The sequence below is a fragment of the Curvibacter sp. GW821-FHT09D12 genome (assembly GCF_059416245.1).
In genome coordinates this window covers 281,766-394,265 of the sequence record NZ_JBWKOU010000004.1, presented here as the reverse complement: position 1 = coordinate 394,265, position 112,500 = coordinate 281,766, and the positions used below count along the sequence as shown (strand labels likewise).

At 64.4% G+C, this 112,500-nt stretch carries 104 protein-coding genes, 1 tRNA gene and 1 pseudogene (1 of these 106 cut by a window edge); 41 read left to right on the top strand and 65 right to left on the bottom strand.

What is annotated here, in order from left to right:
• The 3 genes in view from AC07PT_RS08990 to AC07PT_RS08980 are tightly spaced (at most 17 nt apart) and all read left to right on the top strand, a layout consistent with a single transcriptional unit that may run on beyond the window.
• Positions 1-659, top strand: partial view of a methyl-accepting chemotaxis protein gene (locus AC07PT_RS08990; protein WP_494656480.1) — the 3' portion only. 91 nt of this gene lie to the left of the window's left edge; 659 of the gene's 750 nt are visible here — the last part of the coding sequence; its start codon lies off the left edge, out of view; its stop codon occupies positions 657-659.
• Positions 656-1,213, top strand: a complete 558-nt coding sequence (locus AC07PT_RS08985; protein WP_494656479.1) for a hypothetical protein — start codon at positions 656-658, stop codon at positions 1,211-1,213. Before AC07PT_RS08990 ends, AC07PT_RS08985 begins: the two co-directional genes overlap by 4 nt.
• Before the next feature lie 17 nt (positions 1,214-1,230).
• Positions 1,231-1,596, top strand: a complete 366-nt coding sequence (locus AC07PT_RS08980) for a response regulator (protein WP_494656478.1) — start codon at positions 1,231-1,233, stop codon at positions 1,594-1,596.
• Positions 1,597-1,625: 29 nt separating this feature from the next.
• Here the strand turns inward: AC07PT_RS08980 and murB are convergent, their stop codons facing one another.
• Positions 1,626-2,699: a UDP-N-acetylmuramate dehydrogenase gene (gene murB, locus AC07PT_RS08975; RefSeq protein WP_494656477.1), complete on the bottom strand. Its 1,074-nt coding sequence runs from the start codon at positions 2,697-2,699 to the stop codon at positions 1,626-1,628.
• Positions 2,700-2,736: 37 nt separating this feature from the next.
• On the opposite strand from murB, the gene AC07PT_RS08970 reads away from it, so the two are divergent.
• From AC07PT_RS08970 to AC07PT_RS08960, 3 genes are read left to right on the top strand one after another with little or no spacing between them, the layout of a single operon-like run.
• Positions 2,737-3,222, top strand: a complete 486-nt coding sequence (locus AC07PT_RS08970; protein WP_019577630.1) for a YajQ family cyclic di-GMP-binding protein — start codon at positions 2,737-2,739, stop codon at positions 3,220-3,222.
• A gap of 25 nt (positions 3,223-3,247) precedes the next feature.
• Positions 3,248-3,922, top strand: a complete 675-nt coding sequence (locus AC07PT_RS08965; RefSeq protein WP_494656476.1) for a retropepsin-like aspartic protease family protein — start codon at positions 3,248-3,250, stop codon at positions 3,920-3,922.
• Positions 3,919-4,911: an HD-GYP domain-containing protein gene (locus AC07PT_RS08960; protein ID WP_492346972.1), complete on the top strand. Its 993-nt coding sequence runs from the start codon at positions 3,919-3,921 to the stop codon at positions 4,909-4,911. The genes AC07PT_RS08965 and AC07PT_RS08960 overlap by 4 nt, the downstream gene beginning before the upstream one ends.
• Before the next feature lie 41 nt (positions 4,912-4,952).
• On the opposite strand, the gene plsY is transcribed toward AC07PT_RS08960, so the two are convergent.
• From plsY to AC07PT_RS08945, 3 genes are all read right to left on the bottom strand, one after another.
• Positions 4,953-5,585 carry a glycerol-3-phosphate 1-O-acyltransferase PlsY gene (plsY, locus tag AC07PT_RS08955; RefSeq protein WP_492346971.1) on the bottom strand — a complete coding sequence of 211 codons (633 nt, stop codon included), beginning with the start codon at positions 5,583-5,585 and terminating at the stop codon, positions 4,953-4,955.
• A gap of 74 nt (positions 5,586-5,659) precedes the next feature.
• Positions 5,660-6,151: a Cys-tRNA(Pro) deacylase gene (gene ybaK / locus AC07PT_RS08950; RefSeq protein WP_019577626.1), complete on the bottom strand. Its 492-nt coding sequence runs from the start codon at positions 6,149-6,151 to the stop codon at positions 5,660-5,662.
• Positions 6,152-6,197: 46 nt separating this feature from the next.
• A complete protein-coding gene (locus AC07PT_RS08945) occupies positions 6,198-7,148 on the bottom strand; it encodes a LysR family transcriptional regulator (protein ID WP_494656475.1) in 951 nt (316 codons plus the stop codon).
• A gap of 180 nt (positions 7,149-7,328) precedes the next feature.
• Here AC07PT_RS08945 and AC07PT_RS08940 point away from each other — a divergent pair, with 180 nt between their 5' ends.
• The 3 genes from AC07PT_RS08940 (at position 7,329) to AC07PT_RS08930 (ending at position 10,695) form a co-directional block, all read left to right on the top strand.
• Positions 7,329-8,309, top strand: coding sequence for a Bug family tripartite tricarboxylate transporter substrate binding protein (locus AC07PT_RS08940; RefSeq protein WP_494656474.1), 981 nt, complete (start codon positions 7,329-7,331; stop codon positions 8,307-8,309).
• 180 nt (positions 8,310-8,489) lie between these two features.
• Positions 8,490-9,200 carry a DUF6198 family protein gene (locus AC07PT_RS08935; protein WP_492346968.1) on the top strand — a complete coding sequence of 237 codons (711 nt, stop codon included), beginning with the start codon at positions 8,490-8,492 and terminating at the stop codon, positions 9,198-9,200.
• Between the two features lie 64 nt (positions 9,201-9,264).
• A complete protein-coding gene (locus AC07PT_RS08930) occupies positions 9,265-10,695 on the top strand; it encodes a M20 family metallopeptidase (protein WP_494656473.1) in 1,431 nt (476 codons plus the stop codon).
• 19 nt (positions 10,696-10,714) lie between these two features.
• On the opposite strand, the gene AC07PT_RS08925 is transcribed toward AC07PT_RS08930, so the two are convergent.
• Entirely contained in the window at positions 10,715-11,776 is a 1,062-nt protein-coding gene (locus AC07PT_RS08925; protein WP_494656472.1) for an aldo/keto reductase, read from the bottom strand.
• A gap of 198 nt (positions 11,777-11,974) precedes the next feature.
• Between AC07PT_RS08925 and AC07PT_RS08920 the strand changes: the two genes are divergently transcribed.
• From AC07PT_RS08920 to AC07PT_RS08890, 7 genes are all read left to right on the top strand, one after another.
• Positions 11,975-12,889 carry an alpha/beta fold hydrolase gene (locus AC07PT_RS08920; protein ID WP_494656471.1) on the top strand — a complete coding sequence of 305 codons (915 nt, stop codon included), beginning with the start codon at positions 11,975-11,977 and terminating at the stop codon, positions 12,887-12,889.
• Positions 12,890-13,012: 123 nt separating this feature from the next.
• Positions 13,013-14,557, top strand: coding sequence for a methyl-accepting chemotaxis protein (locus AC07PT_RS08915; RefSeq protein WP_492346964.1), 1,545 nt, complete (start codon positions 13,013-13,015; stop codon positions 14,555-14,557).
• 181 nt (positions 14,558-14,738) lie between these two features.
• A complete protein-coding gene (locus AC07PT_RS08910; protein ID WP_494656470.1) occupies positions 14,739-16,400 on the top strand; it encodes an L-lactate permease in 1,662 nt (553 codons plus the stop codon).
• A 189-nt stretch (positions 16,401-16,589) separates the two neighbouring features.
• Positions 16,590-17,694 (top strand): peptide chain release factor 2 gene (prfB, locus tag AC07PT_RS08905; protein ID WP_492346962.1). Its coding sequence is split into 2 segments (ribosomal slippage): positions 16,590-16,670 and positions 16,672-17,694, totalling 1,104 coding nucleotides; the frame shifts between segments, so codons are not numbered across the junction.
• A 47-nt stretch (positions 17,695-17,741) separates the two neighbouring features.
• Positions 17,742-20,429 carry an aminopeptidase N gene (gene pepN, locus AC07PT_RS08900; RefSeq protein ID WP_494656526.1) on the top strand — a complete coding sequence of 896 codons (2,688 nt, stop codon included), beginning with the start codon at positions 17,742-17,744 and terminating at the stop codon, positions 20,427-20,429.
• Between the two features lie 14 nt (positions 20,430-20,443).
• A complete protein-coding gene (locus tag AC07PT_RS08895; protein WP_492346961.1) occupies positions 20,444-21,451 on the top strand; it encodes a class 1 fructose-bisphosphatase in 1,008 nt (335 codons plus the stop codon).
• Between the two features lie 12 nt (positions 21,452-21,463).
• Positions 21,464-21,539, top strand: a tRNA-Thr gene (locus AC07PT_RS08890).
• 282 nt (positions 21,540-21,821) lie between these two features.
• Here the strand turns inward: AC07PT_RS08890 and AC07PT_RS08885 are convergent.
• The 5 genes from AC07PT_RS08885 to AC07PT_RS08865 all read right to left on the bottom strand — a co-directional run bounded on the left by AC07PT_RS08885 (position 21,822) and on the right by AC07PT_RS08865 (position 25,694).
• Positions 21,822-22,319, bottom strand: a complete 498-nt coding sequence (locus AC07PT_RS08885; protein WP_494656469.1) for a hypothetical protein — start codon at positions 22,317-22,319, stop codon at positions 21,822-21,824.
• Between the two features lie 418 nt (positions 22,320-22,737).
• Positions 22,738-23,703, bottom strand: coding sequence for an SDH family Clp fold serine proteinase (locus AC07PT_RS08880; protein ID WP_494656468.1), 966 nt, complete (start codon positions 23,701-23,703; stop codon positions 22,738-22,740).
• A gap of 324 nt (positions 23,704-24,027) precedes the next feature.
• Positions 24,028-24,882, bottom strand: coding sequence for a M23 family metallopeptidase (locus AC07PT_RS08875; protein WP_494656467.1), 855 nt, complete (start codon positions 24,880-24,882; stop codon positions 24,028-24,030).
• A gap of 47 nt (positions 24,883-24,929) precedes the next feature.
• The gene (locus AC07PT_RS08870) at positions 24,930-25,076 is read right to left on the bottom strand and encodes a hypothetical protein (protein WP_494656466.1); all 147 of its coding nucleotides are present in this window, start codon (positions 25,074-25,076) and stop codon (positions 24,930-24,932) included.
• A 462-nt stretch (positions 25,077-25,538) separates the two neighbouring features.
• Positions 25,539-25,694 carry a hypothetical protein gene (locus AC07PT_RS08865; protein ID WP_494656465.1) on the bottom strand — a complete coding sequence of 52 codons (156 nt, stop codon included), beginning with the start codon at positions 25,692-25,694 and terminating at the stop codon, positions 25,539-25,541.
• 440 nt (positions 25,695-26,134) lie between these two features.
• On the opposite strand from AC07PT_RS08865, the gene AC07PT_RS08860 reads away from it, so the two are divergent.
• The 3 genes from AC07PT_RS08860 to AC07PT_RS08850 all read left to right on the top strand — a co-directional run bounded on the left by AC07PT_RS08860 (position 26,135) and on the right by AC07PT_RS08850 (position 27,820).
• Positions 26,135-26,371, top strand: a complete 237-nt coding sequence (locus AC07PT_RS08860; RefSeq protein WP_494656464.1) for a hypothetical protein — start codon at positions 26,135-26,137, stop codon at positions 26,369-26,371.
• Positions 26,372-26,379: 8 nt separating this feature from the next.
• Complete coding sequence (locus tag AC07PT_RS08855) at positions 26,380-27,447, top strand: tyrosine-type recombinase/integrase (RefSeq protein ID WP_494656463.1); 1,068 nt, start codon at positions 26,380-26,382, stop codon at positions 27,445-27,447.
• A gap of 127 nt (positions 27,448-27,574) precedes the next feature.
• A complete protein-coding gene (locus AC07PT_RS08850) occupies positions 27,575-27,820 on the top strand; it encodes a hypothetical protein (RefSeq protein ID WP_494656462.1) in 246 nt (81 codons plus the stop codon).
• A gap of 665 nt (positions 27,821-28,485) precedes the next feature.
• Here the strand turns inward: AC07PT_RS08850 and AC07PT_RS08845 are convergent.
• Entirely contained in the window at positions 28,486-29,220 is a 735-nt protein-coding gene (locus AC07PT_RS08845) for an XRE family transcriptional regulator (protein WP_494656461.1), read from the bottom strand.
• A 134-nt stretch (positions 29,221-29,354) separates the two neighbouring features.
• On the opposite strand from AC07PT_RS08845, the gene AC07PT_RS08840 reads away from it, so the two are divergent.
• Entirely contained in the window at positions 29,355-29,807 is a 453-nt protein-coding gene (locus AC07PT_RS08840; protein WP_494656460.1) for a hypothetical protein, read from the top strand.
• 316 nt (positions 29,808-30,123) lie between these two features.
• On the opposite strand, the gene AC07PT_RS08835 is transcribed toward AC07PT_RS08840, so the two are convergent.
• From AC07PT_RS08835 to AC07PT_RS08820, 4 genes are all read right to left on the bottom strand, one after another.
• Positions 30,124-30,519, bottom strand: coding sequence for a hypothetical protein (locus tag AC07PT_RS08835; RefSeq protein WP_494656459.1), 396 nt, complete (start codon positions 30,517-30,519; stop codon positions 30,124-30,126).
• A 72-nt stretch (positions 30,520-30,591) separates the two neighbouring features.
• Positions 30,592-30,840 carry a hypothetical protein gene (locus AC07PT_RS08830; RefSeq protein WP_494656458.1) on the bottom strand — a complete coding sequence of 83 codons (249 nt, stop codon included), beginning with the start codon at positions 30,838-30,840 and terminating at the stop codon, positions 30,592-30,594.
• A 2-nt stretch (positions 30,841-30,842) separates the two neighbouring features.
• Positions 30,843-31,097, bottom strand: coding sequence for a hypothetical protein (locus tag AC07PT_RS08825; protein WP_494656457.1), 255 nt, complete (start codon positions 31,095-31,097; stop codon positions 30,843-30,845).
• 3 nt (positions 31,098-31,100) lie between these two features.
• Positions 31,101-31,385 carry a hypothetical protein gene (locus tag AC07PT_RS08820; RefSeq protein ID WP_494656456.1) on the bottom strand — a complete coding sequence of 95 codons (285 nt, stop codon included), beginning with the start codon at positions 31,383-31,385 and terminating at the stop codon, positions 31,101-31,103.
• Positions 31,386-31,650: 265 nt separating this feature from the next.
• On the opposite strand from AC07PT_RS08820, the gene AC07PT_RS08815 reads away from it, so the two are divergent.
• Entirely contained in the window at positions 31,651-32,430 is a 780-nt protein-coding gene (locus AC07PT_RS08815; RefSeq protein ID WP_494656455.1) for a hypothetical protein, read from the top strand.
• 494 nt (positions 32,431-32,924) lie between these two features.
• On the opposite strand, the gene AC07PT_RS08810 is transcribed toward AC07PT_RS08815, so the two are convergent.
• From AC07PT_RS08810 to AC07PT_RS08765, 10 genes are all read right to left on the bottom strand, one after another.
• Positions 32,925-33,482 (bottom strand): terminase small subunit, encoded by a 558-nt coding sequence (locus tag AC07PT_RS08810; protein ID WP_494656454.1) that lies wholly within the window; start codon positions 33,480-33,482, stop codon positions 32,925-32,927.
• A 15-nt stretch (positions 33,483-33,497) separates the two neighbouring features.
• Positions 33,498-38,252 (bottom strand): LPD38 domain-containing protein, encoded by a 4,755-nt coding sequence (locus AC07PT_RS08805; RefSeq protein WP_494656453.1) that lies wholly within the window; start codon positions 38,250-38,252, stop codon positions 33,498-33,500.
• Between the two features lie 2 nt (positions 38,253-38,254).
• Positions 38,255-39,610, bottom strand: a complete 1,356-nt coding sequence (locus tag AC07PT_RS08800) for a hypothetical protein (protein ID WP_494656452.1) — start codon at positions 39,608-39,610, stop codon at positions 38,255-38,257.
• Positions 39,610-40,011, bottom strand: coding sequence for a tail fiber domain-containing protein (locus AC07PT_RS08795; RefSeq protein ID WP_494656451.1), 402 nt, complete (start codon positions 40,009-40,011; stop codon positions 39,610-39,612). Before AC07PT_RS08795 ends, AC07PT_RS08800 begins: the two co-directional genes overlap by 1 nt.
• Positions 40,012-40,061: 50 nt before the next feature.
• On the bottom strand, positions 40,062-40,262 hold the full coding sequence (locus AC07PT_RS08790) for a hypothetical protein (protein ID WP_494656450.1): 201 nt from the start codon (positions 40,260-40,262) through the stop codon (positions 40,062-40,064).
• A 337-nt stretch (positions 40,263-40,599) separates the two neighbouring features.
• Positions 40,600-41,382, bottom strand: a complete 783-nt coding sequence (locus AC07PT_RS08785) for a hypothetical protein (protein ID WP_494656449.1) — start codon at positions 41,380-41,382, stop codon at positions 40,600-40,602.
• A 92-nt stretch (positions 41,383-41,474) separates the two neighbouring features.
• Entirely contained in the window at positions 41,475-41,801 is a 327-nt protein-coding gene (locus AC07PT_RS08780; protein ID WP_494656525.1) for a HigA family addiction module antitoxin, read from the bottom strand.
• Between the two features lie 16 nt (positions 41,802-41,817).
• Complete coding sequence (locus tag AC07PT_RS08775; protein ID WP_494656448.1) at positions 41,818-42,132, bottom strand: addiction module antidote protein; 315 nt, start codon at positions 42,130-42,132, stop codon at positions 41,818-41,820.
• Entirely contained in the window at positions 42,129-42,452 is a 324-nt protein-coding gene (locus AC07PT_RS08770) for a type II toxin-antitoxin system RelE/ParE family toxin (RefSeq protein WP_494656447.1), read from the bottom strand. Before AC07PT_RS08770 ends, AC07PT_RS08775 begins: the two co-directional genes overlap by 4 nt.
• 22 nt (positions 42,453-42,474) lie before the next feature.
• Positions 42,475-43,794, bottom strand: a complete 1,320-nt coding sequence (locus tag AC07PT_RS08765) for a tyrosine-type recombinase/integrase (RefSeq protein WP_494656446.1) — start codon at positions 43,792-43,794, stop codon at positions 42,475-42,477.
• 423 nt (positions 43,795-44,217) lie between these two features.
• Here AC07PT_RS08765 and AC07PT_RS08760 point away from each other — a divergent pair, with 423 nt between their 5' ends.
• On the top strand, positions 44,218-44,418 hold the full coding sequence (locus AC07PT_RS08760; protein ID WP_494656444.1) for a hypothetical protein: 201 nt from the start codon (positions 44,218-44,220) through the stop codon (positions 44,416-44,418).
• A 174-nt stretch (positions 44,419-44,592) separates the two neighbouring features.
• Positions 44,593-45,015, top strand: a complete 423-nt coding sequence (locus tag AC07PT_RS08755; RefSeq protein ID WP_494656443.1) for a hypothetical protein — start codon at positions 44,593-44,595, stop codon at positions 45,013-45,015.
• Between the two features lie 90 nt (positions 45,016-45,105).
• Here the strand turns inward: AC07PT_RS08755 and AC07PT_RS08750 are convergent, their stop codons facing one another.
• The 4 genes from AC07PT_RS08750 to AC07PT_RS08735 form a co-directional block, all read right to left on the bottom strand.
• Positions 45,106-45,540 carry a hypothetical protein gene (locus tag AC07PT_RS08750; RefSeq protein ID WP_494656442.1) on the bottom strand — a complete coding sequence of 145 codons (435 nt, stop codon included), beginning with the start codon at positions 45,538-45,540 and terminating at the stop codon, positions 45,106-45,108.
• A 313-nt stretch (positions 45,541-45,853) separates the two neighbouring features.
• Positions 45,854-46,354 carry a hypothetical protein gene (locus AC07PT_RS08745; protein ID WP_494656441.1) on the bottom strand — a complete coding sequence of 167 codons (501 nt, stop codon included), beginning with the start codon at positions 46,352-46,354 and terminating at the stop codon, positions 45,854-45,856.
• 86 nt (positions 46,355-46,440) lie between these two features.
• Complete coding sequence (locus tag AC07PT_RS08740; RefSeq protein ID WP_494656440.1) at positions 46,441-46,635, bottom strand: hypothetical protein; 195 nt, start codon at positions 46,633-46,635, stop codon at positions 46,441-46,443.
• Positions 46,636-46,638: 3 nt separating this feature from the next.
• Complete coding sequence (locus AC07PT_RS08735; protein WP_494656439.1) at positions 46,639-46,836, bottom strand: hypothetical protein; 198 nt, start codon at positions 46,834-46,836, stop codon at positions 46,639-46,641.
• A 361-nt stretch (positions 46,837-47,197) separates the two neighbouring features.
• Between AC07PT_RS08735 and AC07PT_RS08730 the strand changes: the two genes are divergently transcribed.
• Positions 47,198-47,470, top strand: a complete 273-nt coding sequence (locus AC07PT_RS08730; RefSeq protein ID WP_494656438.1) for a helix-turn-helix domain-containing protein — start codon at positions 47,198-47,200, stop codon at positions 47,468-47,470.
• A 7-nt stretch (positions 47,471-47,477) separates the two neighbouring features.
• On the opposite strand, the gene AC07PT_RS08725 is transcribed toward AC07PT_RS08730, so the two are convergent.
• The 6 genes from AC07PT_RS08725 to AC07PT_RS08700 form a co-directional block, all read right to left on the bottom strand.
• The gene (locus AC07PT_RS08725) at positions 47,478-49,547 is read right to left on the bottom strand and encodes an LPD38 domain-containing protein (RefSeq protein ID WP_494656437.1); all 2,070 of its coding nucleotides are present in this window, start codon (positions 49,545-49,547) and stop codon (positions 47,478-47,480) included.
• A 454-nt stretch (positions 49,548-50,001) separates the two neighbouring features.
• Positions 50,002-52,536: a bifunctional DNA primase/polymerase gene (locus AC07PT_RS08720; RefSeq protein WP_494656436.1), complete on the bottom strand. Its 2,535-nt coding sequence runs from the start codon at positions 52,534-52,536 to the stop codon at positions 50,002-50,004.
• A gap of 8 nt (positions 52,537-52,544) precedes the next feature.
• Positions 52,545-52,976 (bottom strand): helix-turn-helix transcriptional regulator, encoded by a 432-nt coding sequence (locus AC07PT_RS08715; RefSeq protein ID WP_494656435.1) that lies wholly within the window; start codon positions 52,974-52,976, stop codon positions 52,545-52,547.
• A gap of 63 nt (positions 52,977-53,039) precedes the next feature.
• Positions 53,040-53,258, bottom strand: coding sequence for a helix-turn-helix domain-containing protein (locus AC07PT_RS08710; RefSeq protein ID WP_494656434.1), 219 nt, complete (start codon positions 53,256-53,258; stop codon positions 53,040-53,042).
• Between the two features lie 99 nt (positions 53,259-53,357).
• Positions 53,358-53,711 carry a hypothetical protein gene (locus tag AC07PT_RS08705; protein ID WP_494656433.1) on the bottom strand — a complete coding sequence of 118 codons (354 nt, stop codon included), beginning with the start codon at positions 53,709-53,711 and terminating at the stop codon, positions 53,358-53,360.
• An 8-nt stretch (positions 53,712-53,719) separates the two neighbouring features.
• On the bottom strand, positions 53,720-54,943 hold the full coding sequence (locus AC07PT_RS08700; protein WP_494656432.1) for a tyrosine-type recombinase/integrase: 1,224 nt from the start codon (positions 54,941-54,943) through the stop codon (positions 53,720-53,722).
• Positions 54,944-55,245: 302 nt separating this feature from the next.
• Here AC07PT_RS08700 and AC07PT_RS08695 point away from each other — a divergent pair, with 302 nt between their 5' ends.
• A complete protein-coding gene (locus AC07PT_RS08695; RefSeq protein ID WP_494656431.1) occupies positions 55,246-55,485 on the top strand; it encodes a hypothetical protein in 240 nt (79 codons plus the stop codon).
• 381 nt (positions 55,486-55,866) lie between these two features.
• On the opposite strand, the gene AC07PT_RS08690 is transcribed toward AC07PT_RS08695, so the two are convergent.
• From AC07PT_RS08690 to AC07PT_RS08675, 4 genes and pseudogenes are all read right to left on the bottom strand, one after another.
• Positions 55,867-56,922 (bottom strand): hypothetical protein, encoded by a 1,056-nt coding sequence (locus tag AC07PT_RS08690; RefSeq protein ID WP_494656430.1) that lies wholly within the window; start codon positions 56,920-56,922, stop codon positions 55,867-55,869.
• Positions 56,919-59,234, bottom strand: coding sequence for a sulfotransferase (locus AC07PT_RS08685; protein ID WP_494656429.1), 2,316 nt, complete (start codon positions 59,232-59,234; stop codon positions 56,919-56,921). Before AC07PT_RS08685 ends, AC07PT_RS08690 begins: the two co-directional genes overlap by 4 nt.
• A 516-nt stretch (positions 59,235-59,750) precedes the next feature.
• A pseudogene (locus AC07PT_RS08680) lies at positions 59,751-60,892 on the bottom strand (IS3 family transposase).
• A gap of 223 nt (positions 60,893-61,115) precedes the next feature.
• Positions 61,116-61,313, bottom strand: a complete 198-nt coding sequence (locus tag AC07PT_RS08675; protein WP_051443262.1) for a hypothetical protein — start codon at positions 61,311-61,313, stop codon at positions 61,116-61,118.
• Positions 61,314-61,931: 618 nt separating this feature from the next.
• Here AC07PT_RS08675 and AC07PT_RS08670 point away from each other — a divergent pair.
• Positions 61,932-62,177 carry a hypothetical protein gene (locus tag AC07PT_RS08670; protein ID WP_492346941.1) on the top strand — a complete coding sequence of 82 codons (246 nt, stop codon included), beginning with the start codon at positions 61,932-61,934 and terminating at the stop codon, positions 62,175-62,177.
• 16 nt (positions 62,178-62,193) lie between these two features.
• Here AC07PT_RS08670 and AC07PT_RS08665 read toward each other — a convergent pair whose 3' ends face one another.
• On the bottom strand, positions 62,194-62,421 hold the full coding sequence (locus AC07PT_RS08665; protein ID WP_494656428.1) for an ATP-binding protein: 228 nt from the start codon (positions 62,419-62,421) through the stop codon (positions 62,194-62,196).
• Positions 62,422-62,526: 105 nt separating this feature from the next.
• Here AC07PT_RS08665 and AC07PT_RS08660 point away from each other — a divergent pair, with 105 nt between their 5' ends.
• Together AC07PT_RS08660 and AC07PT_RS08655 are read left to right on the top strand one after the other, a co-directional pair.
• Positions 62,527-63,174 (top strand): LysE family translocator, encoded by a 648-nt coding sequence (locus AC07PT_RS08660; protein ID WP_494656427.1) that lies wholly within the window; start codon positions 62,527-62,529, stop codon positions 63,172-63,174.
• 180 nt (positions 63,175-63,354) lie between these two features.
• A complete protein-coding gene (locus tag AC07PT_RS08655) occupies positions 63,355-63,918 on the top strand; it encodes a sugar transferase (RefSeq protein ID WP_494656426.1) in 564 nt (187 codons plus the stop codon).
• A 28-nt stretch (positions 63,919-63,946) separates the two neighbouring features.
• Here AC07PT_RS08655 and AC07PT_RS08650 read toward each other — a convergent pair whose 3' ends face one another.
• Positions 63,947-64,105 carry a hypothetical protein gene (locus tag AC07PT_RS08650; RefSeq protein WP_492346938.1) on the bottom strand — a complete coding sequence of 53 codons (159 nt, stop codon included), beginning with the start codon at positions 64,103-64,105 and terminating at the stop codon, positions 63,947-63,949.
• Positions 64,102-65,160: a selenide, water dikinase SelD gene (gene selD, locus AC07PT_RS08645; protein WP_492346937.1), complete on the bottom strand. Its 1,059-nt coding sequence runs from the start codon at positions 65,158-65,160 to the stop codon at positions 64,102-64,104. Before selD ends, AC07PT_RS08650 begins: the two co-directional genes overlap by 4 nt.
• 36 nt (positions 65,161-65,196) lie before the next feature.
• On the opposite strand from selD, the gene mnmH reads away from it, so the two are divergent.
• From mnmH to AC07PT_RS08630, 3 genes are all read left to right on the top strand, one after another.
• Positions 65,197-66,291: a tRNA 2-selenouridine(34) synthase MnmH gene (gene mnmH, locus AC07PT_RS08640; protein ID WP_494656425.1), complete on the top strand. Its 1,095-nt coding sequence runs from the start codon at positions 65,197-65,199 to the stop codon at positions 66,289-66,291.
• An 84-nt stretch (positions 66,292-66,375) separates the two neighbouring features.
• Positions 66,376-67,899 (top strand): GGDEF domain-containing protein, encoded by a 1,524-nt coding sequence (locus AC07PT_RS08635; RefSeq protein ID WP_494656424.1) that lies wholly within the window; start codon positions 66,376-66,378, stop codon positions 67,897-67,899.
• Positions 67,889-69,514 carry an alkaline phosphatase D family protein gene (locus AC07PT_RS08630; RefSeq protein ID WP_494656524.1) on the top strand — a complete coding sequence of 542 codons (1,626 nt, stop codon included), beginning with the start codon at positions 67,889-67,891 and terminating at the stop codon, positions 69,512-69,514. The genes AC07PT_RS08635 and AC07PT_RS08630 overlap by 11 nt, the downstream gene beginning before the upstream one ends.
• Before the next feature lie 8 nt (positions 69,515-69,522).
• Here the strand turns inward: AC07PT_RS08630 and AC07PT_RS08625 are convergent, their stop codons facing one another.
• The 3 genes from AC07PT_RS08625 to AC07PT_RS08615 all read right to left on the bottom strand — a co-directional run bounded on the left by AC07PT_RS08625 (position 69,523) and on the right by AC07PT_RS08615 (position 74,090).
• Entirely contained in the window at positions 69,523-71,181 is a 1,659-nt protein-coding gene (locus AC07PT_RS08625) for an acyl-CoA synthetase (RefSeq protein WP_494656423.1), read from the bottom strand.
• A 102-nt stretch (positions 71,182-71,283) separates the two neighbouring features.
• The gene (locus tag AC07PT_RS08620; RefSeq protein WP_492346933.1) at positions 71,284-72,996 is read right to left on the bottom strand and encodes a diguanylate cyclase domain-containing protein; all 1,713 of its coding nucleotides are present in this window, start codon (positions 72,994-72,996) and stop codon (positions 71,284-71,286) included.
• On the bottom strand, positions 72,993-74,090 hold the full coding sequence (locus AC07PT_RS08615; RefSeq protein ID WP_492346932.1) for an ABC transporter substrate-binding protein: 1,098 nt from the start codon (positions 74,088-74,090) through the stop codon (positions 72,993-72,995). Before AC07PT_RS08615 ends, AC07PT_RS08620 begins: the two co-directional genes overlap by 4 nt.
• A 57-nt stretch (positions 74,091-74,147) precedes the next feature.
• Here AC07PT_RS08615 and dnaG point away from each other — a divergent pair, with 57 nt between their 5' ends.
• The 3 genes from dnaG (at position 74,148) to AC07PT_RS08600 (ending at position 81,109) form a co-directional block, all read left to right on the top strand.
• Positions 74,148-76,151: a DNA primase gene (gene dnaG / locus AC07PT_RS08610; RefSeq protein ID WP_492346931.1), complete on the top strand. Its 2,004-nt coding sequence runs from the start codon at positions 74,148-74,150 to the stop codon at positions 76,149-76,151.
• A gap of 342 nt (positions 76,152-76,493) precedes the next feature.
• Positions 76,494-78,851: an RNA polymerase sigma factor RpoD gene (gene rpoD, locus AC07PT_RS08605; RefSeq protein WP_492346930.1), complete on the top strand. Its 2,358-nt coding sequence runs from the start codon at positions 76,494-76,496 to the stop codon at positions 78,849-78,851.
• 242 nt (positions 78,852-79,093) lie between these two features.
• The gene (locus AC07PT_RS08600) at positions 79,094-81,109 is read left to right on the top strand and encodes a choice-of-anchor A family protein (protein WP_494656422.1); all 2,016 of its coding nucleotides are present in this window, start codon (positions 79,094-79,096) and stop codon (positions 81,107-81,109) included.
• On the opposite strand, the gene AC07PT_RS08595 is transcribed toward AC07PT_RS08600, so the two are convergent.
• From AC07PT_RS08595 to imuA, 3 genes are read right to left on the bottom strand one after another with little or no spacing between them, the layout of a single operon-like run.
• A complete protein-coding gene (locus AC07PT_RS08595; protein ID WP_494656421.1) occupies positions 81,048-84,215 on the bottom strand; it encodes an error-prone DNA polymerase in 3,168 nt (1,055 codons plus the stop codon). The two genes, AC07PT_RS08600 and AC07PT_RS08595, sit on opposite strands and share 62 nt — an antisense overlap.
• A complete protein-coding gene (locus AC07PT_RS08590) occupies positions 84,212-85,510 on the bottom strand; it encodes a Y-family DNA polymerase (RefSeq protein ID WP_494656420.1) in 1,299 nt (432 codons plus the stop codon). The genes AC07PT_RS08595 and AC07PT_RS08590 overlap by 4 nt, the downstream gene beginning before the upstream one ends.
• Positions 85,491-86,273 carry a translesion DNA synthesis-associated protein ImuA gene (gene imuA, locus AC07PT_RS08585; protein WP_494656419.1) on the bottom strand — a complete coding sequence of 261 codons (783 nt, stop codon included), beginning with the start codon at positions 86,271-86,273 and terminating at the stop codon, positions 85,491-85,493. The genes AC07PT_RS08590 and imuA overlap by 20 nt, the downstream gene beginning before the upstream one ends.
• A 222-nt stretch (positions 86,274-86,495) precedes the next feature.
• Between imuA and AC07PT_RS08580 the strand changes: the two genes are divergently transcribed.
• The 3 genes from AC07PT_RS08580 (at position 86,496) to AC07PT_RS08570 (ending at position 92,423) form a co-directional block, all read left to right on the top strand.
• Positions 86,496-88,979, top strand: a complete 2,484-nt coding sequence (locus tag AC07PT_RS08580; RefSeq protein WP_494656418.1) for a beta strand repeat-containing protein — start codon at positions 86,496-86,498, stop codon at positions 88,977-88,979.
• Positions 88,976-89,659 (top strand): NUDIX domain-containing protein, encoded by a 684-nt coding sequence (locus AC07PT_RS08575; protein WP_492346925.1) that lies wholly within the window; start codon positions 88,976-88,978, stop codon positions 89,657-89,659. The genes AC07PT_RS08580 and AC07PT_RS08575 overlap by 4 nt, the downstream gene beginning before the upstream one ends.
• Positions 89,660-89,786: 127 nt before the next feature.
• Entirely contained in the window at positions 89,787-92,423 is a 2,637-nt protein-coding gene (locus tag AC07PT_RS08570) for a bifunctional diguanylate cyclase/phosphodiesterase (protein WP_494656417.1), read from the top strand.
• A gap of 42 nt (positions 92,424-92,465) precedes the next feature.
• On the opposite strand, the gene AC07PT_RS08565 is transcribed toward AC07PT_RS08570, so the two are convergent.
• From AC07PT_RS08565 to AC07PT_RS08550, 4 genes are all read right to left on the bottom strand, one after another.
• Complete coding sequence (locus AC07PT_RS08565; RefSeq protein ID WP_494656416.1) at positions 92,466-93,440, bottom strand: Bug family tripartite tricarboxylate transporter substrate binding protein; 975 nt, start codon at positions 93,438-93,440, stop codon at positions 92,466-92,468.
• Between the two features lie 142 nt (positions 93,441-93,582).
• Complete coding sequence (locus AC07PT_RS08560; protein WP_492346922.1) at positions 93,583-93,840, bottom strand: DUF2783 domain-containing protein; 258 nt, start codon at positions 93,838-93,840, stop codon at positions 93,583-93,585.
• Positions 93,841-93,858: 18 nt separating this feature from the next.
• Positions 93,859-95,517, bottom strand: coding sequence for an FAD-dependent oxidoreductase (locus tag AC07PT_RS08555; protein ID WP_494656415.1), 1,659 nt, complete (start codon positions 95,515-95,517; stop codon positions 93,859-93,861).
• A 42-nt stretch (positions 95,518-95,559) separates the two neighbouring features.
• Positions 95,560-96,516: an MBL fold metallo-hydrolase gene (locus AC07PT_RS08550; RefSeq protein WP_494656414.1), complete on the bottom strand. Its 957-nt coding sequence runs from the start codon at positions 96,514-96,516 to the stop codon at positions 95,560-95,562.
• A gap of 158 nt (positions 96,517-96,674) precedes the next feature.
• On the opposite strand from AC07PT_RS08550, the gene AC07PT_RS08545 reads away from it, so the two are divergent.
• Positions 96,675-97,475, top strand: a complete 801-nt coding sequence (locus AC07PT_RS08545) for an IclR family transcriptional regulator (RefSeq protein WP_494656413.1) — start codon at positions 96,675-96,677, stop codon at positions 97,473-97,475.
• A 9-nt stretch (positions 97,476-97,484) separates the two neighbouring features.
• Here the strand turns inward: AC07PT_RS08545 and AC07PT_RS08540 are convergent, their stop codons facing one another.
• From AC07PT_RS08540 to aptA, 4 genes are all read right to left on the bottom strand, one after another.
• Positions 97,485-98,975, bottom strand: a complete 1,491-nt coding sequence (locus AC07PT_RS08540) for an amidase (protein WP_494656412.1) — start codon at positions 98,973-98,975, stop codon at positions 97,485-97,487.
• Positions 98,976-99,018: 43 nt separating this feature from the next.
• Positions 99,019-99,396, bottom strand: a complete 378-nt coding sequence (locus AC07PT_RS08535) for a helix-turn-helix domain-containing protein (protein ID WP_492346917.1) — start codon at positions 99,394-99,396, stop codon at positions 99,019-99,021.
• 2 nt (positions 99,397-99,398) lie between these two features.
• Positions 99,399-99,716: a type II toxin-antitoxin system HigB family toxin gene (locus tag AC07PT_RS08530; protein WP_492346916.1), complete on the bottom strand. Its 318-nt coding sequence runs from the start codon at positions 99,714-99,716 to the stop codon at positions 99,399-99,401.
• A gap of 214 nt (positions 99,717-99,930) precedes the next feature.
• On the bottom strand, positions 99,931-101,304 hold the full coding sequence (aptA, locus tag AC07PT_RS08525) for an omega-aminotransferase AptA (protein ID WP_494656411.1): 1,374 nt from the start codon (positions 101,302-101,304) through the stop codon (positions 99,931-99,933).
• A 111-nt stretch (positions 101,305-101,415) separates the two neighbouring features.
• Here aptA and AC07PT_RS08520 point away from each other — a divergent pair, with 111 nt between their 5' ends.
• Positions 101,416-102,405, top strand: a complete 990-nt coding sequence (locus AC07PT_RS08520; protein ID WP_494656410.1) for a LysR family transcriptional regulator — start codon at positions 101,416-101,418, stop codon at positions 102,403-102,405.
• A 30-nt stretch (positions 102,406-102,435) separates the two neighbouring features.
• Here the strand turns inward: AC07PT_RS08520 and AC07PT_RS08515 are convergent, their stop codons facing one another.
• Positions 102,436-102,762 (bottom strand): type II toxin-antitoxin system RelE/ParE family toxin, encoded by a 327-nt coding sequence (locus AC07PT_RS08515; RefSeq protein ID WP_494656409.1) that lies wholly within the window; start codon positions 102,760-102,762, stop codon positions 102,436-102,438.
• On the bottom strand, positions 102,759-103,025 hold the full coding sequence (locus AC07PT_RS08510; protein ID WP_494656408.1) for a type II toxin-antitoxin system Phd/YefM family antitoxin: 267 nt from the start codon (positions 103,023-103,025) through the stop codon (positions 102,759-102,761). The genes AC07PT_RS08515 and AC07PT_RS08510 overlap by 4 nt, the downstream gene beginning before the upstream one ends.
• A 367-nt stretch (positions 103,026-103,392) precedes the next feature.
• Here AC07PT_RS08510 and AC07PT_RS08505 point away from each other — a divergent pair, with 367 nt between their 5' ends.
• Positions 103,393-104,391 carry a Bug family tripartite tricarboxylate transporter substrate binding protein gene (locus AC07PT_RS08505; protein ID WP_492346911.1) on the top strand — a complete coding sequence of 333 codons (999 nt, stop codon included), beginning with the start codon at positions 103,393-103,395 and terminating at the stop codon, positions 104,389-104,391.
• A 24-nt stretch (positions 104,392-104,415) separates the two neighbouring features.
• Here the strand turns inward: AC07PT_RS08505 and AC07PT_RS08500 are convergent, their stop codons facing one another.
• The 6 genes from AC07PT_RS08500 to AC07PT_RS08475 all read right to left on the bottom strand — a co-directional run bounded on the left by AC07PT_RS08500 (position 104,416) and on the right by AC07PT_RS08475 (position 110,168).
• Positions 104,416-105,417, bottom strand: a complete 1,002-nt coding sequence (locus AC07PT_RS08500) for a TRAP transporter substrate-binding protein (protein WP_492346910.1) — start codon at positions 105,415-105,417, stop codon at positions 104,416-104,418.
• A 109-nt stretch (positions 105,418-105,526) separates the two neighbouring features.
• Positions 105,527-106,234 (bottom strand): ABC transporter ATP-binding protein, encoded by a 708-nt coding sequence (locus AC07PT_RS08495; RefSeq protein ID WP_492346909.1) that lies wholly within the window; start codon positions 106,232-106,234, stop codon positions 105,527-105,529.
• Positions 106,227-107,030, bottom strand: a complete 804-nt coding sequence (locus AC07PT_RS08490; RefSeq protein ID WP_494656407.1) for an ABC transporter ATP-binding protein — start codon at positions 107,028-107,030, stop codon at positions 106,227-106,229. Before AC07PT_RS08490 ends, AC07PT_RS08495 begins: the two co-directional genes overlap by 8 nt.
• Complete coding sequence (locus tag AC07PT_RS08485) at positions 107,027-107,998, bottom strand: branched-chain amino acid ABC transporter permease (protein WP_494656406.1); 972 nt, start codon at positions 107,996-107,998, stop codon at positions 107,027-107,029. The genes AC07PT_RS08490 and AC07PT_RS08485 overlap by 4 nt, the downstream gene beginning before the upstream one ends.
• 26 nt (positions 107,999-108,024) lie before the next feature.
• Positions 108,025-108,897, bottom strand: a complete 873-nt coding sequence (locus AC07PT_RS08480) for a branched-chain amino acid ABC transporter permease (protein WP_492346906.1) — start codon at positions 108,895-108,897, stop codon at positions 108,025-108,027.
• Positions 108,898-108,983: 86 nt separating this feature from the next.
• The gene (locus AC07PT_RS08475; protein ID WP_492346905.1) at positions 108,984-110,168 is read right to left on the bottom strand and encodes an ABC transporter substrate-binding protein; all 1,185 of its coding nucleotides are present in this window, start codon (positions 110,166-110,168) and stop codon (positions 108,984-108,986) included.
• Positions 110,169-110,434: 266 nt separating this feature from the next.
• Here AC07PT_RS08475 and AC07PT_RS08470 point away from each other — a divergent pair, with 266 nt between their 5' ends.
• Positions 110,435-111,442: a glucokinase gene (locus AC07PT_RS08470; RefSeq protein ID WP_494656405.1), complete on the top strand. Its 1,008-nt coding sequence runs from the start codon at positions 110,435-110,437 to the stop codon at positions 111,440-111,442.
• 21 nt (positions 111,443-111,463) lie between these two features.
• Here AC07PT_RS08470 and AC07PT_RS08465 read toward each other — a convergent pair whose 3' ends face one another.
• Complete coding sequence (locus tag AC07PT_RS08465) at positions 111,464-112,456, bottom strand: carbohydrate kinase family protein (RefSeq protein ID WP_492346903.1); 993 nt, start codon at positions 112,454-112,456, stop codon at positions 111,464-111,466.
• Between the last annotated feature and the right edge of the window lie 44 nt (positions 112,457-112,500).

Below are 112,500 nucleotides of genomic sequence, written 5' to 3'. Positions count from 1 at the left end.
TGCAGACCATGGTCCCCCGACAACGGCTGGACGACAACGATCAACTTGCCCAGGCCAGGATCGACGAACTGCAAGACCAGATCCATGCCCTGGAACAACGCCTGCACGAAGCCCAAAGGCAGTGGGACACCCGCCAGCAAACCCTGATCGGCGAGCAGCAACTCCGACTGACCCACAGCCTGGCCCAAGCCAGCCAGACCCAGAACCAGATTGCCAGCCAGTGCAACACGCTGGACCGCTCCATCACCGAGCTGCGCAACGTGGGCAAAACCTACGAACGCTGGCACGCCAGCATGGACTTCCTGCTCGGCCACAACCGGGCCATGCACAACAAGAACGACGAATTCGCCTCCATCGTGCGCCAGTTGGTGATCGTGGCGCTCAACGCCTCGATCGAAGCAGCGCGCGCCGGCACCATGGGGCGCGGCTTTGCGGTCGTGGCCGACGAGATGCGCTCACTGTCGGTGCGCGCCGAAAAGCTGGCCCAGGACTTCCGCAGCAGCCTGTACGAGAACGACTTGATCACCACCACCACCTTCCAGGACATGCAGGCCGGCGGCAAGATGATCGTGGGCGCCGTCACCGGGCTGGAGTTGCAGAACCGCAAGATCCTGGGCCTGGTCGACGGGCTGCAAAGTGCGCAGGAGCCTTGCGCATGATCAGCCAACGTGCCAAAGCAGGCTTCGATCGCATGGTCATGCAGGGCATGAGGGCCTCATTGGTCAAGCCGGGGGACGTGGTCACCGATTTGTCGGCCGTCCCGGCCTGGCGCCAGCCCCCGGCCAGTCACGCCGTGGTGCTGAGCGTGGCCTCGCTGCTGTTTCGCATGCTCGTCGTGGTCTATTTCAGCGACACCCCGGCCCTGCGTCGCCATTTCGCCGGCCTGAGCCGCCAAAACGCAGAAGACCTGTCCCACCAGGCCTTTCTGGATGCCGTCTGCGAGGCCGGCAACCTGTGCTGCGGCAGCGTCAACCGCGACCTGGGTGGCCTGTACGCCTGGGTGGGCATGTCCACCCCCCACATCGTCGAAAGCCACTGCACCCGCCACCTTGGCATCCTCAAGGCGGGGCATCTGCAGCACTTTCAACTGCTGCTCGATGGTGAACCACCGCTTTACCTGACCTTGTGTGTGAGCGAGTCCGAAGACCTCGACTTCGACTTCCAACTCCCCGCCCCGGCCGACCAGGGCGTGGGCGAACTTGAACTGTTTTGATTGAACCAGGAGCCCCCATGGCACAAATCCTCGTGGTCGATGATTCGAGCACTGTCCGCAACGAAGTCGGCGACTTCCTCAAATCGAATGGCCTGGGCGTGTCCCTGGCCGTCGACGGCCGAGACGGCCTGAGCAAGCTCCAGGCCGATCCAGCCCTCAAACTGGTGATCTGCGACGTCAACATGCCCAACATGGACGGCCTGACCATGGCCGAAAAAGTGCGCAGCGAGCTGAAGAATAGCAACGTCAACATCATCATGCTGACCACCGAAAACTCACCCGCCATGAAAGAGCGCGGCAAAGCCGCCGGCATCAAGGGCTGGATCGTCAAGCCCTTCAACGGCCCGGCCGTGATCGCCTCGCTCAAGAAGATGGTGGCCTGAACCGGCCCCACCGGCCCGGGCCCCGGGGTTCAGATCACCACGGGCTCGGGCTCCAGCCGGATGCCGAAGCGTTCATAGACACTGGTCTGGATGGCGCGTGCCAGCGTCATCACCTCGCCGCCGGTCACGCTGTCGGCACCTTGGCCACGGTTCACCAGCACCAGGGCCTGCTTGTCATAAACCCCCGCCTTGCCCACCGACTTGCCCTTCCAACCGCAGGCGTCGATCAGCCAGCCCGCCGCCAGCTTGATGCTGCCATCGGCCATGGGGTAATGCACGATGCGGGGCTCGCGGGCAATGATGTCGGCACATTGTTCGGGGGTGACCGAGGGGTTCTTGAAAAAGCTGCCGGCATTGCCCACCTCAGCCGGGTCGGGCAATTTGCTGCGGCGGATGTCGCACACCCAGTCGAAGATCTGCCGCGCCTCGGGCTGTTCAATGCCGGCCTGGACTCGGCGTCGCTCCAGATCCAGATAGCCCAGCTCGGGTTTCCAGGGCTTGGGCAGGCGCAGGCGCACCCGGGTGATCACGGCCCGGCCGGCCAGGCCCAGCCCCAGGGGCAGCGAGGCATCCTGCGGCGACGTGGGCGCCCGGTGCTTGAACACCGAATCGCGGTAGCCGAAGGCGCATTGGGCAGCATCGAGGCTGAAGGTCTGCCCGGTCAGCAGATCAAACGCATCGAGTGATTCAAAGCGGTCCTGCAATTCAACGCCATAGGCGCCGATGTTCTGCACCGGCGAGGCGCCCACGGTGCCCGGGATCAGGGCCATGTTCTCCAGGCCGGGCAGGTTCTGGTCCAGGGTCCAGGCCACGGTGTCATGCCAGGCCTCGCCAGCGCCCGCCTCGACGATCCAGGCGCGGGGCGTTTCGTCCAGCACGCGCAGGCCCTTGATCTCCATCTTCAGCACCACATCGCGCACATCGCCCGTGAGCACGATGTTGCTGCCCCCACCCAGCACCCATTTGGGGGCTGGGCCCAGTTCGGGGTCGGCCATCAGCTCCGCCAGATCCGCCGGGGCGCGCACGCGCACCAGGGTCTGGGCACGGGCCACGATCCCGAAGGTGTTGTAAGGCTGGAGCGGGACATTTTTCTCGACTAACATCGGCGATATTGTCTCATTTGCCCTGGTTCATCCCGTCATGCCCTCATTCGATACCGTCTGCGAAGCCAATCTGGTGGAAGTCAAAAATGCCGTTGAAAACGCGGCCAAGGAAATCAGCACCCGCTTCGATTTCAAGGGCACCTCCGCCGCCATCGAACTCAAGGACAAGGAAATCACCCTGTTCGGCGACGCCGAGTTCCAGCTCGACCAGGTCGAAGACATCCTGCGCAACAAGCTGACCAAGCGCAATGTGGACGTGCGCTTCCTCGACAAGGGCGCGGTCCAGAAGATCGGCGGCGACAAGGTCAAGCAGGTGGTCAAAGTGCGCAATGGCATCGAATCCGAGGCTGCCAAGAAGATCCAGAAGCTGATCAAGGACAGCAAGCTCAAGGTTCAGGCCGCCATCCAGGGCGATGCCGTGCGTGTCACCGGCGCCAAGCGCGACGACCTGCAGACCGCCATGGCCCTGATCCGCAAAGACATCACCGACATCCCGGTCGACTTCAACAACTTCCGCGACTGATCCTCTGCGCATGCCCCACCGGTTCATGCCGCCCCCCTCACTGAGGCCCCGACTTGTCGGCCTGGCCCTGGCGGGGCTGGCTTTGGGCCTGTGCCTGCCGGCGACAGGCCAGGTGGTCCTGTCCGGCATCCTCGGTGGAAAAGCTTTGTTGCTGGTGGGGGCCTCCGCCCCCAAGGCCGTGGCCCTGGGCGAGACCTTTCAGGGCGTGCGGCTGGTGTCCCTTGACAAGGACAGCGCCGTACTGGAGCAGGACGGCCAGCGCTTCACCCTGCGACTGGGCGAGTCGCCGGTGCAGCTCAAGCCCGGCAGCGCGGCGGCGCGCCCGGCCAATGGCAAGCAAATCACCCTGACCTCGGACAGTGCCGGACATTTCAAAAGCCAAGGCGCCATCAACGGCCAGATCATGCAGTTCGTGATCGACACAGGGGCCACGGTGGTGTCCATCGGCCGCGCGGACGCCGAACGCATGGGACTGGCCTTTCTCGGTGGACAGCCAGTACAGATGCAGACGGCCAACGGCACGGCGCAGGGTTGGCGCATCCAGCTTCAAAGCGTGCGCGTCGGCGATGTTGAAGTATCTGATGTGGAGGCGGTTGTCACCCCCATGGCCATGCCGGTGGTACTGCTGGGCAACAGCTTCCTGAATCGGTTCCAAATGCACCGGGTCAGTGACCAGATGGTGCTGGAAAAGCGGCTGTGAGCGGCGACACCCTGCCCATGCACTTGGCCCAGGAGGGTCCGAGCGAAAGCTATGAGGACCTGCTGAGCCAATGGAGCGACCTGGAATCCGGGCTGGGCATGCTGCTGGCCGTGCCCGACAACGTTGAAGGCTTTCATCAAAAACTTCGACAGCACGACCGCTGGATGCAGGAACTGCTCGAGCAGGATGCCGACACCGCGCTATACCTGCTGTTCCAGATGGCGGGCACCTCGATCGCAGGCTACAGCACCACCCACTCCCTGGTGTGCGCGGCGCTTTGCCACATCATCGCCCTCGAGTTGCAACTGCCCGCCGGGCAACGCGACAGTCTGGTGGCCGCCGCCTTGACGATGAACATCTCGATGACGGCGCTGCAGGACGAACTGGCCGAACAGACCACGCGCCCCTCGGTCGAGCAGCAGACCAACATCGACGCCCACTCGGTCAAAAGCTGCATGCTGCTGGCCCGCGTGGGCATCAAGGATGAACTCTGGCTGGCCATCGTGGCCTCGCACCACGAGAACCTGCCCATGACGCTGCCCGGCAGCGCGCCCGACCCGATGCTGCGCCTGACCCACATCCTGCAGGTGACCGACCGCTATGCGGCCATGATCAGCCCGCGGCGCTCGCGTCCGGGTCGCAGCGTGACCGACTCGCTGCGCGCGGTCATCAGTGCCAGTCAGGGGCGCCATGACGACGTGGCCCAGGCCTTGGTACGGCATGTGGGCCTGTGCCCGCCAGGCACCTACGTGAGGCTCGACAACCAGGACCTGGCCGTGGTGCTGAGGCGCACCGCGCAACTCAACCAACCCCTGGTAGCCAGCCTGATCGACCCGCGGGGCGAGCCCTACCCGCACCCTCGTCTGCGCAACATTGCCCTGGGCGAGCAACGCATCCAGGCCGCCGTGCCCTCCGATGCCGTCAAACTCATGATCAACCACGCGGTCATGATCTCGGTGGCCCGCTCGCAACAGCCACGCAGCTACTGACAGGCTGCGGCTGACGGGTTCCAGGCACCAGGCCCTGGGCCTCAGGATTTCTTCTTCTGCCCCAGACGTGACTCAGTGCCTGCCAGCAGGCGCTGGATGTTCTCGCGATGCCGATACACCAGGAAAGCGGCCATGGCCACCAGGGCCAGCAACTCGGGCGTCTCGGCATACCAGGCCGTGCCACTGGCCAGCACATAGACCAGCGGAGCCGCCACGGCCGCCGTCAGTGACGACAGTGACGAATAGCGGAACAGCACCGCCATCAGCAACCAGATCGCCCCGGCCGCCAGGCCCAGCACGGCATCAACGCCGAACAACACCCCGAGCGCCGTGGCCACGCCCTTGCCCCCCTGAAAGCGGAAGAACACCGGGTACAGATGGCCCAGAAAGGCCGCCAGCCCCACCAACGCGACCGTCCCGTCGTCCAGGCCCCAGCGGGGGCCGTACCAGCGCACCAACACCACGGGCAGCCAGCCCTTCAAGGCATCCAGCAACAGGGTGACGATGGCTGCAGCCTTGCTGCCCGAACGCAGCACATTGGTGGCGCCGGGGTTCTTGCTGCCGTAGGTGCGCGGGTCATTCAGGCCCATCACGTGGCTCACGATGACGGCAAACGACAGCGAGCCGAGCAGGTAGGCCAACAGCGTGGCCGCCAGTGTGTAAAGAATCTCCAACTTGTTCTACCTCTGTGCTATCTGCAAAAAGCCCTGAGCCGGCCGCAGATGCGCCCGGTTCAGGTCCAAGACGCTCATTCTGCCAGCGCGCACTGCACCGGCCGGGCACCCAGTTGAGCCACGCACACCTGAGGGTCGATGCCGACCAGAAACCCGCGGCGCCCGCCGTTGATGCAGATGCGGGGCAAGCCCAGGATGGTTTCCTCAATGTAGACCGGCATTTGCTTGCGCGTTCCGAAGGGCGAGGTACCCCCGACCAGGTAGCCGCTGTGCCGGTTGGCCACCTCGGGTGCGCAGGGCTCCACCGACTTGGCCCCGATCTGGCGCGCCAGGTTTTTGGTCGACACCTTGCGGTTGCCATGCATCAGCACCACCAGGGGCTTGGCATCCTGGTCTTGCATGATCAAGGTCTTGACCACGGTGTAGGGGTCCTGCCCCAGCACCTCGGCGCTGTGCAGGGCGCCGCCGTGCTCCAGGTACTCGTAAGGGTGTTCGGTGTAGGCCACCCGGTGGGCCTTGAGCCACTGGGTGGCGGGTGTTTCGGAGACGTGTTCTTTCTTGGCCATGGACAGTCCCGGGCCCATCGGCCCGGCAAACAACAGGGTTGAGATGTTACGCCTTGGCCACCGGCGCGCGGCGCGGTGCCCTGGCGCGCACCTTGCGCTTGCCGAACTGCCCCACTCCGGCCACCAGCAGGTCAGCCAGGGCCTGCACCGGGGGCAGCAAAGGCCGCCCGCTTTGTGCCAGCAGGCACAGCCGCCGTTGCTGCAGGCCGGGCTCGGCAAATGGCACGGCCTTGAGCTGACCTTGCTCCACCGCGTGCGACACCGTCAGGTAGCCCGCGGGCAACACATCCAGCTCACCCATCATCGACATCAGGGCGGGCGAGAAGTTGCTCACCAAGGCCGGTGCATATTGCAGCCCCTGCAGGGCGCAGCCCTGGTCGAACAAGCGACGGCTGGTGGTGCCCGGTTCACCCAGCAGCAGCGGGTAACGCACCGCTTCGGCCAGCCGCACACGGGGTTTGGCCGCCAACGGATGAGCGGGGCGCATCACGGCCAGCACCGGGGCCAGCACGGTGTGCAGCACCTCCACCTCCTTCTCGGGACTGAGGCTGTACTTGAGCCCCAGGTCCACCTCGCCCTGGCGCAGCAACTGATTGACCTGATCAGGAGCCACCACCTGCAACGTCAGCTGGGCCCCTGGGTGGGCCTGTCGAAACGACTGCAATGCGCCGGCCACGAAGCCCGCGGCGAAACCTTCGGTACAAGCCAGGCGCACCCGCACCCGACCGGCCAAGCCGCCCAACTGCTCCAGCACGAACTGGCCTTCTTCGGTGGCCGACGACAGATGGGCCAACAGGCGTTCCCCAGCGGGGGTGGGCGTCATGCCCCGGTGAGCGCGCTCGAACAAGGCCAGGCCCAACGCGTCTTCCAGCAGGCTGACCTGGCGGCTGACCGCTGAAGCCGCGACATGGAGCTGGCGCGCGGCCTCGCTCACGCTGCGGGTGCGGGCGACCACCGCAAAGTAGCGCAAGGGCAGGCTGAACAAGGGCAGTTTCACGGCAGGTCCTTTGGCATTCAACGTTCTGATCAAAGCAACGTTGCTTTGTGAATTCTCTAATGAGAGCAAGCATGTTTCATGCCCTGACAAACCCTCACTCGGCTTCTAATGGAGCCCAGCAAGTCTTCATCCCCCCTCTGTTGAGCGCCGCAGCCTCTGCCGCGGCAAAAAAGGAATGCCATGCAACGCCGCTGTGCCCTTTCCCTTCTGGCCCTGGCCGGATGCGCCAGTCTGAGCCAGACCGCCCTGGCCACCGCCGAGCCCTGGCCCAACCGGTCGGTGCGCATCGTGGTGCCTTTTCCACCCGGTGGCGGCACCGACATCGTGGGTCGGGCCCTCGGGCAAGCCCTGTCACCGCGCCTGGGTCAGGCAGTGGTGATTGACAACAAGCCCGGGGCCTCGACCCTGATCGGCACCGAAGCCGTGACCCGATCCGCCCCCGACGGCTACACCTTGCTGGTGTCAGGCTCGACCACCTATTCGGTGAACCCGGCCCTGAAGCCCCGGCTGAACTACGACCCCTTCAAAGACCTGAGTGCCGTGGCCGTGCTGGCCCGGGCCCCGCTGGTGGTGGTGGTGCCCGCCCAGTCACCCTTCAAGACCTTGCCGGAGCTGCTGAATGCTGCTCGGCGTCAACCCGGCTCGGTGCGTTACGCCACCTATGGCAGTGCCACCGCGCCCCACCTGGCTGGCCTGCTGCTGGGCTTGAGTGCAGGCGTCACGCTGCAAGACATCCCCTACAAGGGCAGCGCCCAGGTCAGCTCAGCCCTGATGTCGGGCGAGGTCGAGGCGACCTTTGACACCGTGGCCAGTGCCGGCCCCCTGATCAAGGCGGGCAAACTGCGTGCGCTGGCCACCCCCAGCCGCGTCCGGGTGAGCTCGCTGCCCCAGGTGCCCACGCTGACCGAGCTGGGCCTGCCCGACGCCAGCTTCGAGGGCTGGTACGCCATGGCCGCGCCGGCCGGCACCCCCGCCCCCGTGCTGGAACGCCTGGGCCGTGAACTGCGTGCAGTGATGGCCCTGCCCGAAGTGCAAAAGCAGTTTCGCGCCCAGGCCCTGGAGCCGGTGTACCAGGACCCGGCCACCATGACCCGGCTGATGGAGCAAGAGATCACCCAGTTCCGCGCCGCTGCAGCACGCGCCCACCTGACACTGGAGTGATGCCGGGCATGCACACCCCTCTGGCAGCGGTGCGGCCCGACAGGTCGAACCCTGCATTTCCGACAAAGTCTGATCCGGATCACGCCTTCGGGCACCGCCCTGTGGTCTGCTACCCGGCTTTCCACGGCCTGGCCTCGCTCTTGCTGCAGGCCGTGCACGACTTTTCGGACAATCCTCGCCATGAACACACCAGAACCTGCCCAGACAGTGGCGCCGATCGCCGCGCCAATGCCACAACCGGGAGCCCCCGAATCTCCCCCAGCCGCAGCGCCCGCGCCGAGTTCACCCGTCAGCGGTGTGGCCCCCCACAGCCTCACGGAAGACGCCTTCGCGCTGTTCTCAGCCACCCTGCTGATCGCCCTGGGCGTGGCCATCTATGGGCACGACCACCTGCTCACCGGGGGCATGGCCGGGCTGGCTTTCATCGTGCATTACGCCAGTGGCATCAGCTTCGGCAAGGTGTTCTTCGTGCTGAACCTGCCCTTTTACGTGCTGGCCTGGCGCCGCATGGAGCGCGCCTTTGTGCTCAAGACGATCGTGGCGGTGGCCCTGCTGTCGCTGCTGGCCGAATGGACCCCGCACTGGATCAGCTTTGCGCAGCTCGACCCGGTCTATGCCAGCGTGCTCGGCGGCGTGCTGCTGGGCGTCGGCTTCTTGATGCTGTTCCGCCACCGCGCCAGCCTGGGCGGGGTCGGCATCCTGGCATTCTACCTGCAGGAAAGCCGGGGCTGGAAGGCCGGCCATATCCAGATGGCCATCGACTGCGCCATCCTGCTGCTGGCCCTGTGGACGGCACCGCTGCCCAACGTGGCCCTGTCAGTGGCCGGCGCCGTGGTGCTGAACCTGATCCTCACCATGAACCACCGCAAGGACCGCTACATCGGCTCCTGACCCTCCCCACCCTCGTGTTCGCCGGGGTGTCGGGGCGGCCCACCCACCTCACCGAAAGCCCGACATGACCCGAGACCAATTGATTCAGCAAGCCCGCCACGAACTCGACAGCGGCGCCCTGGCCGCCACCCTGGCGCGCCGGGTCGCCTGGCGCACCGAAAGCGATCTGGGGGCCGATGCCACCGAGGCCTCGCGGGCTGCCCTGCTCGGCTACCTGAGCGACGAGATGAGCCCCGTGCTGCAGGCGATGGGGTTCGAAGTGCAGATCCTGCCCAACCCGGTACCCGGTGCGGGCCCCTTCCTGCTGGCCCGCCGCATCGAAGACCCGGCTGCCCCCACCGTGCTCACCTATGGCCATGGCGATGTGGTCAACGGCCAGAAGCCGCAATGGCGCGACGGCCTGGACCCCTGGCAGTTGAGTGTCGAAGGAGACCGCTGGTATGGCCGCGGCACCGCCGACAACAAAGGCCAGCACAGCATCAACCTCAGCGCCCTCGCCCACACCCTGCAGGCCCGCCAGCAGCGCCTGGGCTACAACCTGACCGTGCTGCTGGAGATGGGCGAGGAAGCCGGCTCCCCCGGCCTGGCCGAGTTCTGCCAACAACACCGTGAGGCCCTGCGCGCCGACCTGTTCCTGGCCAGCGACGGCCCGCGCGTGCATGCCGAGCGCCCCACCTTGTTCCTGGGTTCGCGGGGCGCCATCAATTTCTCACTGCAGGTGCAGCCGCGGCCCCGGGCCTACCACTCAGGCAACTGGGGCGGGGTGTTGAGCAACCCGGGCACCCGCGTGAGCCACGCGGTGGCCAGTCTGATCGGGCCACAAGGCGAAATGCGCGTGGCCGCCCTCCGTCCACCAGCCCCACCTGAACGCCTGCGCCAGGCCCTGCTCGACCTGCCGGTGGGCGGTGGCACCGATGACCCCGAACTCAGCCCTGGCTGGGGTGAGCCGGGCCTGACGCCGGCCGAGCGCCTGGTCGGCTGGAACACGCTGGAGGTGCTGGGCCTGGGCGCCGGCTCGGCCGTGCGGCCGATCAATGCCATCCCGGCCTCGGCCGTGGCGCACTGCCAGCTGCGCTTTGTCGTAGGCACCGACTGGCAAAACGCCGAGCAGCACCTGCGTGAGCACCTGGATGCGCACGGCTTCACCGACGTGCGGCTGGACATGGGCATGCGCTGTGCCGCCACCCGCCTCGCCCTGGACAACCCCTGGATCGACTGGGCCCTGGCTTCGATGCAGGCCAGCACGGGCAAGCCAGCCAGCCTGCTGCCCAACCTGGCCGGCTCCTTGCCCAACGACATCTTCTCGGACGGTCTGGGCTTGCCCACCTTGTGGGTGCCGCATTCCTACCCGGCCTGCGCACAGCACGCCCCGAACGAGCATCTGCTGGGCTCGGTGGCACGCGAGGGCCTGGCCCTGATGGCCGGCTTGTTCTGGGACCTGGGCGAACCTGGTGCGCCTTGGCGGACCGGGGCGCTGACCTCGGCAGCCGCCTGAGCCTTGCCCGCCGGGCTGATCAGATGGCGGGGTCGCGCTGCTCCCAGCGGATGGCATCGATCGCTGCCAACAGCTCGGGCGACAGCGTGGTGCCCCAGGCCGCCAGGTCTTCATCGAGCTGGGCAACCGAGGTCACACCGATGATGGTGCTGGCCACCTGCCACTTGGTGTAGCAGAACGCCAGGGCCAACTGGGTGGGCGTGAGGCCGTGCTCGCGCGCCAGCGCGTTGTAGCGTCGGGCGGCCTCCAACGCCTCGGGGCGGCCCCAGCGCTGCTTGCGCACCGACTCATAACGGGCGATGCGCCCATCCTTCGGGGCCTCAGGACCTTCGATACCACTGGCGTCGTATTTGCCGGTGAGCAGCCCGAAGCCCAGCGGCGAATAGGCCAGCAGCGACACATTCAGGCGCTGGCAGCTTTCGTCCAGGGCGTTCTCGTAGCTGCGGTTGATCAGGCAGTACGGGTTCTGCACGGTGGCCACGCGGGGCAGACCATGCTGTTCGGCCAGGCGCACAAATTCGTGCACGCCATAAGGGGTCTCGTTGGACAGGCCAACATAACGCACCTTGCCAGCCTTCACCAGGCGACCCAGGGCCTCAAGCTGTTCATGGATCGAGGTGACCGAGCGCTCCTTGCTGGGGTCGTAATACATCGCACCGAAGGCGGGCACATGACGCTCGGGCCAGTGGATCTGGTAGAGGTCGATCACCTCGGTCTGCAGTCGGCGCAGGCTCGCGTCGCACGAAGCCGCGATGTCAGCTGCTGTCATGCCCGCGCCCTCTCGGATCCAGGGCATGCCGCGCGAAGGGCCTGCCACCTTGGTGGCCAGCACCACCTGCTGGCGAGCACCGGGGTTCTTGGCGAACCAGTGGCCGATGATGGTTTCAGTGGCGCCGCAGGTCTCGGCACGGGCGGGCACCGCATACATCTCTGCGGTGTCCAGAAAATTGACGCCTGCCGCCAATGAGCGGTCCAGGATGGCATGAGAGGTGGCCTCGTCGACCTGCTCGCCAAAGGTCATGGTGCCCAGGCAGATGGGCGTGACGTGCAGATCGCTTTGTCCAAGCTGGACTTTGTTCATGAAAACTCCGATGGGTCTGTCTGATGAAAATCTGGGCCGCTGAGGGCGCATGCCATGGGCCCACCCAAAGAACGGCAGCCCTGGCGAACAACGGCGGCAAAGAGTGTACGGGCGGGCAGAATTTTCTGCTGGCCCGTGCCACGACCTTGTCCTGGAGTTGACTGACGCCCGTTTGGCGCGTTCCGTATGATCCGCGCGATGTACCAGCCCAAACGACTCTCCCGCAGCGAATTCGTGCCCATCCGGGGCCTTCAATACCATGTGCGCGTCTGGGGCGAGCCGCAGGCCGGCCAGACCCCTCTGGTGATGGTGCACGGCTGGATGGATGTGGCGGCCTCCTACCAGTTCGTGATCGACGCCCTGCCCACCGACCGGTATGTGATCGCACCCGACTGGCGCGGCTTTGGCCTGACCACCGGGGCGGTCTGCGACCACTACAGTTTTCCCGATTACCTGGGCGACCTCGACTTTCTGCTTGACCGCTACACCGGCACACAGGCCGTCGACCTGGTGGGCCACAGCATGGGCGGCAACGTGGCCATGATGTACGCAGGCGCGCGTCCGGAGCGCATCCGCCGCCTGGTCAACCTGGAGGGCTTCGGCATGCCCGCCACCCGCCCGGCTCAGGCACCTGGGCGCTATGCCCGCTGGATGGACGAACTCAAGAAAGTTCACTCGGGGGCCATGGCCCTGAAGGGTTACGACGGCCTGGACGGCGTCGCGCAGCGCCTGATGAAGACCAACCCCCGCCTGGGCCCCGACAAGGCCCAGTGGCTGGCCCAGCACTGGGCCCACGAAGTGACTGGCGCCGACGGACAGCCGCAGTGGCAGATCCTGGGTGAAGCGGCCCACAAAGTCACCAGCGCGCAGCTGTACCGGGTCGATGAAGCCCTGGAGCTTTACGCGCGCATCAGTGCCCCGCTGCTGGCGGTTGAAGCCTCTGACGACAGCCTGGGTCAATGGTGGAAAGGCCAGTACACCCTGGATGAATACCACCAGCGCCTGCAACGGGTACCCGACTGCCGCGTGGCCCGCATCGAAGACGCGGGGCACATGCTGCACCACGACCAACCCGAAGCCCTGGCAGCACTGGTGGCGGGTTTTCTGGGATGAATCATCACAGATCGCACCATTTCTCATTAATTTCTGCACAATGAAGCTCGCTGGCGCGGGCATTTGAGACAGCGTGGGATGGTGGCAAGTCGGCTCTCGCCAGAGCTTGAGGAGAACCGCACCATGCGCCTGAGCATCAAACTGCCACTGGCCTTTGCCAGTGCCCTGGCCGCCCTGCTGGCAGCCGCCCTGTTCGGACTGGTTCAGCTGAACCAGTCCATCGGCGTGTACCGGGAGGTGGTGCAAAGAGACCACGACAACGCCATTGGTGCGGTCCAGCTCCTCAGTGAGTTCAAGGTTCAGATCCAGGAATGGAAGAACGTGCTGCTGCGAGGCCAGGACCCCGCACAACGCGAACGCTATTGGGGGGCCTTCCAGAAGCAGGAAGCCCTGGTTCAGCAAAGCGCACGCGCACTGGCCGCCCAGGTCGACCAAGCTGACGCACGCGCCCTGCTGGAGCAGTTCAGCCAGACCCACCAGAACATGGGGCAGGCCTATCGCCAAGGGCTGCAGGCATTTGAGCAGGCCCAGTTCAACCCCGCTGCCGGCGACAAGGCGGTCACAGGCATCGACCGGGAACCGGCCCGCCTGCTGGACCAGGCCACCGCCCTGATCAGGCGCGCCAGCGAAGCATCCGGCGAGGCCGCGGCCAGCCACGCCCGGGCCAGCACCTGGATCAGCCTGTCGGTGATGGGGCTGGTGTGCCTGCTCAGCGCGGTGGGTGCGCTGTGGTTCAGCCGCTCGGTCACACGCCCGCTGGGCCATGCCGTGAAAGTCACCCGCGCCGTGGCCGATGGCGACCTGAGCCTTGCGCTGAGGGCCACAGGCCGGGATGAGGTGGCAGAACTGCTGCAGGCCATGTCCGACATGCAGGCGCGCCTGTCCCAGGTGGTCAGCACCGTGCGCTCAGGGGCCGAGGGGGTGGCCCATGCCAGCGCCGAGATCGCGGCCGGCAACAACGACCTCAGCCTGCGCACCGAGCAGCAGGCCTCAGCACTGGAGCAGACATCGGCCTCGATGGAGGAAATGGCCGCCACGGTGGAGCACAACGCAGACAACGCACTGCGCGCCGATGCTGTGGCACACCAGGCCTCCAATACGGCGCAGCGGGCTGGCGGGGCCGTGCAGTCGGTGGTGAACTCGGTCCTTCAGATGCAGCAAAGCGCCCACCGGATTGCCGACATCACCGGGGTCATCGATGGCATTGCCTTTCAGACCAACATCCTGGCGCTCAATGCCGCCGTCGAGGCTGCTCGGGCTGGGGAACAGGGCCGTGGGTTTGCTGTGGTGGCGGGTGAGGTGCGGGTGCTGGCCCAACGCAGCGCAGCGGCAGCCCGCGAGATCAAGCAACTCATCCAGACCAGCCATGAACAAGTGGAGCAAGGCGCCCAGGTGGCCGGACTGGCCGGCTCGACCATGACCGAGGTGGTCAGCGCGATCGCCGACGTGACCCGGCTGGTGGCCCAGATCAGTGCCGCCAGCAAAGAACAAAGCCTGGGTGTGGCCCAGATCGGCCAGGCCGTGCAGCAACTGGACCAGACCACGCAACAGAACGCAGCCCTGGTCGAACAAGGGGCCGCGGCCGCCCAGAGCCTGCAGCAGCAAGCCACAGCCCTGGTCGGTTCGGTGGCCTTCTTCAAGACCCACCCCCAGGTAATCACCGGTTGACAAAATCACGTCAAATTTCTTTATTTCCAGCAAAAACCACCCGAAAAGGCCTTAAAAAATTTTTGCAACATTCGGTTGAAATTTTTTCATCAGATCTGAGACCTTGTGACAGCTTCTCGACAGCCACAAATCGGTTGACCTCGATAAAGTTGCGCCGCCCCATCAACAACAGGAGACAAAAATGGTTTGGCAACAGGTTTACAACCCGACAGGCAACATGGTCCTGTCCACCTTGCTGGCCGCCGTGCCGGTCGTGGTGATGTTGGTCGGTCTCGGCTTTCTGCACCTGAAAGCCCACATCGCAGCCGGCCTGGGCCTGCTCAGCGCCTTGGCAATCGCGGTGTTCGCCTTCGGCATGCCGGCCGAGATGGCTGGCAAAGCGGCCTTTCTGGGCGGGCTGACCGGCTTGCTGCCGATTGGCTGGATCGTGCTGAACATCATCTTCCTGCATCAGTTGACCGAACAAAACGGCAGCTTCAAGGTGCTGCAGGATTCGATTGCCGGCATCACCGAAGACCGACGCCTGCAACTGCTGCTGATCGCCTTTGCCTTCGGGGCCTTCTTTGAAGGTGCGGCCGGCTTCGGCACCCCGGTGGCCGTGACCGCGGCCATCCTGATCGGCCTGGGCTTCTCGCCGCTGGCAGCCTCGGGCCTGAGCCTGATCGCCAACACCGCCCCGGTGGCCTACGGCGCCCTGGGCACCCCGGTGATCACCTTGGCCAAGGTGCACGACTACGATCTGGCCGCCGTGTCGGCCATGATCGGCCGCCAGTTGCCCTTCTTCTCGCTGCTGGTGCCGTTCTGGCTGATCTGGGCCTTTGCCGGCTGGAAAGGCATGAAGCAGATCTGGCCCGCCCTGCTGGTGACCGGCCTGAGCTTCGCCATCCCGCAGTTCCTGGTGTCGAACTACATGGGCCCCGAACTGGTCGACGTGATTGCGGCCATCTGCTCGATGGCCGCCCTGGTCACCTTCCTGAAGTTCTGGAAGCCGGCCCAGATCTGGACCTCGGTCTCGCTCAAGGGTCATGAGACCACCGGTGGCCAGGCCCAGAAGCCCGTGGCACCGATCAAGCACCCCACCTCGGCCGTGGTCAAGGCCTGGACACCCTGGGTCATCCTGACCGCCTTTGTGTTCGCCTGGGGCCTGCCGGTGACCAAGACCCATCTGAACGGTCTCTTCTCACCCAAGTTCGCCATTGACGGCCTGCACAAGCTGATCGAGAAAATGCCCCCCGTGGTGCCCAAGCCCACGGCCGAAAGCGCCGAGTACGTGTTCAACCTGCTCTCGGCCACCGGCAGCGGCATTCTGCTGTCGGCCCTGATCGGCGGCCTGGTGATGGGCTATGGCCTGCCCGCGCTGGTGAAGTCCTATGGCAAAACCATCTGGCTGGTGCGTTACTCCTTGCTGACCATCGTGCTGATGCTGGCCCTGGGCACGCTCACCCGCTACTCGGGCGTGGACACCACCCTGGGTCTGGCCTTTGCCGCCACCGGCGTGTTCTACCCCTTCTTCGGCACCCTGATGGGCTGGCTGGGCGTGGCCCTGACCGGCTCCGACACCGCGGCCAACGTGCTGTTCGGCGGCATGCAGAAGGTGGCTGCCGACCAGTTGGGCCTGTCGCCCAACCTGATGGGTGCGGCCAACAGCTCGGGCGGCGTGATGGGCAAGATGATCGACGCCCAGTCGATCGTCGTGGCCTCGACGGCCACCCGCTGGTTCGACCACGAAGGCGACATCCTGCGCTACGTGTTCTTCCACTCGGTGGCCCTGGCCTGCCTGGTGGGCCTGTTCGTGACGCTGCAAGCCTATGTGCCGCCCTTCACCCTCATGGTGATCCACTGAGCTGCGGGGCGCCGGCCCCTGCCTCTGCCTGCCTCCAGGACCGCTTCGGCGGTCCTTTTTTATTTGGGCCGGAAACCGCCCCGCCAGGAGTCCTGTCACGACCCGTGAGAAAATGCAGGGTTTGCATGCCCAGCCATTGGCGCCCGGCGCCCCCTCGGCATGCCCCCGAACACTCACAGGATAAAAATCATGGAAGCAGAACGCGTCAACCTCATCGGCACCACCCTGGCAGACCTGAGCCAGCGCACCGAAGAGTTACGGAGGTATCTTTGACTACCCTGCCAAAGCTGAACGCCTGCGCACGGTAACCGCCTCGCTGGAAGACCCCAACGTCTGGAACGACCCCAAGAAGGCCCAGGAACTGGGCAAAGAGAAAAAGGCCCTGGACGACGTCGTCCTGGTGCTGGACCGCCTGAGCAGCGAACTGGCCGACAACACCGAGCTCTACGACATGAGCAAGGAAGAAGGCGATGAGGCCGGCCTGGAGACCATCGAGGCCGAGTGCGCCCAACTGACCCAGAGCATCGAGCAGCTCGAGTTCCGCCGCATGTTCAATCAGCCGGCCGACCCCAGCCCCTGCTTCCTCGACCTGCAGGCCGGTGCCGGCGGTACCGAAGCCTGCGACTGGGCCAGCATGCTGCTGCGCCAGTACCTGAAGTACGCTGAGCGCAAGGGCTTCAAGGCCACCGTCGAAGACGAAACCCCGGGCGACGTGGCCGGCATCAAGAGCGCCACCATCAAGATCGAGGGCGAATATGCCTTTGGCCTGCTGCGCACCGAAACCGGTGTGCACCGACTGGTGCGCAAGAGCCCGTTCGACTCGTCGGGCGGCCGCCACACCAGCTTTGCCAGCGTCTTTGTGTACCCCGAAATCGATGACTCGATCGAGATCGACATCAATCCGGCCGATGTGCGCACCGACACCTTCCGCGCCAGCGGCGCAGGCGGTCAGCACATCAACAAGACCGATTCGGCCGTGCGCCTGACCCACATCCCCACCGGCATCGTGGTGCAGTGCCAAGACGGCCGCAGCCAGCACAGCAACCGTGACGTGGCCTGGAAGCGCCTGCGCTCGCGCCTGTATGACCACGAGATGCGCAAGCGCCAGGAAGAACAACAAAAGCTCGAAGACAGCAAGACCGATGTGGGCTGGGGCCACCAGATCCGCTCGTATGTGCTGGACCAGAGCCGCATCAAGGACCTGCGCACCAACGTCGAAATCTCCAACACCCAGAAGGTGCTGGACGGCGATCTGGATGCCTTCATCGAAGCCTCGCTCAAGCAAGGCGTCTGACCCCACCAGCCCCAGCCGGCACCCCGGCCCACAGGAAGAAACACATGATGCGAGAAGGACAAGCCACGGCCATCCACCGTGCAGACTACACCGCTCCCGCGTACTGGATCGACACCGTTGAACTGACGTTCGACCTCGATCCGGCCAAGACCCGCGTGCTCAACAAGATGCGCCTGCGCCGCAACGCCGAGGTGGCCAACCAGGCCCTGCGCCTGGACGGCGAAGAGCTGAACCTGGCACGCGTGCTGGTCAACGGCCAAGGCACCTCGTTCAAGATGGACGGCAACCAGTTGGTGCTGGAAAACCTGCCCGAAGGCCCGGACGCCTTCGATCTGGAGATCTTCACCACCTGCAACCCGGCCAAGAACACCAAGCTGATGGGCCTGTACGTCAGCAACGACTCGTTCTTCACCCAATGCGAGGCCGAAGGCTTCCGTCGCATCACCTACTTCCTGGACCGTCCCGACGTGATGGCCAGCTACACCGTGACCCTGCGCGCCGACAAGGCCAAGTACCCGGTACTGCTGTCCAACGGCAACCTGGTCGAGCAGGGCGAACTGGAGGAAGGCCGCCACTTTGCCAAGTGGGTTGACCCACACAAAAAACCCTGTTACCTGTTCGCCCTGGTGGCAGGCAAGCTCGTGGCACGTGAACAGCGCATCCGCTCGCGTGCCGGCCATGACCACCTGCTGCAGGTGTTCGTGCGCCCTGGCGACCTCGACAAGACCGAGCACGCCATGAACTCGCTGATGGCCAGCGTGGCCTGGGACGAGGCCCGCTTCGGCCTGCCGCTCGACCTGGAACGCTTCATGATCGTCGCCACCAGCGACTTCAACATGGGCGCCATGGAGAACAAGGGCCTGAACATCTTCAACACCAAGTACGTGCTGGCCAACCAGGCCACCGCCACCGATGCCGACTTCAGCAACATCGAAAGCGTGGTCGGGCACGAGTACTTCCACAATTGGACCGGCAACCGCGTCACCTGCCAGGACTGGTTCCAACTCAGCCTCAAAGAAGGCCTGACCGTCTTCCGCGACCAGGAGTTCAGCCAGGATCTGGCAGGCAGCCCCTCGGCCCGTGCGGTCAAACGCATCGAAGACGTGCGCGTGCTGCGCACCGCACAGTTCCCCGAAGACGCTGGCCCCATGGCCCACCCGGTGCGCCCCGACAGCTACATCGAGATCAACAACTTCTACACCGTCACCATCTACGAAAAAGGTGCCGAGGTGGTCCGCATGATGCAGACGCTGGTGGGCCGCGAAGGCTTTGCCAAGGGCATGAAGCTGTACTTCGAACGCCATGACGGCCAGGCTGTCACCTGCGACGCCTTTGCCCAGGCGATCGCTGATGCCAACCCCGGCTCGGAACTGGCCCAGCGCCTGCCCCAGTTCAAGCACTGGTACAGCCAGGCCGGCACCCCCCGTGTGCAGGCCCTGGGCCGCTACGACGCGGAAGCCCGCACTTACACGCTCACGTTGAGCCAGCAATGCCCACCGACCCCGGGCCAGGCCCTCAAGGAACCCTTTGTGATTCCGCTGAACCTGGGACTGCTCGACACCCTGGGCCGTGAGATGCCTCTGCAGCTGGCCCACTGGCCGCAGGCCGAAACCGGCACCCGCACCTTTGTGTTGAGCCAGCCCAGCGAGACACTGACCTTCGTCAACGTCGACAGCGCCCCCGTGCCCTCACTGCTGCGTGACTTCTCGGCCCCGGTGGTGCTTGACTATGCCTACAGCGACGACGAACTGCTGACCCTGCTGGCCCATGACAGCGATGCCTTCAACCGCTGGGAAGCCGGTCAACGCCTGGCGCTGGCCCGCGCCATCAAGGCCATCACCGCCGAGCAAGCCCCTGGCGCCGAAGTGCTGGACGAGGCCTACCTGCGCGCCATGCGCCAGGTGCTGGCCGACCCCCACCTCGATGCCGCCTTCAAGGAACTGGTGCTGACGCTGCCGTCCGAGACCTACCTGGCCGAACAGCTGGACGTGGTCGACCCACAACGCATCCATGCCGTGCGCGAGGCCATGCGCGAGCAACTGGCACGCGCCCTGCAGGCCGACTGGCAGCAGGCCTGGGAGGCCAACCGCGACACCGGCGGCTACCGCCCCGACCCCGAATCGTCGGGCAAGCGGGCCCTGGCCGGCTTGGCGCTGACCATGCTGTGCCTGGCGGCGCGCCACAGCGGCGACACCGTCTGGCCCGGCAAGGCGCTGCAGCGCTTCAAGGACGCGGGCAACATGACCGACCGCTTCAACGCCCTGAGCGCCCTCGTGATCAGCGGCCACGAACTGGCAGCCCCCGCCCTGGCGCGCTTTCATGCCCTGTTCAAGAACGAGGCCCTGGTCATCGACAAATGGTTCTCGCTGCAGGCCGGTGCGCCCGATCGCAACGGCAACGTGCTGGGCGCCGTGCGACAACTGATGAGTCACCCCGACTTCAACCTGCGCAACCCCAACCGGGCCCGCAGCGTGATCTTCAGCTATTGCAGCGCCAACCCGGGCGCCTTCCACCGCAGCGATGCGGCAGGCTATGTGTTCTGGGCCGATCGCGTGATCGAACTGGACGCCATCAACCCGCAAGTGGCTGCCCGCCTGGCCCGCGCCCTGGATCGCTGGAAGAAGCTGGCCGAACCCTACCGCAGCGCCGCCCGCGAAGCCATTGCCCGCGTGGCCGCCAAGGCCGAACTCAGCAACGACGTGCGCGAGGTTGTCACCCGCGCACTCGCCGATTAAGGAGAGAAATCAACATGGCATCCAGAATCAGCCTGACCCGCTTCCTCGTCGAGCAGCAACGCGTCGACGGTCACATCCCATCGCAACTGCGCCTGCTTCTCGAAGTGGTGGCCCGCGCCTGCAAGAGCATCAGCCAGGCCGTCAACAAAGGCGCCCTCGGCGGTGTGCTCGGTAGCGCCGAAAGTGAAAACGTTCAGGGCGAGGTGCAGAAAAAGCTTGACATCATCGCCAACGAAGTCCTGATCGAAGCCAACGAATGGGGCGGCCACTTGGCAGCCATGGCCTCCGAAGAGATGGACAGCATCTACCTGGTGCCAAACCGTTACCCGCAGGGCGAATACCTGTTGTTGTTCGATCCGCTCGACGGCTCGAGCAACATCGACGTCAACGTGAGCATCGGCACCATCTTCAGCGTGCTGAAGAAGCCTGAAGGCTCGCCTGGCGTGACCGAACAGGACTTCCTGCAGGCCGGCGCCCAACAGGTCGCGGCCGGCTATTGCGTCTATGGCCCCCAGACCACCCTGGTGCTGACCGTGGGTGACGGCGTGAGCATGTTCACCCTGGACCGCGAACAAGGCTCGTTCGTGCTGACCCAGGAAAACGTGCGCATTCCCGCCGACACCAAGGAATTCGCGATCAACATGAGCAACATGCGCCACTGGGACGAGCCCGTGAAGCGCTACATCGACGAATGTCTGCAAGGCCAGGAAGGCCCGCGCGGCAAAGACTTCAACATGCGCTGGATCGCCAGCATGGTGGCCGATGTGCACCGCATCCTGACCCGCGGCGGCGTCTTCATGTACCCCTGGGACAAGCGCGAACCCAACAAGCCCGGCAAACTGCGCCTGATGTACGAAGCCAACCCCATGAGCTGGCTGGTCGAACAAGCCGGCGGCGCTGCCACCAACGGCCGTCAACGCATCCTCGACATCCAGCCCAGCCAGTTGCATGAACGCGTGAGCGTGGTCCTCGGCTCAAAAAATGAGGTCGACCGCATCACCAGCTACCATACCCCGCTATAATGGCGGGCTAACGCCGGTGTAGCTCAGTCGGTAGAGCAGCTCATTCGTAATGAGAAGGTCGGGTGTTCGATTCATCTCTCCGGCACCAAGTCTGACAAGGAAACCCCGCTATCGAAAAGGTAGCGGGGTTTTTCTTTTCCTGGATCATGTAAGGGCGGATGTAAGACGATTTCTGAAGTCCATTCGCTCCACCTCGCTCACGTAGGTCATCTCATGGACCAACTTTCCCAACTCGGCATCGAACTGCCCAGCATGGCCTACATCATCGGCGCCGTGCTGTTCGGCCTGGTGGGCAGGGTGGCCTGGCGTCATGTCCAGCGCACCAAAAGCAAACCCGCCGTAGCGGGTTGTGCAAGGGGCAGTCAAAAATCTACTCATCACCGGATGGCGCGGGCTTGGGAATGTCCTTCTTCAAGAATCCCATCACTGCATACCCAATGATTGCAACCAGCGTTCCGCCAGAGAACCAAGGTAACTGCATGTACGCAAAAAATGCCGAAAGCGCCATGCCGAAAAAGATAACGGCAAGTGCCATCCAGTCTCTGCGACGGTTGTCGATACCTTGCAACTCCAAGGCACGCGCTTGTACTTCTATCATTCCTCGCTGCTGGTCTGCCAAAGCATCCCTGAGCTTGCGCTCTGAGTCGGAATTTTTCTCGAAGACAGCAAGCACCCGCTCAGGCGCATCTGGCACCAACTCCTTGTACTTCCGGAGCACCTCTGGATCGAAGATCGTCGTGACCTGCTGGTGAACGATTTGCTGCAGTTGCTGGAACTGCGGGGCGGCGGCCCCCGGGATAGCTTGGCTGATGGGGCTGAGCCGCTGCTCAGCTGGCGGCTTTGGCTGATTGGGCTTGCTTTTTGCCATTTGCAGTGACTGTCACGTAGGCCGAGTGAAACTGGCGGGATGTTGCAGACATTGCAGCGTCAGTGACGCCTTGGCTCATGGCCATTTGCAAGACGCTCGTGTCCAACGCAGGAATCTGATAAACAGTCCTGCGATGCGCAAGGAAGCGCGGCATAGCGACAAAGATCCTGCTCATAACGTCATCGGAGGTTTGAACCACACTGCGTGGGCCATGGAGGTGAATTTAGCACATGGTGTTAACACCCGCCAGAAAAGGTGTAACGCTTGGCACTTGGCCGGATCAACCCTTGCGGGCTTGCTCAGGGAGGAAAAGCAAGGCCAGCAGATGGGCGGGGGAGGATGAAAAAACGCCCCGTGGTGGACTTCGCAGGGTAGTCGCTGCCCGAATTAGACGACTTCTTGAAAAAAAGCTTTCAAATCAAGCATCCGGTTGCTGAGGGGGGCTGTCCTCCCCTGCGGGTTCGTCGGGCTGCCCAACTGCGCCGGCCTCATTCGCTTGGTTATCTCCGCCGACCGCAGGCTCGCCTGCCGGAGCGACTGCTGGACCAGCATCGGGGTTTGGTGTGTGTTCATCTTCATTGACATCCCCTTTCAATTCGAAACCTACTGTGAACACTTCAATCTTCGGTACACGGGCGTTAATGTTCTCTTCAGTTGCGGCTCGAACAGCTTCGCTGAAGTCTCTCAAGAATCCGGTCGGCTTCACGACCCTGAAGAACAATGTCTTGGCCTCTTTTCGGTCAATCACGAAACCGTGAGACGGGTAGCCGTTCACCAGTTTTTGAAGCCCGTCAGGCCGCAAATTTTTACTCTTCTCTGCCAGCCTAGTTCCGTACTCAAACGCCACTTCTGTGGCTCGCTGCATCTCAGCCAGTCTGACCGGGTCAATTTGGGCCGTAATAGGCTCAAAAAGCCCAGTAGTGAGTCTAGATGAGATGTCTGACGCCACCTTAGTGGAAAGCCCCATGTCCTGCGTCAGCCCCACCAGATAAGTCTGAAACGCTGAGAGCGTCTGGTTCTGCAGATAGTTCACTGCCTGGATGATGTCAAGCCCAGAATTTCTGCCAACGACCTCGTCGTTCTTCTTTACCTGGATATCTAACGGCCCCAACTCACTCATGTCATCGAGGTACAACGTCTCCGCCCCCAAAGCAATTAGTGTGCCTGCACTTTTGCAATACCTCGGCACGAGGACGTCAAAACCTTCGTACACATGCTGCAACGCTCTGGCGATCCGGAACCCTGCATGGGGGTCGCCCCCTGGCGTTGCGAGCACTAATAGTGCTCGCTCTGACCTCTGTTTTATCTGTGCAATTTTTGTGCAGGCAAGCTCGTAGCCGGGGACACTCACGCTCCCGGAATAAATCAGCACATCTGTCGGCAAAGTTATCTCCCTGTGTACTTCAGTAGGACTCCGTCAGTCCGATAAATGATCGATGCTGACCTAAGATTTTTTTTTAGCATAACCCGGATTTTTGAATTTGTATCCGTATGTACAAGCAAGCTTGAGCTGAAATCCGCACAGACTTTGAAGGTTTCAAGACAAACCTGACCCACTGCAATTGAGGGCCAGGCGGCCCCGATCTATACAGTCGAACGTCTGATAGTGCAGAGTCCCAGAGAGGTCCGCGCAGTGCCTGAGATAGACCTCGCGGATGTGGGGCGGCCACGCGCCGATCGAATCCAGCGCATCGTCCTTGGCGTGGCTCTATCTCCAGAGCTCGAGCCCAGCCCTTGGCGCAATCACGCCAGGCGCCCCCGAACGCTTGAAGACGAACGGCACCGAAACGGCCTCAAAGTGGTCTCCAATGGCCCTGGTGACCTGCACAGCGAAATGCAGGTGTGGTGCTGTTGAATACCCGGTGTTGCCAGAAAGCCCGAGCATTTGACCTTCAACGACCCTGGCCCCAGGTCGAACCAGCACGCCGTTTTGCTTCAAATGCCAGTACAAGGCCTGGGTGCCATCGTCGTGCAGCAGTCGGACATAGTTGGCCTCGCCTGCATACGTTGGCTCCATGCCGCCTTTATCACTGCCCAGTCGGGTGTCGATGACGGTGCCGGCCCGGGCGGCCAGGACGGGCGTGCCGATGGGGACGGGAATGTCCACGGCGTACCTTGAGAAGCCGTTTTCGTGACTGGTGAGCGGGGCACCCGGCCCCTGGCTGATGCGTGTGCTCTGTACCGGGTCAACAGGTATTCGGTAGGGCCATTCCCCGGTGGGCTGGGCTTTGAAGTCACCGACGAGATGGTGATAGATGTACCGAAAGCCCCAAGGCGCTTGAGACCTGGCCGCGGCCAGCGTGGTGATGACCTCCGTTGATCGCGGGGGAATGACGGTCGCCATGGGCAGAGGCCGAGACGCCGTGACGTTGCTGCTTTCAGTGAGCCGCACCATGATCGAGACTGGTGCATACCCTTCGTTCTGAGCAACTAGGCGCTTCCCGTCAACGACGTCGACCTCTCGCACGAAGAACGGGTAAGGGATGTCTGCACGGGCCGCCTGCGAGCAGCCCAGACAGATCAAGACCGCCAGCGCAGTCAGTGCCGAACGTGCGGGCGACACCTGCCGTTGCGGCCATGGTCGAACTCCAGCGAAGCACGCCACCACACTCACCCTCGCAGAACGTCGCTCGGCGCCTGGTTGATCGTGGTCTCCGGCTCATCTGCCGCCGGCTCTGTGCTTGCCAGGCCATGCAGTTCGTAGCCGATCCACAGGAGGGCCAGCACCTGGGCAATTCGAATCACACGGTCAATCAATGGAGTCTCCGGTTGGGTTTGGCGTGGGATCTGGGTGCAGATCCTGTGCCCCAATTGTCCACGGTGAGCTGACCGCAGTCCTGCGGACTCTCGGCCATCAAGCGCAGCAGCCCGGGGACCGACAGGGGCATGGCAGGCGGTGCCGCCCTCGGAAACGAGGCGGCCCACCGGACGGTCTGCAGCGGCTGGAAGTTTGCCAAATTGCTCGACTTGCAACATTTCGCAAGCTCTCGGGCTGGCCAACGTCCAGCGCCCGTTGTCATGGCAGGCCGCAGCGCTCACGGCGCCGGCCGGGCTGGCCAAGGGCACCGCGCCGTAATGCGCCTCGAACAGGCGCTGCCTAGCCTGCCCCTCCAGCACCTCAGCACCCCGCAGCCGGGCCGCGCGCGGCGAGTGGCGTCGGGGAACCTGCGTGGGTAAACTGGCCAGACAAGACCAGAAAACAAGGGAGTGGTCATGGCCTCATGCGCCTACTGCAACACGACGATCCTCTTTGGCGGGAAAAGGCAAGATGGCATGCGTTTTTGCAATGCCAAATGTGCAGAGGGGGGCAGGCTTTTGAGCATTGGCCGCCAATTGCCTGCAGACGATGTCCTTCGCTTTGTGCGGCAAGTTCATCAGGGCAACTGTCCTCGGTGCCAGGGTGAGGGGCCTGTGGACGTCTACAGGTCATACCGGGTCTGGTCCGCGCTCTTTCTGACATCATGGTCGAGCCGTCCAGCTGTGTGCTGCAGGTCGTGTGGCACCAAGAAGACTATTTTGGACACCCTGTATTCCACTGCATTGGGGTGGTGGGGCGTTCCATGGGGCGTGGTGATGACGCCAGTCCAGATCGTTCGGAACATCAAAGCACTGATCCAGCGTCCAAGCCCGATGGGGCCTACCGCCGAACTTGAGCGCATGGTCCGCTTGCACATGGCCTCGTCGATCGCCAAGGCCCACAAAAATTCGAACTAGGACTGCAACGTCCGAGGCCCTCGATGCTGCATCGACCCTTTTGACCGTTCGTGCCGGTTGCCAATGGTGTGATCGGTTCCCTCACGCAAACCCCGAATCAGATGCCCACCCCCCACCTGACTGACGCAGAGATCGACGACATCTGCGCCGGCCTCAAGCAGAACGCTGCCAAGATTCGATTCCTGCAAGGCCTGGGCCTGCAGGTGGACAGAAAGCCCAACGGCCGCCCCCTGGTGGCCCGCGGCGAATGGGACCGCTGCTTTAACCCCACTCCGTCGCCAGCTGTAGCCGCCCCCGTCCGCGCCAATGGGCCGCGCTGGAAGAACATCCCCACCTGAAAGCGCTCATGGGACGAAATCGAGAACTACCCAGCGGCACGGGGCTTCTGCCCCGGATGGAGGCGCGCCCCTGGTCCAACGGCAAGACCATCACCTACCGCTACCACCCGGTGGGCAAGAAGCCCATCAACCTGGGCACCGACAAGATTGAGGCCATTCGCAAGGTGAAGATCCTCAACGCCGAGGGCGAATTCACCGCGCACGCCAAAGGCACCCTTCTGTGGGTCTGGGAGCGCTTCAAGGAATCCACCAGGTGGAAGAAGCTGGCAGAGGGCACCCAGGGCGACTACGAACTGGCCTGGAAGCAGATCAACGTGCGCCTGGGGGAAATGCACATCTCTACCATCACCCCCGTTGATGTGGCCATGTACGTCCACCAGGAGCGCGCTGGCTCGCCCCGGCGGGCCGACATCGAGAAATCGCTGCTGTCGCGCCTTTTCGGACACGGCATTAAGCTGGGGGTGTGCACCACCAACTCGACGATCGGTGTGGAGCCACATGGCAGCGAGGCCCGAACGCATGCGGTACCGCCCCAGGTGCTGGCCAGGTTCCTCAATTGGATCAACCAGCAGACCCCACAGCGGCGAATCATCGGCATGGCGGCCGAGTACGCGAGCTTGGCAGGCAGCCGCAAGGTGGAGTTCCTGGAATTGGCCTGGTCGCAGATCGATGAGGACGAGGGTGTGTTGCGCACCAGGCGAGCGAAGCAGCGTGGCGCCAAACGCGGCGAGGTCATTGAGGCCCTCGAGATATCACCTGCTTTGCGGAACTTGATCGACCGTCTGAAGGCCTTGAGAACTGAGCGCGGCCTGGACTGCCACTACGTGTTCCCCAACAGAGACAACAACGCGTACACCGACCGGAGCTTCAAGACATTGTGGCAACGCTGCATTGCCCAAGCGCTGGAAGACAAGGTGATCTCAGAAAAGGACCGCTTCACCTTCCACGATCTGCGCGCCTACTACGTCACTGCCCACAAACAGCGCCTGGGCGTCCTACCAGACCTGCACACCAACCCTGATGTGACTGCCCGCGTGTACGACCGAAGCAAGGAAGTCCGGCGCAGCTCCCTCTGAAAGGGGGGGGGCAACATGGGGTTTTCTTGGGGTTCTGCAGCACCCCAGGCGCCCGGGACAACCCTTGTTTGCACCGCCTAAATGGCGAGGCATCATGTGTACCAAAAGGTTACAAAGGGGAGAAACAATGAAAAGCGCACTGATCGTGATCGCGGCAGCTCTGGGCATATGCAGCAGCACAGCCGTCCTGGCCAAGGGCAACAGTCACAGCCACAGCAGCGGTGGCAGCCACTCCGTGAGCGGGCACGTCACCAAAAACGGCACCTACGTGGCGCCGCACCACGCCACCAACCCCAACAGCACGAAGTCGGACAACTGGTCCCAGAAGGGCAACGTGAACCCCTACACGGGCAAGGAAGGGACCAAGCAATGAAGCGCAGGCAACTTGGTGGGGGCCTTCTGGCCGTTCTGCTTGCCGCCATGGCAGCTCAGGCCCAGGCCCGTGGCGGCCGCCGGGGTTGCGGCTCTCGTGGAGGGCCGGGGTATCGCAAAGCGAATGGGAAGTGCGCCAGTCACAAGGACTGAGGCTTCCACCGCCGGCCTGGTGCTCATGGCCATCAAGCTGGCCCCACGCTTGGGAAAGCGGTACATCCAGTACGTCTGGCCGTTCTGCGGGTGGACGTAGGGGGTCTCATTTCCAGAAATGACACCCCTTTCGACCAGCGACCTGATGGTGGTCATGGTGGGCGCTGACTGCCGACGAAATTCGCCGGCGCAAATCTGCTCTGGCCACAGGCACCACCTCAAACCGCTGATCGTCGGCTCACTTTTGAGCCGACGTTGGCAAACACCTCGAAGCTGAGGTGGTCGGAGGTCTCCTCAATTTTGAGGACACCCCATGAGAACTATCGTCACCTCGAAAGTGAGGCCACGATGGGGCCGGCTCACTTTTGAGCCGGCTGGGGGTTGGTCCAGATTTGGGCACACCCCGTGGGAGTGGCCGGCCGGCCGAAAACTCAGCCGGTTGGGTGTGCTCAGTTTTGAGCAGGCCCCTATTCGAGGAGTCGCCCCACAGCGAGCGCACCAGGGTGTCCAGCATTACAGGCCGCCTTCTCCCGCGACATGCACCACGCGCCCGATGATGTGCACGTGCTCGAGCTGGCCCGGCATCAGGTCGATGGGGGCGAAGTCTGGGTTGTCGCTCTTGATGCGCAGGCCGCCGCCGGGCAGTCGATACAGACGCTTCACGCGCGCGCCGCCGTCGTACCAGAGGCCGAACACCTTGCCATCAACGATCTCTTTCTGGGAGGTGTCCACCACCAGGGCGTCGCCATCCTGGATGCGGCTTTCCATGCTGGGCCCGTCCGCAGTCATGCATGCCAGGTGCACGGGCTTGAGGCCCTTCTTGCGGATCCAGTCAGCGCGGAAGGCCTGGGGCTGTTTCTCGTCCATAACGATCTCGACACCCTCATGGCCATTGCCGGCCGAAAGCTCGACGCCCAGGCGCCGGATCAGGGCGAACTCGCCTTCAGGCAGATCGTCCTCATGCTCCCACGTCAGGATGGGGCGCATTTCCGCCTGTGCCTGGTCGGCACCGCTGAACAAAACGGACGTGTCGGTGCCCAATGCCTTTGCCAGCTTGCACAGGATGTCAGTTTTCGGATTTACCGCGCTGCGCATGATGCGGCTGATCGTGGTCTGGCCGACACCAGAGGCTGACGCCAAGGCCGCCTGCGTGTTGAGAATGGGGTGTTCTGCCATCAGACGTGTGAGCGCCTGGCCAATTGCCTTGTCGGGGTCAGTCTTCGATCTGGTCATCATCGAATACTGCACGAAACCCCTATGCATATGAGGCTGCTTGTCTAGCCTTTAATGGCTCTACATGAGCAAGTGGAAATCCCCAAAATGCCCCGGCTCCAGGTGGTTCTATCTCGTGGGGCCCCAACATCCCGCGCCATGACCACTTCATGGCAAAAGTGCCTAAAGTGCTCGGCGAAGCAGCTCCTGAATTTTTAGGAACTGCTCCTTACACCAATGGCACAGGTGCCCAGGTCTCTCGCCAGATCTACAACTTCCCCAAGCGCGAAGCCTGTCTGATGGCCAAGAAGCAGCGCCGGCTAACCTGCGAACGGCACCGTACCAAAAAAAGGGGATCGGTGGCAGGCCACTCGGGTTCTTTCCGAAATCGGAAAAAAGATTCCCGCTTGACGCTGCCGGTCTTGGGCTCCAATTGCCCAACAACCAACTGCCCCAGACGGGAACGAACAGATTCTATGTCCGGGCGCACAATCCGTCCTTGGTCACGCGTGACATGCCGCACCAAAAGCGCCAATGAAAAACAACCGCCCACCGGCGATGCCCCCGCCGCAAGCCGGCCCAGCACCTGCACCGGCCTGGGCTCCAAGACAGTTGACGACTGAAGAGATCGCGGCGCTTCGCCAGGACATGCGAGAGAAGGCCGAGTACCTGAGGAAAGCCTACCCTGGGCTGCGGATTCGGGGAGAACAGGAAGATGCATCTCAGCATGGCGACGGCACCACCGCCACGGGCCGAGCCTGGCCCCGGGGCTCGTTCGTGTGCGAATCCTGCAGGGGTGCACGCACATGCAGAACTCTTGCATGCAGCAGATGGTTATCTAGATGGTGTCCGGGAGACGGACAAGGCGATGCAAAAAAAGGGCCTGCATAGGTCCGGGAGACGGACAAGCAGGATCGTTGTCTTGTCCGGGAGACGGACCTATGCGAGGGCAATCTTGTCCGTCTCGCGGACAAAGGGTGTCAATTTTTCAGGGGGACTGATGCGCTGATACGCCCCACGTTCGAACAGCTCGATCGCGCCGACGTCAAAACCAGGATGCCTGTCGAGCGCGCGCCAGGTGATGGCGTACCAGCTCGCTTTGTTCGGACGTTGGCCCTTCACGGTCTCGAAGAGAAAGCCCGCCTCCTGCAGTTCGACCTTCGCCCGGTGGATGACATCAGCCGATCGCCACCCCCTGGCCGCGAGGTGCGGACGTGAAAGCAGCAGCCGGCCGTTGTTGTCCCGCACCAGTTGCCGGGCGAACTCCAGCAGCAAAGCTTTCGCAGGATGGCTCAGCGCAACGTAGGCTGCGCAATCGAGCACCGACCAGGGCAAGGCCACAAATCCGCCAGGATCGCGTCCTACGTCGATTCGGCGCCCGCCCTTGTTTCGTCCGTTGGCCACCGCTCAGGTGCCGTACCCGAGTTTCTGATTCAGCGCCGCGGACTGGGCGCCTGGGTCACTCAGCGCGGACGTCATGACGCCCGTCAGCTCCTTGAGGCGGGTGCCGATCCCCAAGATCAAGAACTCGAGGTTCTCCGGGTCGCCGGCCGAGCGCGCAGCAATGAGGGCGTTCACCATGGCTTCCATCTGGAAGTTGGCATTGAGGGCGACGGTCACGCGGTCGCTGCAGGGGGTCCAGGTCTTGGTGCTCATGATCAGGCCTCCTGCTGGGCTTCTTGCTTGCGCTGGGTGATGTGGCGAGCCTGGTGGTTCCAGAGCTCAGGCCGGATGTTGCTGACGAATCGCCGGATGATTTCCCGCCCGACACGTTCTGCAAAGTCGCAGGCCTCGGCATCGCCGAAGGGAGCCGGGTTGGCCTGGGCAATGTGCCAAAGCTGGGCCAGGTACTGCTCGTCCCAGTGCTCCAGGTCGCTGCTGTCGATCTCGAAGCGGATGATGGTCTTCGCCATGGCTCAGGCCCTCCCGCTGTCGTTGGCTGCATGGCCTGGGTGCACGGCCCGCAGTTGGTTGATGGCGGCCAGCGCCTGCACCGCCTTGCGGCCAGCCCCGGGCACGTTGCTCTCCGCCTGGTTCAGGTAGTACAGCGCCATGCGCAGCGAATTGACGGCGCGGGCGTGGGTCTGGATGGGATCGAAGGTCTCCGCAATGTTGCGGACACTGGTGGGGGTTGCGGTGCCCAGGTTTGGGCGAGAAATCGGCGCAGCGCAGCGGCTGGCCTCGGTGGATACCGTGGTCATGGGTCAAGCTCCTGATCGAGACTGAATCCCACCAGCCTTGTTCTTACGCAAGACGGGTGGACGGGATGTTAAGAACACGCGATCAGGCGTGCGGCCACCCTTACGGGGAGGCCCATCCCGTCCGAAACCACGCGACGAGGCCTTTCGGGGCCCATCGACGAAATATAGGGGCGTGACAAAGGCTCCTATCGGGGAGCCTGCACCGCTGATCGAAAGGTGTTCTTAAGCACCGCCCCTGTTACTGCAAGGGCGTTGTGAATGTAGCATGAATTTCCCTCCGGTGCTTGCGCCAAATTCCATTCGTCGCGACGGTGCGAATGAAAACCACAGTTATCCACAGGCGTTTCATTCGTTCTTTTCAACATTTTTTCAAAACCCGCTCGCCCTAGCCAAATTCGGCTACACTTGGCGAATGAACTACCTCTACAGCCCAAAATCAGGTCGCCACAGCGCGGTCATTGTGGCCGTACGTGAGCGCTACCAAAAGGTCCACCAGAGCATTCCAGACCTCACTGCAGAAGTTGAACGGGCGCGAAAAGCGGTTGAAGAGGCCCGACTCCGTTTGAACGAGGCAAAGGATGAGCTTGCCGAGTTGGGTGACTATTTGGAACGCCACTTGGAGGCAAAAGAGCTTGAGCTTGATTCAGCCCAATCTTCAGGGGCAAAGCGAATGGCCGCTTTTGATATTGAGGCACGTGTGGAGTTGCTTCTCAGCCAAACCTCACCGCTAAAGACCAGCGAAATTTGGTCATTGTTGTCGGAGCAGGGTGTTGAACTCTCGGCCGCGAACCCAGTGCAGCGTATCTCTCAGATCTTGTCCGAGAGTAAGCGCTTTCAAAATGATCGTGCGCGCGGATGGAGCTTGGTTGAAAACACGAAGGAGGAGGCAAGTCGCCCTGAGGTTCGCTTGTCGTATGGAATAGAGACGGCGGCAAGTCAAGTCATACTGCCACCCTTGCCACAAATTGATGTAAGCCAGCGGGTTGCATCATCAATCGACGCGATAGAGCATCTGCCGATCCCTCCAGCAAAGGACTCTAAATGAAATTAGTTTGCGCGCCCGGTTGATTCGAGCCACCCGACCGGGCCGGATAAGAAGAGGCCCCTGAAGTGCACGTCTGGCAGGATGAAACACAACAGGGGCCGTGGTGGCCAAATGGCGCTTTGGAAGGCTGGACCTAGACCGTCCAGGCCTTCTTCGACAAGGCGGTGAGAGCATAGCCTTCCACCACCCAGGTCAAATTCCTTGTTCAGGAGCCCTGGATTCTAGACCCTCTAGGAGACTTGGGCAAATTGTGCTCTCGCAACCACTTTGCATAAGAGGTAGCGAATGGCAACATACCGCACCCCTGGCAAGGATGTGCACGTCTGCGCATACGTTCGTCGCCGGTTCAACCGAATCGAACACGTTTGCTCACACTGGCGTTCACACCCCGGCCAACTGAGCCTCTTCTGAGGATCCGAAGGGCGGCCCGTGAAAGCGGGTCGCCCTTTCGTCTTATGGAGATCAGTTGAGGGTGAATCGTGTGAATTCAATCCCTAACCGTCGGCACTGTCATTCACCTCAGGCCAAGGCCGCACGGCCCCTACGACGTTCCCCGAGAGACTGCGCAACAACTCCACCAGCGGGTCGGCCTTCTGCCGGTTGTCCTTCTCGTACAGCCCCAGGTACTTGGCCAGCTTCTCCAGCGCGCCCAGCTTGTCGTGGAACTTGTATTCGATGCGCCCGTACTCATCGATCTTGAAGCTCTGCACCGCGGCGGCCGTCTCCTGATCCAGCTCGGACGGAATGAGGATCTTGCCGCTGGCATCCATCACTCGGCGGATGTCCGAGAAGGCCACGCGCCGCAGCTCCACCAGCGCCTGGGCCTGATCAATCACCGCTGCCTCGGCGGCTTCGGCACGCAACTCGGCAATGCGCGCCTTCACCTCGGGCATCTGCATCAGCTCATGCGCCGACTTGCTGATGGTGCTGGGCAGGGTGTCCGGGGCCACATCGTAGGCCCGGCGGTAGGCCTCTCGGGAATTGCCTGTGGCGAGGTACTCGATGCAAAAGCGTTCTTGCTTTTGGGTCAGGGTCAGGTCTTGATCAGTCATGGTGTTCACCGCTTGTCATGGTTGCGGGGCTGCGGCCTTGGCCGTGGCCTTGATGGAGGCCTCGGTCTCTTTCACAGCCGTCTTGAGCAGCTGATTGCGCTCCTCCGTGAGCTTGTCCAACTTGGCGCGCTTCTCTTCAGGCGTGTCTGCTGAGCGCCTTATGGCGCGCATCTCCTGGTTGATGCTGGCCAGGGACTTGGAAGCCACCTCCAGGGGGCGATATTCACCGGCCATGGGAGCCTTTTCCTTGTCGTCGGCGATCTCCGAGCGCCCGATCTTGTCGAGCTCGCGCAAGGTGCCGCGCAGGCGGGAGGCTTCGCCCAGCATGTCGTAGAACTGGGTTTCGTACTTCGTGTGCTGGGCCGGCTCCTGGGCATAGAAGCGGCGCACCACCGGCAGCTGATCCGTGCGCATTGCCGGGGTCTTGTCGTCGAAGAATGCCTTGTCAGACAGGGCCAGGCCATACATAGCGAAGGTGTTGAAGTAGCCGCGCAGCAGCGCCTCGGTGCGCACTGGGTTGATCTGCAGGGCCTCGGGCAGATCCCGGGTCGCCATGCCGGCGGCCTTCAGCGTCTCGCTGGTGGTGGGCTTGGCCCGCAAGAAGGGCTGCATGTCTTCCATGCCGGGTGTCTCGATCGGTGCCTTGGTGAAGCCGGTCCGGTTGGTCGCCTGCTCGTACAGGGGGGCCAGCAGCTGCGGCATGAAGTTCAGATTGAAGGTCGCCCCCAGGATGCGCGCGAAGTCGCCCCCCAGGCCGTGGGCGTCGTCGTCGACCAGCTTCTCCACGGATCGCTCCGCCACCGATGCCAGGGCCCCGACTTCCCAGATCTTGGGGTACCGGAAATGTTGGTCGCCGACGAAGAAATGCCAGTGGCTGTCTCGGTCCCAATCGGGCAGGTCCTGATACCGCGGGTCGCTACGGTTGTACAGGTACAGCGCCGCGCTCATCAGGGCCAGCATGCCGGCCTTCGTGGCGATCGCGCCCCGGTTCGGGTCATGGGCAACACCGCGGAAAAGGCGATCCATGGAGACTACGGCCGGCCGCAAGAACATCACCGTGTCGTACAGGAAGCCCAGGGGCTTGCTGTCCCCTCGCATGGCGAAGTCGGTCGAGATCTCGCGCGCCAGGTAGGCCGCATGGCGAGGGTTCACACCGCCGTCCACGGCCCGCTTGTACTCGCCCAGGCGGGTGCTGGACTCAAAGGCGTCGCCCAGGGTTTCGATGAAGCCCAGCAGCTTCTCAGGCGTGTTGAGGACGGTCTTGTAGCTGATGCCCTGGCTCTGGTAGAAGCGCGAGAGCTTGGCCCGGAACTTGGCCTCATCGAGGAAGATGCTGGACAGGCCGCCACCATTGGCCACGAACTCGCGATAAATCGGGTCGTTGGTCACGCGCAGGCGCATGCCGTTCAGGCTGTCGATGATGGGGCGGAAGCCGGCCCTGCTCATCACGCTGCCCATGATCGTGTCGCGGGCGATGTTGGCCACCATGAAATCTGGGGTCATCGTGATCGTGGCCTGACCCACCCGCTTGGGCAGGCCCAGCCATTTCGTGATCCAGGGCGGCGGCTCGCGGTCGATGGCCTGCAGGGCGCGCAGCAGGATGGGGTCGCCCACCTCGTGCCACACCGGCTTGCCGTCCTTCAGCACCGCGACCACGTTGCCCCCGCCGGGCGGCATGTTGTGCTGCATAAGCTCCAGCATGCCGGGCGAGTCCTCGAACATCTTCTGCAGGTGCTCGCGGGCCCGGGCTGCAGCCGGCGTGGCGGTCGCCCCCTTTTCCAGGCCCACCGACTTCAGCAGGGCGTCGATGACGGCCGTCTTGTCTACCTTCATTGGGCGTGAGCCGGCCTCGATCTTGGCCATGAACTTGCCGCCCTCGGCCTGGGCCGCCAGGTCGGCGATTTTCTGGCGTGCCTCGTTCTTGACAGCCTTGTCGATCAGCATGGCGGCGTTGGCCGTCATGTTGCCCAGGATGTCCCGAATGTTCTCGGTGCCACCGGTGAGCGCCTTGATGCCGCTCCAGTCCCCTGGCTTGCCCCGGAAGCCGTCGGCCTGGGCCACACGGTGGAAGGGCAGGTACTGGGTGCGCTGCCACAGGGCCCGGGCGGCCGGGTTGATGATGCCCTGCTGCTCGGCAAAGTCGAGGATGCCGCTGTTCCAGGCCTGGTACTCGCTGAAGGCCTTTTCGAACTCGGGTGTGCGCAGCCTGAGCATGGCGTCGATCTCGCCGGGCGTGAAAAGGTGTTCCCGACCCTGGGCCGCCAGCTCCCGCGACGAGCGCCCGACGAAGTACAGCAGGGCATTGTCGAGGTCGCCGGCCACGGGGCGCAAGATCTCTTCAAGGCCTTTGCCCTTCCAGGTGAATGACCCATCCGCCTTCTTGACAGGCGCACCGTAGCGAATGGCGCCATCCGCGATGCTCTGGGCGGCCCGGGACAGGCGGGCCGATTCGTAGGCCCCGTTGGGTGCGATCTTGCCGCCGTTCAACTCGCGCTCCATGCGGTACACACCGTGCAGGTCGTCCACAGTGGCCTGGCGGAAGGCATCCCAACGGCCATCCAGGGCCCCGCTCAGTGGCCGGTGGTCGCCGATCTTGGAGCGCGCCCGATCAAGCGCATCCTGGGCGAACCAGTCCACCATACCGGCCTGGGCTTTCTTGATGGCCTTGCCGTATTCGTGGCGCCCCAGGAAGTCCTCGAACCACTGATAGAACGTCGGGGCCCGCATCTTCGCCACCTCGGGCTGGGTCATGTAGTGCCGGACGAACTCCGCAAAGCCCTCGTAGATCTTCTTGCTGTCATAGGACAAGCCGCGCAGCTCCTCCCGGTGCAACTGCCAGTTCTTGCCCTCGATCCAGGTCTTGCGGATCTCGGGGGTCCGGTGGTCGATCAGGTGGGCGATTTCGTGGGCCGTGGACTCGAGGTCAGCGTGGCGCTTGACGCGAACCTCTCCTGTCGCCGGCCGGAAGAAGCCCATCACACCCTTGCCCTTCACGCGCCCTTCGTAGACCCCCGTATCCAGCGCTTTGAGGAAGGGCACCAGGATGTCTTCGCGGCGAATCGGTGCGGGGCGAGACCCGCCGCTGATTTCAGCGCCCGGGGGATGGCTGGGGGCCGGGCCAGCACGATCGTCGATGAAGCCGACGTAGTTGGCACCAGGTGCAAAGGCATTGGCCTGCCCATCGCCCGGCAAGGTGCTGTCTGCAGCTGGTGGCCGGCGCCGGCTGGCAGCCTCCACCTGGCTGAAGGCGACATCGTTGCCCAGGTGCAGGTCTGTCAGCGCCGCTCCGGCAGGCCCATAGCCTTGATTGCCGAGGCGATTGCTTGCCGCATTCGGGGGTTCGACTCCAGCCGTCGCACCAGTAACCGGGTCTTCTCCAGCGTAGCGCCGCTGGGTGTCAGGGGCATGGTCAGCGGGGCTGTGACGCGGGGTCTCGGCATGGTTGGGGCCTTTCTCTGTCGAAAGTTGATTGATGAGGTCCTGCGGCAGTCGGCCGCCCTCGGCCAGGTGCTGCACGATGGCCAGGGTTTCCGGGTGCAGGCTCTGCACGTCGACGCCAGCCTGGGCCAGGCCTTCGCCCAGATCTGCGCCGGCTTGCTTCAGGCCCGCCAGCTCGCCGGCGGCGCCGGCCATGTCGGGCGCCAGGATCGCGGCCTGCTGGTGGGGTTGATCGGCGCGCAGGCGCACGAGAACCGGCTTTTTGATGGTGGCCACCTGCTCAGGGCTCAGGCCGAACTCGCTGGCGTTGTCAGCCAGCCAGGTGCGGTAGTTCTCCGCCTTCTGGCCGTTGGCCTGGTAAACGCGCTTCAGGGCGACCGCGCGGGCGTTGCCTGCCTCCACGACGCCATCGGAGCCCACCACCGGCGCGCCGCTGGCGTCGTCGGCGGCCTGGCCGAGTCGCTGGGGATCGAAGTCCTGCACGATGGCCCGCACGCGATCAGCAGCATCAACCCGCTCCCAATCCGGCCGGCCCAGTTCTGCTGGGTAGTCAGGGGTCGGCTTCAGCAATGCATCATGCGAGGCGCGCAGCTGGTCTGCATCGACCACAGCAAAACGTGCGTTGGCCACCGGTGCGGGCTCTACGTTGGCCACTTGACGGGCCGGGGCGGTATCGCTGGCGGCTTCTGCCAATGGGGTGAATTCGTATTTCGCTGCGGGCGATGTTGCGCTGCTGGGGGCGCTATCAGGAACATCACGGGCAGCTGATGGGTCTGCGCCAGGCGCGCTCCCAGATCTGCCTATGGCGCGCCTGCCGGCCCGCAGAGCGGGATCGATCGCCATCGGCAGGGCGTTGATCGCCGTGTCGGCTGCCGTGGCCAGCACCGGGCTGCCTGTGGCGTCCAGCACCTTGCCACCCACGTATTGACCGCCCTCGGCCAGCTTTTCGAAAGGGTAGGCCACGACCTCGGCAGCTGCCTTGCCCATCTCGCCGCGCGGCTGGTAGGTCAGGGCATCGCCCACCTGGTGCACGACGTCGGCGCCCGTCTTGTCGGTCAAACCCACCACCCTGCCGGCTTCGGTGGCCAGGCCGGCCAGCCCGGCAGCGGGCAGCGCGACAACCTGGCTGGCCAGGTTCAAGCCAGCTTCGCCGAGGGCAGTCAGTGGGTTGTTGAGCGCGATGGTTTTGAGCACGCTGGGCTTGGAGTCCTCGATCGGGGTAAACGCCCAGCTGCCACCATCGTGGCTGCCATTGGCCTGGGGTGCCTTTGAATCAGATGCCAGTGGCTGGAACTCCCAGCGTTGGCCGGGTTGAAAGCGCATCTCGGGCATGTTCACTCCTTTGGCCCAAAGCGACCGACGACCTTGCCAGTGCCATCCAAGACCTCAAAGCCGGTACCTTGAGCCTTGCCCAATCGATACCCCTTCGCCTTGAGTGCTGGGTCAGCATCGAAAAGCGCCTGAGCCTGTTGCTGCCCGCTGGTCTGCGATGGCGCCTCCGCGCGTGGCGCCGGCGCGTTGAACGCGTCGTCTTCCCCCACCTTGCGGCGGCGGGCCAGGGCCGCGGCGCGAGCCAGACCTGGGTCGTAGTCGGGGTTCTCTCGGCCGGTGTTCGTGGCCTTGGACGTCCGACGGCGAATCTCAGCAGGGTTGAGTCCTTCAATCTGCTGGCGGGCCGCGTCGATCTCGGCGTTGCTGCGCTCCTGCGCAAGCGTGAGGGGACGCGGCAGGCTGATACGCGCTGCGGAATTGGCCACACGCTCACCACTGAGGCTTTCAAGCGCGCGGTGATGGCGCTCAGTCTCAGACTGCTGACGCTCGTGCACAGCCATCTCCCGGCCTTTGAATTTGGCGTCTTCCTCCCGCTTGTTGAGGTCACGCAACCATTCGAGCTTGGTCCGTGGATCCAACTGGCTCGAGTCGTACAGCAGCCGTTGCACGCCAGCGGGGCTGTTTTCGTAGGTCAGGCCCATGTCGCTTTCTTCGCCGTCCTTGGTCGACATGAACTTGACCGTCTTGCCGTCAGGGGACACCACCGGCCGCACAGTCGCACCGGCAAGCCCACCGGCACCGGTCTCGGAGAGCATTCGTGCCGCACCTTGCCAAGGGCCAAGCCGCTGAAAGTTCTCCAGCATCGAGCGATTGAACTTGTCGTCAGCCTCTTGCTGTTCAGTCCGCTGGATCTGCATGGCGCCGAGCTTCACCTGCTGATTCGCCCGCTCGAAGGCCGCACCACGCTCAGGATTGATGCCGCGCAGCACGGCACCGATGCGGGTGTTTGCCGCCTCGGGGGTGTTGAACTTCTGGGCGGCCCCTGCCGCCTCGGCTTCAGACCCAAAGGTCTGACCACCAGCAGCCCAGCGGGTGGGGGTGACTGTGGTTTGGATGCCCATGCGGGCAGCTTGGCGCGCATCACTGCCGGCGGCGCTGGCGTCGTCGTACTGAACAGGCTGATCCTGGCCGAACTGCACCTGGGGTGCCGCACCGGTCACGGCCGTGGGCGCAGCAGCTGCGGAGATCTGTGCGCGCTCTGCATCCTGCCTGTCGGCGTCGGCCTTGTCGCGCGCCGCGCGATCGAGCACGATCTGATCCATCTTGTCCTGGCGCTCGCGGTTTGCCTTTTTTTCCTCTTGGTTCATGTAGCCGGTACCAAAGCCAGCGATGAAAGAAACGAGTGAGTTGTTGGCCATCAGATACCTTTCGTGCCGCGGCGTACGACGATGCTGCTTACCTTCTTGTCCAGGGCCTTGATGGCCGCCATGGCAATACCGTTCATCGAGATCAGATCGATGGCCTTGCCGCCCGGGGCCACCTGGTCGCCCACCTCGGCCTGGACATCCTGGGCCATGGGCCCCACGTGTTCGCCGGCATCGCCCTCGCCTGGCTTGTAGGACCACTTGGAGATCGGGATCTTGCGGATGGCCTGCAGGGCCTGGTTGCCATCCACAGGTTTGATGTCTTCCTTGGCGTTCTCGTCGCTTTTGGCGTAGCGAAGCTTGAACGTAGCAGGCTTCCACACCAGGCGGCCTTCTCGATCGGCCTCGCACCACAGAGCCACGTAGAGGATTCGAGCCAGTGGGGAGAGGCTCACGATGTCCTCGGAAGAGAAGAACTCCGGTTTGATGGTTCTGATCCGGGCCATCACTGGCCCCCGATCGGGCCCAGGCCACGCAGTGTGTGGCGGGCGGCCACCTCGGCGAACATCTTGATTTGCGCCTCACAGGCGGCCGGGCGGTCGCCCTGCAGCATGGCGAGCTCGATCTCGATGCCCGCCACCTGGGCCAGCAGCTCGTGCCGGCGATCGCGCAAGGCCAGCAGTTTGGTTTGGTCGGGGGTGCTCATGCCACCCCCACGAGTTCCTTGATCTCGGCGGTTGGCCAGGCCAGCCGGCCGTGCACACGAATAGGCCGGACGGGACCGTTTTCCAAGCACGCCCAACCACGCAGGGTTTGAGGGCGCCGGTTCAAGTAGTAGGCGGCCTGCGAGGTAGTGAGCGCAGGTGTCGTGACCTGCTCCAACGTGGGAAAGATGGTGTTTGGTTTCATCGGCCTGCATCTCAGAGTGTTGAGGTGCAGCGATGTTTTTTCAGCAGGCCAATTCTCCCTAGCTTGCCGGCCTTGTCGTGGCCGTATCAGAGCTATCGAGGCCCTATCGAGGCCTAAACAGAACTACGTGATGCCTACCGATTCGCAGTCATCCGACTAATTGCACTGCTGATGCTCCGGATGCTTGCGTGTTCCGTGTTGCCATTGCTATCGTAGTAATCGATCCCGTCAGGCAAGACCTTCGCTATTTCTGGGGGCGTCTGAGCTAGCCATGCATCAATCACATCCCTCGCCTTTGGCAGTGATGTGCCCAGACGATGCGCATCGGAAAGCAATTGATACAAAGGTCTGGTGTACCCGTGGTAGCGCTGGGGCTTGTGGATCGACCAAGCAGGTTGATGACATGACTGCAAAGGCTCTTGAGGTCTCACGGCCTCCCCGACATTGGTCGACTCCTCCAACGCGGAAAGATATCGGCCGAACCACTCCACCGCCAGTGATTCGAACTCCGGAGGAATCATCGGGTCGAAGTCTAGGGCGCACTCAGGTTCTGCCTGCTCGCCAGCATCGTTCCATCCGAACTCAGCAAGGTAACAACGGGCCAGATCGTCGCGCCATACAAATGCCCCGGCCGGAAGTGCAACGATCGACTCTTGGCGCCATTGTTGACGCTCGAGATTCTGATCCTCAAGATCTTCAATCTTGCAGACGACAGAATTTTCCCAAAACGCCTCTGCAATTTCCCGCGGCCCCCCTGACTCAAGCCGGTAGGCAACTAGGTCGGCGAAATTTTCAAACCCCTCATTCCGAGCCAGTGCACGGGCCACCTCATCGGGACTCATGGTCCAATGACTCAAGAACGGAATGGCCCGCACAGGGACCGCCTCACGGCCGGCGATCATCAAAGTCAATTTCATGGCACCCCCTCGGTGCGCCCCAAAGAAGCAGCCCCAGCAGGCGGGTAGGGTTCTCCGCTTTTCGGTTCGCGGGCCTAGCTGGGGCAAACCAATCAGACGTGTGCAGCCTCAGGCGCGGCCGGCGCTGGTTGAACGTGCAGCGGCGCCTTCTTGAACCGCTGCGCCACCTGCCAAACGTCATAAGCGCTCTGCTCGGCCAACCACACCCTCGCATCGCCACCACGCTCAACACCCAGCCAAGCCTGAAGGCGCAGCGCCATTTCCGGTGAGATGGCGGCACGGCCATTCAGCACACGGGACAAGGCCACGCGCGACACATCCAACTGCTGGGCGGCCTCGGTGACGCTGAGACCCAGGGCGGGCAAAACGTCATCGCGCAGGGTCAGACCTGGGTGTGGGGGGTTGAACATGTGGGCCATGGGCACTGCGAGTCCATCAAGCATGGGCGACTTCTGAACCAACTGGCGCCACGCTCAGGCGCAGGCCCACTGCGTGGAGCACCTTGCTCACGGTCTCGATGGTTGGGTTCCCGTTTTCACTCAGCGCCTTGAACAAGGTCTTGTCGCCCAGATCGGCACGACGGGCCACCTCGGCCATGCCGTGGGCCTTGGCAACCTGCCGAAGCGCCAGCAGCAGCGCACCAGGCGCGTCATCTTCCATGACGGCCTCAATGTAGGCGGCAGCCTCTGCCGGGTCCTTCAGGGCCTCAAGCAGTGAAGCCTCGTAGCTTTTGTCGCGCGGTGCGTTCATGGCTTTCCCCTTTGTTTCCAGTCGTCCAAATACCCAATGGCCTGGCTGATTGCACGCTCCTGGTCGCTCTTGTCACTGCCACAAAGCAGCAGCACGAGCACGGGGCCCTGCCGACTCAGATAGACCCGGTATCCAGGCCCATGATCAATGCGCAGTTCTTGAACGCCGTCCCGAAGTGGTTTGCAATCGCCGAAATTCCCCGCCTCTACCCGGGCCACCCTGGCACGGATCTTGGCCCTGGCCAGCCGGTCAGGGAGAGCAGCCAGCCAATACTCAAACGGTGCGTGCCCCTGACCATCCGTGTAGATTCGAATTTCCATGATGGTATCTTAAAGAATACTTTCAAGCCACAGCCTGCAATTTCCCTGGCTGCAAGGTGGCATCGAACTGAACCCCGGCGAGTTCCAGAATGTGCGCCTCTATGCGCTCCGCAAAGGGTCGCAGGTCGTCAATCGGCAGGATGGCATAACCGTCCGCGGTGCCAGATGGCCGGTGCCCCTGGATCTGATCGACGGCACCATGCGGCACCACGCTACGGCCGCGCTGCTTGTACGCCCGGCGCAAGCCGTGGAAGGTCAAGTGTTCGATGCCCACGCTCCGCAACACCCGCTCATGGCTGGAGCGCACATCCACAATGCGGCCCGTCTTGCCGGTACTCGCAAACACGAAGTCATTGGCGCGGGGCAGAGTCGCCAGCAGCTGCGCCAGGTAGGGGGTGAGTGGAATGGTGCGGGTAGTGCCCACCTTGTCGGCCAGGGTCAACTTGCGCCATTGAAAGTCCACGTTCGCCCAGGTGAGGGCTGCCAGTTCTTCCCGACGAGCCCCTGTCAGCAGCAATGCCTGCAGGTACAGGCCAGCGGTGCGGTTCGGCAGTTGCGAAGCCTCTGCCCACCATCCACGCATCTGCGCCGACTCCAGCACATCGGTGCGGCGGGTGTTGGTGGGCAGATCCTCAAGGATGGCAGCCGCCCGGCCGGCGTCGCGATCAGTGAGGCTTCGATATTCAGGCCGGCCTGAGCACCAGCGCAGGAAGCCCCGGAACATCATCAAGGCCCTGGTGGCCTGATGCCGGCCCGCTTTGGCTTCCTGATCAAACCAGACCTTCAGCACGTCCTCGTCAATCGAGGCCAGCGGCAGCGCCATCAGAGGAAACAGCGGCCCAGGCCGGGTAACGCCCTGCCCTCGCTTCTTGGGCTCACCACCTGGGGAGGCCATGGCCACAAGGTCGGCGCGGTATCGGGGCTTCCAGGCTTCACGGCGCTTCGGGCGCCCCTGTTCAAGGTAGATCGGCCAAACATCCCCGACCGCAATGGCGGCAACCCTTTCCGCCTCGATCTGGGCGGCATGCTCGGCTGCCTGCTCGGCCTCCCTCGCCAGGGCTTCCCGCTTCGGCGCACGCGGATCTCGGCCCTCATCGATCATCCGCTGATACTCCCGGGCTTTGGCCTGGGCCAGACTGATGGACCATGCATCGGTGCCACCAATGGTCACGCGCACCGACTTGCCGTTGAACTCACCTTGAAAGACGTAGGCAGGCTTGCCGGCTGGTGTGACACGGAGCCCAAGGCCTGGAGAACTGGCATCCCACATGAACGCCTGCGCTTTGCCTTCGGGGCACTTGAACCCAGCAATACGAGCTGCAGTGAAAGGGACCTTGGCCACGATGCTCCTTGATGCCTTACATCAACAGGATGTAAGGGCGGATGTAAGACGGAATTCCAAAAAGAACCGAACAAGCATCAACACCAAAGAAGCCAATATCCGATGTAATGTGTTGATTTATATTGATTCTACCAACACCGATCAACACCACCAAACACCATCATCCAATCATTCGTAATGAGAAGGTCGGGTGTTCGATTCATCTCTCCGGCACCATCAAAAAGTCTTTGTAATTCAACGAGTTACAAAGCAGCAAGGAACCCAGCCTCGTGCTGGGTTTTTTGTTTCGGCTAGCACTGGGCTAGCAGTTTTCGTTAAACAGCGTTAAGGCGCAGCTCCAAAAAGCCAGTTGCTGGACCCCCAACCTGGCAAGGAACCCCCCCCACGGACCAACTCTCCCAACTCGGCATCGAACTGCCCAGCGTGGCCTACATCATCGGCGCCGTGCTGTTCGGTTTGGTGGGCATGGTGGCCTGGCGGCACGGCCGGCGAACCACCCGGCCCGCTGTGACATGGACCGGCCTGGGCCTGATGCTCTACCCCTATGCGGTCACAGAAACGTGGATGCTCTGGGCGGTGGGGGTGGCCTTGTGTGTCTGGCTGTACCTGAAGTGGGGCGAGTGAGACCGGGCGACCCCTTGCGGGATTGCTCAAGGAGGTGAAGCAAGGTCAGCCGATGGGCCGGCGTTGCGATGGCAGGCCCTGGGCCTGCGGACACCACCCAGAGCCTGAGGCAGATCCCCCCAGCGCCATCCACCTTTGCCCATAATGCCGACATCAACAACAGGGAGGAACGCCATGAAAAAGGCTTTGGCATGTCTGCTGTCGGCCGTCGTGCTGGCAGGGTGCGCAATCACGAATGAAACATCGGTTGTCGTTGGCCAGGTGCGGCCAGCCACCACACCAGAGCAGGTGAAGCTCTACACCAAACCCCCGGCCAAGTATGAGGATGTCGCCTTGGTCTCTGCCGATGCGGCGCACGACTTCATGTCCAAGCAGGAACTGATGAACATCTCGATCGCCAAGCTCAAGGCGGAAGCTGCGAGGGTGGGCGCCAATGGGATCTTGCTGGACAACGTGGGCGATCTTGCCTTGGGGGCGGCCGGGCTTGCCGTCGCCCAGCCATTGGGGCGCAAGGGCGCTGCCATGGCCTGGGGGAGTTCGACCAACAGAACCGGTAAGCAAGCCAGCGGCATGGCCATCTACGTGACTGAGGAGTGAGCCAGGTAGGCCGCTCCGCCCTGGGGGCGACCACCAGCGGCCGCCCCCGGCTAGATCGCCAAGGGAGTGAATCCTGCACTTGGCCGATCATCACCTGCAGTTGGTTTGGATCACCCCGCCCAAATTCTGCGACGTGCAATTGACCGGAGCCGTGGGCTGGGCTGGCTGCAGCATCTGCAAGGCACGATCGGTCTCAGCCTGGGCATTGCGCCGGCGCTCCTCCGCCAGGCGCTGGGCGGCAATGTTCTGCTGTGCGTCCTGTCGCTGAGCCACCTCAGCTGCGGCCCGGGCCTCCTGACTCAACCGGGTCCGCTCGGCAATGAACTGCCCGTAATTGAAGTCGCCCCCATAGAGCTTGGCGATGGCGAGCAGCAGGCCGGCGTTCGCGTTCGCCACCGCGTTTTGTGCCCACTGGGGGGCCGCGGCCATGAACTTCTCGCCCGACTGCGCGCAGAGCTGCCGGGCAAACCCCCATTGGCGCAAGGCCTCCTTTTCTTCCGCTGTCGGTAGGTCCTTGCTGGCCATCATCTCGATCGTGGCCTTGTCGCTGCGCGAGAGGGATCCAAGGCGCGGAAGAAGAGGGGCAAACCTGGGGTTCGTGTCAAAGGTGGCGTAACAGGCCAGTGATGGGTTGACTGCTCGAGGCTGAGCCTGCGGCGGTGTGTTCTGCATGGTCTGGCAACCGGTGAGGGCCAGCAATGCCACAAGTGTCCAATTTTTCATATTCCTCCCTGCCTTCGCGGCATACTGATTTTTGGATTTATCCCGCTATGGTAGCCGGTCAAAACAAAAAACCCAGCATGTAGCTGGGTTCAACACTGCCGCCGCGATGGTGCTTTTAGCCACCGCTCGGAAGGTATACCTGATCGAGCCAATGAATACCAAACTTGGCCAAGTTCAGATCACCAAGCAATACCTCCAGATCGCCTGTCACGTTGTACCTGGCGAGATCGCGCAAGCGCAGAAACTGGCTCTCTCGGACATGAATCAGAATGTGATCTTCAGTTTCCCAAGCAACAAACGAACGCTCTGAACCCCGTCTGAAAATTGGCTGGAATGTGAAGCCATTGATATGCGGAACCTTGAACACGGTGGGCGATGCGCCACGAAGCTGACGCATCAGTGCAAGTTTCTCATTGGCATCAAGGGGGGCCTTCAAGATCCGATACAAGGCAACACCACAAAAGAGGCCGGCCTCTACGAGGGTGAACCCGCCAGGTCGCCAATTCTGCTGCAAGACAGTTGGTAATGCATCCACTGGGCTGCCAAATAGCAAAGAAGGAAACAGGCGCTGCCGTGGATCCTGGTAGTAAGGGATGGGTGGGGTTTCTGATTTCATGCCTGCGATTCTCAGCAGGCCGATTCAATTCGATCACAAAAAAGCCCGGGAGAACCCGGGCTCGACGGTGCGTGCAATGCCTGGCGTTACTCCGGGATCGCATCCCTGGCTGAAGCCACCGCGCCGCCCAAAAGCCCGAGCACCAGCGTCAGACCTGTCGCAGCTTCCTCACACAGCGCCTGGGTAGCCAGGTGGTCGGCGGATACCTCCAGCAACGCCAGCACCGCTTCGACGTTGTTCAGCGTGTCGGCCGAGGACGAGCCAATCAGAGTATTTGCCATGGTTCATGCCCTCCCTTGAGTCGTGTGCAGCAGATTCAAGGCAGCCAGCGCCTGACTTGCCTTGCGGCTAGCACCGCTCAAATCGGTAGCGGGTTGGCGGAGGTAGTGCAGAGCCAGTGCCAGGCTGTTGACTGCCCTGGCATGGATCTGGATCGGATCGGGCGCGCTGGGCGTTGAGTGGGTGACGATTACTGTGGTCATGGGTTCAGCTCCTGATTGAGTTGGAAACCCACCCTCTGAACTTTCGACGGACAAGGGGTGGGGATTGGGATGTTCGAAACATGGAAATCAGCCCATGCCGCCCGCCTTCCGGCAAAGCGCATCCCAACCCCCGAAAACTGGTGATGGTAACTCCATTGACGCCGGAGTGAGGCGCTGATTTATGGTGTTTCGAGCACCGAAGAGAATATTAAATCAAAAACAAGATATTTTAGCGAAAAACGATTCAAATCGAGAATTAATCAATATCCACGTGAATACTGAGCATTACTCAATGAGAAATCGAGATTTTCTCAATATTGGATTTTGATAATATATGGAGCAAATAAATGGAGTGCAAAACATGAAGCCCGAAGGATCGACAGTGAGCGTGCCCGAAGCGGCTGAGCTACTTTGCATTCATCCGAACTCCGTTTGTCGGCTGATTACCGCCGGTACGCTGCCCGCGGCGAAGATCGGGCGTGCCTACGTGATGCTGTATCGGGATGTGATGGCATTCGCAATCCAGCAGATCGAACACCAGACCCGCCAGCGCATGCATGGAATGCCGACTGGCCAGGACTTGCCAGCCCCACCGCCCCGGCGCAAGCGGCGCAAAGGCCGGCCGGGGTGGTGACGGCCTGTCAGTGGGCTGGAGTTGCCGCCTTGGCCTGTGCTGCCTTGGAATCCCGCACGGCGGCCTTGAGCAGGGTGTTTCTGGCCGCCATCAAGGCATCCAGCTTTTCCCGCTTCTGATCTGCGTTCAGCTTGCCGTCCCGGCGAACATCGCGCATCTCGGCGTTGATGCCCCTGAGGTTCTCGCTGGCCCGGGTCAGCGGTGAAAACTCGGTAGCCAGGGGCTCCCTTTCCTTCTCGTCGGCCAGGTCCTGGTGCCCCATTTTGTCCAGGCCACGCATCGTGCCGCGCAGTCGTTTGGCCTCACCCAGCATGTCGTAGAACTCGGTCTCGTACCGGGTGGTCTTGGCCGGCTCCTGAGCAACGAAGCGGCGCAACACCGGCATTTGATCCGCGCGCATGGCCGGCTTGTCGGCCCCGGGCATGGCCTCATCGGCCAGCATCAGCCCGTACACCGCCCAGGTGTTGAGGTAGCCCCGCAGCAGGGCCTCTGTCCGCACTGGGTTGACCTGCAGAGCCTCGGGCAGGTTGCGAGTGGCCATGCCCGCCGCCTTGAGCGCTTCGCTGGTGCTGGGCTTGGCACGCATGAAAGGCTGCTCGTTCTCCATGCCTGGCGTCTCGATGGGGGCGCCCGTGAAGCTGTTCTTGTTGGCGTACTGCTCGACCACCGGGGCGATGATCTGGGGCATCAGGTTCAGGCTGAACGTCTGCCCAATGACCCGTACCAGGTCTTTGCCGAAGCCGAGCGGGTCGCCGGTCAGGGTCTTCTCCACGGCCCGCTCTGCCACCGAAGCCATGGCGCCGATCTCCCAGGTCTTGGGGAACCGAAAATGCTGGTCACCGACGAAGAAATGCCAATGGCTGTCACGGTCCCAGTCGGGCAGATCCTGGTACCGGGGATCGGAGCGGTTGAGCAGGTAGAGGCCCATCGAAAACAGCGCCATGACCCCCGCCTTTGCAGCGATCCCGGCCCGGTTAGGGTCATGAGCCAGCCCACGGTAGAGTCGATCCATGGAGAGCATGGCGGGCTTGAGGAACATCACCGTGTCGTAGAGGAAGTTGAGCGCCTGGCTGTCGCCCCGCATGGCAAAGTCGGTCGACACCTCGCGCGCCAGGTAGGCGGCATGCCGGGGGTTCTGCCCGGCCTCAATAGCCCGGCGGTATTCGCCCAGCCTGGTGCTGGTCTCGAAGGCATCGGCGATGTTCTCGACCATCCCCAGCAGCTTCTCGGGTGCGTCCAACACGGTCAGGTAATCGATGCCCTGGCTCCGGTAGAACTTCTCCAAGCTGGTGCGCAACTTGGTTGAGTCTAGATAGATCGAGGACATGCCCCCACCGTTGGCCAAAAAGTCCTTGTAAATGGGATCGTTGGTCATCCGCAGGCGCATGCCCTGCAGGCTGTCCACCACCGGCCGGAAGCCCGCCCGACTCATCACCCCGCCCATCAGGGTGTCGCGCGCGATGTTGGCGATCATGAAGTCAGGGGTGAGCGTGATCGAGGCCTGCCCGATGCGCTTGGGCAGGCCCAGCAGCTTCACGACCCAGCTTTGCACAGGACGATCGAGCGCAGACATGGCACGGTACAGCACTGGGTCTGCCACCTCGTAGAAGGTCGGTTTGCCGTTGTTCAGCACCGCCACGACGTTGTTGCCGGCCGGCGCCTGGTTGCCCATGAAGAATTCCAGCATGCCGGGCGCGGCACCCAACTGGGCCTCCAGATCAGCGATGACATCGAAGGCGGCCGGGTCGTGCTTGTCGATCCCCATGGCCTTGAGGATGCCGTCCAGCACGGCCTCTTTCTGAAGCCGCACCGGCCGGCTCTCGGGGGGGATCTTGGTCATGAACTTGCCTGCACCGCGCTCACCCTCGGCCAGGGCTGCGATCTTCTGCCGGGCCTCGTTCTTCATGGCCTTCTCGATCAGTAGCGCCGCATTGCTGGTCATGTTGCCCAGGATGTCGCGCAGGTTCTCAGTACCCCCGGTGAGCGCCTTGATGCCGCTCCAGTCACCCGGCTTGGCCGCGTAGCCCCCAGCCTGCCCCACCCGGTGGAAGGGCATGTAGGACTGCCGCTGCCACATGGCGCGGGACTCCCGATTGATGACACCGGCAGGCGCCAGGAGGGGATCTGCTCATTCGTCGGCCGGGGGGACCGGAGGCCGTGGCGGCCTGAAAGTATTGAGCCCATTTTGTCGAGAAAGATTGAGGGTTGTGATGAGGCACAGCGGCTTTGGACTCGCAACTCACAATTGGCTTGCGAGTCGATAAGTTCTTTGTGAATCAATGAGTTATGCAGGACTCGCAAACTCGCAAATTCCGGCTGCTGGGTCCATGTGGTTGGTATGGCCGAAGCAATAGACATTTGATCTGGGGTGGACTGCGAGTTTGCGAGTCGATCACAACAAATTGAACATGAGGTATGAATTGAAATAAAAATTCCCCTTACATATCAATCAGTTAGCCTAAATTCATGATGAGAAAATCTTGAGATTCCGGACTCGCAAGAAGGCTGCGAGTCCGTGCGAGTCGTCGGGGTCAATCCTCAGGGATCTGGTACAGCGCGCCCTGCGTGGCCAGCTCGCCCTGCAGCAGCTCGCCCTGCAACTTGATCACCGCCTTCGTCTCCACCAATGTGTCCATGAGCTCGGAGAACTGGCGGGCCTTCATGTGGCTGAGTTTGAGCAAGACGGTGTGCGGCATCATCCCGGCCTTCATGTGGGCCTCCAGATGCAGTTGCTTGCTACCAGGCTTGTAGCTTTTGACACCTCGGATCCATTTGAGAATCTTCTTCACCTCTTTTTGGAACTCGTTTTCTGAGACGTTGGCCTCCACCTCGTCCACCAGCTTGTAGTCGTACTGGCGCACGTAGTTGATGGCCCAAGCCATATGCGGCGCCATCACCTCGGTGTTGCCCGGGTTCTCGGCCTTGCACACGATCATGGCCAGCTTCATGGCTTTTTCAGCAGTGCGATTCAGAACAACGTCCAACCTGGGGTCATTGAGGCTGTCCTTCTTTACGACGAGCTCATGGTTCAAGGCATCCACCAAAGTCATACAAGCATCGCTGATACGCAGCTCGATGGTGGTGGCTTCCTGCTCCGCCAGGCTCAGCTTGCCCAGATCGCCCTGCACCACGGTGGTGGCGTGCACGGCCTTGCACCAGTCGATGATCTTCTGGGGCGGGTGTGTTTTGGGTTGGTAGATAGGAACCTGGCGCGGCTGCTTGCTCTCCACCACGATGCACCGGCCCAGGAAGCCGTCTTGCACCAGGTCGGTGGTCAGGTTCTCGTAGAAGGTGCCCGGCGTGGTGGCCCCCAGCAGGGTGATGGCCGGGTTGTGCACCACGCGATCGGTTGATTGGCTGGCCTTGGCCAGGTCGCTCATGCTCGAGTAGGTGGGGGGGCGCAGCACGCTGTCCTGGCGTCCGAAACATTCAAGCAGCTTGTCGATTGCCGCCTCGCCGTGGGCATTGCCCTTGGCCCGGCTGGATTTCAGCAGCTTGCCCATCTCATCGATGGTGGCGATGTGAGCCGGGCTGCGCATCAGGGCCGTGTGAATTGCCCCAGGACTGGTGTAGCCGGAGCCCCCGATCAGCTTCTGCAGGCCCGCAGCTGTCAAAACCTTACCGACGCATTCCTGGGGGTGCTCTTTCCCCTCACCAGACTTGGCGATCATGATCAGGAACAGGCTGGTGAAGTTGCCGTACTGGCTGCGGTAGCACCGACCCATGACCACGCTGCACAGGGCGATGGCCGCGGCCAGGCTCAGCTCGGGCTGGGCCCTGGGGGCCGTGGCCGTGATCCAGCGCGCGATGTCGCCCAGGATGCCAGGGGCACCAGTGATGAAGGCGGGCACGGCGGGGGCCGGGTCGAAGCTGGTAGTGGCCGGCAGGATCACGGGGGCCGGGGCCTCGACCGATTGGGGCTTGGCCTTGAGCCAGGGCAGCATGGGCGGCTGGGGGGCAGGAGTGGGCTGGCCAGGCGCTGCGCCGATGGCCACGCCGCCCACCGTCATGGTGATGGGCTCGGGCTCCATGCTGGGCAGGCACAGGCGCAGCGATTCGGTGGCCTTGGCGAAGGTCAGCCCATTGGCATACATCACCAGGTCGATGGGGGTCATGCCGTAGTTGCCGCCCCAGTCCATGATGCCTTCCGGATGGATGCCCACGTTCGGGTTCTTGGCCCCCCGCCAGGTGGCGATGGCGCGGTATCCCTCGGCATGTGGCTTGGCCGTGGGCACGATCTTGGGCACCCAGGCGCCCAGGTTCGCCAGGGCATGCTGGTTCAGGTCGTGGAAATACTGCTCTTGGATGGAGCGGTCCCCAGAGATCCTGTCGGGCGTGTCCTTGGGGCCACGGGCCGGCTTCTGGTACTGGCGGTCCTCTTCGGTCTGGTATGGGGCCAGCACCCGCTCGACCTGGCTGATGAAGTCGTCGGGCAGGCGGGGCAGTTCCTCGATGCTGAGGATGTTGTCCAGGGTCTCTTCGGACAGCCACACGTAGTTGCAGCCGCTGGGGTGAGCCGTGGGGGGCACCACGGTCTGGCGCCCATCGGACAGGATGTCCAGCACCCGGTGGCCGCCCACGTCGAATGACTTGGAGGGCTCACCGTTGTAGAGGTAGAACTTGGTCCAGCCTTTCTCGCCTTTCTTGGCCACGGGGCTGTAGGGGATGATGGCGTTCAGGGCGTCATTGCCACCGGCGGGCAGGTCGTAGTCCTTGTCCAGGGCCACGATGCGCGACAGCTTGCCGCAGACAACGCCGATGCCGGAGTTGGGCCAGCGTTCCCAGTGCTCCAGCTCGATGCTGGTGGGCATGCGATCGGCGAAGCGTGTCCATTCGGACATGCCTCGCCAGCCATCGGCCTGGGACCACTGGCCCGGCTTCTTGCTGCCGGCAGCGATGGGCACGACGCTGATGCCGCGTTCGATGTACTTCCAGCCGAACTCGGCAAATACTGACGGCTCGGGAGCGGATGCTTGCCCATCCACCCCACTTGCGAGAAAATCACCGCGTTCCTGCTGTTTTTCCTGAGAGGCCTTGCTGGTTGCCGCCAGCGGGCCTCTTTTCATTTGGGCATTCATCGTCCGCCCGCCTTTCTGGCGGCGGCACGCTGCTCAATCCACTGGTCTATCTCGGCACGGATCCAACGCCTGGACCGTCCAACGATGATGGGCTTTGGGAAATCCTCCTGGCGCGACACCGCGCGTGCAGTGCATAGGCCAACCCGCAGCAGCTCCTGCAACTCCGAAAACGTGGTCAGGGGAGGCTGGTAGGACGGTCGTCGGGGCTCAGGCTCTGGGTCGGGGGGCGTAGCATCGGAAGGGCCCGCAGCAGGCTCTCCAGGCGCAGCAGACGCGCCACCGCCGCCCGCTTCGGGCATGTCGTTGGTGATGGCCGGCATGGCGGCCTTGGGGACTTTGCGGGTGTCGCAGATACGAAGGCGATGAATGGCGTCAGCGTAGTGGCTGAGGTTGCCCATGGTGGGCACGTAGGAAAGGCGAATGGTCATTGCGGGACTGGCTCGGGCTGGATGATCGAATTAGCGAATATCAGAGATATTTAGCTATTCGATTCAGGCAGTGGCCCCCGAAGCGCGGATGCGCGCTTCCAGCCATGCCTCCAAATCCGAGTGGCGATACCGGACGTTCCGGCCCACTTTGACGAAAGGGAGCCCGTATCGACCAGTGCTCCGCCATACCGCAAGTGTTCCTGTTGTCACACCAAGAATGGCAGCAGCGCTTTTGTCGTCAAGCAGGTTGGCTGAAGCTTGAATGATTTGACCGATGGTCATGGTTACCTCACATTGGCCGCTGTTAACGTTGCGGCATGTGGGGTATGGTCAATTAAGGTCGTTATCCTCGCTACTGCAAAGTTCGCCGACTTTTTGCAGTCACTCAATCAGTCGCCAAACGGCGCGATCAGACACATTGAACTTAAGTGCTGCCTCGCGGACTGCAGTTGTCTTGTTCGCACCCGCCTTGATCCGTGCGTTCACATCAGTCCGGACTACGAAATCCTTGACCCAGCCATCGTTCGGAGCAAAGGTCCCTGTTTCTGCAAAATCTTCCAACCGCGACAACAGGAACTCAATGTCATCCGCATGGTGGAAGTGCTGGGCTTCAGGAGCGGCATCTGGATTCAAGCACACACACCCATCAGCCGAACGTTGGGCAGCCCGGTACAACTCAACGAGGTGACGTGCTCGGTCACGTTCATCGCTGTCCGCTTTGCGCAAGACTTTCACGCTGGGCCTCATTCGGGTACTACCTTAGGATGCAGCCCGGCCGCTTCAAAAATCGCTGCTGTGGCCATGTTCACAGACTGACGCACAGGGTCTAAATCCAGCCGGGCGTAGATTGCCGTCGCCTGATGTGTCTTGTGATTCAGGCTCTTCCCAATGATCGGCAGGCTGGCGCCGCTGCGGGCTTGCCAACTGCCAAGGGTGCGCCGGAGGTCATGGATGCGCAGATTGGCGATTCCAGCGGCCTCCAGCAGCTTGGCCCACGCGCCTTTCGGTTCAACGATGTGACCCGTCTTGCCGGTGCCAGGGAACACAAAGGAAGATGAGCCCGCACCCTCCTTCCGCGCCTTCAGCACCTGCGCAGCCTCTGGGCTCAACGTAACGTTCTGGGGCGTGCCGTTCTTGGTCTTGGCAATGCGCCAGATGCCGGCCTCAAGGTCAACGTCAGACCAGGCCATGGCGCAAACATTGGAGCGGCGGGCCCCGGTCAGCAGCGCCAGCACGAAAAGATCGCGCATTGACTCGTTCGGCATGTCCGCCAGCGCCTTGAAAAAGGCCGGCAACTCGTCGACCTGTAGGAAGCGATCGCGCTGCACTGACTGGTTCTTCTTCACGCGCCCGGCTGGATTGGGGCCGGCGAAGACCTCCGCGTCCAGCATGTAGACGTACACCGCAGAGATCAGCGCCACGCACTTGTCAGCCTGGGCCGGGCTCTTCTTGCTCACCTTGGCGTGAATGGCCTTCACCTCAGTGCGCTCGATAGCCGATAGCTTTTTGCCCTTGATGCCGTCCAGGTGCAAGCGCAGCAGGTCTTGATAATCCTTCTTGGTCTTGGGGCTGATGGGGCTCCCATCACGCTTGCGCTTGCCGGCCAGGAACTCCGTGAGTGCCTCGCTGAAAGTTGGTACAGCTTTCAGGGCACGCTTGACGGCCGCCGGATTTGCTCCGGTAGCGAACTCTCCAAGAACCCTTTGCGCCTCGGCCCGAGCCTGCTCGACCGTCATGTCGGGAAAAACACCAAGCTTGACCCACACCATCGACGCGTCCGCACGCTTGACGACATAAAACGTCTTGGCGCCAGTGTGAGTGATCCGAACTGCCAATTTCGGCACTTCAGTGTCATAGACAGTGAGTCGCTTGCCAGCAGCTGGCGCTGGGATAGTGCTGACTGAAGTTTTCGTGAACCTCATCTTTGCCATTTCATAGCCTTCAAGAATCCAGAATGCGGCTAGCATCGGGCTAGCACCGGCTATCAAATTTGAGCAAACTCAGTGATAGCCCGTTAAACGAATTCTACCCCTAAGACTATGATTTATATGAGACTGTTAAGGTTTGTTAATTAGCATGAAACACCGAGCCCACTGATTCGTAATGAGAAGGTCGGGTGTTCGATTCATCTCTCCGGCACCAAGTCTGACAAGGAAACCCCGCTATCGAATAGGTAGCGGGGTTTTTCTTTTCCTGGGTCATGTAGCCACCATGTAGCCAGCGGTACATAGTTTTCGGCCTCTTTTGCCGACTCAAGGGACTTCGATCCATGGACCAACTTTCCCAACTCGGCATCGAACTGCCCAGCATGGCCTACATCATCGGCGCCGTGCTGTTCGGCCTGGTGGGCATGGTGGCTTGGCGTCATGGCCGGCGAACCAGCCGCCCTGCAGTGACCTGGACGGGCCTGGGTCTGATGTTCTACCCCTATGCGATCACGGAAACATGGATGCTCTGGGCGGTAGGCATAGCCTTGTGCGTGCGGCTGTACCTGAAGTGGAATGAGTGAGGCCGGACAGCCACACAAAAAGAAAATCCGGCACTTTGGCCAAGTGAACCCTTGCGGGCTTGCTCAGGGAGGAAAAGCAAGGTCAGCCGATGGGCTGACACTTCGATCATAGGGCCAGGGGGATTGCATCACCCAGTCGCTCACGTTGGAACTGACGCATCGGCCAATATCTTTGCCCAAACCACCTGGCTCAGCCGATGCCCAGCCTGGCCACCAACGCACTTAGACCGGCTAACACGACCGGTCCATGAGCGGAGGACAGATGATGATTTGAGGCCCATTCGGCAGGCTGTTACAGATCAAATGCCTTGTGCTGGGCACGCATGGGCATGGGGATGGAGACCGGGGCCGCCGCCGAACGGTTCGCCCCGCGCAAGCACCTCAACTTTGAGTGTCCGCCTGCGGGTTTTTGCGGCGCCGAATGCCGGCCGCAACTACCACCAGACCGCCGAGTGCCACCAACGCCGCCCCGTTCAGTCCTGGCACGGCCTGCACGTCCGGTGTCGCCGCCATGTAAGTCCAGTTGGCGATGGACTGCAATTCAGTCGGCCCCAAATCCGCCAGATAGCCAGCCTGTTGCAGCGACGCCATGTCATTGAAGGTTGGCGCACTGGCGATGGCCGCCTGACGGGTGGCGGACAACTGCACGAGCGACATCACGCGTTGTGTTCCACCCGGCGGCACCGTGACATTGAAGATTTGGTAGGGATTGTCGTCGCCGTCGGTATATCCGGCGGAGCTTGCCTTTTGCATACCGACCAGGGTGATGATGGGGTCCGAAACAGGGCCGCCGAGTGGGGTGGGACGCTGGTAAGAAATCACCCAGTTGTCCACGCCCGGATTGAACACCGTATCGCCGTTGCTGGTCTTCACAATGGTGGTGTTAGCGTCGGAACCCAGGTTGTTGTAGTTGGCCACCTGAACTGTGATGGCCGCGCCGGTGGGGTTTTGCAGGATGAGTATGGACCGTGCTACTGCCTTGCCGGCCGGGAAGTAAATTTGCCCGGTGACGGTGAGGCCTTGCAGTGTTTGCGCCTGGCCAGTCACGGTAACTGCCTGGCCCGGCGTCGGGCTGGAAGGCGTCACCACTGCACCACCCACTGCGTTATAGCCCCCGATGGCATGATTAGTCTCGCCAGGTAGTTGTACGTGCCAGCTCATGGCGCCATCGAAGGCGTCGTTCAGTGTTTGAGTGCCACCGGCGTCCGTCAGCATCGGAGCCGTGCCCGAGGCCTCGCTGAACCCCCAGCCCGAGGAGGTGGTCTGGAAGGTGATGTTGGTGTTAATGAACCACTTGAAGCCGCCCGAGACGACTTGTTTTGAGCCCGTCGCGGCCGCAGCTGAGCCGGGGGCCAGGCCGACACTGCCGCCCAGCAGAGCCAGGCTGGAGAGTCGGGAAAACTCACGCATACGCAGTTTGGAAAACGAGGAGGTCATGGATCAGCTCTTTCTTGAGGGAATTGCGGGGCAAAGACAGTCGAGGCTCCTGTCCCGTCGTGGGCCAGAGCGGCGCAGACCGGCTCCAGCATTCGTTCATAACGCTGCCAGCGCGCCACCGCGCGCCGGTACATGGGCTGGCGTACCTGGTTGACGCTGGCGGTGCGCACCAATCGCCTGGTTTCGAAAAACGAGAGGCATCGCTCGTCCCACGGCAGACCAACGGCGTTGAGCAACCGCTGCGACTCGCCGCGTTGGTCGGCTACAAGGCGCTCGTAGCGCAGGGCATGCAGGCGAACAGGCAGCACCCGCGTCCAATGCGCCATGAGGCGGCGGTACTGACGGATGCGGTGAACCAGATGCTCCATGTCATTGGCCCAGACGATCTTGGAAAAATCCGTCAACCAGCAGGACAATGCGACGTCGCGCAAGTCGCGCTGGCAATGCACGAAGTGCGCGTGCGGAAACAGCACCGCCAGCCAGCCCAGGAGGCTGTAGTTGTCCGGCATTTTGTCCACCACGCGCGCGGCGTCCTGGTTCAGTTGCGCCAGAGCCTCTAAGTGCCACTGCGCTGCGGCGTACACGGCCTCACGCGACGCGCCGGGCAGCCAATCGAGCGGCCCTCCGACCGATTGGCCCATCCGCTCGGCCAGCAGCTTGAAGCCTTGTGCGGCGAAAGTACGTTCCCCGGCACCGTAGGCCTGGGGGTGGCTGGCAATGATTTGCTCTGCAAGCGTGGTCCCGGAACGTGGCATGCCCACGATGAAGACCGGCCGCTCGCTGGCAGAGCCATGACCGGCCAAGCGGGCAAACAGCTCGGGAGTGAAAATCTGGATGGTCTGGTCGACATAGGCCTCGTATGCGGCGGGGTCGTAGCGCTCGTTGCGTTGCGACTTGCCGCTTTTGCCCAAATGGTTGGCCTGCACCATGTGAGCGGCCGCGTTGTCCCAGGCTTTGGTGGTATCGAAATAGGTGGCCAGGCCAAAGTGCAGCCGCGAGCGCTGCAGCGCATGCAAGTGCGGCTTGTCGAGCAGGGCCAGCGCGGCATTCTTGAGTGGTGCGTCCGCTCTGGTCTTGGCCATGCGCAACAAACCCACCAGCGCGGGAATGCACTCCGCATGACAGGCCAAGGCCGCGCGGTAGCTGTCCATCGCCGGAGCGGTTTCACCGGCTTTGGCCAACGCATGTCCCAGAGCGGCATGCAACTGTGCCGATTGCGGCGCCTGTGCGATCGCGGCACGGTAGTCGGCCAGTGCGCCCGCGCCGTCGCCAAGGCCCAGCTTGGCGGCACCTCGCAGGCTGAGTGCATGGGGTCGGCCCGGGGCGCGCTGCAGCACATCGTCCAGCATGCGCAGGGCCAGCGTGTGCTGATCGGTCTTGATGGCTAGGTTGGCCAAGCACTCTTGGGCATCCAGATGCCCCTCGCTCAACTGCAATACGCGCTGGAACCATTGCCGCGCTTCGTCAGGCTCACCCAACTCGTCCCAAGCCATGCCTACAAACAATGCTGCCCGCGGGGAAGATGGCGTGCGCTCGATGGCCTGCTCCAGCGCTTCCATGGCTTCTTGAAGTTGCCCGCATTCCAGCCGCACGCGACCGAGGTTTTGCAGAACCACGCTGTCACGCTCGCGGGTGGGCGCATGTGCATCGGGGTTGACCTGCAGCGCAGCTTGTTCGCAGAAATGCAGGGCTTGGTCTATGCGCCCTTGACGAAACAGCATCCAGCCCAGGTGCTGCAGGACATGTCCATGTTGCGGCTCGGTGGCCAGCACCTCGCGGTAGGCCTGCTCCGCATCACCATGCGCGCGCCGCTGGCGCAGCGTGTCTGCCAGACACAGCAGGGCCAGGCTCCAGCCAGGCCGCAACTGCAAGGCGCAACGCGCCTCCGCCTCCGCCTGCGCCAGATCGCCCTGCGCCAGTGCGATGGCGGCGAGATTGGCATGGGCCTCGGCCATATCCGGAGTCAGCGCCAGCGCGTGGGCAGCAGCGCGCCGTGCTTCTGGCAACAGCATGGCGCTCAGCAGCACCGCCGCCAGATTGCAAGAAATGCGTTCGTCCGAAGGCGCCAGTGCGCCAGCTGTCTGCATCAACCGTGTAGCAGTGTTGATGTCACCCATGGCATGAGCCAGCATGCCGCGCAGGTGCAACGCCTCCACATGCCCAGGCGCCGCCCGCAGCGCCGCGTCGTAGTGCTGGCTGGCCAACGGCAGGTCGCCAGCGCGCTGGGCCTCCAGTCCGGCCATGGTGTGCAGGTGTGCCGCCGTGCCGACACCCGCTTGCTGGGTCGCGATACATTCAAGCTCGGACCTCATGACACACCCGGCTGTGTGCTGACTACTTGCCGCACTTGTTTGGGTGCCTGCACGTACGACAGGTCTTCGGCGGTGTACACGTTGGATCGCATGGGTGACTCGCAGGAACTGCCCTCGGTGAATTTGGATAGGTCCTAATACTGTGTCCCGCCATGCAGTGACGTGCCCACAAAATCCTCAATGCTCGGATTCAGTAAAGAACCGAAAAAGACGGCGCGCATGCGCCTGCTCAGCGGCGAGCGGCATTCAGGCTTTTGTTGGGCAAAGTTTGCACGCCTCAACGGATTCACAGAGAAACTGAAAGCGCAAATTTTGACCGCCAAGCAAAAAGGGGAAGCATCTGTCTGTCCACAATGTCGCCCGTTTTTCGTCAGTCAATGGCACCGACATGATTGCACAATATGTTACATAATTGTGTAAACAATACAACTGATGACGATTGCATATTGAGGCTCATCAAGCTTTGCTTTACACGCCGATGGGGTAAAAGCAACAGAGGCTGACCCTGTACCAGTTTCAGTACCGCTCAGAAGTAGAAACTTCCGGCTTCTCTGACATCGCCGTTGCTGCCTGCAGGCAGCAACGGCGGGCGAATTCAGCGGGTGTGGCCCACTCCAGCGCAGAGTGGGGACGACTCTCGTTGTAATACCTGCGTCACGCTTCGATTTTGGTCTGTGCATCCGCCAATGACAAGAACCAACTCGCGTTCAGGCACTCCTGCCGCAGTCGACCATTGAAGCTCTCCACTGCCGCGTTGTCTGTCGGTTTGCCTGGCCGGCTGAAGTCCAACTCAACGCCGCGCTCGTAGGCCCATTTGTCCATCACCTTGGAGATGAACTCGCTTCCGTTGTCTGTCTTGATCGTGCCTGGTAGGCCACGTTGGACACAGACGTCGCTGAGCGTTCGCACGACATCTTCCCCCTTCAAGCTCTGGCCAACCTCGATGGCCAGGCACTTCCTGGTGAACAGATCTACGACCGTCAGCATGCGCAGCTTTCGGCCATCAAACAAGGCATCGGCCACGAAGTCCATGCTCCAGATTTCATTCATGGCGTGGGCCAACTGCTTAGGCTGGCGTAACTTGGCCGCTTTGTTGCGCCGCGGCCTTTTCAGGCGCAGCGACAGACCTTCTTCCCTGTACAAGCGGTAGACCCGTTTGACGTTGTCCCTGTGGCCCTCGCGACGAAGCATCACGTGCACCCGGCGGTAACCGTAGTGCACCCTTGTGTCGGTGATCTCCTTGATGGGCATCTTCAGTGCCGACTCGTCCTTCTTGACCGCTTTGTACAGGTAGGTCGAGGTCGACATCTTCACCACACGCAACGCATTGCGTTGGCTGCATCCAAAGCGCTGCATCAATTCGGGCACCAACGCGCGCCGCTGCGAAGGCCTCAAAGCTTTTTTGCAACGACTGCCTGCAACATCGCCTTGTCCAGGCTCAGATCAGCCACGATCTGCTTGAGCTTGCGGTTTTCCTCTTCGAGTTGCCGCAGTCGACGCAGCTCCGAGGGACCCACGCCTGCGTACTTCTTGCGCCACACATAGAACGTCGCATCGCTGATGCCCATCTTGCGGCAGACCTCCTCGACGCTGATACCCAACTCAGCTTGCTTGGGTGCGAACGCAATCTGATCTTCAGTGAACCTGCTCTTTTTCATGACATGCTCCTGGCCCAAAACAGGCCTTCATCATGCCGGCAGCTCTGTTACCAAACGGTACTAAAACATGGGACAGGGTCAGTTCGATTCATCTCTCCGGCACCAAATGGAAGCCCCAGGTTCGCAAGAGCCTGGGGCTTTTTGTTTTCCGGTGTTGCTCAGGGCCTCAAAGAGGTGCCGTGCATGCCAGGGCCAGCTATACAGAACTGGGCGAACAAGCCCTTCACCCGACGCGCTTGCTCAAGGCCCAGATGCAGGCCCCCACAGCCAGAAGATCAGCCACATCCCTCTCATAACCTTCTGCCTTGGGATCCAGCCGTTCCAGCAGTGAGGCGATGTTGGCAATGGCCACGTCCGGGTCCGCGGCCCCACCGCTGGCTTCGGTCTCCAGGATTCTGAGCATGGCGTCGGGTTGTTTCATGGCGTTAACAGGGCGGTTGAGGCTGGCGTTGTGGCAGACACCCAAGGATAGCGAAGCCTTCAGCAGGCGTCACGTCAACGCTGTTGCGACCACCCCGTAAATCGCTTGTTGCCCCTCATCTCGGCGATCGGCCCACCCCAGCGAGGGCACGTGGTGGCAGCTTCGGGCAGGCCACAGTTTCTCAGAAGGGGCCCAATCTCAAGCCCAGAAAGACGAGGTAGCGCTTCTCACAGCCATGGCATTCAAGGTGCCGACTCCCCGGGAGAAACCGCATCCACAGGTCGCGGGCCACGCGGAACAAAGGCTCGTGACAGCGGCTGCAACGCGGCCTGCTTTCATGCCTGAGCGCTGGGTTGGATGAAACTGTGCTCATGAACGACCTCCTTACCGACCTCGGTCATGTCGAACAGACACGCCGCCGCATGCGATTGCTGCGTTGCAACATGTTACGCCTCCACCGTGACAAGCCCAAGAATTTCTGCAAATGGGCCAGGGGTTAGGCCCCCCTCAGACCGAAGTCACCTTGAAACGTATCTGGTCAACCACTTACCAAAATTGGGCGATGCGCGCCCTGTTCAGGTTTGCCAAACTCGCGCGAACCGCAGGGAGAACGACAACGTGACAGCAGACTTTTCATTTGAAGATGGCGGCTACCTCATCGAGGTGTACGCCAGCGAGGTACAGCCCGGGCAATGGAAGGTTCATTCCGTTTTCCAGCGCCTGAGTGACCTGGACGATGACCACGGCATCGCCACCGCGATCCGACATGAGTCCGACGTGATCTTCGAATCGATGCCCCACGCCATGCTGGCGGGTCGCGAACAGGCCAAGCAATTGGTGCGGCAGGGCTCGGTCGGGCTCTGACAGCCGCTTTCAGAGCTCAAGCCCCGTCTGTGGGCAGGACCATGGTGATGGCCCCAAAAGGACAACGCAGCTCACATTTGCGGCAACCCACACAACGATCGGCGTCTTGCAAGGCTGAGAATTTGCGCCAGCCCTGAGCCTGCAAACTTAGAAGATGCAGATGACACGTCGGCACACACCAGCCACAGCCCGTGCAACGTGTGGAATCGATCACCGGAATCGGAATGGAACGAGAGGGGTTCATGCAAGCCGTGTTAGAAACCAGAGATAGCCAAAGCCCCTGCCGTGACAGGGCCTGTGCAGGCATGAATGCTGCTGCAGTGATGCTTTGGCACCAGAGTGTGGCTTCATGAACGCTATTTTCTTTTTTCCCGTGGCCGTGGCGATCGCTCTGACACCCGGTCCGAATAATTTCTGCGCCCTGAACAACGGCATTCGCCAAGGCGTGGTCCCGGCCTTGGTAGGCACTTGCGGCCGGGTTCTGGCGTTTTCGGTGTTCCTGACGGTGTCGGCCGTGGGCCTGGGCGCCATGCTGCTGGCCTCTGAGGCCGCTTTCAGCACCATCAAATGGGTGGGCGCAGCCTATCTTTTTTACCTGGGCTGGCGGGCCTGGCGCAGCCGCGAGTTCAGCGGACTGGCCCAGACGTCGGACACCGCGGACGGGCGGGACGCGCCCGCTGCGGCGGTGCAAGCGCGCAGTTGGCGGGCCTTGATACGGCAGGAATTCCTGCTGGGCATCACCAACCCCAAAGCCATCATTTTGTTCGCTGCAATCTTTCCGCAATTCATTGACCCCAGCCAAGCGGCTGTGCCTCAGTTTGCGATTTTGGGCCCCACCTACCTGGCCGCCGAGTTCGTGGCCAGCCTGGTTTATGCCGCTGGCGGCCTGCAATTGCGCCGCCTCATCACCACCCAGCGGGCCGTCGTGCGACTGAACAAGGCCACTGGGGGCTTCTTCATGGGGGCGGCCGGGCTGCTACTGGCCTCCAACAAATAAAAACAGCGCACTGCCAGACCGGCCACTACGATCCCCGTCTTCCACGACATACCAGGGCGCGACTGAGGTGGCACCAGCCCTGCCCCGCAGGGGTACCTGTTTCTGAGATTGTGTCAAGTGCGTAAAGTCTCAGGCACACTCCGAAGGTTTGCCCCCCACGCCCGCGCACTTCCCGCACTGATGAGTAAAAGACTGTTCGATTTCACCCTGGCCAGCCTGGCCTTGATTCTGCTGGGGGTGCCCATGTTGCTGATCGGGCTGGCGGTGCGATTCAACTCACCCGGGCCGGCGCTTTACTGGTCACTCCGGGTCGGTCGACAGGGCAAGCCTTTTCTGATGCCCAAGTTCCGCAGCATGCGGGTGGGCACACCCACGGTCGCCACGCACCTGTTGCCCGATCCAGACAGCCATCTGACGCCTTTGGGCCGTTGGCTGCGCCGCACCAGCCTGGACGAACTGCCCCAGCTGTGGTGCATCGTGCGCGGTGACATGAGCCTGGTAGGCCCGCGCCCTGCCCTGTGCAACCAACAGACACTGCATGCGATGCGCGAGACGGCAGGTGTCCATACCCTGGCCCCAGGCCTCACCGGATGGGCCCAGGTGCATGGGCGCGATGACCTGGACGACACCGAAAAGGCCGCCTACGACGCCGAGTACCTGCGCACGCACTGCCTGGCGCTGGACCTGCGCATTTTGTTCCGGACCGCCGTGCTGGTGCTGCGCGGCGAGGGCATACGACATTGAAACCAGGCCTCCCCGACTGACCGCCACCTCAGCAGAACATCAGGGCCAGCAAGGCCGCATCGTCGGCCAGGTTCAGCAAGGCATAGGCCGACAGACGCAGCAGCCAGAACTGCGCCTGCAAGGGCAAACCCTCCAGGGCCAGCCACCCCGAAAGCGGCGCCAGTGCCTCGGACGCGGGCTCGCTCACTCGAAACGCACCCCGGCACGTGCCCCGGCCGGCAAGGCCTGCATGCGGCCCACGACAACGGCCTCGGCAAATCCGGCCTCATGGAAGGCGCTCAGCACAGCGTCAGCGGCCTCAGGCGCACAACTCACCAACAAGCCGCCGCTGGTCTGCGGATCGGACACCAGGGCCTGCTGCCAGGCCTCTGCGCTGCCGGGCCAGGTGATGTCGCCCCCATAAGAGGCCCAGTTGCGGGCCGAAGCGCCGGTCACCACCCCATCATGGGCAAAGCGCTGGGCAGCCTCGATCAGGGGCAAATCAGCCAGGCTGACCTCGGCCTGCAGAGAAGAACCGCGGCACACCTCCAGCAGGTGCCCGGCCAGACCAAACCCGGTCACATCGGTCATGGCGTGAACGCCGGCCAACCCGCCCAGGGTGCTGCCCACGCGGTTCAAGCGCGTGGTGTGAGCCAACATCTCGGCATAGCCGGCCTCATCGAGCAGGCCTTTTTTGAGTGCGGCCGACAAGATGCCCACCCCCAGCGGCTTGCCCAGCACCAGCACGTCACCGGCCTGTGCGTCGGCATTGCGCCGCACGCGATCAGGGTGCACCAGGCCCAGGGCCACCAGCCCATAGATGGGCTCCAGCAGATCGATCGAATGCCCTCCGGCCACGGGGATGCCGGCCTCACGGCAGATCTCGGCCCCACCGGCCAAGACTTCGCCGATGGTCTCGGGCGACAGCTTCGCGATCGGCATGCCTACCAAGGCCAGCGCCAGGATGGGCGTGCCGCCCATGGCATAGATATCAGACAAGGCATTGGTGGCCGCGATGCGACCGAAATCTCGCGGGTTGTCAACGATGGGTGTGAAGAAATCGGTGGTGGCCACCAGGGCCTGATGGTCATTGAGGCGGTAAACCGCCGCGTCATCGCTGGTCTCCAGCCCCACCATCAACTCGGGCGGCATCAGGCCACGCGGTGCGCGTGACAAAATCTCGCTCAGCAAGCCGGGGGCAATCTTGCAGCCGCAACCGCCTCCGTGGGAAAACTGGGTCAATGCAGGAGTCGAAGTAGTCATGTCTTATTTTCACGTTTTTTGGCGACAGGGACGCTCATGAGCCGCCGAGCCCCCGTGCAGGTCAGCGAAATTGACCAATTCGACGTCGTGATCGATGCCCGCTCGCCCTCCGAGTTTGCACTGGATCACATCCCGGGGGCCATCAATTGCCCGGTGCTCGATGATGAGGAGCGCCGCATTGTGGGCACGATCTACAAGCAGCAAGGCGCCTTCGAGGCACGTCGCGTGGGCGGGGCCATGGTGGCCGCCAACCTGGCCCGCCACCTGAACGAACGATTTGCTGATCAGCCCGCCGACTGGAAGCCGCTGGTGTATTGCTGGCGTGGCGGTCTGCGCAGCGGCTCGATGGTGGCCTGGTGGCGTCTGGTGGGCTGGGATGCCCAGCAACTGGCCGGCGGCTACAAGCGTTTTCGCCAGCAAGTGGTGTCAAACCTGGCCGAGTTGGCGCCCAGGTTGCGGCTGCAGGTGCTGTGCGGCCCCACCGGCAGTGCCAAGACGCGACTGCTGCACGCGCTGGCCGACCAGGGCGCCCAAGTGCTTGACCTGGAAGGGCTGGCCCGCCACAAGGGGTCTTTGCTGGGCGCCGTGCCGGGGCAAGCTCAGCCCTCGCAAAAGGCTTTTGAGACCGCCCTCGACGCGGCGATCCGCCACTTCGACCTGAGCCGCCCCGTGTGGGTCGAGGCCGAAAGTCGAAAAATCGGACGCATTGCCCTGCCCCAGGCCCTGGTGGACCGCATGCGCAGTGCCCCCTGCCTGGAGTTGCAGGCCTCTTTGTCAGAGCGACTCCGTTTTCTGCTGAACGACTACGCCTACCTGGGAGACGCCCCCGAGCAACTGGCGCAGCAGTTGGAACCCCTGCGCACCCTGCACGGCCACGAGGTGCTGAACCAGTGGCAGGCCTGGGCCCGCCAAGGCCAACTCGCGCCCCTGTTCGAAAGCCTGGTCACGCTGCACTACGACCCTCAGTACGCCCGCTCGCAAGCGCTGCACTTCCGTCACTGGCCCGAGCGGGAGGCCCTCCAAGCCGACTCGCTCACCCCGGCTGCGCTGGCCCTGCTGGCCGCCGATGGACTGGCGCAGCGCGAACTGCCCGAGCCGGCAGACAAGGCCGCTTATTCATCTGCGTCATGATTTTTCAAGACTGACAGGGTTATGCTTTCGCCTTTGACACCTTTGTCAACGCCCGGCGTGCTCGCCCCCTCCTGAACCTCATCCATGGCTGAACGATCGCCCTACGAGATTGCCAAGGAAACGCTCAAGCTGCTTTCCGTGCGCAAGCTGCTGCCCTCGCCCGAAAACTACCAGGCGCTGTATCACGAAGTAGCCGGTACCCGGCATGTGCCCAACTTTCCCGAAGAGCAGTTGCGCAGCATCGCCCGGGTGATGCCGGGCCAGACACCAGCCCAGCAACGCCTGCTGGGCCAATTGGACCAGTCCATCCAAACCCGCAACTGGGTGGGCCTGCAGGCCGCCCTGGTGGGCCTGGCCACCCAGCCCCTGGTGAGCACGCCAGCGCACCTGCCGGACAAACCTGCCGTCACGGACGACTTGATGGCCGAATTGCGCGAACAGATCGCGCGCCTGATCGAAAACACCCTGCCCATGCTGGGCCAGGATGACCCGCGCCTCAAAGAGCAGGCCGAGCAACTGCTGACCTTCGCCCGCCAACCAACGGCCGACGTGAGCACCCTCAAACTGATGCTGGGCAACCTCAGCTTCAAGGTGTCCTTTGCGGCCGAAGACCAGATGGCCATCAAGAGCTCCCTGCTGGAGCTGCTGCACCTGCTGTTTGTGAACATCGGCGAGCTGACGGTGGAGGACAGCTGGGTCAAAGGCCAGATCGACGCGCTGGTCAGCGCCACCACGCCGCCGCTCACACTCAGGCGCCTGGACGACGTGCAGGCCCGCCTGAAAGATGTGATTTTCAAGCAAAGCGAAGCCAAGGCCCGCACGCTGGAAGCGCAAGAGCAGATGAAGCAGATGCTCGCGGCCTTCATCGAGCGCCTGGGTCGCATGACAGAACACAGCAGCGCCTACCAGGGCACGATCGAGAACTGCTCGCGCCAGCTGGAATCGGCCCAGACCCTGGTCGACATCGCCCCCGTGCTGCAAGAGGCCATTCAGGCCACGCGCGCCATGTCCATCGACACCTTGCACATGCGCGACGAACTGCGCGAGATGCGTGAGCGCACCCAGCAGGCTGACGAAGCCCTGCGCCGGCTGCAAGAAGAGTTGGACCGCGCCAGCTCGCAGGCGCGCCACGACCCGCTGACTGGCGCACTCAACCGCAAGGGCCTGGACGAGGCCCTGCAGCGCGAGATCGCCCGGGCCCGCCGCCAGGGCACGGCCATGTGTGTGTCGCTGCTGGATCTGGACAACTTCAAGCGCCTCAACGACAACCTGGGCCACGACACGGGCGACGCCGCCCTGGTGCACTTGGCCCAGGTGGCGCGCAGTACCATGCGCCCGCAAGACAGCCTGGCCCGCTACGGCGGTGAAGAATTCCTGGTGGTGCTACCCGACACCGAGCAGGCCAAAGGCGTTGAGGTGATGAAGCGCCTTCAGCGCGAGCTGACCAAGCAGTTCTTCCTGAAAGACAACGAAAAGGTACTGATCACCTTCAGCGCGGGCGTCGCGCAGGTGGGGGCCGACGAGGAAACCACCGAAGCCATCAAGCGTGCCGACCAGGCCATGTACCTGGCCAAACGGTCCGGGAAGAACCGTGTGGTTGCGGCCTGAGCTGCCTCGGCGCGCGTGGCTGCAAGCCCTGCTGCTGGGCAGCGCGGCTCAGCCCTGGCGGGCCTGGGCCCAGCGCAACACCCCGGCGGGCCTGGCCGCCGATCCATTTGGCCTGGGCGTGGCCAGCGGCTCACCCAGCCATGACAGCGTGGTGCTCTGGACCCGCTTGTGCACCGACGGCCTGGGTCCGAACCAAGTCACCGTGTCATGGGAGCTGGCCGAGGACGATCGATTTGCCCGGGTGCTGCAACGTGGGCAGGCCTCAGCCCAGGCCGAGTTGGGCCACAGCGTGCATGTCGAGGTCAACGGCCTGCAGGCTGAGCGCTGGTACCACTACCGCTTCATGGTCGGCGACGCGGTCAGCGCGGTGGGCCGCACGCGCACTTTTCCGGCCCCGGACGCACTGGCCCCGCGGCTGCGGCTGGCATTTGCCTCTTGCCAGCGCTGGGAGCACGGCCACTATGCGGCCTGGCGTGACGTGGCCACCCGCAGCCCCGACCTGGTGGTGTTTGTGGGCGACTACATCTACGAATACGCCTCGCCCCCGGGCGACCCCACCCCCCAGGCCAAGACCCCGATCCACCGCGTGCACACGCTGCGCCGCGCTCAGACCCTGGCCGACTACCGCGACCGCTATGCGTTGCACAAAAGCGACCTGGCCCTGCAGGCGGCCCACGCAGCCTGCCCCTGGCTGCTGACCTGGGACGACCACGAGGTCGAGAACGACTACGCCGGCGATCGGGGTCGCGACAGCAGCGGCGCCGACTTCCTGCGCCAGCGCAGCGCGGCCTACCAGGCCTTCTATGAAAACCAGCCCCTGCGCGCCTCGGTGCTGTTGCACGGTCTGCAAGGCCTGACCCGGCCTGACGCCTTGCGCCTCTACCAGCGCAGCGACTTCGGGCGGCTGGCGCGTTTTCACCTGCTGGACGACCGCCAGTACCGTGCCGTGCAGGCCTGCCGCGAAGCCGGCAGCAGTGGTGCCGGCACTGTGCGCGCGGGCCGCTGTGCCGAGCTGAACGATCCGACCCGCAGCCTGCTGGGCCCGGCCCAGGAGCAGTGGCTGGCCCAGGGCCTGGCTCAGGATGCCGGCCCGCTGGGGCCGCGCTGGAGCGTGATCGCGCAGCAAACCCTGTTCTCGCCGCGCCACTATGGCGGCGCCAGCGCGGCCGCCCGGGCCGATGAACCCACCCCCACCGACCCCTGGGACGGCTACCCGGCGGCCCGTCAGCGCCTGTTGGCCGACCTGCAGGCCACGCCGCCGCGCAACACCGTGCTGATCGGTGGCGATGTGCATCAGAACTACGTGTGCCGGGTGCAGGCCGACCCCGATCGGCCCGATTCGCCGGTGCTGGCCAGCGAGTTCTGCGGCACCTCGATCAGCTCACACTCCAGCGCCACGCTGGAGCGCGCCGCCGCCCTGCGGCGCGACAACCCGCACATCCTGCTGGCCCGGCCAGACCAGCGCGGCTACGCCTGGGTAGAGCTGAGCCCGCAACGCTGGCAGACCACGCTGATGGCGGTGGATGACCCGGGCCGCGCCGACAGCCCCGTGCGCCCTCTGGCCCGCTTTGTGGTCGAAGATGGCCGCGCCGGGCCTCAGCCCGACACGGTTTAGCTCAAGCCTCAGACGTCGATCGCGCCGGCCGAGCCCGCCTGCTTGCGCAGTTCGAACTTCTGGATCTTGCCGGTACTGGTCTTGGGCAGTTCGCCAAACACCACCGCACGCGGCACCTTGAAGCCGGCCAGGTGCTTCTTGCAATGCGCCACGATGTCTTCGGGCGTGGTCTCAGCACCCGCCTTCAACTCGACAAAGGCGCAAGGGGTTTCGCCCCAGCGTGCATCGGGCTTGGCCACCACCGCGGCGGCCAGCACGTCGGGGTGGCGATAAAGCACGTCTTCGACTTCGATCGAAGAGATGTTCTCGCCACCCGAGATGATGATGTCCTTGCTGCGATCCTTGATCTTGATGTAGCCGTCCGGGTATTGAACCGCCAGGTCGCCGCTGTGGAACCAGCCCCCGGCAAACGCCTCTTGCGTGGCCTTGGGGTTCTTCAGGTAGCCCTTCATGGCGATGTTGCCGCGGAACATGATCTCGCCCATGGTCTCACCGTCCTGCGGCACCGGCTGCATCGTCTCGGGGTCAAGCACGCGCACATCGCGCTGCAGGTGGTAGCGCACGCCCTGGCGAGCGTTGAGTCGGGCGCGATCGCCGATGTCCAGCGCGTCCCAGGCTTCGTGCTTGGCGCACACCGTGGCCGGTCCATACACCTCGGTCAGCCCATAGACATGGGTCAGGTCAAACCCCATCTGCTCCATGCCCTCGATCATCGAGGCCGGCGGCGCGGCGCCCGCCACCATCGCCCGGATGCCGGCCGGCACACCGGCCTTCAGGGCGGCCGGTGCATTCACCAGCAGGCCGTGCACGATGGGTGCACCACAGTAATGGGTGACACCGTGCTCGCGCATCATGGCAAAGATGGCCTCGGGGTCGACCCGGCGCAGGCACACGTTGACACCGGCCCGCGCGGCCACTGTCCACGGGAAACACCAGCCGTTGCAATGGAACATGGGCAGGGTCCAGAGGTAAACCGAGAACTTGGGCATGTCCCACTCCAGCACATTGGAGATGGCATTCACCGCGGCACCACGGTGGTGGTAAACCACCCCCTTGGGGTTGCCTGTGGTGCCGCTGGTGTAGTTCAAGGCGATCGCATCCCACTCGTCCGCGGGCAACTGCCAGGCATATTCAGGGTCACCACTGGCCACAAACTGGTCATAGGTGGTTTGCCCGAGCCGCAGCGGGGCCTCGCCATAGAGGGCATCCTCCACATCGATCAGCAGCAGCGGGGTCTGGGCCTGGCGCAGCGCCAGAGCCTTTTGCACCACCAGGGCAAACTCGGGGTCGACGATCAGCGCCTTGGCCTCGCCATGGTCCAGCATGAAGGCAATGGTTTCCGGGTCAAGCCGGGTGTTGAGCGAGTTGAGCACGGCCCCGGCCATGGGAACCCCGAAATGGGCCTCGACCATGGGCGGGGTGTTGGGCAACATCACGGCCACGGTGTCGTTCTTGCCGATGCCGGCACGGCTCAGGGCGCTGGCCAGTTGGCGGCAGCGTGCGTAGGTCTGAGCCCAGGTCTGGCGCAAAACCTGCTCACCACGCCCGTGCACGATGGCCAGGCGGTCGGGGTAGACCTGGGCTGTGCGCTCGATGAAGCTCAAGGGGGTGAGACTGGCGTGATTGGCTTCGGTGCGGGGCAGATCCTGGTCATAAAAGGCGGTCATGAGGTCTCCTGAAGTGCGAAATAAGACAGTGCGGGCTGCGCTGGTTTCATTTTGCGGCGACAGCCTTACGCGGGCGTTTCAACCCACAAGGGCCTGAGCCACTCAGGCCGCCGGCCGACTGAGGCGCCCGCTTTGCTTGGCTCGGTACATGGCCGCATCGGCGTCGGACAGCAGGCTGCGCACATCGTGCCCGTCACGCGGATACAGGCTGATGCCCACACTGGCGTGCACCTGGATCGGCAGCCCCTGGTGCAGCACGGGCTGCAGAAACTGGGCCTGCAGCTTGGCCGCGATCGGGTCGGCATCCGCCTCGCCCTGCAGCCCTTCGCACACCACCACGAATTCATCGCCGCCCATGCGGCCCACCAGATCTCCGGCGCGCAGGTCATCGCTCAGGCGCTGGGCCACAGCACGCAGCACGGCATCGCCCACCTCATGGCCCAGGCCATCATTGATGTTCTTGAAGTGGTCCAGGTCCACGAAAAGCACCGCACAGACCAGGCCCGAACGGTCGGCCCGGTCCAGGGCCTCGGCCAGGCGCGCTTCCACCATGCGCCGATTGGGCAGGCTGGTCAGCGGGTCATGGTGGGCCAGGTGGTCCATGGCGTTGTGGCGACTGCGCAGTTGCGACATCTGCAGCCAGACCTGCTCCTCCATGTGCTGGAAGCCACGCGCCAGCTCACCGATCTCATCATGACGCTCGACTGGCAGCCCCATCACACGCTGCCCCTTGCCCATGCTGCGGGTGGCCGCCACCATCGCCTTCAGGGGCTCCGTGACCACCCGCGACACCAGCACCGCCATCAACAGGGCCGCCAGACACACCAGCAGCAGCACCTGGACGATGCTGCGGCCCAGGAGCGGTGTATCGCCCTCGATGACGCTGAGCGTCTGGGCCAGCCCGAGCACCAGGAAACGCTGATCCACCTCGGCGCCGACCGGCAAACGCACAAACGCCGCCGCCAGGGGTTCGCCATAGGCATCGCTGGCCCGGGTGACCAGCGACTGGACCCGCCCATTGATCAAGCCCTGGGCCTCGGGAAAGGTGTCCTGGATGAACACGCGCTGCCCACGGTCAAACCCGAAGGTCTGGCTGGCATCCGGGTGCATCAGCCAATCCCCCCAGCGGTTGCTCATGTAAAGCTGGAAGCCGCCCGGCAGATTGGACATCACGTCCTGCAGAAAAGGCCGGGCCGCCACTTGCAAGGCCACCACACCCAGGGTACGCCCCTGAAACACCACAGGTGCCGACACCGTGAATGAGGGCATGTCGTTGGCCCCCGGAGACTCGTCATGGTTGACCGCGAACTCAGACAGATACACCTGCCCGGCCGGCTGGGCCAGGGCCTCGAAAACATAGGGGAAATGCCCCTTCTCCCGCATGTCGCGCTCCGGCGCACGCTGCAGCGCCTCGCCCTCGCGCAGCACCCGCACCCGCTCCAGGCCATGCTCCCGCGCAGTGATCAGCCGCAGTTGCAGATAGGCGGGATGGGAGGCCAGCAGGGCCTCGAAAGCTTGAGCCATGACCTCACGGTCGGCTTGCGGCGCACGGCCATGAGCCCCTGCCCCCTCTTCCAGCAAGGACCGGGCGGCCGCATGAGCCGCCAGCCCCAGGGCGTCTCGCGAGACGCTTTGCAGGCTGGAATGCAGGTGACGCGCCAGCACCTCGGTCGTGCTCAACAGGTAGCGCTCGGCGCGCTCGGTCATCATGGCGCGACTGCTCACAAAGGTGTAGTGGCTGGCCAGGCCGGCAGCAAACGCGCTGAAGGCCACCAACAGCAGGCTCAGCCGCAGGGCAATGCCGCCGGGCTTCATGCTGCCAGCCTCTCGGGCCGCTCGCCGTCCCGGATGCGCTGCCAGAGCGCCGCCCGACGGGCTTCGTCCTCGACGGGCTCCAGCCACAGCAGCGAGGCACCGGAAGCCACCTCAGGCGGCTCTTCCAGCGTGTTGGCCAGTCCCTGACGCTGACTGAATGTACGGCTGACCTCAGCCGACAACATGGTGTCGATCCAGCGCGCGGCCAAGGTCAGGCTGCGGGCCTGGCGGGTGATGGCCCAGCAGTCCAGCCATGCCAGGGCGCCCTCGCGCGGCAGGGTATAGCCCACATCCAGGCCCTGATCACGCAACAGCTTGAGTTGCTGGCGACCGTAGTTGGCAAACATCAGGGCCACCTGATGACGACGGAACAGATCGGCCGACTCGTCCGGCTGGGTGTAGAAGGCCCGCACATTGCGGCGCAGGGCCACCAGATGCCGGGCCAGAGGGCCAAACTGGCTGGCAGGGATGCGAAACGGCGGCAGCCCGGACGACTGCGCGGCAATGGAGAAATTGTGCGCACTGCCGTCAAATGCCAGCACCTTGCCACGCCAGCGCTCATCCCACAGCGCCTGGATCGAATCCGGCGGACGGGTCATCTGACGGCGGTCGAAGATCAGCCCCATCTCGGCATAGGTGAAAGGCATGCCGAACAGCTGAGACCCCTGCATCAGGCCCGGAATCGATTCACGCTTCAGAAAGCGGGGCAGTTGGGCGGCCGCCTGGGGAATCCAGGCCAGCGGCAAAGGCGACAACTGATTCAGGGCGCGCAAGCGCTGCAACTCGACCGTGTTGGCCGCCAGCACGTCAAAAGGTGGCCCACCAGTGTCGGGGTCGCGCCGGGCCAGGCGTTCACGCAGCACATCATCAGACCCCACGATGGTGAGCTCAACCCGGACCTCAAAGTGACGCTCAAAGGCCTTGACGATGTCAGCATCTGCGTAGCCTGGCCAGGCCAGCACCCGCAAGACGCGACTGGTGTCAGCCACCCCACCCTCGCCCGAGCCCTGGGCGCAGGCACCTCCGCTGGCCCAGACGACAGTCTGCGCCAGTCCCGCACGCCAGAAGGCGCGCCTTCCAGCCGAGGGTCGCATGCCGCTTGTCATATAAGGTGTTCCGTCCGCCTGACAGTTTAAGGGGACAATAGGCGGGTGACGATCCCCCAGTCTTTCATCCAGGAACTTCTTGCCCGCACCGATGTGGTGGACATCGTGGGTCGCTACGTGCCCCTGAAGAAAGCCGGGGCCAACTTCATGGGCCTTTGCCCCTTCCATGGCGAAAAGTCGCCCTCCTTTTCAGTCAGCCCGTCCAAGCAGTTTTTCCATTGTTTTGGCTGCGGCAAGAATGGAAACGCCATCGGCTTCCTGATGGAGCACGCGGGCATGGGCTTTCGCGAGGCCGTGGAAGACCTGGCCCAGCAATACGGCTTGCAGGTGCCCGATGACGATGTCTCGCCGCACGACAAGGCCCGCGCGGCCGAACAGCGGCAAAAGCAACTCAGCCTCAGCGAGGTGCTTGAAAAAGCAGGCGACGCCTATCGCAAGCAGCTCAAAGTGTCACCCCGGGCCGTGAACTACCTCAAAGGACGGGGCCTGTCGGGCGAGGTGGCCAAGCGTTTCGGCCTGGGCTACGCCCCGGAGGGCTGGCGCAGCCTGGCCAGCGTGTTTGCCGAGTACGACAGCCCCCTGCTGGCCGAATGCGGCCTAGTGATCGTGAGCGACGAGGACGGCCGGCGCTACGACCGCTTCCGTGACCGGATCATGTTCCCGATCCGCAACGTGAAAGGGGAATGCATCGGTTTTGGCGGGCGTGTGCTGGGGGACGAGAAGCCCAAGTACCTGAACTCGCCCGAAACCCCGGTGTTCAGCAAGGGGCGCGAGCTGTATGGCCTTTACGAGGCCCGCACGGCGCTGCGCGAGCAGGGTTACGCCCTGGTCACCGAAGGCTACATGGACGTGGTGGCGCTGGCCCAACTGGGTTTCCCCAACGCGGTGGCCACCCTGGGCACGGCCTGCACCGCCGACCACGTGCACAAGCTGTTCCGCTTCACCGACTCGGTGGTGTTCAGCTTCGATGGCGATGCCGCCGGCCGGCGCGCCGCGCGCAAGGCGCTGGACGGAGCCATCCCCTATGCCACCGACACGCGCAGCGTGAAATTTCTGTTCCTGCCGGCAGAACACGACCCCGACAGCTTCATCCGTGAATATGGCCCCGACGCCTTTTCGCGCCATGTGGGCGACGCCCTGCCGCTGAGCCGCTTCCTGATCGAGGCCGCCCGCGAGCAATGCGACCTGGGCACGGCCGAGGGCCGCGCCCACATGGCCGCCAACGCGCGCCCGCTGTGGAGCGCCCTGCCCGAAGGCGTGCTCAAGCGCCAGTTGCTGGGCGAGTTGGCCGAACTGACCCAGTTGCCCACCGCCGACCTGGCAGCCTTGTGGCAGGGCAGCCCCGATGCCGGCGCCGTTCCGCGCCATGGTCAACGCCAGGCGAGCCCGGATGACGCCCCCCACTGGCATGGCGATGGCGGCCAGGGGGCCTGGCCCGATGCCGGCGGCGGCAGCACCGGCCACCCCTCGGCCGGCCCCGGCAAGCGCTTCGACAAGGGCGGCTTCAAGGGCGGAAAAGACGGGTTCAAAGGCTCGCGCGACGGCTGGAAGGGCGGCAAATGGAATGCCAAGCCCGAGGAAAACGACGACGGCCCGCGCACCCCGCCCGTGACGCGACCTGACCATGCGGCCCGTCTGCTGCTGTCGCACATGAGCGCGCTGGAAAGCCTCGGCCACGATGACCACGACATGCTGTGCCAGTTGCCGCCCCCCCATGGGGCCCTGTTCGTCTGGCTGGAGAGTCAGTTCCACGAACACGGGCCCGTGCCCTGGGCGGTGCTGCGCGAGAGCCTGCGCGGGCAGGTCTTCGAAGCGCTGGCGGTGAAGCTCATGACCGGCTCACACGCTCAGACCGAGGGTGAAATCAAGGAATTGCGTGCCGAGCTGCGCGGGGTGCTCAACCGCATGCTGGTTGAGCAGCTCAAACTGCAAGAAAAAGAGGCCATCGAGGCGGTGCGACACGATCCGGCCGCCCTGGAACGCTACCGTGCCCTGTTCAAACGCCGCACCGAGCTCGAGCTGAATCTGCAGCGCGTGGCCATCCAATAAGCACTCTTGTACCGCCTGGCCCTTGAAAAGCGGCCACATCGGTATAATGTAAGGTTTGCATCGGCAAGAGCGACAGCAGCACCTCCGGTCCGGGCCCGCACCACACCCCTAGACGGGGCACGCGCCCACCATCCGCAAGGACTGCACACCAAATGTTCGCCCAGACATCTTGCCCCTGAGAACCGCGTTGCCAGGCCTTGCCCGGCTACCTGCTTCTCAACTGCGAAGGGCTGCAACAAGCTGCAAGAAATTGCGCCAAGCCTCCCTTTGCCGTGCCACCCGCGCCGGGATATGTGGCGCTTGCTCGTTTCTTTGTGTCCCTGTTTGATCCTGAGGTTGTCCATGCCCGCTCAAAAGTCCGCGAAGCCAGTCAAGTCCGAGTCCACCGCCCCGGCCCAGGTTGCTCCGAAAGCCACCGCCAAGACCCCGGCAGCCAAGACGGCTGCCAGTGCCAAGGCGGCGACCCCGTCTGCCAAGAAAGCCACCACAGTGCCCGCATCGAAACCCAAGGCTGAAGCCACCTCCGACGAACTGAAAAAGACTGCCAAGGCCACCGCGGCCGCTGGCGAAGACGCTCCGGTCAAGAAAAAGCCGGGCCGCCCGCCCAAGGCTGCCGCCGACAAGGACGCGACCCCCAAGACCGGTGCCAAGCGCGGCCGCAAGCCCAAGGCCGATGCGGTCAAGGAATCCAGCGAAGACGATCTGGACCTGTCCGACATCGAAGCCGACCTCGAAGGTGAAGTCGAAGCCACCCCCGCAGCGGCCACGACCGAAAAGGTCAAGCCCCTGCGCATGAAGATCAGCAAGGCCAAGGAACGCGCGCTGATGAAGGAATTCGGCCTGGACGAGACTGTCCTGTCCGAAGAAGACATGGCCAAGCGCCGCTCGCGCCTGAAGACCCTGATCACCCTGGGCAAGACCCGCGGCTACCTGACCCAGGTTGAAATCTCCGACCACTTGCCCGACAAGCTGGTGGATGCCGAGACCATGGAAGTCGTGGTCACCATGTTGAACGACATGGGTGTGGCGGTGTACGAGCAGACCCCCGACGCCGAAACCCTGTTCCAGAACAACGTGACCCCGACCGCTGCCACGGTCGAAGAAGCCGAAGAAGAAGCCGAAGCCGCGCTGTCCACCGTGGACTCCGAATTCGGCCGCACCACCGACCCGGTGCGCATGTACATGCGCGAAATGGGCACGGTCGAGCTGCTGACCCGTGAAGGCGAAATCGAAATCGCCAAGCGCATCGAAGGCGGCCTGATGGCCATGATGGAGGCCATCTCGGCCTCCCCCGCCACCATCGCCGAAATCCTCAACATGGGTGAGGAAATCCGCGAAGGCAAGATCGTCATCTCGACCATCGTCGACGGCTTCTCCAACGCCAACGAGGCTGACGACTACGTGGCCGAAGAAGACTTCGACGAATTCGACGAAGCCGACGACGACGACGGCAAGGGCGGCTCCAAGGCCCTGACCAAGAAACTCGAAGAACTCAAGCGCGAAGCCCTGTCGCGTTTCGACAAGCTGCGCGAGCTGTTCGAGAAGATGCACAAGATCTACGACAAGGAAGGTTACGGCGGCGCCGTTTACATGAAGACTCAGCAGCAGCTGTCTGCCGAGCTCATGACCATCCGCTTCACCGCCAAGACCATCGAGAAGCTGTGCGATCTGGTGCGTGCCCAGGTCGATGACGTGCGCAAGAAGGAACGCGAACTGCGCCGCATCATCGTCGACAAGTGCGGCATGCCCCAGGAAACCTTCATCAAGGACTTCCCGCCCAACCTGCTCAATCTGAAGTGGGTCGAGAAGCAGGCGGCCGCCGGCAAGCCCTGGTCCACCGTGATGGCCCGCAACATCCCCCCGATCCAGGAACTGCAGCAAAAGCTGATGGACGTGCAGTCTCGCGTGGTGGTGCCGCTGTCCGAGCTCAAGGACATCAACAAGCGCATGAACGAAGGCGAAGCCGCCTCGCGCGATGCCAAGAAGGAAATGATCGAGGCCAACCTGCGTCTGGTGATCTCGATTGCAAAGAAGTACACCAACCGGGGTCTGCAGTTCCTGGACCTGATCCAGGAGGGCAACATCGGCCTGATGAAAGCGGTCGACAAGTTCGAATACCGCCGCGGCTACAAGTTCTCGACCTACGCCACCTGGTGGATCCGTCAGGCCATCACGCGTTCGATCGCGGACCAGGCCCGCACGATCCGCATCCCGGTGCACATGATCGAGACCATCAACAAGATGAACCGCATCAGCCGCCAGCACTTGCAGGAGTTCGGCTTCGAGCCTGATGCCTCCATCCTGGCCGCCAAGATGGAGATCCCTGAGGACAAGATCCGCAAGATCATGAAGATCGCCAAAGAGCCGATCTCCATGGAAACGCCGATCGGCGACGACGACGACAGCCACCTGGGCGACTTCATCGAGGACGGCTCCAACACCGCCCCGATCGACGCCGCCATGCAGGCCGGTCTGCGCGATGTGGTCAAGGACATCCTCGACGGCCTGACCCCGCGCGAAGCCAAAGTGTTGCGCATGCGCTTCGGCATCGAAATGTCCACCGACCACACCCTCGAAGAAGTGGGCAAGCAGTTTGACGTGACCCGCGAACGCATCCGTCAGATCGAAGCCAAGGCCTTGCGCAAGCTCAAGCACCCGAGCCGCAGCGACAAGCTGCGCAGCTTCATCGACTCGCTGTGATCCCAGCCCCCTGATCGACCGGCGCCTCTTCGGCGCCCCCGATCTGTGCAGCCCCTGAGCCTTGCGGCCAGGGGCTTTTTGCTGGGCAAAACCAGGTGCGCCCTCTTGGCGCAGCAGGGCTGCCAGCCCCTGTCCAAAGCACCTGCTGACAAGCCTTGCATCGCGGCAAACAGCCTGCTTATTTGCAACAAAAGCCGTTCGCGTCAGCGACGGAAGATGGTGCAAATGAACGCTGTTCCGCCATGACTTCTGCCCTTTTCCACCCTGGCTTCCGGATCTTGCTCAGCCTGAGCGCCCTGCTCGGCACGTCTTCTCACGCTGGCAGCGGCCTGGGTGCCGAAACCGGCCCTTGTCTGGGCCCCGACTGCCCCAGCCGCTACCAGCCGCCAGCGGCCTGCCGGAAGCTGGGGGCCGAAGGTCGTGACCAGGCCTGGTCGCTGGTGGTCGGTGGCAACTTCCAGGTGCTGAAGGGCAGTGAAACCGAGGGCCGCGTGTTCGTGGCCGGCAATCTGGTGCTGCGCACCCAGGCTTACTACAACCTGGTGCAAGTGGGCGCCGGGGCCTGCGTGGTACCGCCGGACGCGGATCAGGCCAGCAGCCCCCCGCACCTGGTGGTGGGCGGGCAGATCCAGCCCGTGGCGGCCAGCGCCATCCTGGCCGTGGGTCAGCCCAATCTGCGCTCCAACGTCATCGTTGGCGGCTCTAGTGTGGGGGCGGGTCAGGTGCAGGCGCGCGGCGGCGTGCGCTACCAGACGCCCCCACCCGCAGCGCCGGTGGACTTCATCCGCCTGGCCCAGCGCAGCGCCCATTGGGCCACCCTGCCCCCCACCGGCACGGTGCATGGGCAGCATCCGATGGTGCTTCAGGGCGACGGGCAGTCGGCTCTGCAGGTGTTTCATCTGCGGGCCGACCTGCCCAGCGGAGGCCTGCGCCTGAAAGACATCCCGGCGGGCGCCACGGTGCTGATCAACCATCTGGGCACCCAGACCGTCAGCCTGCAGTACTACGACATGAGCGACACCGCGGGTCGCGGCGGCTTTCAGTTCGACACCGAACTCACCCGGCGCATGCTGTGGAACTTTCCTGCGGCCAGCCTGGTGAAACTGGGCGGTGGGGCTCAATGGCAGGGCAGCGTGCTGGTGGCGCAAGGCGCGCTGTACAACGCCTTGCCCGGTCTGAACGGACGGGTGCTGGTGGCAGGCGACCTGACCCAGGATGGCCAGGGCAGCGAATTCCACAACTACGATTTCCAGGGCGACCTGCCCGACCCACCGACCGACGAACAGAACACAACAGATCCAGGCCCGGAAACCCCGACCGAGAGCCCCCCCGAGACACCGACAGAAGCGCCCCCTGAAGAACCGCCCCCGGGGCCGATGCAGGCCGCCCTGAGCATCCAGGTGCGCTACGACGGCGATGCGCTCAAAATCCTGCAAGCGCCGCAACTCCAGATCCGAAGCCAGTGCGATCGTTCGGGCACCCAGTCGGTCAGCTTCACGCCGCCCGCGGTGGGCTGGATCGAAGGTCTGCAGGCCCAGGAGTCGTGCCTGCTGGTGGCCCGCATGGCGCACGCCGCCCAACTGCCACGGGGCTGGCAATTGCGGCTGCCCCCAAGCGGCCAGTGGGTGGGCGACAACCCCAGGGTGATCGCCCCCGACACCAACCCGGTCGAGCTGCTGCTGCCCATCCGACCGGTGCTGAGCGCCACCCTGCGGGTGCAGCCCCGTTACCTGGGCGACAGCCGCGCCATCCAGACCCCTCCCCGCATCGAGTTGAACTTGCGTTGCAGTCACTCCGGCCTGCAGGTGTTGCTCGTGCAAGCCCCTCAGGTCAGTCAAAGTGCGCTGCTGCAGGACGGTGAGACCTGCGAGGTGCTGGCGCAGCAGATCAGCGCGGCCGTGCTCGCACCCGAGCACACCTTGAGCCTGCCTGACACCGGCTGGTGGAGCCCGGGCAGCACGATGGTGGCCGGTGACACGCCCGACCTCATCCCGCTGGACATCCGCATCCTGGGGCCGGCCCCCGACGATGGCCCCCAGCCGCCCACGGAGGACAGGCCATCCACCTTGAACAGCATCCCGCTGCTCGGCCCTTGGGGCTTGCTGGGCCTGGCCTGTGGTCTGGGTTTGCTGGGCGGTGGCAGTTGGGCCGCCCCCCTCATCGCTCGGCGCCAGCGCCGCACGACCGGCGACAAGGTCAGTGAAAGTCGCGACTGCGTGGGCGCATCGTCCCCAGGGTCTGGTCCAGCATCGCATTGAGGTTGTGCAGGCGACGCGCCACCAGGTGGCAGACATCGCCCTCGCGCTGCCACAGCCCGTCCACCGCCATCAGGCGCGAGCCCAGCAAGGCCTCGCGTTGCTCGGCCACCACCGGGGCCCACACGATCACGTTGACCACACCCGTCTCGTCTTCGAGCGTGACAAACACCGTGCCCTTGGCCGTGCCCGGGCGTTGGCGCACCGTGACCAGGCCGCAGGCCTGCACGCGCCGTCGCCCAGGCACCGCCTGCAACTGCTCGGCACTGAAGATGTGGCGCCGAGCCAGTTCGGAGCGCAGCAAGGCCAGCGGATGACGCCCCAGGCTCAAACCCAGGGCCTGGTAGTCCAGGGCCAGGGCTTCGGCCTCGCTGGCCACGGGCAGGGCCAGGGGAGCTTCATGCACCGGCGCGTGCTGCAACAGGCGGGGCGCGCGGTGCAACGCAGCGCTCTGCCACACCTGCTGGCGGCGGTGCCCGGCCAGGCCCTCCAGGGCATTGGCGGCCGCCAGCGCGGCCAGGTCGCCCGCGTCCAGCCCGGCCTCACGGGCCAGGCGCTCCACGCTCAGGGGCTGGCCGCGGCGGCGCAACTGCAGCACACGCCGGGCGGCGGCCTCGCTCAGGCCCTTGACCTGCTGCAGGCCCAAGCGCACCGCAGGCTGGTGCGCCCCAGCCCAGCCCGGGGGCTCCAGGGTACTGAGCCAGTCGCTGTGCAACACATCCACCGGCCGCACCTCCACACCATGGCGGCGTGCGTCCTGCACCAATTGAGAGGGGCCATAAAAGCCCATGGGCTGCGAGTTCAGCAAGGCGGCCAGAAAACAGGCCGGCTCGTGACACTTGATCCAGGCGCTGGCATAGGCCAGCAAGGCAAAGCTGGCCGCATGGCTTTCCGGAAAGCCGTACTCACCAAAACCCTCCATCTGCTTGAAGATCGCTTCGGCAAACTCGGGCGTGTAGCCACGCGCACGCATGCCCTCGAACAGGCGCTCACGCAGGTGGCCGATGCCGCCCTTGCGCTTCCAGGCCGCCATGCTGCGGCGCAGGTGGTCAGCCTCCTCGGCGCTGAAACCGGCCGCGATCATGGCGATCTGCATGACCTGCTCCTGGAAGATGGGCACGCCCTTGGTGCGGCTCAAAGCCACCTCCAGGCCAGGCGGACAAACTTCAGGCTCCAGGCCCTGGCGCCGGCGCAGGTAGGGATGCACCATGCCGCCCTGAATGGGCCCGGGCCGCACGATGGCCACCTGCACCACCAGGTCATAGAACTCACGCGGCCTCAACCTGGGCAACATGCTTTGCTGGGCCCGCGACTCGACCTGGAACACCCCCACCGTGTCGGCCCGGCACAGCATGTCGTAGGTGGGCCCGTCTTCGCCGGGCACATCGGCCAGGCCGAAGGGCCGGCCATGCCACTGCCCCATGAACTGAAAGCTGCGCTGCAACGCGCTGAGCATGCCCAGGGCCAGCACATCGACCTTGAGCAGGCCCACGTCGTCGATGTCGTCCTTGTCCCACTCGATGCAGGTGCGCCCCGCCATGCGGGCATGCACCACGGGCACGGTGGCATCCAGGCGCTCGCCACTCAGCACAAAGCCGCCCGGGTGCTGCGACAGGTGGCGCGGAAAGCCCAGCACCTGCTGCGTCAAGGCCAGCCAGCGCTGCAACAAAGCGACGTCCAGGGGCAACCCCAGGCTCTGCAAACGCGGCTCCAGGTCGGCCGGCGCATCCCACCACTGCTGGTGGCGCGCCAGCACCTCCACCACCGCCGCGGGCACCCCCAAGGCAAAGCCCACATCTCGGATGGCGCTGCGCGCTCGGTAACAGATCACCACCGCCACCAGAGCAGCATGCCCCCGGCCATACTTGCCGTACAGGTACTGGATGACCTCTTCTCGGCGCTGGTGCTCGAAGTCGACATCGATGTCGGGGGGCTCCTTGCGGGCGCGGCTGATGAAACGCTCGAACAACAGGCTGTGGCGGCTCGGATCGATCTCGGTGATGCCCAGGCAGAAGCACACCGCCGAATTGGCGGCCGAGCCCCGGCCCTGGCACAGGATGTGGCGCTGACGGGCAAAGCACACCACATCGTGCACGGTGAGGAAGTACTTCTCATAGCCCAGCTCGTTGATCAAGGCCAGTTCGTGCGCCAGTTGAGCCCGCACCGCCTCGGGCGCCCCCTGGGGGTAGCGGCGCTGCACCCCGGCCTCGACCGCCTGGCGCAGGTGCTGGGCCGGGCTCAAGCCGGTTGGTACCAGGGCCGGCGGGTATTCGTAACGCAGCTCATCCAGGCTGAAGCGGCAGCGGGCGGCCACGCGCACGCTCTCGGCCAGCAGCTCGGGCGGAAACAAGCTGGCCAGGCGCAGCCGGGAGCGCAGATGCGCCTCGGCATTGGCCTGCAGTTCCAGGCCGCACTCGGCCACCGGGCGACGCAGGCGGATCGCGCTGAGCACGTCGTGCAGCGGCTTGTCCGAACGCCGGTGCAGGTGCACATCGCCCACCGCCACCAGGGGCAGGCCGCAGGCGTGGCCCACGGCCTGCAGGGCCTCCAGCCAGCGGGCATCGTCCATGCGCAGCCAGCGGCGCACGGCCAGCCAGGCCCGCCCCGGAAAGCTGGCCGCCAACCCCTGGGCCACCTGGGCCAGAGCCTCGGTCTCAGGGGGCTGATCACGATCGGGGCTCCACAAGGCCAGGCAATCGGCCAGCCGCGCCGGGCTGGCCTGCAGATCGGCCCAGCCCAGCTGGTATTCGCCCTTGGGCTGGCCCGCCCGCACCTGGGTGATCAACTGGCACAGTTGGCCATAACCGCGTCGGTTGCAGGCCAGCAGCACCAGTTGCCCGCCCGGATCACCCAGCGCCGGCTCGGGCGGCAGGCCAAACTGGGCCCCGATGATCAGCTTGAAACCCAGGCGCTTGGCCTCGCCATGGGCGCGCACGACGCCGGCCACCGAGCACTCGTCGGTCAGGGCCAATGCCTCGTAGTCCAGGGCTTGGGCGCGCGCCACCAAGTCTTGCGGCCAGGCCGCGCCGCGCAGAAAACTGAAGTTCGACACGCATTGCAGCTCGGCATAGGCCGGCAGGGGCGAGGCAGGGTGTTCGGGCAGGGTCATCCGAACACCCCGTGCAGAAACCAGTGCGTCGGGCTGCCCTGGTGAGCGTTCAAGGGGCGCACGCGAAACACCCACAGCAAGCCGGCCCGGGCACTGCGGGCAATGAAGTAGTCGCGCAGGGTCAGGTCGGGGTCGGTCGCGCCGGGCCCATCCCACCAGCCGGCCTCCAGCCGTTCAGGGCCGGCCAACAGGGTCAGCGGGCCGCCATACTGCGGACGCTCGCCGACCAGGCGCAGCGGCTCGGGTTCGGGCAGCAACCAGGGGGGCTGCCAGGCGGTGGCGGGCGCTGGCCGAATCGTGGCCGGAGAGGCCGGCCGCTCGATGGCGGGCTGCCAGTGCTGCATGTGCTGAGGCCGGTGGTCGGCCTGCAATCGGCCCGCCAGCACCCGCCCTGGGCCCAGGCGCGCGCTCAGCCGCTCCAGGCAGATCGGCAGGGGCTCGCCCCCGGCCAGGTCCTGGGGCAACAGGCTGGCACTGTCGGGCCCCCAGTGCTGCACCCCCAGCGCCTGCAGGCTCAGGGCCTGCACCGGCGCGGCCAGCGTGAGCCGGGCCAGGTGTTCAGCCAGCAGGCGCTCCAGGTGGGCCACTTCACGCGTGGCTTGGGCCGTGTGCACCACCAGCTCGGCCCCCGGCTCGCACCCCCGGCGCGGGTCATGCCGCCAGGCCAGACGCACCCCGGTCACGCCGCTGTGGCGTGCCGCCAGCCACACGGCCAGAGCCTGCAGCAACTGGCGCGCCCCCCACATCAGGCCTGCCGCCTGCTCCACCAGACTGGGGCAGGCCAGATGCTGCTCGAACTGCTCGGGCAGCACCTGCCAGTCAAACACCTCGGGCCGTTGACCGTGGGCGCGGTCCAGGGCGCCGGACAGATCGGCCCCGAAACGGCGCGCCAGGCCGGCGCGGGGCAAGGCCCGCACCTGGCCCAGGGTCTGGCAACCCAGCTGCTGGAGCAGCTCGGCATGCTGCGCCACCTCGGGCAGCGCCTGCAATGGCAAGGCATCCAGCGCGGCCGCCAGCCGGGCCGCATGACAGCGGCGCAGGCGCCGTTGCCCAGGGGGCAGCGAACGCGCCAGGGCCAGGGCTGCCCAGGCCGTGGGGGCCACACCGATGCGCTGCACGCCCAGGGCACCGGCCTCGGCCATCAGACGGCGCAGCAAGGCCGGCGCCCCCCCGAACAGGCGCAGGCTGGCCTGCACCTCCAGCACCACGGCGCCCTGCAGCCGGGCCACGCGCGGCGTGTAGCCCAGCGCCCACCACGCCAGCGCCGGTCCGGGCTCAGCCAAGGGGTCGGGCAAGAGCGCGATCCACCACATGGCGATCCGGTTTGAAAGGGTTGGGGGATGGGGCCACCGGGGTCTGCGAAGGTGTGTGCGGTGGCGGGTGCGGTGGCGAAGAGGCCGGCCCGGCCCGCAAGGGCGAAGGCCGGGCCGCAGGCAACAGCAAGGTCTGCTCGAGCACCCGGCCACGGCGCTTGAGCACCTGCACCTCCAGTGCGTCGGTCGGGCCGGCGCGCAGGCCCAGGCGCAGCGGTGCGGGCGAGGCCTGCTGCCGAGCCGCCCAGGGGCGCAAGGCCCACAGGCCAGGCGGGCAGGCCTGGCGCCCGGCCTGGGCCGCCAGCTGCAGGCGCCGCAGGCCCTGCGACAGGCCTGATGACAGGCCCTGTGGCAGCCAGACCAGCAAGGCTGCCAGCGCCTGACAGCGCAGGGCCTGCTCGGCGGCCCACAGGCGCTCGGCCGGACTGCTCGCCTGCACCCAGATCAGGGAGCTCAGCGCCAGCCCCTGCCAGGCCAACGCCGGCAAATGCGGCACCAGCGGTGGCCCCACCAGCACCACCGAGCCTTGCTGAGACAGCCGCGCCAGGCTGGGGGCCAGCAAGCGCCACTCACGCCAGCCCGCCTCGGGCTGCAGCACCTCCGTGAGCTGGCCGCAGGGCCAGCCCCCGCCAGGCAGTTCGGCATCCAGCGCGGCAAAACCGCTGGGGCACACCGGTGCTGCGCTGCGCCCCAGGTCGCTGGCGCGCCAAAGGCTGGGAATCGCATCCAGAAGAAGGGCAGACATGGTGAATCGAGGGGGTGACGTTACTTTGGGCTGTTTATTTATACAGTATTTTAACCATCACACGGCAACAGCACAGTCCACCCAGGGGTCTCTGGGTTCGGGTATCGCGGCCCACCGTGACCAAGCCCACACCTGAGGCCCTTGCGGCGGTGTTTCGGCGTGTTACAAACAGTGGGTGATAGACCTCAGACCGACGTCCCATCAACCGAACAAGACAGAAGCATGAACAAGACGACACGCGCCATCAGCCTCCTGGGCCTCATGTGGAGTTCCCTGGCCCTGGTGGCTTGCGGAGGGGGGGGTGGCGGCGGCAGCACCAGCACGCCCATGGTGGACAGCTATGGCGTCACCCAGTCCAGCAGCTTTGATGGGGGCGTGACCAGCGCCGCCGGCATCAACGGGGCCGCCGCCGATGGCACCGTGCTGGCCAATGCGCCCGTCACCATCACCGACAGCGCCGGCCACAGCGTGAGTGCCACCACCAACAGCAACGGCATCTACCATGCCCGCATCGACGGCTTTGTGCCCCCCATGGTCGGGGTGGTGACCAAGCCGGATGGCTCACGCTGGTTTGCCCCCGGCACCACCGCCCCGGTGGCGCGCAGCTTCATCGTGCTGAACCTGACCGGCCTGACCGACAAGCTGGCCTCGGACGTGGTGAGCGCCGCCGGCCAGTCGGGCTCGTCGCGCCTCACCCCGACCCTGCTGGCCGCCAACAGCACCGCGTTGGCCCAGGCCAAGGCCAACCTGAACAGCAACCTCGGCAGCCAGATCACCGCCGCCGGGCTGAGCACCAGCACCTTCGACCCGGTCAGCACCTTGCTGACCAACACTAACACCGGCTACGACCAGTTGCTCAACGGCCTGGCCATCAGCAACACCGCCACCACCCCGACGGTGATCGGCACCCGCTACAGCCTGGGCGGCAGCATCAGCGGCCTGGGCTCGGCCACGGGCCTGAGCCTGAAAAACGGCAACGACACGGTGTTTGTGAGTGCTGGCGCCGCCAACTTCGCCTTCAGCCGCCTGATCGCCCCCGGGGCCAACTACAGCGTGAGCGTGGCCAGCCAGCCCAGCGGCCTGAGCTGCAGCGTGAACAACGGCAGCGGCACCATGGGCGCAGCCGCCCTGACCAATGTGGCCGTGGTGTGCGGCACCAGCGTGGCCAGCCTGGGTGGCAGTGTCAGCGGCCTGGGCACCGCCAGCGGCCTGGTGCTGGCCAATGGCAGCCAGACCGTGAGCGTGCCGGCCAATGCCAGCAGCTTCACCTTCCCCAGCAACCTGACCCTGGGTGCCAGCTACTGGGTGACCGTGCAGACCCAGCCCAATGGTGCCACCTGCGCCGTCAACAACGGAGGTGGCACCGTCACCAGCGTCGCCCCCATCACCTCGGTGCAGGTGCAGTGCGTGCTCAACACCTACCCCTTGAGCGGCAGCGTGAGCGGCCTGAGCACCAGCGGGCTGGTGCTGGGCATCACGGCACAAAGCGTCAACGTGCCAGCCAATGCGGTGAGCTGGAGCTTTCCGGCGGGCGTGGCCGTGGGCGTCAATTACAACGTGGTGGTTCGGGCGCAGCCCGTGGGCGCCACCTGCTCGGTGGCCAATGGCAGCGGCACCATGGGAGCCAGCGCGGTCAACTCGGTGACCGTCAGCTGCAGCAGCGCCAGCTACAGCCTGGGTGGCAGCATCAGCGGCCTCACGGGCAGCGGCCTGGTGTTGAGCGCCCTGGGCCAGAGCCTCACCGTGGCCGCCAATGCCACCCAGTTCACCTTCGCCACGCCCGTGGCCGCAGGCACCGCCTACAACGTGCAGGTGCAGACCCAGCCCTCGGGCCAGACCTGCAGCGTGAGCAACGGCAGCGGCAGCATCACCGGCAGCGCTGTGAGCAACGTCCAGATCAGCTGCAGCAGCAGCGCCACCACCCTGGGTGGCAGCGTCAGCGGCCTCACGGGCAGTGGCCTGGTGGTGGCCAGCAATGGCCAGACCCTGCCGATCCCCGTGCCTGCCACGGGCACCAGCACCACCTTCATCTTCCCGCAGGCACTGGCCTACGGTACGCCCTACGACGTGACAGTGCCCACCCAGCCCACCAACCAGTACTGCAGCGTGGGCAATGGCAAGGGCACCATGGCCGGCTTGAACGTGAGCAATGTGCAACTCAATTGCGGCCCTGGCTCGTTTGCCCTCAGCGGCACGGCCAATGGTCTGCTGGGCCCCCTGACCCTGGTGGTCAGCAGCACCGGAGACACCGCCGCACTGACCGTGGCCAAGCCCGGCTTCAGCTTTGCCACGCTGATCCCGGTGGGCACGCGCTACCGGGTTTATTCGCAGTTCCCGGCCCTGCGCGCCTACGCCTGCAACGCGGCGGACGGCACCCTGCCGCCGGGCGGGGTGTCGCTGGTGTTGAGCTGCTTCACCCAATACGCTCACACGCTGACCGTCAGCGGACTGGCCAGCGGCACCTCGCTGGGCCTGAGCATGACCTTCAGCTACCCCACGGGCAGCTCGCCCGACCAGAGTGACACCATGACCCAGACCTTCACGGCCTCGAACGGCACCCTCACCTACTACCTGCCAGTGGGGGCCAGCTACAGCTACGGCATCACGGCCCAGCCAGCCTCGGGCAGTTGCGCCATCAGTCCGACCGGCACTGGCAGCGGCAGCCAGACCACCAACGGCAGCGCGGTGAAGTTCAGCTGCCAATGAGCTCCCCCGACAAGCGCACCGACAGCAGCACCGACAGCGGGCCGCCCGGTGTGCGCCTGCTCGGCACCCAGGAGCTGGCCAACGACTGGACTCGGCTGAGCAAGACCCGATTTGAGCTGCAGACCCGCGACGGCCGCACCCTGAACACCGCCCGCGAGGTCTACCACCTGGGCGACGGGGCCTCGGTGCTGCTGTACAACCGGGCCCAGGCCACGGTGCTGCTGACGCGCCAGTTCCGCCTGCCGGTGTGGCTCAAAGAAGGGGGCGAAGGACAGTTGATCGAGACCTGCGCCGGCCTGATCGACCCGGCCGACAGCCCCGAGTCGTGCGCCCGCCGCGAAATCGAAGAGGAGATGGGGCTGCGTGTGGAACACCTGCAGCCGGTGTTCCAGGCCTACATGAGCCCGGGCTCGGTGAGCCAGCGGCTGCATCTGTTCTGCGCCGAATACACGCCCGGCAGCGCCGCCACCCAGGGCGGCCTGGCCGAGGAGGGCGAAGACATCGAGGTGCTGGAAATGCCCCTGCAAGAAGCCCTGGACAGGGTCTATGACGGCCGCATCCAGGACGGCAAGACCATCATGCTGCTGCTGCATGCGGCCCTGACAGGCCTTGATGGGCTGATCCAGCGCAGACCGGAGGAGAAAAGCCTGGGTTCACCTCTTGTTAAAAGTTGTGACTGACGTATCGTCTCCAACCAGCCGACCACCTTGAACCGACCCCAGCCCCCTCAACCCGCCCACCCTCGTCTTGCGCCTGATGCTTGAACGGATCTTCAGCCCAGCTTTCAGCCCCGCGCCCTGGCGCAGCATGGCACTGATGATTCTGCTGGTGCTGGGCTTCACCGGTCTCTACACCTGGACCACCTGGCAGCAGGTCAGCAATAGCCTGATCGCTGAGCTGAGCACGGTGACGGAGCTCGGCGAAAAATCAACCGATCATTACTTTCAACTGCTGCATGTCAGCCTGAGCGGGCTGGCCGAGGAACTGCAAGAGTCCCCCACCCCCGAGGGCCAGTACGATCTGGAACGGGTCCGCCGTTACAGTCGCCGGCACCCCGAACTGCTGGACGTGAGCCTGATCCGCCAGGACGGGCAGATGCTGCTCTCGACCCAGGCCGATGCGGGCACCGTCATGCCCTCGCTGGCCACGCGGGACACCTTCATGGAAGCACGCGCCGCCATGATCCGAGGGCAGAACTTTGTGTTCGGACGCCCTGCCCTGGGCACCCTGACACAGCGCTGGATGATCCCGCTGCGCCATGCGCTGCGCGATCGCCAAGGCCGCCTGCAGGCCATGGTGACAGCCTACCTGCCGGCCGAACTGCTGCAGACCTTCTGGCAGAACGCCCCCATCGTGAAGCGGGCCTCGATCGGCATCCTGGGTGATGACGGCTACCTGCGCAGCCGCTACCCCAACCCGGCCAGCGCGAGCATGCAGCAGATCTACGGCCAGCAGCGCCGGGGCGCCCTGTTCCGCGAGTTGCAGGCCCGCCATTTCCCAGCCCAGGGCACGCTGCAGGGCCGCAATGAGATCGGAGGCCAGGACAACCTCAATGTCTACCGCCGCATGAGCCACTACCCGGCCACCCTGTTCGTGACCCTGCCCATGCAGGAGATGCGGGCCGTGTGGTGGAGCAACATGCAGGTGCCCTATTTCCTGATCAGCCTGCTGCTGGTCGGGCTGTTGCTGGTGCAGCGCAGCGCGCAACGCCGCCGGCACGAACTGCTGCGCCAGCAGGAGATGATGCAGCAGGCCAGGGCCCGGCTGGCGGCCATCGTGGAAAGCTCGGACGACGCCATCATCAGCCACGACCTGGATGGACGCCTCGCGTCCTGGAACCCCGGGGCCAGCCGACTGCTGGGCTACACCGAGGCCGAGGCCCTGGGCCAGTCCAGCCAGATCATCGTGCCGCAGGAGCGCCAACTTGAGGAACGCCAGATCCTGGAGCGGGTGCGCCAGGGTGAGCGCGCCGAGCGCATCGAAACGCAGCGCCTGCACCGGGACGGCACGCGCCTGGACATCGAGCTCACGCTGTCACCGCTGACCGACGAAGGCGGCCGCATCACCGGGGTCTCGAACATCATGCGCGACATCTCCGAGCGCAAATCGGCCGAGCAGGCCATCCATGTTCTGGCCTATTTCGACCCCCTGACCGGCCTGCCCAACCGGCGCCAGTTCATGGACCGCCTGAGCCAGACCCTGAGCCAGGCGCAGAGCGGGTTCCAGGTGGGCGCCCTGCTGTTCATCGACCTGGACCACTTCAAGGACGTGAACGATGCCCGTGGCCACGCCGTGGGCGATGCCGTGCTGTGCCATGCCGCGGCCGTGCTGGTGAGCCTGCTGCGCGAAGGCCACCTGGTGGCACGGCTGGGGGGGGACGAGTTCGTGGTGCTGGCCCCGATCCTGAGCAACACCCTGACCGCCGGTGCCAGCGAGGCCATGGCCTTGGCCGAGCGCATCCGCCAACGGCTGGCTCAGCCCTTCGAGCTGGAGCAGCAGCGCTACAGCCTGGGCGCCAGCATCGGCGTGTCCCTGTTCCCCTTCGGTCAGCAGACCCCGGCCGACCTGCTGCGCGAGGCCGACACCGCCATGTACCGCGCCAAGGGTGCCGGGCGCAACCGCATCGCGTTTTTCGAGACCAGCATGCAGGCCGACATCGAGCAACGCCTGGCGCTCGAGAACGACCTGGAAAAAGCCCTGGCCCAGCAACAGATGGTGGTCTACCTGCAACCCCAGTTCGACGCCCGTGGCCAGATCGATGGGGCCGAATTGCTGCTGCGCTGGCAGCACCCCGAGCGCGGCCTGGTGCCGCCCGACCGCTTCATTGCTGCCGCCGAAAAGTCGGGCCAGATCATCGCCCTGGGTGACTGGGTGCTGCAGCAGGCCTGCGAACTGCTGGTGTTGCTGCAGGCGCGCGGCCACGACATCCCGCTGTCGATCAACGTGAGCCCGCGCCAGTTCCGCCAGCCCGATTTGGTGGGCCGGGTGAAAGAGGTGCTGCAACGCACCGGCGCCCCCGCGCACAGCCTGATCTTCGAGGTGACCGAAGGCCTGCTGATCGACGACTTCGAGGAGACCGTGGCCCGCATGCTGGCCCTGGCCCAATTCGGCATCCGCTTCTCGATCGACGACTTTGGCACCGGCTACTCCAGCCTGGCCTACCTCAAGCGCCTGCCGCTGTATGAGTTGAAGATCGACCGCAGCTTTGTCAAGGACACGCCGGAAGACCCCAATGACACGGCCATCGTGCGCATGATCCTGTCCATGGCCAAGCACCTGGGCCTGCGTGTGGTGGCCGAAGGCGTGGAAACCGCCGAGCAGGCCGACTTTCTGCGCCAAAGCCACTGCGACGCCTTGCAGGGCTACCTGTTCGCCCGCCCCGCCCCGGCCTGGCAGTGGCTGGCGGAGCAGGAGCGGCCCATCAAAGACAAGTCACCGGGTTGATGACCGCGTGGCGGCCTCAGGCCGGGCCGCCACTGGCGTGGATCAATCCAGTTTCACCCCCACCTGCTTGATCACGCGGCCCCACTTTTCGCGCTCGGTCTTGGCGTAGCTGGCCATCTGGGCCGGCGTGCCGGGCAGCGGCTCGACACCCAGGGCCTGCAGGCGAGCCTTGACGGTGGTCGAGTTGAGCGCGGTCTGCAAGGCCTTGCTGAGGCTGTTCACCACCTCCGGCGGGGTGCCGGTGGGCACCACCAACCCTTGCCAGGCATAGCCCTCGAAGCCTTTCAGGCCTTGTTCGTTGAAGGTGGGAACGTCGGGCATGGTGGCCACGCGCTGCGGGCTGGCCACGCCGATGGCCTTGAGCTTGCCGCCATTCAGAAAGGGATAGGCGGTGGCGCTGTCCACCCACATGGCAGGCACCTGACCGCCCACCACATCGGTGATGGCCGGGGCCGCGCCGCGGTAAGGCACATGGGTGAGCTTGAGGCCGCTTTGCTCGCGGAACAATTCGCCCACCAGGTGGTGCGGGCTGCCCGGGCCGGCCGACGCCCAGTTCACGCCATCGGTCTGTGCCTTGGCCCAGGCGACAAACTCTTTGTAGTTGCTGACCGGCACCTGGTTGGACACCACCAGGAACATCGGGAAGCGCACCAACAGGCCCACGGGCTGGAAGTCTTTTTCAGCGCTGTAGCTGAGCTTGCTGAACAGGAAGGGATTGGCCGCCAGGGTGGCAAAGTCGGCCGAGAACACCAGATTGCCGTAGTCCTTGGAACGGGCCGCGTACTCAGCAGCGATGTTGGTGCCCGCGCCGGGCTTGTTGTTGATGATGATGGTGCGACCCAGGCTGGTGCCCATGGATTCGGCAATGGTGCGGGCCACCACATCCGAGCCCCCACCGGCGGCGTAGCCCACCACCCATTCCAGGGGTTTGTCATTGGCAGCGGCCAGGGCGGCGCTGCCCAGGGCCAGGCCCAGCCAGGACGTGGCCAGGGCGGTCAGAAAAGTGTTGCGTTGCATGGTGTTGTCTCCGATTCGGGTGTGGTTTTTGGAATGGCTTGTTGTTTTGATGAGGGCACAGTGCCCCCTGCCCCGCCACGGAAGGCAGGCCAGAGAACAGAGGCGTTGCTGAGCGCGCGCTGGGGCGAGGCTGAGCCGGGCCTCAGGCCGCGGCGTGCACCGGGGCCACCGGGGTGATGGCGGCGCGCTCGGGCGCCACCGGCGCCTGGGCCGGCGCGCTGCCGCGGGCCAGCTGCAAAGCATGCTGCAAGGTGTCGGCATCGCCGATGTGGTTGGCCAGCAGCAGCACCAGGCGGGCGTTCATGGCATGGCTTTGCTCGGTGCTGAGGCCCTGGTGGGACTGGATCAGCGCGTCGTAGAAGTCGTCGCAGGCGCCGAGGTTGGCTTGGGTGTTGAGCATGTCGGTGTCTCCAGGGTCTCAGGCAGCGGTGGCCGTCGCGGTCGCGGTGGCCAGGGCGGCGCGCACGGCGGCTTCGGTGGGGGCACGCCAGCGGGCGCTCACGTGCTGGTCAGGGCGGATCAGGTAGGCGGTACCGGGCTGGGCATCCAGGCGCTGGGCCACCAGGCCTTGCGGGTCGAGCAGCTCGTGGCCGATGCCGATGGCCTGCACATGCGGCAGGCCGGCGGCCCAGGCGGGCACGGGGCCGAAGCACAGCAGCGTGAAGTCAGCGCCCAGCTCGCGCAACAGCCAACTGTTCTGACCTTCGGGGCGGCGCACCGGCGCATCGAGCAGCACGGCGCCGGGCACCTGGCGCGGTGCGGCAAACGCATCCCCATCCGGGGTGTTGAGCACTGAGCCCTGCAGCGTGGCCGGCACCGACAGCCGGCCGCTGTTGACCAGGCGGCGGGCAAATTCATGCTCGCGCGCCAGGTCCAGGGTGGCGTCGCGGAACAGCCGGCTGATCTCGCTCTTGGGCGTGATGAAGTCGGTGGCCCGGGTGGAGTTGAGGATGTTCTCGTCGGCCGCGTACTCGCGCTCGGGGCCGTAGGTGGCCAGCAAGGCCTCGCCGGCGCGGCCCTTGAGCATCCAGTCGAGCTTCCAGGCCAGGTTCTCGGTGTCTTGCACGCCGCTGTTGGCACCGCGTGCGCCAAACGGTGAAACGCCGTGCGCGCTGTCACCGGCAAAGATCACCCGGCCGTGCACGAAGCGGTCCATGCGCAGGCAGGCAAAGGTGTAGACGCTGGCCCACTCAAGCTCGAACTGCGCGTCATGCCCCAGCAGGGCGCGCACGCGCGGCAGGATGTTCTCGGGCTTTTTCTCTTCTTCGGGGTCGGCGTCCCAGCCGAGCTGGAAGTCGATGCGCCAGACGTTGTCGGGCTGACGGTGCAGCAGCACGCTCTGGTGCGGGTGAAAGGGCGGATCGAACCAGAACCAGCGTTCGGTCGGAAAGTCGGCCTGCATCTTGACGTCGGCGATCAGGAAGCGGTCCTGGAAGATGCGGCCCTTGCTCTCCAGGCCCAGCATGGCGCGCACCGGCGAACGCGAGCCATCGCAGGCCACCAGCCAGTCGGCATCGAGCTGGTAGGCGCCCTCGGGCGTGTCGATGCTGACCCGTGCACCGTCGGCACGCGGCGCCACGGCCGTGACCTTGTTGTGCCAGCGGATGTCGATCAACGGCAGCTGCAGCGCGCGCTCGACCAGGTAGGCCTCGGCGTAGTACTGCTGCAGGTTGATGAAGGCGGGCTGCAGGTGCCCGTCTTCGGGCAGCAGGTTGAACTGGTAGACCTGCTGATCGTGGAAGAAAACCTTGCCCACGTTCCAGGACACGCCCTTCTCGACCATGCGCGGGGCCACGCCCAGGCGGTCCCAGATCTCGAGCGCCCGCTTGGAAAAGCAGATGGCGCGCGAGCCGATGGACAGGCGGTAGTCGTTGTCGAGCACCACCACCGGCTGGCCGCGCTGGGCCAGGTCGATGGCCAGGCTCAGCCCGGCCGGGCCGGCGCCCACCACCACCACCGGGTGGCGCGCCGGCGTGGCAGCGTCCTGATCGGCACTGCGCCGGTACGGGAACTCGATGGCCTGCACCTCAGGCCCGGTGCCACGCAGGGCTTCGAAAGGAATGTCTTGGGGGTTCATGCGGCTTGTCTCCTCACACCTGGACTCTTGCGGATTGGGGGTTCAGCCTTCCAGCGACTTCCACATCTGCACATCGCGCTCGGCAGTCCAGATGCGGGGGTCGGGAAACTGGGTGGCTTCGTCGTAGGCACGGGTCACGTCAAAAGGCATGCAGTGGTTGAAGATCACCCACTGGCCGTACTTGGGCTGCAGCTTGGCAAAGGTGGCTTCATAGACCTTGCGCAGGTCCTGGCCTGCGGCAGCACCGGCCTTGACGCTCTCGTACAGATCGCTGATGAAGGCCCGAGTGCCGGCCAGGCCAGCCTGCACCTGCTCAGGCGTCTGCAGCGCAGCGCCACGGCCAGGCACCAGCTTCTCGGGCTTCAGCGCGGCGATGTTGTCCAGGGTCTGTGGCCAGTCCTTGAAATAGGCGTCACCGGCGTAGGGGGTGGCGTCGAACTCGACCAGGTCACCCGAGAACAGGATCTTCTCTTGCGGCAGCCAGGCCACGGTGTCGCCCTTGGTGTGGCCGCGGCCCAGTTGCAGGATCTGCACCTCGACGCTGCCCAGCCACAGGGTCATCTTCTTGTTGAAGGTCAGGGTGGGCCAGGTCAGGCCTTCGGGCACGCTTTCGACGTTCTGGAACAGGCGCGGAAAGCGGCCGATCTCGCTGTCCTTGTCGAACTGGCCCCGCTCGACGATCAGGTCACGGGTGTCTTCGCTGGCGATGATGTGCTCGGCGCCATAGGCGCTGGCCCCCAGCACGCGCACCGCGTGGTAGTGGCTCAGCAGCACGTACTTGATGGGCTTGTCGGTCACTTCGCGGATGCGGCGGATCACGTCCTGCGCCATCACCGGCGTGGCCTGGGTGTCGATCACCATCACGGCGTCGTCGCCAATGATGATGCCGGTGTTGGGGTCGCCCTCGGCGGTGTAGGCGTAAGCGTGCTCGGACAGCTTGTCGAAGCTCACCTTCTTCACTTCAAGGTCGGCGGCAGAGGCAAAAGTCTTGGTCGTCATGTCGGTCTCGTGGGTAGGTTGAAATTCAACATAGGCAAATTTGTTCGCCTAAACGGAATTCGTTGATCCTAAGCAAAAAATTCGTTCATGTCTAAGCCATTCGTTTAAGTGAAAACCCTAGCCCTTTCAGACGGCCTGCGAGCAAGCACAATCGGGTCATGAGAAGCACAAGCGAAGAAGAACAAGGCCTGGAGCCCGAATCCGGCCCCCGCGCGCCGCGCGGCATCCAAAGCGTGGAAGTGGGCGGCCAGTTGCTCAAGGTGCTGGCCCACACGGGCCGCCGCATGCCCCTGAAAGACCTGGCCCGCGAGGCCGACATGAGCCCGGCCAAGGCCCACCCCTATCTGGTGAGCTTCGGCAAGCTGGGGCTGATCGAACAAGACGGCGTGAGTGGCCACTACGGCCTGGGGCCTCTGGCCCTGCAACTGGGCCTGATCAGCCTGCAGCAGGTCGACCCGGTGCAACTGGCCAATGCCGAGTTGCCCGCCCTGGCGCAGCGCCTGGGTCACACGGTGTCGGCTTCGGTGTGGGGCGCGCGCGGGCCCACCATCATCCGGGTCGAAGAAGGGCCGACCGCGGTGTATGTGGCCATGCGGCACGGCACCACGGCCTCGGTGCGCCACACGGCCTCGGGCCAGGTGTTTGCGGCCTACCGGCCGCGCCACGACGTGGCCATGGCCCTGGCCAGCGACGGCGACGCCGGCGCCCTGGACGACCCCACCTTTGCCGCCGAACTGGAGCGCGTGCGGCAAACCCGGCTGGGCGTGGTGAACAACCACCTGATCACGGGCATCAGCGCCCTGGCCAGCCCGGTGTTCAATGGCTTTGGTCAGCTGGTGCTGGTGCTGGCCTGCATCGGCCCCAGCGCCACGCTGGACACCGATCTCGACGGGCCGGTGGCCCTGGCCCTCAAGGCCTGCGCCCAGGACTTGAGCCGGCGCCTGGGCGCCACCGGCTAAGGCCGTCTTTCAGTCCGCCAGCAAGGGGCTGCGCACCTTCGAGAAGCCGCCCGCCTGGTCGTAGGCGTGGCCCATCTGCAGCACGGCCCAATCGGCCTGGGCCGGGCCAATGATCTGCAGGCCCACGGGCCAGCGCCCTTGCGGCCCGCCCAGGCCGGCCGGCACGCTGAGGGCCGGCAGCCCACCCATCGTGGCCGCGATCACCACCTCCATCCAGCGGTGGTAGGTGTCCATCGTGCGCCCACCGACTTGCACCGGCCAATGCTGGGCCAGCTCGAACGGAAACACCTGGGCCGAGGGCAGCACCAGGTAATCAAAACGCTCGAACAAGGCCCGCAGCGCCTGGTACCAGGCACTGCGCACCGCACTGGCGCGGAACAGCTGCGGCCCGCTCAAGGCCAGTCCCCGCTCGATCTCCCACACCGCCTCGGGCTTGAGCTGGGCACGGCGCTTGGGGTCCTCATACAAGGGCGCGTAATTGCCGGACACGGTGAAGCTGCGCAGGTCCAGCCAGGCCTGCCAGACACGCTCGAAATCGGCCTGCGGCAAGACCGGCTCGACCACGCAGCCCACCGCCTCGAAATGGCACAGCGCCTGCTCGCACAGTGGCAGCACCCCGGGCTCGGTGGCCAGATGCCCGCCCAGGTCGCCCAGCCAGCCAATGCGCGTGCCCTGGAAATCACGGGCCAGCGAGCCGGCGTAGACCGAAGTGTCCTGCTGCCGCGTCAAAGGCTGGCGCGCATCAAAGCCTGCCTGCACCGACAGCAGCAAGCCCAGGTCGGGCACGTTGCGCGCCATCGGGCCGCTGACGCCAAACTGCTGGAAGAACACCTCGTCGGCCGGCCCCTGCGGCACGCACCCGAAAGACGGCCGGAAACCAAACACATGGTTGAAGGCCGCCGGCGTGCGCAGCGAGCCCATCATGTCGGAGCCATCGGCCACCGGCAACAGGTGCAAGGCCACCGCCGCGCCAGCACCGCCGCTGCTGCCACCGGCCGATCGGGTCGGGTCGTACGCGCCACCGGTGGCGCCATACACGCTGTTGTAGGTGTGGCCGCCCAGGCCGAACTCGGGCGAATTGGTGCGCCCGATGAAGAGGGCGCCCGCTGCACGCATGCGGGCGAACACCTGGGCATCGGTGCGCGTGAGCTGGCCCTTGAACAGGGGAGAGCCCCGGGTGGTGATCAGGCCTGCGGCCGGGGCGATGTCCTTGGGGGCTTGTGGAAAGCCATGCAGCACGCCCAGGCTCTGCCCGCGACCCAGTTGCTCATCGCGCTCACGGGCCTGGGCCAGCAGGCCCTCGGGCTCCAACAGGGCCACGAGAGCATTGACCCGGGGATTGAGGCGCTCGATGTGGGCCAACGTGGCCTGCATCAGCTCGACACACGACAGTTCACGCCGGTGGATGGCCTGCGACAGGGCTACCGCATCGAGGGCCAGAGGGGCCGGCAACACCGGCTGGGGGTGGGTGGGCGCTTGGGGGGTGATTTCAGAGGGCATGGGCTGGGAGCTTAGCCGGGTGCAGCCAGCGCAGCCAGTCCAATCATGCCTCAACAGCCTCTGGTTTGCGGATCAGGACCTCGGCCGGAATGTGCAGCCCCTCACTCAGCCGACGAATCATGTTGAGGGACAACGAGCGCTTGTAGGACAAAACTTCATAGACACGGTTGAGTGAGCCGATGTAGGGCACCAGATCTTTGACCGTCATGCCCGACTGCTCCATGCGGAACTTGATGGCCTCGACGGGGTCGGGAAGATCGATCGGATGCTGCCTGGCCTCGTAGGCTTGTACCAGTGCCCCCAGCACCTCCAATCTCTCCCCGTCGGGTCCGTCGGGCGAGGGGTCCAGGTCGATCAAGGCCGACACTTCCTGCAGCGCCGCGAGGTAATCGGCTTCGGTGCGGATGGCTTTGATTTCCAAGATCAGACTCCTTTGAACTGGTCCACAACGGTAGCGTCAACACGGTCGTATTCAGCGTGGGTTCCGACGAACTTCACGTAGACGTACTGCATTTTGTAGGCGATCGCCACAATCAGGCGGTAGTCATTCCCTTTGATGTTGAAGACGATACGGTTGTTCGCAATGATGCTGGCATTCGCATACTGGCGCTTCACGTCCTGAGGACTGCTCCAATGCGCGGCACGGGCTTCTGCGAGCCACGCCTTCAACGGCCCCTTCGCATCGCGGCAATGAGTTTGCTGCCAGAAGGACTCCAGGTTGCGCAAAGCGACGATGTGCATGCCGCAGAATAGTCCCAAAACGGTACTCTATCAAACACCGTGGAGTCAGTGCACACCGTGAACCAGCGTCAGGAAATTTCCGCCCCCCGCCACAGATACCTCGCGCTCAAAACCTGGCATCCCTCGCAAAACCCAAAAAGCCCGGGCCTGCCCGTCTTTCGACAGGGCAGGCCCGGGCTCGATGTCGTGCGCTGGCGCGAGCTTGCGCCTTGGATCAGGCGGTTTCGGCCAGGGCGTCGCCCAGGGCGTTGATCAGGCGGTCGATCTCGGCCTTTTCGGTGATGAAGGGGGGTGCCAACTGGATGGTGTCGCCACCGTAGCGCACATAGAAGCCCTTCTTCCAGCAGGCCATGGCCACCTCGTAGGGGCGGCGGGCCGGCTCACCGGGCAAGGCCTGCAGCGTGATGCCGGCGGCCAGGCCGTAGTTGCGGATGTCGGCCACGTGCTTGCTGCCCTGGAGGCTGTGCACCGCCTCCTCGAAGTACGGGGCCAGGGTGCGTACGCGGCCCAGCATGTCTTCCTTTTGCAGCACATCGAGCGCGGCCAGGCCAGCGGCACAGGCCACCGGGTGGGCCGAGTAGGTGTAGCCGTGCGGGAACTCAAGCATGTAGTCGGGGCCGCCCACCGCCATGAAGGTGTCGTAGATCTCCTGGGTGGCCAGCACGGCCCCCAGGGGCTGGGCCCCATTGGTGATCTGCTTGGCGCAGTTCAGGATGTCAGGGGTGACGCCAAAGGCCTCGGCCCCGGTGAAGGCGCCGGTGCGGCCAAAACCGGTGATCACTTCATCAAAGATCAACAGGATGTTGTGGGCGGTGCAGATGTCACGCAGGCGCTTCAGATAACCCACGGGCGGGATCACCACGCCGGCCGAACCCGAGAAGGGCTCGACGATGACGGCGGCGATGTTCGACGCATCGTGCAGGGCAATCATGTCGAGCAGGCGGTCGGCCAACTCGGCGCCCGTGGGCGGCATGCCCTTGTAGAACGAGCCGGCGGCCGGCTGGGTGTGCGGCAGGTGGTCGGCTTCGACGCCCTGGCCGAAGATCTTGCGGTTGGCGCCGATGCCGCCCACCGAGATGCCGCCATAGTTCACGCCGTGGTAGCCCTTTTCGCGACCGATCAGGCGGGTCTTGCTGCCCTGCCCCTTGGCACGCCAGTAGGCACGGGCCAGCTTGAGCGACGTGTCGGCCGACTCGGAACCCGAACCGGTGAAGAACACATAGTCGAGGCCGGCCGGGGTCAGCTCCTTGAGGCGGTTGGCCAGGGCGAACGAGCCGGGGTGACCGAACTGGAAGGCCGGCGCGTAGTCGAGCTTGGCGATCTGGCGGCTCACGGCTTCGGTGATTTCGGGACGGCCATGGCCCAGGCCGCTGCACCACAGGCCCGACAGGCCGTCGAAGATCTTGCGGCCATCAGCGTCGGTGAAGTAGGCCCCCTTGGCCTCGACGATGATGCGCGGGTCTTTCTTGAAGCTGCGGTTGGCCGTGTAGGGCATCCAGTGGGCTTCAAGCCACGCGGCATCGGTGCGACCGGCAAAAGAGGTGTCCGGTGCCGGGGTGGCAGAGGGTTCGGCGGCGAGCTGGGTCATGGCGGTCGGGCCACGCGGCGAACGTGGCAGTGTGGGTGAAACAAGTTGCCCATTCTTCATGCCGCCGTTATTCTTGAAAATGGATCAATATCAATACTTACTTCGCAATTTATGCAAGTAAAAAACAACCCACCCCCACCCCCCCCTGCAGCCGAACGCGCCACCAAGAACCGCGCCATCCTGGGCCAGCTCAGCGACATGGACCTGCGCCTGCTGCAGGTGTTCAAGACCGTGGTCGAATGCGGCGGCATGTCGGCCGCCGAACTCGAGCTGAACATCGGCACCTCCACCGTGAGCCGCCATGTGAAAGACCTCGAAACCCGCCTCGGCCTGGTGCTGTGCCGGCGCGGCCGGGCCGGCTTTGCCCTCACCCAGGAGGGCCAGCGGGTGTATGACGAAACCCTGCGCCTGCTGGCCGCCGTGGACGGCTTTCGCAGCAGCGTCGACGACATCCACCACCGCATGGGCGGGCAACTGGAGCTGGCCCTGTTCGACAAGACCGCCAGCAACCCGGCCTCGCGCATCCATGAGGCCATCGCGCTGTTCACCGAGCAGGCCCCCGATGTGAACCTGGTGCTGCGCGTGGCCTCGATCAACACCATCGAGCGCGGCATCATCGACGGCAGCCTGCAGGTGGGCGTGATCCCGGCTCACCGCAGCTCGCCCAGCCTGATGTACGCCGACCTGTTCAACGAAAAAATGCTGCTGTACTGCGGCGCCCGCCACCCCCTGTTCGGGGCCGAGCACAGCGATCTGGACTGGGACAGCCTGCGCCGCTGGCACTTTGCCGGCTTGGGCTACCACTCGCCCAACATGGAGCTGAGCCACCAGGCCCGCCTGTCGCGCCGGGCCACCGGCTTTGACCAGGAGGCCATCGCCACGCTGATCCTGTCGGGCCGCTTTCTGGGCTTTCTGCCCGATCACTATGCCGAGCCCTTCGAACGCCAGGGCCTGATGCAGGCCGTGCAGCCCGAAGCCCTGCACTACGAATGCCAGTTCGTCAGCCTGCTGCGCCGCTCGCCCCAGCCTGGGCGGGCCGCACAGCTGTTTCATGACTGCCTGGTGCGGGCGCATGCCCCAACGACCATGGCCCCAACGTGAGCCAGCACCCGCGTGCAGCGGCGAGAGAAATCACCCCCTCAGCAGCCGCTTGAGCAAATGGGCTCTGAAATCTTGCCGGGTCCCGATGAAGAGGTGAACGATGACCAGACTGTCATCGAACTCGTAGACCAGCCGGGTTTGTCGCACCAGGACGTAGCGGACATGGGACATGCCCAGGTCTGCCAGCCATTCAATGGGGTTTCCAGCTTGGGGTGCTTGCTGAATGCGCCTGAAAGCGTCCTGATACTCTTCGTGGACGGCACGCCAGACGGTTTGGCCAAAGTTCTGCTTGACGTATCGCTGGATGTCTTTGAAGTCTTCTTTGGCGCTGTCCAGAACGACGACACGGTGCGTCATGCCCCCTCATCCATCTCATCGAGGAAGTCTTTGGCCTCACTGAAATGCCCTGCTTTGAACTCGGTCCTGCCCAGGGCCAACAGCTTGAGCAGGGCCATCGTCTCCTGCTGTTTTTCATACTCGGCAATGTCCATCACCACCATCTTGGCCTCGCCGTTCTGGGTGATGATGATGGGCTCGGGATTGACAGAAAACCCTTTGACAATGTCCGCCGCATTCGACTTCAAGTAGGTGATGGGCCTGATCTGGGTGGCAAGGGACATGGCAGCTCCTGGAAATCCTGGCCGGCCAGAATACGATCCATATTCAGACCCGTCAATCCGACACCCGCTTGAACTGCAAGGGGCTGAACGTCAAACGCGCCCCGCCCAAGTGCACCGCTCAGCCCAAATGCACCGCTAAGCCCAATTACGGCCAGGCGGCCTGTTGCCTGAGGCCAGAAGGTCTCTCGCGGCCCCAAGCACCGCTTGACCCGAGTCAAACCCTGGAATTGTCAAATTTCATAAGACAGACCGTCAATTTTTCCTCCGATTGTCAAACACAGTTAATTGACCAACAATCGGCCGGCCCCGGGGCCCACCAGACGTCTGCCGGTCTTTGCGGGGCGCCTTCCCCCTTCGAGAGACAAGCATGACGACAAGCCACCCGACCCTGAACCGCCGCCAGTTGCTGGCCCTGGCCAGCGCTGCCAGCGTGGGCAGCCCCCTGCCAGCGCTGGCCCAAAGCAAATACCCAGGCGGCAAGCCGGTGACCGTGGTCGTGCCCTTTGCCGCTGGCGGCACCACCGACATCCTGGGCCGGCTGATGGCCCGCCACCTCGGCAACCGCCTGGGCGGCACCGTGATCGTGGACAACAAGGCCGGCGCTGGCGGTGGCATCGGAGCCGCGGTGGTGGCCAAGGCCGCCCCTGACGCCTACACCCTGCTGATGGGCACCATCGGCACCCACGCCATCAACCAGTTCCTTTACAAGAAGCTGGCCTACGACCCGGCACGCGACTTCGCCCCCCTGGGCCTGGTGGCCAAGGTGCCCAACGTGCTGGTGGTGCACCCCAGCCAGCCCTACAAGACCGTGAAAGAGCTGATCGCCTACGCCAAGGCCCACCCGGGCAAGGTGACCTATGCCTCGGCCGGCAATGGCACCTCCATCCACCTGGCGGGGGCCTTGTTCGAGCAGATGGCCCAGGTGGACATGGTGCACGTGCCCTACAAGGGCAGCGCACCGGCGATTGCCGACCTGCTGGCAGGCCAGACCTCGTGCAGCTTCGACAACCTGCCCTCGGCCCTGCCACACATCAAGTCGGGCGCCTTGCGCGCCATCGCGGTCACCGGCTCGGCCCGCTTTCCGAGCCTGCCCCAGTTGCCCACAATCGCCGAAAGCGGCCTGCCCGGTTACGACGCCACCTCGTGGTTCGGTCTGTGGGCGCCCGCCGCCACCCCGTCAGAACTGGTGGCCCGCCTCAATGCCGAGATCAACCAGATCCTGAACCAGGCCGAGGTGCGCCAGCAGATGCTGGAGCAAGGCGCCGAAGCCGCCCCCGGCACCCCCCAGCAATTCAGCAGCTTCATCCAGGCCGAAGCCGCCAAGTGGTCGAAAGTGGTTCAGACGGCCAACGTGCAGCTGGACTGAACGACAACCCCGGCTGCGCCGGTATCACCCGCCGCGCCGGGCGTAGTAGCCCAACAAGGCCTGGGTGCCGGTGATGCCGGCCTTCTGCGCCCACTCGCGGCCGAAGCGTTCACCCAATTGGTCCAGGGTGCGGCGCAGTTCGGCGGTGGGGGGCACCACCTGCACACGCTGTTCAGCCAATTGTTTCTTGGCCGCCTCATCGGCGCTGCGGGCCAGTTGCCAGCCCTGGGTTTCGGCTTGTTTGGCGGCCTCCAGCAGGCTCTGACGCACCGCCGGGCTGAAGCCATTCCAGACCTTATCGCTGACACAGACCATGTTCTTGGGAATCCAGGCGCGCAGGTCCACAAAGAACTTCATGGCCTTCCAGGCCTGGCTGTCGACCCCGGTGGTGCTGGAGGTGAGCATGGCGTCCACCTGGCCGGTCTCGATGGCCTTGGAGAGGTCTTGCGCCGCAATGGTGGTGGCCGTGGCGCCCGACAATTCGGCCAGGCGTTTGGTGGCGTCGTTGTAGACGCGAAAGCGCAGGCCCTTGAGGTCACCCAGCTGATTGACCGCGCTGCGGCTGTAAAGGCCCTGGCCCGGCCAGGGCACGGCATACAGCACACGCACACCGTGGCTGAGCATCTCGTCGCTCACCGCCTTGCGCGAGGCCTCCCACATGTGGGCCGCATCTTCAAAGCCCCGAACCATGAAAGGCAAGGAGTCGATGGCCAGCAGCGGGTACTTGGCACCGTAGGAGGACATCAGCACCTCACCAAAGGCCAACTCCCCCTGCGCCAGCGCCGGCAACACCTCGGCCATGGGCTTGAGCTGCGAATTCACCCCCAGCTCGACAGGCGAGCCTGCGATCTCGGCCACACGGCGAGCAAACTGACGCAGGTTCTGGGTATGGAAGACCGCGTCGCCATAGGCACCGGAAAAGCGCAGGGCGGATGTTGGGGCCTGGGCCAGGACTGAGCCACTGCCGAGCAGCGCAGCCCCCCACAGCGAAGCCAGCGCCTGACGGCGCGCAATGCAATCGGACACGGGAAAACCCTCGGTTGAAACGCTGCGGCGATGATACGACCCGTCAGCCGAAAAGCACCGACTGTCGGCCGTCAGGTGTGGAAAACGGCCGCTTTCAACGCCCCCCATGTCAGCGACGCGCCACACCCAGCAGTTGATCCAGCAAATCGGGCCGCTCGCTCAAGGCCTGGGCGCTGTCGCGGTGCACCACCGTGCCGTGGTCCAGCACCACCGCCACATCGGAGATCGCCAGGATGGCCTGCGGGTGCTGCTCGACGATGATGGCGCTCAGCCCTTCGTCGCGGGTGATGGCCCGGAGGGCCCGCAACAACTCTTCCACGATGATGGGGGCCAGGCCCTCCAGCGGCTCGTCAAGCAACAGCAGCCGCGGGTTCAGCACCAGGGCACGGGCCACGGCCAGCATCTGCTGCTCGCCACCCGAGAGCTGGGTACCCAGGTTGCCCTGACGCTCGGCCAGACGCGGAAACATCTGGTAGGCCCGCTCGGGCGTCCAGGGGCCGGGCCGGGCCACGGCCGTGAGGTTCTCATGCACCGTGAGCGACTTGAAGATGTTGCGCTCTTGCGGCACCCAGCCGATGCCAGCGGCGGCCCGTTCGTGGGGCTTGAGGCGGTTCAGGGCCTGGCCGCCCAGGCTGATGCGGCCCGCATGCTGACGCGTGGCGCCCGCCAGGGTGTTCATGAAGGTGGTCTTGCCGGTGCCGTTGCGCCCCAGCAGGGCCAGGGTCTGGCCCTCGTCCAGGCGCAGCGACACCTCGTGCAACACCACGGCCTCGCCGTAACCAGCGCTCAGGTTCTCGACGTTCAGCAACTCAGCCATGGGCGTCTCCGTGGCCCAGGTACACCGCCTTGACCTGGGGATCGTTTGCAATCACCTCGGGCTCACCCTCGGTCAGCACCGTGCCATTGACCAGCACCGTCATGCGGCGGGCAAAGCTGAACACCAGGTCCATGTCGTGCTCGATCAGCAGCACCGACACATCGGCCGGCAGCGCTGCCACGGTCTGCAGCAGTTCGTCACGTTCACCCGCCGGCACGCCGGCCACGGGCTCGTCCAGCAGCAGCACGCGGGGCTCGCAGGCCAGGGCAATCGCCATCTCCAGCAGGCGGCGTTTGCCGTAGGCCAGCACCCGCGTGGGTTGATGCGCCACATCGGCCAGGTGGAACTGCACCAGCAACTGCTCGGCGCGCTCCACCACACCACGGTCGCGGCCCAGGGCCTGCCACCAGCGGCCGCCCTGGCCGCGCTGCTGTGACACCACCAGGCTCAGCGTCTGCAGCGGGCTCATGCTGTCGAACAACTGGTTGATCTGGAAGGTGCGCACCAGGCCGCGCTGCACCCGAAGGTGCGGCGCCAGGGTGGTGATGTCCTGGCCATCCAGCCACACACTGCCCTCGGAAGGGGCCAGCACGCCGGTGAGCTGGTTGATCAAGGTGGTCTTGCCGGCCCCATTGGGGCCGATCAGCGCATGACGGGCCCCCTGGCGCAGTTGCAGCGACACCTGGTTGGTGGCGGTGATGCCGCCAAAACGCATCACCAGAGAGCGCGTCTCCAGCACCACCGGGGCCTCTGGCCGAGTGGTCTCGGCAATGGCTTCGTAGTAGGCAGCGCTCATCGCGGGCCCCCTTGCGCACGGCCACGGGCGAACCAGGTCCAGGGGCGCAGCAGCCGCTCACGCCCCACCAGCACCAGCAAGACCAGCAGCAGGCCGATCCAGAACATCCAGTACTGCGGCGTGATGGCCGAGAGGCTGTCCTGCAGCAGTTTGAAGACGATGGCCCCGACGACCCCGCCATACAACCACCCCACCCCGCCAATGACCAGCATCAACAGCACATCGGCCGATCGGTCGAAAGCCAGCACATCGAGCGAGGCAAAGCCCGTGGTCTGCGCCAGCAGGGCCCCGGCCACGCCGGCCACGCCAGCCGCCACGGCATAGACCAGCACCAGGCGCTGCACCACCGGGATGCCGATGGCCATGGCGCGCAGGCGGTTGTCACGGATCGCCATCAGCGTGGCCCCAAAGGGGGAATGCACCAGGCGGCGCATCAGCACGAACAAGAGCAAGGCCACGCCCAGCGAGTACCAGGCCGCCACCTGCCCCATCAGATCAAACTCGAAGTAGCCCAGCACCGGGCCCATGGTCACGCCCTGCAAGCCATCCGCGCCACCGGTCAACCAATCAAGCTTGTTGGCCAACTCCAGCAAAATCAGCGCGGTGCCCAGGGTCACCATCAGCCGGGTCAGGTCGGTGCCACGCAGAATGGTGACACTGCACAGCGCCCCCAGCGCCGTGCACAGCACGGCGGCCACCAGCAGGCCCAGCGTGGGGTCGGGCATGACCAGCTTGGCAAACAAGGCGGCCGAATAGGCGCCAAAGCCGAAGAAAGCCGCATGGCCCAGCGAAACAATGCCGGTGTAGCCCAGGATCAGGTCCAGCGACATGGCAAACAAGGCCACGATGGCGATCTCGTTGATCATCAACGCGTGCGAGGGCAGCACGGCCGGCGCGGCCAGGGCGGCGGCCCAGACCACGAACTCCCAGGCCCGGGGTCGCGAGCGGCGCAGCAGGGTCGCCTGCATGTCAGAAGCCGTGTTCGGGCGGTGCATCAGCGGCCCCCCCGGCGGGTGAACAGCCCCTGCGGGCGCCACAGAAGAATCATGATCATGAGCGTGTAGACGATGAAGGCGCCCAGTTTGGGAATGAAGTACTTGCCCGCCACATCGGCCACGCCCAGCAGCAGCGCGGCCAGCAAGGGGCCGGTGATCGACGAGGTGCCCCCCACCGAGACCACGATCAGAAAATAGATCATGTACTTGAGCGGGAAGGTCGGGTCCAGCCCCAGCACCTCGGCCCCCAGCGCGCCGCCGAGGCCCGCCAGGCCCGAACCCACGGCAAAGGTGAGCAGAAAGATCTGGTTCACATTGATGCCCAGGCCGGCGGCCACGCGTGGGTCGTCCACCGCGGCGCGCAGCCGGCTGCCAAAGCGGGTGCGCGTGAGCACCAGCTGCAACACCACCGTGAGCGCCGCACACACGGCAATGATGAACAGGCGGTAATGGCCCATGCCCAGTTGCAGCAGGCCATCGCCCCATTCGGTGCGGCCACGCAGCCACTCGGGCAGTTGGACGTTCTGCTGGCTGGAGCCGGCAAAGTAGTCCACCCCGGCCACCGCCATGAAGGCCAGGCCAATGGAGAACAACACCTGGTCCAGGTGGGGCTTGCTGTACATGGGCCGGTACAGCGTGCGTTCCAGCAAGGCCCCCATCAACCCGGCGCCCACAAAGGCCAGCGGCAGGCAGGCCAGAAACGGCAGGCCCAGGCGCTGCATGGCCATCACCGTGATGTAGCCGCCGGCCATGGCGAAGGCCCCATGGGCCAGGTTGATGAAGTTCATCAGACCCAGCGTCACGGCCAGGCCCACGGCCAGCACAAACAGCAGCATGCCGTAGGCCACGCCGTCAAAAAGAATCGTCAACACGGCGGCGCTTCCCCCAAGTGGTCGTCAGTGGTCAGTCAAAAGCCCCGCCTGTCCGCAGGACGGGGCCATGGTGCCGAGGCGGGCGCTCAGCGCGCCTTGCCCGGGTCTTTCACGTCCTTGATCACATCGAACTCGACGTTGTAGAGCTGGCCGTTCTTTTTCTCGACCTTGCGCAGGTACACGTTCTGCACGATGTCGCGCGTCTGCGCGTCGATGAAGACCTGGCCGCGCGGGCTTTCGAAGATCTGGCCTTTCATGGCGCCCAGCAGCGCCGTGCCATCGCCCTTGCCCTGGGTGGCCTTGAGGGCCTCGTAGATCACACGCATGCCGTCGTAGCCCCCCACCGCCATGAAGTTGGGGCGCATCGAGGGATTGGCTTTCTGGAAGGCCTCGACAAACTTCTTGTTGACCGGCGAGTTGTGATCGGTCGAATAGTGGTGCGAGGTGACCACGCCCAGGGCGCCGTCACCCATGTCGTTGAGCTGATCGTCATCGGTCACGTCGCCGGTGGCAATCAGGCGGATGCCGGCCTTGTCCATGCCGCGCTCCAGAAACTGCTTCATCACCGCCGCACCAGCGCCCGAGGGCACGAAGACAAACAGCGCATCGGGCTTTTCATCACGCACTTTCTGCAGGAAGGGCGCGAAGTCGGGGTTGCGCAGGGGCACGCGCAGCGCATCCACCACCTGGCCACCGTTGAAGGTGAAGCGCTCTTTGAAGAACTTCTCGGCATCGATGCCCGGACCGTAGTCGGACACCAGGGTGACCACCTTCTTGATGCCGTTCTTGGGCGCCCAGTCGGCCATCGACACCGTCACCTGCGGCAGCGTGAAGCTGGAGCGCACGATGAAGGGCGAGGCTTGGGTGATGCTGGAGGTGGCCGCTGCCATGACCACCATCGGGGTCTTGGATTGGCTGGCAATCGGCGCCGTGGCCAGGGCCAGCGGGGTCAGACCGAAGCCGCCCAGCACATTGACCTTTTCATTGACGACCAACTCCTGGGCGATGCGCTTGGTCACGTCGGGCAGGCCGGTGTCGTCCTTCACGATCAGCTCGACCTTGCGGCCGGCCACGGTGTCGCCGTTCTGCGCCATGTAAAGCCGGGCTGCCGCCTCGATCTGACGCCCGGTGGAAGCCGACTGGCCCGTCATGGGCAGGATCAGGCCGATCTTGAATTTGCCGGCGTCCTGCGCCAGCGCCGTGCCGGCCTGGGCAGCCGCCAGGGCCAGTGCTGACAGCGCGACACGCTGAAAAAATTGACGTTTTTGCATCTTTTTGTCTCCAATGCGGCAGGCGCCGAGCGAAACGCCTGTTGGCCGCGGGTTGATCTGCCGGGGACCGGATCTTTGTTGTTTGGGCGGACTCTATCACGCACGATGTACGGGCGGCAGGCTCAGGGACTTCGCCGGCAAGGCGCCGCCGCCAGGCCAGCCCTGCCAACAAGTTACACAGCCACCCTCGAAGACGTAATAAAATTACAAAGCCTCGCCGAGGCTATTCTTCAACCCCTCTCGCTACCTGCCCAGCTGCAAGCCCCATGTACGAAGCCCGCGCCCCCGAAACCACCACGCCGCCCCCCGAGTTTCCACGCCTGCTGGGCGACATTGGCGGCACCAATGCCCGTTTCGGTTGGCAGCACCAGGCCGGCAGCCCGATCACTCAGGTGCAAGTCGTGCCCTGTGCCGAACACCCCAGCCTGCTGGCCGCAGTGCAGCACTACCTGAGCACACAGCAGCTGGCACAGCCCGCCCGCGCGGCCTTTGGCATTGCCAACCCGGTCAATGGCGACGCCGTGCGCATGACCAACCACCACTGGGCGTTCTCTGTGGAGGCCTTGCGCGCCGGCCTGGGTCTGTCGCGCCTGCTGTTGTTGAACGATTTCACGGCCCTCGCCTTGTCATTGCACAGCCTGCCAGCCGACGACCTGCGCGCCGTGGGCGGCGGCACGGCGGCCACGGGTGCCGCCGTGGCCTTGATCGGCCCGGGCACAGGCCTGGGGGTGTCGGGGCTGGTCCCGGCCGGCCCTCAGGGCCCCTGGGCCCCGGTGGCGGGCGAAGGGGGCCACGTGAGCGTGTGCGCCATGAACGCCCAGGAGTTTGCGGTGATCGAGGTGCTGCGCCAGCGCCACGGTCATGTGTCGGCCGAACGCGTAGTGTCGGGCACAGGCCTGCCCGAGCTGTACCAGGCCCTGCGCCAGGTGCAGGGCCTGCCCGCCGACGACAGCGCCGGGGCCCCACAGATCATCGAGGCCGGCCTGCGCGAACCCGGCTCGGCCGCTGAGCAGACGCTGCAGCTGTTCTGCCGCTTTCTCGGCGATGTGGCGGGCGATCTGGCCCTCACCCTGGGGGCCCGTGGGGGGGTTTACATCGGCGGGGGCATCGTGCCGCGCCTGCTGGATTTCTTTGCGGCCTCTGATTTCCGCCGCCGCTTCGAGGCCAAGGGCCGTTTCAGCGCGTATCTGAGCCAGGTGCCGACCTGGGTGATCACCAGCCAGGTGTCACCCGCCCTGCAGGGGGCGGCCAACGCGCTGGACAACCTGCGCTGAACGGCGCTTTGGCAGGCCGGTTCAGCGCGGCACCGTCACAGCGGGATGTGACTGGGCCCAGGCCTGAGCCTGTTGCCAACTCGGGGGCACGCAGCCGCGCTGCTGCACACAAAGACTGGCGCAGGCCAGCGCGTGCTGCAGCGCCTGTGCTGCGGCGCTGTCACTCAAGCCTGCTGAATCCGCCCAGCCCGGGCCATGGCGCAAAAGGCTGCTCAACAGGCCGGCGAAAAAGCTGTCCCCGGCCCCCACGGTGTCGATCACTTCGAGCGCTGCGCCTTCGCATGCAAACCAGCGCCGGCCATCACGCGCCAGCAGCCAGGCCCCCTGTGCGCCCAGCGTCAGGGCCAGCCACGCGGTGTTCAAGCGCCCCATCAGGGCCTCGGCTTGCAACATGGGGGTGGCGCCGGGCACCTGCAGGTGGGCCAGGTCCTCGTCACTCACCTTGACCAGATCGGCCTGAGCCAGCACCTGCAGGACATGGGCCTGGTAGGCCGCCAGATCGGGCATCACGGAGGGGCGCAGATTGGCATCCACGGCCACGCACCGGCCGGCGGCCTGCTGCGCCATCAGCCAGGGCAGATAGACCGAGGCATCGCGTGCGTCCAGTGCCAGCCCCCCTGTGCAAACGCATTGCAAGCCTGGCAAGGCGGCGCAGTCTGCGTTCAAGCCCTCTGCACTGACCTGGCGATCGGCCACGCCCTCGCGGTAGAACGCGTAGTCGGGATGACCGTGCTCGTTCAGCGACACCACGGCCAGCGAGGTCGCCTGAGTCACCGGCTGCGGATGGGCCAGATGCACGCCATCGGCTTGTATCTGACTCGCCAGCGCCCGCCCGAAGCGATCGCGGGCAAAGGGGTTCAAGTAGGTGGTGCTGACGCCCTGGCGGCTGATGGCCCGGCTCAGGTTATAGACCGCCCCCCCAAGACAGGGTTCAAAAGCGCCATCGGCGCGTGCGATCAGATCAATCAGGGCTTCGCCAGCAATGGCCACCTGAGCGGCAGAAAAATCGGACATGGCCATCAACGCCAAGGCGGCGCCTGTTGAAATCAAAAGGGATC

What these genes read in the sequence shown, in the direction of transcription:
- AC07PT_RS08540 (WP_494656412.1), bottom strand. Translation starts at nt 98,975, where the DNA reads ATGCCCTCTGAAATCACCCCCCAAGCGCCCACCCACCCCCAGCCGGTG.
- AC07PT_RS08560 (WP_492346922.1), bottom strand. Translation starts at nt 93,840, where the DNA reads ATGCTCAACACCCAAGCCAACCTCGGCGCCTGCGACGACTTCTACGAC.
- AC07PT_RS08855 (WP_494656463.1), top strand. Translation starts at nt 26,380, where the DNA reads ATGGGACGAAATCGAGAACTACCCAGCGGCACGGGGCTTCTGCCCCGG.
- pepN (WP_494656526.1), top strand. Translation starts at nt 17,742, where the DNA reads ATGCGAGAAGGACAAGCCACGGCCATCCACCGTGCAGACTACACCGCT.
- AC07PT_RS08815 (WP_494656455.1), top strand. Translation starts at nt 31,651, where the DNA reads ATGAATTTCCCTCCGGTGCTTGCGCCAAATTCCATTCGTCGCGACGGT.
- AC07PT_RS08730 (WP_494656438.1), top strand. Translation starts at nt 47,198, where the DNA reads ATGAAGCCCGAAGGATCGACAGTGAGCGTGCCCGAAGCGGCTGAGCTA.
- AC07PT_RS08485 (WP_494656406.1), bottom strand. Translation starts at nt 107,998, where the DNA reads ATGCAGGCGACCCTGCTGCGCCGCTCGCGACCCCGGGCCTGGGAGTTC.
- AC07PT_RS08885 (WP_494656469.1), bottom strand. Translation starts at nt 22,319, where the DNA reads ATGGCAAAAAGCAAGCCCAATCAGCCAAAGCCGCCAGCTGAGCAGCGG.
- AC07PT_RS08685 (WP_494656429.1), bottom strand. Translation starts at nt 59,234, where the DNA reads ATGAGGTCCGAGCTTGAATGTATCGCGACCCAGCAAGCGGGTGTCGGC.
- AC07PT_RS08710 (WP_494656434.1), bottom strand. Translation starts at nt 53,258, where the DNA reads ATGACCATCGGTCAAATCATTCAAGCTTCAGCCAACCTGCTTGACGAC.
- AC07PT_RS08695 (WP_494656431.1), top strand. Translation starts at nt 55,246, where the DNA reads ATGGACCAACTTTCCCAACTCGGCATCGAACTGCCCAGCATGGCCTAC.
- imuA (WP_494656419.1), bottom strand. Translation starts at nt 86,273, where the DNA reads ATGTCTGCCCTTCTTCTGGATGCGATTCCCAGCCTTTGGCGCGCCAGC.
- murB (WP_494656477.1), bottom strand. Translation starts at nt 2,699, where the DNA reads ATGTTAGTCGAGAAAAATGTCCCGCTCCAGCCTTACAACACCTTCGGG.
- AC07PT_RS08575 (WP_492346925.1), top strand. Translation starts at nt 88,976, where the DNA reads ATGAGCTCCCCCGACAAGCGCACCGACAGCAGCACCGACAGCGGGCCG.
- AC07PT_RS08935 (WP_492346968.1), top strand. Translation starts at nt 8,490, where the DNA reads ATGAACACACCAGAACCTGCCCAGACAGTGGCGCCGATCGCCGCGCCA.
- AC07PT_RS08925 (WP_494656472.1), bottom strand. Translation starts at nt 11,776, where the DNA reads ATGAACAAAGTCCAGCTTGGACAAAGCGATCTGCACGTCACGCCCATC.
- mnmH (WP_494656425.1), top strand. Translation starts at nt 65,197, where the DNA reads ATGAGCCGCCGAGCCCCCGTGCAGGTCAGCGAAATTGACCAATTCGAC.
- AC07PT_RS08735 (WP_494656439.1), bottom strand. Translation starts at nt 46,836, where the DNA reads ATGACCACAGTAATCGTCACCCACTCAACGCCCAGCGCGCCCGATCCG.
- AC07PT_RS08725 (WP_494656437.1), bottom strand. Translation starts at nt 49,547, where the DNA reads ATGTGGCAGCGGCAGTCCTACATGCCCTTCCACCGGGTGGGGCAGGCT.
- AC07PT_RS08780 (WP_494656525.1), bottom strand. Translation starts at nt 41,801, where the DNA reads ATGGCCCACATGTTCAACCCCCCACACCCAGGTCTGACCCTGCGCGAT.
- AC07PT_RS08800 (WP_494656452.1), bottom strand. Translation starts at nt 39,610, where the DNA reads ATGGCCAACAACTCACTCGTTTCTTTCATCGCTGGCTTTGGTACCGGC.
- AC07PT_RS08565 (WP_494656416.1), bottom strand. Translation starts at nt 93,440, where the DNA reads ATGCAACGCAACACTTTTCTGACCGCCCTGGCCACGTCCTGGCTGGGC.
- AC07PT_RS08850 (WP_494656462.1), top strand. Translation starts at nt 27,575, where the DNA reads ATGAAAAGCGCACTGATCGTGATCGCGGCAGCTCTGGGCATATGCAGC.
- AC07PT_RS08545 (WP_494656413.1), top strand. Translation starts at nt 96,675, where the DNA reads ATGAGAAGCACAAGCGAAGAAGAACAAGGCCTGGAGCCCGAATCCGGC.
- AC07PT_RS08915 (WP_492346964.1), top strand. Translation starts at nt 13,013, where the DNA reads ATGCGCCTGAGCATCAAACTGCCACTGGCCTTTGCCAGTGCCCTGGCC.
- AC07PT_RS08965 (WP_494656476.1), top strand. Translation starts at nt 3,248, where the DNA reads ATGCCGCCCCCCTCACTGAGGCCCCGACTTGTCGGCCTGGCCCTGGCG.
- selD (WP_492346937.1), bottom strand. Translation starts at nt 65,160, where the DNA reads ATGACTACTTCGACTCCTGCATTGACCCAGTTTTCCCACGGAGGCGGT.
- AC07PT_RS08465 (WP_492346903.1), bottom strand. Translation starts at nt 112,456, where the DNA reads ATGTCCGATTTTTCTGCCGCTCAGGTGGCCATTGCTGGCGAAGCCCTG.
- AC07PT_RS08520 (WP_494656410.1), top strand. Translation starts at nt 101,416, where the DNA reads ATGCAAGTAAAAAACAACCCACCCCCACCCCCCCCTGCAGCCGAACGC.
- AC07PT_RS08595 (WP_494656421.1), bottom strand. Translation starts at nt 84,215, where the DNA reads ATGACCCTGCCCGAACACCCTGCCTCGCCCCTGCCGGCCTATGCCGAG.
- AC07PT_RS08625 (WP_494656423.1), bottom strand. Translation starts at nt 71,181, where the DNA reads ATGACCGCCTTTTATGACCAGGATCTGCCCCGCACCGAAGCCAATCAC.
- AC07PT_RS08775 (WP_494656448.1), bottom strand. Translation starts at nt 42,132, where the DNA reads ATGAACGCACCGCGCGACAAAAGCTACGAGGCTTCACTGCTTGAGGCC.
- AC07PT_RS08895 (WP_492346961.1), top strand. Translation starts at nt 20,444, where the DNA reads ATGGCATCCAGAATCAGCCTGACCCGCTTCCTCGTCGAGCAGCAACGC.
- AC07PT_RS08580 (WP_494656418.1), top strand. Translation starts at nt 86,496, where the DNA reads ATGAACAAGACGACACGCGCCATCAGCCTCCTGGGCCTCATGTGGAGT.
- AC07PT_RS08985 (WP_494656479.1), top strand. Translation starts at nt 656, where the DNA reads ATGATCAGCCAACGTGCCAAAGCAGGCTTCGATCGCATGGTCATGCAG.
- AC07PT_RS08785 (WP_494656449.1), bottom strand. Translation starts at nt 41,382, where the DNA reads ATGAAATTGACTTTGATGATCGCCGGCCGTGAGGCGGTCCCTGTGCGG.
- AC07PT_RS08745 (WP_494656441.1), bottom strand. Translation starts at nt 46,354, where the DNA reads ATGAAATCAGAAACCCCACCCATCCCTTACTACCAGGATCCACGGCAG.
- AC07PT_RS08930 (WP_494656473.1), top strand. Translation starts at nt 9,265, where the DNA reads ATGACCCGAGACCAATTGATTCAGCAAGCCCGCCACGAACTCGACAGC.
- AC07PT_RS08665 (WP_494656428.1), bottom strand. Translation starts at nt 62,421, where the DNA reads ATGAACCCCTCTCGTTCCATTCCGATTCCGGTGATCGATTCCACACGT.
- AC07PT_RS08675 (WP_051443262.1), bottom strand. Translation starts at nt 61,313, where the DNA reads ATGAAACAACCCGACGCCATGCTCAGAATCCTGGAGACCGAAGCCAGC.
- AC07PT_RS08820 (WP_494656456.1), bottom strand. Translation starts at nt 31,385, where the DNA reads ATGACCACGGTATCCACCGAGGCCAGCCGCTGCGCTGCGCCGATTTCT.
- AC07PT_RS08530 (WP_492346916.1), bottom strand. Translation starts at nt 99,716, where the DNA reads ATGCACATCGTCGCTTTGCGCAACCTGGAGTCCTTCTGGCAGCAAACT.
- AC07PT_RS08510 (WP_494656408.1), bottom strand. Translation starts at nt 103,025, where the DNA reads ATGTCCCTTGCCACCCAGATCAGGCCCATCACCTACTTGAAGTCGAAT.
- AC07PT_RS08910 (WP_494656470.1), top strand. Translation starts at nt 14,739, where the DNA reads ATGGTTTGGCAACAGGTTTACAACCCGACAGGCAACATGGTCCTGTCC.
- AC07PT_RS08790 (WP_494656450.1), bottom strand. Translation starts at nt 40,262, where the DNA reads ATGAGCACCCCCGACCAAACCAAACTGCTGGCCTTGCGCGATCGCCGG.
- AC07PT_RS08660 (WP_494656427.1), top strand. Translation starts at nt 62,527, where the DNA reads ATGAACGCTATTTTCTTTTTTCCCGTGGCCGTGGCGATCGCTCTGACA.
- AC07PT_RS08830 (WP_494656458.1), bottom strand. Translation starts at nt 30,840, where the DNA reads ATGAGCACCAAGACCTGGACCCCCTGCAGCGACCGCGTGACCGTCGCC.
- AC07PT_RS08655 (WP_494656426.1), top strand. Translation starts at nt 63,355, where the DNA reads ATGAGTAAAAGACTGTTCGATTTCACCCTGGCCAGCCTGGCCTTGATT.
- AC07PT_RS08505 (WP_492346911.1), top strand. Translation starts at nt 103,393, where the DNA reads ATGACGACAAGCCACCCGACCCTGAACCGCCGCCAGTTGCTGGCCCTG.
- AC07PT_RS08570 (WP_494656417.1), top strand. Translation starts at nt 89,787, where the DNA reads ATGGCACTGATGATTCTGCTGGTGCTGGGCTTCACCGGTCTCTACACC.
- AC07PT_RS08825 (WP_494656457.1), bottom strand. Translation starts at nt 31,097, where the DNA reads ATGGCGAAGACCATCATCCGCTTCGAGATCGACAGCAGCGACCTGGAG.
- AC07PT_RS08715 (WP_494656435.1), bottom strand. Translation starts at nt 52,976, where the DNA reads ATGACCATTCGCCTTTCCTACGTGCCCACCATGGGCAACCTCAGCCAC.
- AC07PT_RS08635 (WP_494656424.1), top strand. Translation starts at nt 66,376, where the DNA reads ATGGCTGAACGATCGCCCTACGAGATTGCCAAGGAAACGCTCAAGCTG.
- AC07PT_RS08840 (WP_494656460.1), top strand. Translation starts at nt 29,355, where the DNA reads ATGGCAAAAGTGCCTAAAGTGCTCGGCGAAGCAGCTCCTGAATTTTTA.
- AC07PT_RS08600 (WP_494656422.1), top strand. Translation starts at nt 79,094, where the DNA reads ATGACTTCTGCCCTTTTCCACCCTGGCTTCCGGATCTTGCTCAGCCTG.
- AC07PT_RS08515 (WP_494656409.1), bottom strand. Translation starts at nt 102,762, where the DNA reads ATGACGCACCGTGTCGTCGTTCTGGACAGCGCCAAAGAAGACTTCAAA.
- AC07PT_RS08620 (WP_492346933.1), bottom strand. Translation starts at nt 72,996, where the DNA reads ATGAAGCCCGGCGGCATTGCCCTGCGGCTGAGCCTGCTGTTGGTGGCC.
- AC07PT_RS08555 (WP_494656415.1), bottom strand. Translation starts at nt 95,517, where the DNA reads ATGAACCCCCAAGACATTCCTTTCGAAGCCCTGCGTGGCACCGGGCCT.
- AC07PT_RS08970 (WP_019577630.1), top strand. Translation starts at nt 2,737, where the DNA reads ATGCCCTCATTCGATACCGTCTGCGAAGCCAATCTGGTGGAAGTCAAA.
- AC07PT_RS08860 (WP_494656464.1), top strand. Translation starts at nt 26,135, where the DNA reads ATGCCCACCCCCCACCTGACTGACGCAGAGATCGACGACATCTGCGCC.
- AC07PT_RS08700 (WP_494656432.1), bottom strand. Translation starts at nt 54,943, where the DNA reads ATGCTAGCCGCATTCTGGATTCTTGAAGGCTATGAAATGGCAAAGATG.
- AC07PT_RS08490 (WP_494656407.1), bottom strand. Translation starts at nt 107,030, where the DNA reads ATGAGCGCTGCCTACTACGAAGCCATTGCCGAGACCACTCGGCCAGAG.
- AC07PT_RS08550 (WP_494656414.1), bottom strand. Translation starts at nt 96,516, where the DNA reads ATGACGACCAAGACTTTTGCCTCTGCCGCCGACCTTGAAGTGAAGAAG.
- AC07PT_RS08475 (WP_492346905.1), bottom strand. Translation starts at nt 110,168, where the DNA reads ATGCAAAAACGTCAATTTTTTCAGCGTGTCGCGCTGTCAGCACTGGCC.
- AC07PT_RS08750 (WP_494656442.1), bottom strand. Translation starts at nt 45,540, where the DNA reads ATGGCCAGCAAGGACCTACCGACAGCGGAAGAAAAGGAGGCCTTGCGC.
- AC07PT_RS08865 (WP_494656465.1), bottom strand. Translation starts at nt 25,694, where the DNA reads ATGAACTTGCCGCACAAAGCGAAGGACATCGTCTGCAGGCAATTGGCG.
- AC07PT_RS08920 (WP_494656471.1), top strand. Translation starts at nt 11,975, where the DNA reads ATGTACCAGCCCAAACGACTCTCCCGCAGCGAATTCGTGCCCATCCGG.
- AC07PT_RS08980 (WP_494656478.1), top strand. Translation starts at nt 1,231, where the DNA reads ATGGCACAAATCCTCGTGGTCGATGATTCGAGCACTGTCCGCAACGAA.
- AC07PT_RS08495 (WP_492346909.1), bottom strand. Translation starts at nt 106,234, where the DNA reads ATGGCTGAGTTGCTGAACGTCGAGAACCTGAGCGCTGGTTACGGCGAG.
- AC07PT_RS08810 (WP_494656454.1), bottom strand. Translation starts at nt 33,482, where the DNA reads ATGACTGATCAAGACCTGACCCTGACCCAAAAGCAAGAACGCTTTTGC.
- aptA (WP_494656411.1), bottom strand. Translation starts at nt 101,304, where the DNA reads ATGACCCAGCTCGCCGCCGAACCCTCTGCCACCCCGGCACCGGACACC.
- rpoD (WP_492346930.1), top strand. Translation starts at nt 76,494, where the DNA reads ATGCCCGCTCAAAAGTCCGCGAAGCCAGTCAAGTCCGAGTCCACCGCC.
- AC07PT_RS08690 (WP_494656430.1), bottom strand. Translation starts at nt 56,922, where the DNA reads ATGACCTCCTCGTTTTCCAAACTGCGTATGCGTGAGTTTTCCCGACTC.
- AC07PT_RS08940 (WP_494656474.1), top strand. Translation starts at nt 7,329, where the DNA reads ATGCAACGCCGCTGTGCCCTTTCCCTTCTGGCCCTGGCCGGATGCGCC.
- AC07PT_RS08470 (WP_494656405.1), top strand. Translation starts at nt 110,435, where the DNA reads ATGTACGAAGCCCGCGCCCCCGAAACCACCACGCCGCCCCCCGAGTTT.
- AC07PT_RS08615 (WP_492346932.1), bottom strand. Translation starts at nt 74,090, where the DNA reads ATGCGACCCTCGGCTGGAAGGCGCGCCTTCTGGCGTGCGGGACTGGCG.
- AC07PT_RS08740 (WP_494656440.1), bottom strand. Translation starts at nt 46,635, where the DNA reads ATGGCAAATACTCTGATTGGCTCGTCCTCGGCCGACACGCTGAACAAC.
- AC07PT_RS08755 (WP_494656443.1), top strand. Translation starts at nt 44,593, where the DNA reads ATGAAAAAGGCTTTGGCATGTCTGCTGTCGGCCGTCGTGCTGGCAGGG.
- AC07PT_RS08720 (WP_494656436.1), bottom strand. Translation starts at nt 52,536, where the DNA reads ATGAAAAGAGGCCCGCTGGCGGCAACCAGCAAGGCCTCTCAGGAAAAA.
- AC07PT_RS08770 (WP_494656447.1), bottom strand. Translation starts at nt 42,452, where the DNA reads ATGGAAATTCGAATCTACACGGATGGTCAGGGGCACGCACCGTTTGAG.
- ybaK (WP_019577626.1), bottom strand. Translation starts at nt 6,151, where the DNA reads ATGGCCAAGAAAGAACACGTCTCCGAAACACCCGCCACCCAGTGGCTC.
- AC07PT_RS08805 (WP_494656453.1), bottom strand. Translation starts at nt 38,252, where the DNA reads ATGCCCGAGATGCGCTTTCAACCCGGCCAACGCTGGGAGTTCCAGCCA.